The sequence below is a fragment of the Paenibacillus lactis genome (assembly GCF_017873605.1).
Taxonomy (GTDB): Bacteria; Bacillota; Bacilli; order Paenibacillales; family Paenibacillaceae; genus Paenibacillus_AQ; species Paenibacillus_AQ lactis.
In genome coordinates, this window is record NZ_JAGGKI010000001.1 from 633,822 (window position 1) to 718,568 (window position 84,747).

Annotated in this window: 74 protein-coding genes, 1 tRNA gene, 1 rRNA gene and 2 pseudogenes (1 of these 78 cut by a window edge); 21 read left to right on the forward strand and 57 right to left on the reverse strand. The window is 49.4% G+C overall.

The window, feature by feature from the left end; all coding sequences use genetic code 11:
- From J2Z18_RS30315 to J2Z18_RS02605, 6 genes and pseudogenes are all read right to left on the reverse strand, one after another.
- Nucleotides 1-267: the 5' portion of a WCX domain-containing protein gene (locus tag J2Z18_RS30315; protein ID WP_007129172.1), read on the reverse strand. Its footprint begins 45 nt before the window's first position; 267 of the gene's 312 nt are visible here — the first part of the coding sequence; it begins with the start codon at nucleotides 265-267; its stop codon lies off the left edge, out of view.
- 383 nt (nucleotides 268-650) lie between these two features.
- Nucleotides 651-884, reverse strand: a pseudogene (locus J2Z18_RS31095) (helix-turn-helix transcriptional regulator); the annotation flags it as partial.
- 455 nt (nucleotides 885-1,339) lie between these two features.
- Nucleotides 1,340-2,404, reverse strand: a complete 1,065-nt coding sequence (locus J2Z18_RS02590; RefSeq protein ID WP_007129174.1) for a restriction endonuclease — start codon at nucleotides 2,402-2,404, stop codon at nucleotides 1,340-1,342.
- 260 nt (nucleotides 2,405-2,664) lie between these two features.
- The gene (locus J2Z18_RS02595; RefSeq protein WP_210094161.1) at nucleotides 2,665-4,299 is read right to left on the reverse strand and encodes an SIR2 family protein; all 1,635 of its coding nucleotides are present in this window, start codon (nucleotides 4,297-4,299) and stop codon (nucleotides 2,665-2,667) included.
- Complete coding sequence (locus J2Z18_RS02600; RefSeq protein WP_007129176.1) at nucleotides 4,266-4,673, reverse strand: restriction endonuclease; 408 nt, start codon at nucleotides 4,671-4,673, stop codon at nucleotides 4,266-4,268. Before J2Z18_RS02600 ends, J2Z18_RS02595 begins: the two co-directional genes overlap by 34 nt.
- 517 nt (nucleotides 4,674-5,190) lie before the next feature.
- Nucleotides 5,191-5,337 (reverse strand): hypothetical protein, encoded by a 147-nt coding sequence (locus J2Z18_RS02605; protein ID WP_007129177.1) that lies wholly within the window; start codon nucleotides 5,335-5,337, stop codon nucleotides 5,191-5,193.
- Nucleotides 5,338-5,663: 326 nt separating this feature from the next.
- Here J2Z18_RS02605 and J2Z18_RS02610 point away from each other — a divergent pair, with 326 nt between their 5' ends.
- Complete coding sequence (locus J2Z18_RS02610) at nucleotides 5,664-6,557, forward strand: pPIWI-associating nuclease domain-containing protein (RefSeq protein WP_007129178.1); 894 nt, start codon at nucleotides 5,664-5,666, stop codon at nucleotides 6,555-6,557.
- Nucleotides 6,558-6,674: 117 nt separating this feature from the next.
- Here J2Z18_RS02610 and J2Z18_RS02615 read toward each other — a convergent pair whose 3' ends face one another.
- The 4 genes from J2Z18_RS02615 to J2Z18_RS02630 form a co-directional block, all read right to left on the reverse strand.
- Nucleotides 6,675-7,421 carry a hypothetical protein gene (locus J2Z18_RS02615; protein WP_007129179.1) on the reverse strand — a complete coding sequence of 249 codons (747 nt, stop codon included), beginning with the start codon at nucleotides 7,419-7,421 and terminating at the stop codon, nucleotides 6,675-6,677.
- Between the two features lie 296 nt (nucleotides 7,422-7,717).
- A complete protein-coding gene (gene rlmH / locus J2Z18_RS02620; RefSeq protein ID WP_007129180.1) occupies nucleotides 7,718-8,197 on the reverse strand; it encodes a 23S rRNA (pseudouridine(1915)-N(3))-methyltransferase RlmH in 480 nt (159 codons plus the stop codon).
- A gap of 193 nt (nucleotides 8,198-8,390) precedes the next feature.
- On the reverse strand, nucleotides 8,391-9,515 hold the full coding sequence (locus J2Z18_RS02625; protein WP_210094162.1) for a cytochrome P450: 1,125 nt from the start codon (nucleotides 9,513-9,515) through the stop codon (nucleotides 8,391-8,393).
- A 75-nt stretch (nucleotides 9,516-9,590) separates the two neighbouring features.
- Nucleotides 9,591-10,169, reverse strand: a complete 579-nt coding sequence (locus J2Z18_RS02630) for a TetR/AcrR family transcriptional regulator (protein WP_007129182.1) — start codon at nucleotides 10,167-10,169, stop codon at nucleotides 9,591-9,593.
- A 269-nt stretch (nucleotides 10,170-10,438) separates the two neighbouring features.
- Here J2Z18_RS02630 and J2Z18_RS02635 point away from each other — a divergent pair, with 269 nt between their 5' ends.
- The 3 genes from J2Z18_RS02635 (at nucleotide 10,439) to J2Z18_RS02645 (ending at nucleotide 11,515) form a co-directional block, all read left to right on the forward strand.
- Entirely contained in the window at nucleotides 10,439-10,612 is a 174-nt protein-coding gene (locus J2Z18_RS02635) for a DUF3934 family protein (RefSeq protein WP_083832603.1), read from the forward strand.
- Between the two features lie 54 nt (nucleotides 10,613-10,666).
- Nucleotides 10,667-11,110, forward strand: a complete 444-nt coding sequence (locus tag J2Z18_RS02640) for a HEAT repeat domain-containing protein (RefSeq protein ID WP_007129183.1) — start codon at nucleotides 10,667-10,669, stop codon at nucleotides 11,108-11,110.
- A gap of 111 nt (nucleotides 11,111-11,221) precedes the next feature.
- Complete coding sequence (locus J2Z18_RS02645; RefSeq protein ID WP_007129184.1) at nucleotides 11,222-11,515, forward strand: hypothetical protein; 294 nt, start codon at nucleotides 11,222-11,224, stop codon at nucleotides 11,513-11,515.
- A 104-nt stretch (nucleotides 11,516-11,619) separates the two neighbouring features.
- Here the strand turns inward: J2Z18_RS02645 and J2Z18_RS02650 are convergent, their stop codons facing one another.
- The 3 genes from J2Z18_RS02650 to J2Z18_RS02660 all read right to left on the reverse strand — a co-directional run bounded on the left by J2Z18_RS02650 (nucleotide 11,620) and on the right by J2Z18_RS02660 (nucleotide 14,894).
- Nucleotides 11,620-12,660 carry a GTPase gene (locus tag J2Z18_RS02650; RefSeq protein ID WP_210094163.1) on the reverse strand — a complete coding sequence of 347 codons (1,041 nt, stop codon included), beginning with the start codon at nucleotides 12,658-12,660 and terminating at the stop codon, nucleotides 11,620-11,622.
- A 187-nt stretch (nucleotides 12,661-12,847) separates the two neighbouring features.
- Nucleotides 12,848-13,015, reverse strand: a complete 168-nt coding sequence (locus J2Z18_RS02655) for a CxxH/CxxC protein (protein WP_007129186.1) — start codon at nucleotides 13,013-13,015, stop codon at nucleotides 12,848-12,850.
- A 505-nt stretch (nucleotides 13,016-13,520) separates the two neighbouring features.
- Nucleotides 13,521-14,894, reverse strand: coding sequence for a S1C family serine protease (locus J2Z18_RS02660; RefSeq protein ID WP_007129187.1), 1,374 nt, complete (start codon nucleotides 14,892-14,894; stop codon nucleotides 13,521-13,523).
- Between the two features lie 802 nt (nucleotides 14,895-15,696).
- Between J2Z18_RS02660 and J2Z18_RS02665 the strand changes: the two genes are divergently transcribed.
- Nucleotides 15,697-15,954, forward strand: a complete 258-nt coding sequence (locus J2Z18_RS02665) for an alpha/beta-type small acid-soluble spore protein (RefSeq protein ID WP_028406228.1) — start codon at nucleotides 15,697-15,699, stop codon at nucleotides 15,952-15,954.
- Nucleotides 15,955-16,311: 357 nt separating this feature from the next.
- On the opposite strand, the pseudogene J2Z18_RS31100 reads toward J2Z18_RS02665, so the two are convergent.
- From J2Z18_RS31100 to J2Z18_RS02700, 8 genes and pseudogenes are all read right to left on the reverse strand, one after another.
- Nucleotides 16,312-16,407: pseudogene (locus J2Z18_RS31100) on the reverse strand (MBL fold metallo-hydrolase); the annotation flags it as partial.
- 143 nt (nucleotides 16,408-16,550) lie between these two features.
- Nucleotides 16,551-17,354 (reverse strand): MBL fold metallo-hydrolase, encoded by an 804-nt coding sequence (locus J2Z18_RS02670; RefSeq protein WP_007129189.1) that lies wholly within the window; start codon nucleotides 17,352-17,354, stop codon nucleotides 16,551-16,553.
- Nucleotides 17,355-17,361: 7 nt separating this feature from the next.
- Nucleotides 17,362-18,111 (reverse strand): two-component system regulatory protein YycI, encoded by a 750-nt coding sequence (yycI, locus tag J2Z18_RS02675; protein WP_007129190.1) that lies wholly within the window; start codon nucleotides 18,109-18,111, stop codon nucleotides 17,362-17,364.
- A 48-nt stretch (nucleotides 18,112-18,159) separates the two neighbouring features.
- Entirely contained in the window at nucleotides 18,160-19,437 is a 1,278-nt protein-coding gene (locus tag J2Z18_RS02680) for a YycH family regulatory protein (RefSeq protein WP_007129191.1), read from the reverse strand.
- Nucleotides 19,434-21,263, reverse strand: coding sequence for a cell wall metabolism sensor histidine kinase WalK (walK, locus tag J2Z18_RS02685; protein ID WP_007129192.1), 1,830 nt, complete (start codon nucleotides 21,261-21,263; stop codon nucleotides 19,434-19,436). The genes J2Z18_RS02680 and walK overlap by 4 nt, the downstream gene beginning before the upstream one ends.
- A complete protein-coding gene (yycF, locus tag J2Z18_RS02690; protein WP_007129193.1) occupies nucleotides 21,263-21,994 on the reverse strand; it encodes a response regulator YycF in 732 nt (243 codons plus the stop codon). The genes walK and yycF overlap by 1 nt, the downstream gene beginning before the upstream one ends.
- A 1,352-nt stretch (nucleotides 21,995-23,346) precedes the next feature.
- A complete protein-coding gene (locus J2Z18_RS02695) occupies nucleotides 23,347-24,918 on the reverse strand; it encodes a LysM peptidoglycan-binding domain-containing M23 family metallopeptidase (RefSeq protein WP_210094164.1) in 1,572 nt (523 codons plus the stop codon).
- 277 nt (nucleotides 24,919-25,195) lie between these two features.
- A complete protein-coding gene (locus J2Z18_RS02700) occupies nucleotides 25,196-25,897 on the reverse strand; it encodes a hypothetical protein (protein WP_210094165.1) in 702 nt (233 codons plus the stop codon).
- A gap of 323 nt (nucleotides 25,898-26,220) precedes the next feature.
- Between J2Z18_RS02700 and J2Z18_RS02705 the strand changes: the two genes are divergently transcribed.
- Nucleotides 26,221-28,164: a glycosyltransferase gene (locus J2Z18_RS02705; RefSeq protein WP_007129197.1), complete on the forward strand. Its 1,944-nt coding sequence runs from the start codon at nucleotides 26,221-26,223 to the stop codon at nucleotides 28,162-28,164.
- 476 nt (nucleotides 28,165-28,640) lie between these two features.
- On the opposite strand, the gene J2Z18_RS02710 is transcribed toward J2Z18_RS02705, so the two are convergent.
- The 18 genes from J2Z18_RS02710 to rpsF form a co-directional block, all read right to left on the reverse strand.
- A complete protein-coding gene (locus J2Z18_RS02710; RefSeq protein WP_144870886.1) occupies nucleotides 28,641-29,927 on the reverse strand; it encodes an adenylosuccinate synthase in 1,287 nt (428 codons plus the stop codon).
- 236 nt (nucleotides 29,928-30,163) lie between these two features.
- The gene (dnaB, locus tag J2Z18_RS02715) at nucleotides 30,164-31,528 is read right to left on the reverse strand and encodes a replicative DNA helicase (protein ID WP_007129199.1); all 1,365 of its coding nucleotides are present in this window, start codon (nucleotides 31,526-31,528) and stop codon (nucleotides 30,164-30,166) included.
- 1 nt (nucleotide 31,529) lies between these two features.
- A complete protein-coding gene (gene rplI, locus J2Z18_RS02720) occupies nucleotides 31,530-31,973 on the reverse strand; it encodes a 50S ribosomal protein L9 (RefSeq protein WP_028406239.1) in 444 nt (147 codons plus the stop codon).
- Nucleotides 31,970-33,970 (reverse strand): DHH family phosphoesterase, encoded by a 2,001-nt coding sequence (locus J2Z18_RS02725; protein WP_144870888.1) that lies wholly within the window; start codon nucleotides 33,968-33,970, stop codon nucleotides 31,970-31,972. Before J2Z18_RS02725 ends, rplI begins: the two co-directional genes overlap by 4 nt.
- 11 nt (nucleotides 33,971-33,981) lie before the next feature.
- On the reverse strand, nucleotides 33,982-34,899 hold the full coding sequence (locus J2Z18_RS02730) for a DUF2232 domain-containing protein (protein ID WP_028406240.1): 918 nt from the start codon (nucleotides 34,897-34,899) through the stop codon (nucleotides 33,982-33,984).
- Between the two features lie 5 nt (nucleotides 34,900-34,904).
- Nucleotides 34,905-35,207: a MazG-like family protein gene (locus J2Z18_RS02735; RefSeq protein ID WP_028406241.1), complete on the reverse strand. Its 303-nt coding sequence runs from the start codon at nucleotides 35,205-35,207 to the stop codon at nucleotides 34,905-34,907.
- Nucleotides 35,208-35,438: 231 nt separating this feature from the next.
- On the reverse strand, nucleotides 35,439-35,882 hold the full coding sequence (locus tag J2Z18_RS02740) for a CBS domain-containing protein (protein ID WP_007129204.1): 444 nt from the start codon (nucleotides 35,880-35,882) through the stop codon (nucleotides 35,439-35,441).
- 242 nt (nucleotides 35,883-36,124) lie between these two features.
- A complete protein-coding gene (locus tag J2Z18_RS02745; RefSeq protein ID WP_007129205.1) occupies nucleotides 36,125-37,111 on the reverse strand; it encodes an LCP family protein in 987 nt (328 codons plus the stop codon).
- Between the two features lie 215 nt (nucleotides 37,112-37,326).
- Nucleotides 37,327-38,325, reverse strand: coding sequence for a D-alanyl-D-alanine carboxypeptidase family protein (locus J2Z18_RS02750; RefSeq protein WP_007129206.1), 999 nt, complete (start codon nucleotides 38,323-38,325; stop codon nucleotides 37,327-37,329).
- A 439-nt stretch (nucleotides 38,326-38,764) separates the two neighbouring features.
- Complete coding sequence (locus J2Z18_RS02755) at nucleotides 38,765-39,730, reverse strand: ABC transporter ATP-binding protein (protein ID WP_007129207.1); 966 nt, start codon at nucleotides 39,728-39,730, stop codon at nucleotides 38,765-38,767.
- The gene (locus J2Z18_RS02760; RefSeq protein ID WP_007129208.1) at nucleotides 39,730-40,704 is read right to left on the reverse strand and encodes an ABC transporter ATP-binding protein; all 975 of its coding nucleotides are present in this window, start codon (nucleotides 40,702-40,704) and stop codon (nucleotides 39,730-39,732) included. The genes J2Z18_RS02755 and J2Z18_RS02760 overlap by 1 nt, the downstream gene beginning before the upstream one ends.
- An 11-nt stretch (nucleotides 40,705-40,715) precedes the next feature.
- The gene (gene opp4C, locus J2Z18_RS02765) at nucleotides 40,716-41,639 is read right to left on the reverse strand and encodes an oligopeptide ABC transporter permease (protein WP_007129209.1); all 924 of its coding nucleotides are present in this window, start codon (nucleotides 41,637-41,639) and stop codon (nucleotides 40,716-40,718) included.
- Between the two features lie 12 nt (nucleotides 41,640-41,651).
- On the reverse strand, nucleotides 41,652-42,614 hold the full coding sequence (locus J2Z18_RS02770) for an ABC transporter permease (protein ID WP_007129210.1): 963 nt from the start codon (nucleotides 42,612-42,614) through the stop codon (nucleotides 41,652-41,654).
- A 66-nt stretch (nucleotides 42,615-42,680) separates the two neighbouring features.
- Nucleotides 42,681-44,447, reverse strand: a complete 1,767-nt coding sequence (locus J2Z18_RS02775; protein ID WP_007129211.1) for an ABC transporter substrate-binding protein — start codon at nucleotides 44,445-44,447, stop codon at nucleotides 42,681-42,683.
- Nucleotides 44,448-45,161: 714 nt separating this feature from the next.
- Nucleotides 45,162-45,836: an SOS response-associated peptidase gene (locus tag J2Z18_RS02780; RefSeq protein ID WP_007129212.1), complete on the reverse strand. Its 675-nt coding sequence runs from the start codon at nucleotides 45,834-45,836 to the stop codon at nucleotides 45,162-45,164.
- Nucleotides 45,837-46,812: 976 nt separating this feature from the next.
- Complete coding sequence (gene rpsR / locus J2Z18_RS02785) at nucleotides 46,813-47,085, reverse strand: 30S ribosomal protein S18 (protein WP_006207333.1); 273 nt, start codon at nucleotides 47,083-47,085, stop codon at nucleotides 46,813-46,815.
- Between the two features lie 21 nt (nucleotides 47,086-47,106).
- A complete protein-coding gene (gene ssb / locus J2Z18_RS02790) occupies nucleotides 47,107-47,583 on the reverse strand; it encodes a single-stranded DNA-binding protein (protein WP_007129213.1) in 477 nt (158 codons plus the stop codon).
- A gap of 47 nt (nucleotides 47,584-47,630) precedes the next feature.
- Nucleotides 47,631-47,915 (reverse strand): 30S ribosomal protein S6, encoded by a 285-nt coding sequence (rpsF, locus tag J2Z18_RS02795; RefSeq protein ID WP_007129214.1) that lies wholly within the window; start codon nucleotides 47,913-47,915, stop codon nucleotides 47,631-47,633.
- Between the two features lie 263 nt (nucleotides 47,916-48,178).
- Between rpsF and J2Z18_RS02800 the strand changes: the two genes are divergently transcribed.
- Complete coding sequence (locus J2Z18_RS02800; protein ID WP_028406519.1) at nucleotides 48,179-48,373, forward strand: YjzC family protein; 195 nt, start codon at nucleotides 48,179-48,181, stop codon at nucleotides 48,371-48,373.
- A gap of 832 nt (nucleotides 48,374-49,205) precedes the next feature.
- Here J2Z18_RS02800 and J2Z18_RS02805 read toward each other — a convergent pair.
- The 4 genes from J2Z18_RS02805 to J2Z18_RS02820 all read right to left on the reverse strand — a co-directional run bounded on the left by J2Z18_RS02805 (nucleotide 49,206) and on the right by J2Z18_RS02820 (nucleotide 50,862).
- Nucleotides 49,206-49,296: transfer RNA gene (locus tag J2Z18_RS02805), tRNA-Ser, on the reverse strand.
- A gap of 115 nt (nucleotides 49,297-49,411) precedes the next feature.
- Nucleotides 49,412-49,630, reverse strand: coding sequence for a DUF951 domain-containing protein (locus J2Z18_RS02810; RefSeq protein WP_007129216.1), 219 nt, complete (start codon nucleotides 49,628-49,630; stop codon nucleotides 49,412-49,414).
- 63 nt (nucleotides 49,631-49,693) lie between these two features.
- Entirely contained in the window at nucleotides 49,694-50,593 is a 900-nt protein-coding gene (locus J2Z18_RS02815; RefSeq protein WP_007129217.1) for a mechanosensitive ion channel family protein, read from the reverse strand.
- A gap of 14 nt (nucleotides 50,594-50,607) precedes the next feature.
- Nucleotides 50,608-50,862, reverse strand: coding sequence for a putative Se/S carrier protein (locus J2Z18_RS02820; protein WP_040738345.1), 255 nt, complete (start codon nucleotides 50,860-50,862; stop codon nucleotides 50,608-50,610).
- A 332-nt stretch (nucleotides 50,863-51,194) separates the two neighbouring features.
- On the opposite strand from J2Z18_RS02820, the gene yyaC reads away from it, so the two are divergent.
- Nucleotides 51,195-51,800 carry a spore protease YyaC gene (yyaC, locus tag J2Z18_RS02825; RefSeq protein ID WP_007129219.1) on the forward strand — a complete coding sequence of 202 codons (606 nt, stop codon included), beginning with the start codon at nucleotides 51,195-51,197 and terminating at the stop codon, nucleotides 51,798-51,800.
- On the opposite strand, the gene J2Z18_RS02830 is transcribed toward yyaC, so the two are convergent.
- From J2Z18_RS02830 to rpmH, 12 genes are all read right to left on the reverse strand, one after another.
- The gene (locus tag J2Z18_RS02830) at nucleotides 51,775-52,275 is read right to left on the reverse strand and encodes a DUF4446 family protein (protein WP_007129220.1); all 501 of its coding nucleotides are present in this window, start codon (nucleotides 52,273-52,275) and stop codon (nucleotides 51,775-51,777) included. The genes yyaC and J2Z18_RS02830 overlap by 26 nt on opposite strands.
- Nucleotides 52,276-52,313: 38 nt before the next feature.
- On the reverse strand, nucleotides 52,314-53,462 hold the full coding sequence (locus J2Z18_RS02835; RefSeq protein WP_007129221.1) for an aminotransferase class V-fold PLP-dependent enzyme: 1,149 nt from the start codon (nucleotides 53,460-53,462) through the stop codon (nucleotides 52,314-52,316).
- Between the two features lie 396 nt (nucleotides 53,463-53,858).
- Nucleotides 53,859-54,698 carry a ParB/RepB/Spo0J family partition protein gene (locus J2Z18_RS02840; RefSeq protein ID WP_007129222.1) on the reverse strand — a complete coding sequence of 280 codons (840 nt, stop codon included), beginning with the start codon at nucleotides 54,696-54,698 and terminating at the stop codon, nucleotides 53,859-53,861.
- Nucleotides 54,691-55,452 (reverse strand): ParA family protein, encoded by a 762-nt coding sequence (locus tag J2Z18_RS02845; protein WP_007129223.1) that lies wholly within the window; start codon nucleotides 55,450-55,452, stop codon nucleotides 54,691-54,693. Before J2Z18_RS02845 ends, J2Z18_RS02840 begins: the two co-directional genes overlap by 8 nt.
- 492 nt (nucleotides 55,453-55,944) lie before the next feature.
- Entirely contained in the window at nucleotides 55,945-56,763 is an 819-nt protein-coding gene (gene noc, locus J2Z18_RS02850) for a nucleoid occlusion protein (RefSeq protein WP_007129224.1), read from the reverse strand.
- Between the two features lie 1,807 nt (nucleotides 56,764-58,570).
- Nucleotides 58,571-59,290, reverse strand: a complete 720-nt coding sequence (gene rsmG / locus J2Z18_RS02860; protein WP_007129225.1) for a 16S rRNA (guanine(527)-N(7))-methyltransferase RsmG — start codon at nucleotides 59,288-59,290, stop codon at nucleotides 58,571-58,573.
- Nucleotides 59,291-59,293: 3 nt separating this feature from the next.
- Nucleotides 59,294-61,180, reverse strand: coding sequence for a tRNA uridine-5-carboxymethylaminomethyl(34) synthesis enzyme MnmG (gene mnmG / locus J2Z18_RS02865; RefSeq protein WP_007129226.1), 1,887 nt, complete (start codon nucleotides 61,178-61,180; stop codon nucleotides 59,294-59,296).
- A 229-nt stretch (nucleotides 61,181-61,409) separates the two neighbouring features.
- Nucleotides 61,410-62,786 carry a tRNA uridine-5-carboxymethylaminomethyl(34) synthesis GTPase MnmE gene (gene mnmE / locus J2Z18_RS02870; RefSeq protein WP_007129227.1) on the reverse strand — a complete coding sequence of 459 codons (1,377 nt, stop codon included), beginning with the start codon at nucleotides 62,784-62,786 and terminating at the stop codon, nucleotides 61,410-61,412.
- A gap of 236 nt (nucleotides 62,787-63,022) precedes the next feature.
- Complete coding sequence (gene jag, locus J2Z18_RS02875; RefSeq protein ID WP_007129228.1) at nucleotides 63,023-63,805, reverse strand: RNA-binding cell elongation regulator Jag/EloR; 783 nt, start codon at nucleotides 63,803-63,805, stop codon at nucleotides 63,023-63,025.
- Nucleotides 63,802-64,680 carry a YidC/Oxa1 family membrane protein insertase gene (locus J2Z18_RS02880; protein WP_007129229.1) on the reverse strand — a complete coding sequence of 293 codons (879 nt, stop codon included), beginning with the start codon at nucleotides 64,678-64,680 and terminating at the stop codon, nucleotides 63,802-63,804. Before J2Z18_RS02880 ends, jag begins: the two co-directional genes overlap by 4 nt.
- A gap of 77 nt (nucleotides 64,681-64,757) precedes the next feature.
- The gene (gene rnpA, locus J2Z18_RS02885; protein WP_028406528.1) at nucleotides 64,758-65,108 is read right to left on the reverse strand and encodes a ribonuclease P protein component; all 351 of its coding nucleotides are present in this window, start codon (nucleotides 65,106-65,108) and stop codon (nucleotides 64,758-64,760) included.
- A gap of 230 nt (nucleotides 65,109-65,338) precedes the next feature.
- Nucleotides 65,339-65,473 (reverse strand): 50S ribosomal protein L34, encoded by a 135-nt coding sequence (rpmH, locus tag J2Z18_RS02890; RefSeq protein ID WP_007129231.1) that lies wholly within the window; start codon nucleotides 65,471-65,473, stop codon nucleotides 65,339-65,341.
- A 442-nt stretch (nucleotides 65,474-65,915) separates the two neighbouring features.
- Here rpmH and gnd point away from each other — a divergent pair, with 442 nt between their 5' ends.
- The 4 genes from gnd (at nucleotide 65,916) to gntK (ending at nucleotide 70,810) form a co-directional block, all read left to right on the forward strand.
- A complete protein-coding gene (gene gnd, locus J2Z18_RS02895) occupies nucleotides 65,916-66,815 on the forward strand; it encodes a phosphogluconate dehydrogenase (NAD(+)-dependent, decarboxylating) (protein WP_007129232.1) in 900 nt (299 codons plus the stop codon).
- A gap of 153 nt (nucleotides 66,816-66,968) precedes the next feature.
- On the forward strand, nucleotides 66,969-67,646 hold the full coding sequence (locus J2Z18_RS02900; RefSeq protein WP_007129233.1) for a GntR family transcriptional regulator: 678 nt from the start codon (nucleotides 66,969-66,971) through the stop codon (nucleotides 67,644-67,646).
- A 163-nt stretch (nucleotides 67,647-67,809) separates the two neighbouring features.
- Nucleotides 67,810-69,171, forward strand: a complete 1,362-nt coding sequence (locus J2Z18_RS02905) for a GntP family permease (protein WP_007129234.1) — start codon at nucleotides 67,810-67,812, stop codon at nucleotides 69,169-69,171.
- 91 nt (nucleotides 69,172-69,262) lie between these two features.
- Nucleotides 69,263-70,810 carry a gluconokinase gene (gntK, locus tag J2Z18_RS02910; protein WP_007129235.1) on the forward strand — a complete coding sequence of 516 codons (1,548 nt, stop codon included), beginning with the start codon at nucleotides 69,263-69,265 and terminating at the stop codon, nucleotides 70,808-70,810.
- A gap of 239 nt (nucleotides 70,811-71,049) precedes the next feature.
- Here gntK and J2Z18_RS02915 read toward each other — a convergent pair whose 3' ends face one another.
- A complete protein-coding gene (locus J2Z18_RS02915) occupies nucleotides 71,050-71,781 on the reverse strand; it encodes a DUF6199 family natural product biosynthesis protein (RefSeq protein WP_007129236.1) in 732 nt (243 codons plus the stop codon).
- Between the two features lie 599 nt (nucleotides 71,782-72,380).
- Between J2Z18_RS02915 and dnaA the strand changes: the two genes are divergently transcribed.
- From dnaA to gyrB, 6 genes are all read left to right on the forward strand, one after another.
- Nucleotides 72,381-73,727 carry a chromosomal replication initiator protein DnaA gene (gene dnaA, locus J2Z18_RS02920; protein ID WP_007129237.1) on the forward strand — a complete coding sequence of 449 codons (1,347 nt, stop codon included), beginning with the start codon at nucleotides 72,381-72,383 and terminating at the stop codon, nucleotides 73,725-73,727.
- A gap of 203 nt (nucleotides 73,728-73,930) precedes the next feature.
- On the forward strand, nucleotides 73,931-75,073 hold the full coding sequence (dnaN, locus tag J2Z18_RS02925) for a DNA polymerase III subunit beta (RefSeq protein ID WP_007129238.1): 1,143 nt from the start codon (nucleotides 73,931-73,933) through the stop codon (nucleotides 75,071-75,073).
- A 99-nt stretch (nucleotides 75,074-75,172) separates the two neighbouring features.
- Nucleotides 75,173-75,388 carry a S4 domain-containing protein YaaA gene (yaaA, locus tag J2Z18_RS02930; protein ID WP_007129239.1) on the forward strand — a complete coding sequence of 72 codons (216 nt, stop codon included), beginning with the start codon at nucleotides 75,173-75,175 and terminating at the stop codon, nucleotides 75,386-75,388.
- Nucleotides 75,389-75,437: 49 nt separating this feature from the next.
- Complete coding sequence (gene recF, locus J2Z18_RS02935) at nucleotides 75,438-76,550, forward strand: DNA replication/repair protein RecF (protein ID WP_040738348.1); 1,113 nt, start codon at nucleotides 75,438-75,440, stop codon at nucleotides 76,548-76,550.
- A 12-nt stretch (nucleotides 76,551-76,562) separates the two neighbouring features.
- A complete protein-coding gene (gene remB / locus J2Z18_RS02940) occupies nucleotides 76,563-76,814 on the forward strand; it encodes an extracellular matrix regulator RemB (RefSeq protein WP_007129241.1) in 252 nt (83 codons plus the stop codon).
- 26 nt (nucleotides 76,815-76,840) lie between these two features.
- Nucleotides 76,841-78,751: a DNA topoisomerase (ATP-hydrolyzing) subunit B gene (gene gyrB, locus J2Z18_RS02945; RefSeq protein ID WP_007129242.1), complete on the forward strand. Its 1,911-nt coding sequence runs from the start codon at nucleotides 76,841-76,843 to the stop codon at nucleotides 78,749-78,751.
- 314 nt (nucleotides 78,752-79,065) lie between these two features.
- Here the strand turns inward: gyrB and J2Z18_RS02950 are convergent, their stop codons facing one another.
- Complete coding sequence (locus J2Z18_RS02950) at nucleotides 79,066-79,869, reverse strand: YheC/YheD family protein (protein ID WP_007129243.1); 804 nt, start codon at nucleotides 79,867-79,869, stop codon at nucleotides 79,066-79,068.
- A 473-nt stretch (nucleotides 79,870-80,342) separates the two neighbouring features.
- Here J2Z18_RS02950 and gyrA point away from each other — a divergent pair, with 473 nt between their 5' ends.
- The 3 genes from gyrA to J2Z18_RS02965 form a co-directional block, all read left to right on the forward strand.
- Nucleotides 80,343-82,838, forward strand: a complete 2,496-nt coding sequence (gene gyrA, locus J2Z18_RS02955) for a DNA gyrase subunit A (protein WP_007129244.1) — start codon at nucleotides 80,343-80,345, stop codon at nucleotides 82,836-82,838.
- Nucleotides 82,839-83,015: 177 nt separating this feature from the next.
- Entirely contained in the window at nucleotides 83,016-84,128 is a 1,113-nt protein-coding gene (locus J2Z18_RS02960; protein ID WP_007129245.1) for an HD-GYP domain-containing protein, read from the forward strand.
- A 319-nt stretch (nucleotides 84,129-84,447) separates the two neighbouring features.
- Nucleotides 84,448-84,747, forward strand: a 16S ribosomal RNA gene (locus tag J2Z18_RS02965); the annotation flags it as partial.

The window sequence follows — 84,747 nt, forward strand, 5'->3', positions numbered from 1 at the left end:
CTCCAGTCTGACAGACACCGATTCAATAACTTCCAGTAAATCTCCATATGAAAGAAGATACTGATATAGCCATTCTCCGGAAGGCATATCTGATGTGACCCGGAAAGACCCGTCTTCCTGTTTCGAAATGTTCTCTTCCTTAAACTCATCCACGATGCGATAGGCTCCCGCCGGCTCTTTTAATACCAGAGGGATTCTAGGCGTTTCGTTAACCTTAACTTCTGGAGAAGTCCCGGCAGCCTCCATCCACTCCTGTTGAATCTCCAAGAGCTTACCCTCGTCTACGTCTAAAAGCTGTACATTCCACATCCTGGTAATCTTAAAGGTTCTTAAAGCCTTTTGTTCGAAACTATAGGCCTCAACGTACCAGGCTCTATCCTTAAAAAAAAAAGTTTCACCGGAGCGCCTCTCCGGCTTTTCTGTTCTCCGGCCGAGCTCAAGTAGGTAAACGAAATCACTTTATGCTCAAAAATGGCCTGTTTTAGCAGTGTATACGGCTCTTTTTGTTTTTGCCCGCTTCCCCAAGGGGAGAAATCGACTTCAATCCAGTTGGTGCTATTTTTCCTGAACAAGCTGCTCAGCTTCGAGAAAACCTCGTCGGAATCGGGAAATTGGGCTGCGGACAAGCTTTGCAGGGCAAAAAGTATCTCATCCTGCTCCTGGTCGGTAAGCAAAGATTTGTTCAGGACAAACCTGTCGGAAAGGGAAATCCCGCCTCCTTTTCCTTGGCTGGTGTAAATTGGAACTCCGGCCTGGCTTAAAGCCTCAACATCTCTATATATCGTTCTGACAGACACCTCGAACCGCTCAGCCAACTCTGGGGCCGTAACAGTCCCCTTTTCCAATAAAATATAAACCAATTGAAATAATCTGCTGATCTGCATCCGCTCACCCCTAGTTATCGGTAAACAAATAAACTTGACAAACTAATGTCAAGTTAAGATTCACCGTATGAATCAAGTCTCTTATTTATGATGCGGTTCCTCGTAACCGATCTATCAGCGAATGTCAAAGCTAAAAGTGACCGTAACGTTCTATCTATACACACAGGAATTTAAAAAACACCAGCTATATATATGAGACGGGACTGATCGTTTAGCAAGAAGACGAACAATATACGGCTGAAACTTTCCTTGCCTTTCTCCAGAAGATCCTCACGGCTTATCCGACAGGAAACATTGCTCTTGTGTTAGATAACCCCCCGGATACATCATGCAAAACTGCTTCAGCCGTTTCGCCCTACTTATGATAAGGTTCCTCTTATCAACTATAGAGCGAAATTAAAGGGCACCCGATCGGGGTGTCTTCTGCTTCACTAAATCGGTGCCCACTTGCCTTTCTAATCCACTTTCCCAAAACTCCTTACATAATCTCTATGTTCCTCAATCATCTCACGAGTAATTCTAAATTTCCCTAAAAAATCACTCATTTTTAACATTTGCCTATTTGGATATGGTATTTCAAGCTCATGGACTTTCATTGTTCCTTGCAAGATTTTCGTACACTCTGAAATTAAAACAGGGTGTGTAACCGTATCACCATTGTTAAAACGAATACCCTTAATACATTCCATTAATAATCTTTTAAGTTCCGTATCTAACCCTAAAATATAAGCTATCGTGATAAAACATCTCTGGATACTCATTGCTTGACCTATAGCCAAAGGAAACTCAATTTTCAACAGATTTTCATACGCCTTCCCATAGTTAGCATTAGCGAGTTCCATGGCGGCTAAATAAAAATATGTTTGATTTCGTCTTTCTTTCATTACTTTTGTTTTTCCCGCTGCAAAAATCTGATTATATCCGTTAATCCTAGCAATTGTTTCATCAATTAGCCCATTTGTTCGAGCATCTGCTCCTATCTCGAATACTTTCTCCATAAGTAAATTTATAAGGGCATTAATTGGTTGTTCCATTTTCGGATCACTGTCTATACGTCTAGCTAGAAGTTGATACTTCTCACTGTCAAACATAGGAGATTGAAGAAAACCCACTCTCTCAGTATTATTTATCACACCAGAGAAAGCGGTATTGTCCATTTCAGCAGCTCTTAATAACTCATTAAGCTTTGGTCCATCAATTAACTCGAGATTCTTACCCCTGCTAAACTCCTCAGCTTGCCGCGAAAATGAACTTGTGGTTACTAAAATTCCTTTTAAAGCATTTTTTGAAGTGACCGTTCCATATAGATCTCTTAATTCAGGCTCACCAACCTTGGCCTTCCATCGCTTACACTGAATCAGATAAAGGCCATTAAATAATAATCCTTCATAGTTTGCTACAATGTCGACTCCACCATCACCGCTTGCCTTAGTAATTTGCGCCCTAAAGCCAAGCTTAACAAACAAATTATATACTAACCTCTCAAATTCCACCCCATCCATACTTTCGAAATTGATCACGATGTCACCCTCCATATGATGTTTAGAGACGATACTTCAGACAAGACTTTTCCCCATTTATTTTGAAATCCCCTTCTATTAAAGGGTAGATGTGTACTTCTAGACGATGAAAACGTTCAGACATACCTAGTAGAGGCAGAAATACTGCCTTCTCCCTACTTACCCCAATAATTGTTTGGCAAGGAATAATTAATGTAAAATTTTTTCCACCCTGACTCTAGGCTCTGGAAATGGGGGGATTCACTTGGTTTGGTCTTAGCTTAGAAGGTAATTTTAGATCGATAGACAAGCCAATCATAATAACGAATCAACTTTTTAAAGTTAGTCCTGATTGATTGGTTTTCTGCATTAAGAAAATCCAAATTTGTTATTATATACTCTTTAAGTACTTCTACATCAGTTTTCCCTTTTCCAAGAATGGGTATTAACCCCGCTGCTTTTTGGACAGGTACTTTACTTAATAGTTCGTTCAAATCTGCGTACCCTTTTCTAAGTTCCGATAGGTTTGCCCTCTGATATCGTATCAAAAAGTCCTCGTACTTCATGTTTAGCTTTTTAATGAGATTAGGCACTAAGCTTTCTTTGGACAGGCCACTTTCTGCAATATACTTAAATACAGGCAAGTAAGTATTTGCTCTTAGTAACAATGGCAGGGTCTCTAATACTATTTGTTCAGGAACCCACGATGTTTCTTTAACAATCCCCTCAAAAAGTTCGGTATCAGTAATACTGCCATAGCCCTTCAATGAAATTTGCTTTGAAATTCCTACCCCAAAGACAAATTCTACTTTTGAATTATCATAATCTTGTTCAAGTTCGAGAGCAGCATGGAGTTGATTATTTGGGTCATTATGCTTTACTAACTCATAAATTTGAGTTTTCATTTTACGCATTAACTTTGTACTAAACTTTCGTTTGTTTCTTGAAAGTGCTTTATAGACATTTGAAAAATCATTACATTTGACTATCGTAATTGGCAAGGGAATTTTATTTATCAATATCGTCCCTTCCTCAAATGAATCTAGTTCCTCATTTTTCGTTCTCTGAACGAATATCAATCTATCCTTTAATTTATGAAGGTTTTCAATACTTAGACAATTCGTTATTGATTCTAGGATACTTCCAATATTCTCATCTGACAAAGAATAGCCGATAAAAACAACAGGATGTTCAACAAAGATTGTAAGCAACTTAGCAGCTAAATATGGATTACGGTCATTAAAATCCTTATAGTCATCGTCAGTGAGAATAAGAGAATCTGGAACTGTACAGCAGCCATGAATCTTGTAAATTTCATTAATCTCTTTTGGATCCGAAAACAAAAGTTCCTTCTGACCGATGTATTTAACAAATTCCTCTTTTTCAAAAATCTGTTCAATCAAGCAATCCCAATTTGTAGTAATGACTCCATCAATATTAACTTGTTTTAGGCTCTCTATTTCTCTGTCTAATCCCTCGGAAATACCAAACTCATAGAATTTTTCTCTTAGATACTTTGAGATTTGAATTTTTAGTGGAGTCGTTTTACCAGATATTGTTCCTTTGAATTCCTCTCTGCTGTCTCTATATTCATCTCCTGTGAACCAAACTTGATGAAAATCGTTTGCAAGTAATCCTGCGATTTTCTCCTGCTTACCCGCAACAGAAGATGAATAGTACTCATAATCTGTAGTGCTGAACGCCGAAAATTTTTTCAATAATCCTTCCCAGTCTTCTAGCCCGAGATATCTTCTCGAGAAACCGGAGCCTACAAACAAGAATGGCGAGGAATCAAACTTCTTAAGATGCTCAGCAAGCCTATCTTGAACATGCTCATTTACCCATCTTGAACAACCATTCTTTTTCCCGCCCCTTTCTTGATCTAAACCAATTTCCGTTTCTTTGTAGGACGCCATTTGCTCCAGGATTCCAATTTCTGTCCAACTAGTCCTCCATGCCAATACTCCACCCTAAATTGCTCTGCTTCCTTCTTCGCAGGTCCCGTCAAGTCTGAGGTAGTGACCAGCAACGTCAGCATGCAATTGTGATTCCGCTTGGCAGCCACAAGCTCACGAACCGTCTGGACAGCAACCATGTTGTGATCGGCGTAACACTTTGCCTGCACAGCCGTCCTCTCGCCACGCTTGTCCACGATGACCAGATCCACTCCACCATCGTTTCCGCCAATGCCGACCTCGTGAACAACATAGCCCTGATCTCGAAAGTACAAGGCAAGAAGTCTTTCAAATTCAAACCCATTTAAATCATTTAATGGTTTGGTAAGAAGCACTTCATCCGGCCTGCAAGTCTTAGATGCCCGATGGGACGCCCTTGCCGATGATTCTTTGCGCTTTGTCCTTACCTTAGATGCTCGTTTTCTAGCGCTCCTTCTCTTCTTTGGCTTCAAGATCCCCTAAATAACCCCGAGCAGCACAACTCCAATGAAAAACCAAATGATCTCCTTCATGCCATCTCCCGTTGTCTGTTGTTCTTATGTATTCATTTTACAACAGGTGGGTATATTTTCCTATGTATATCAGCAAACCTTGGCGAATTTCGATGCTCTACTTCAATATTCACCATTTCAACAACGAAAGACCTTGTTGCATTTCGTCGTTAAGAAGATCACGTTGGATAGTAAGCGCTGTGCAAAATGCGTTGAGCTCGTGTTTAATGAAGATACCGAGAAGCATTTTATATGCGTAGCCCCTTCCGCTGACTATATCGCGGAAGGGGCCTTTCCTTTGTGTAGAAAGGCCCCCTCGACTTAAACAATTGATTTCTATTGTAATCTAATTACTCGTACCCTACATAAAGGCATCTTCCCCGCCCAGAACTTTAGCGATAATATCATTGGAAACCTTCAACCTTTCTGCTATAAACCTCTCCATTTCGTCTGTATCAATAACTACAGGCTCCGATTGTTCCGATTCATTTTCAGGCGGCACATCCATAAAAAGTCCCTTACTCCGTAAAAAAACCATTTCACAATCTAATATTGCTCCAACGAGTTCCTCTGGCTGACCTGTTTCTTGCTTGTATGAACATGCAGCTTCATAACAGCCTCCCCCTTATATAATTTGGCAGGCACACACAAGTTTTCCTCGCTATGCAAGGACTTTATTGTCTATGATTGCTCTCTATCGATCTGTAGATTTTCCGTTTCCTCAGCGAAAGAATTTCCAACATATATTGAGTTCGCTATACTTTTGCCCTGTTCAACATTACAATACTCTATTTATACTAAACAATAGGTAAGAGATTAAAGGGGGCAGTAAAAATGTTTGAAAGCAAAGTAGTACCTATTCTCGAGAGGCTTTCTACTACAGAGAAAAAAATGCTCATTTCGTCTTTAAAATCGCTGGATTTTGAAGACGATATGAAATATAACAGTTTTGGGCATAAATTTAGAGAAATGATGACCAAAGTTTTGCATCGTTTAGCTCCGGATAAGGATGTTCTTGCATGTTCTTGGTATGAAAATGAACATGATAATAAGCCGACTAGGAAACAACGGCTCTTATACGCGATAAAGAGTGGGCTAGAAGATGAATTTATTGAATCTGAGTTAGAGATTGATTTAGCCATTGTTTCCAAACGACTTGGAAAGGTTGTCTCAGAACTAAATAAGTATACTCATTTTGGTGAAGGTGCTATTGATGTAAGCAAAGAGATTGGGGAGGCTTTTGTATCTGAGTCTATTGATTTTCTCCTTCAGTTCTTTTCAAACATCGATGAAATTCGATCCCAAATTGTGAATGCTTATGAAGATCTTTTGAATCGAAAGATTACAGAAGCAATTATAAATGATGTGTTGCAAGAAATTGATGTCCTCGCAACTCACTACACTGTTGATGGCAATACAATTGATACTATCTCTGTCACTGATATCGATGCCCATTATATTTATATCTACATAGATGGATTCGTGGACGTTACACACCAATTTGGTTCTGATGGGGACTTGCGACGGGGAGATGGGGTGGAATTTGAGGAGTCTTATCCTTTTACTATTAATATGGAGGTACCCGTGTTTGATCCATTAGATATCGAAATTGAGACAGACGATATAATGGTTGATACTGATAAATATTATGATGATGGTGAAGAAGAGATTGATCCTGGTGACGAGCCATATGAACCCGATGAGCCTGATTATGACGATGAGCGTTAAATTATAATAAGGTATTTTTAATAGTAACACTTTCGCTGACACTGACAACACGACAGAAGAGGCTTTTCCTTTGCCCGGAAAAGCCTCTTCTATATAATATCGCCTTGAATTTTGCCCTTATTTAAGTCGCCATTGGATTTTGTCGGCATCATAAATGGTAACATCTATAGGTGTCGTTATGTCACGTTCGTCCGTCACGCTTCCATTTGGATTCCAGTGGAAATAGTAGTTTGCGAAATGACCATTATATGATTTTCTGCTCAAGTGTTGCTGTAGTTCGTTAGTATTAAAAATCAGTCCTTTATAGGAATCCCCATTTTCAACTAAGTATATATGATAATCAAATTGAGTAATATGCTGGTCATCTTCCTTATGCCACGAGCAGCATTGTTTTTGCGGATTGTAACTTTCATCGTGGTAGTCTCTGGATAGACCCACCTTCACTTTTACAATACGTTTATCTGCCAGTTCTACTTCCATAGTGCTGTAACGTACTTTAACAACCTTTGATCCTTTATTGTTCTTCACAATATTGCTCATTACGTAACCTACTGCTTTCTTTCTGTTCATACGCTTCTTCGTATTAGAATCATCCATGTCTTTATACAAAAACTGGCCCCTATCCTCATTTTTACGGTAGGATTCTTCTCTGTCGTCATCTTGGGTATTCTTTGATAATCGGAGATCCTCTAATGTATTGTAAACGCGACTAACATCTTCAAAAGATGCCTCTGTGATAAAAAGCGTGAATGATACATCGTCCGTAGCTAAAAGTGTTCGAGCTACCAACTTGTCCATCTGTGAAGCACTATCATTTTTAGTTTTCCAGTCCTTGTATACACTGGCCAACTTCATTATTTGCATTGCCCTATCTCCCTTCAGTTTTTAAGATGGGGTTCTTTACATGTTACCATCATAAACTACATAGTTAAAACAGGTAACACAGAAATTAAAATAAGCAACATAGGAATTATAAATAATTACGGGTTTAATTTTCGCTTATTTAGTTTAGGCTATTCTAACAAACAAAAAAACGCCTTTGTTTACTGATTTTCAGAAGCAGCAAACAAAGACGAAAGTTAGATTAATCTTAACCTTAATACATGTGTATACCATTTACAATGTCCGCAACATAATGGGGGGCAAACTAAAGTTTCGCCCTACTTATGATACGGTTCCCCCCGATTAATCTTCACCGCACGGTAAATCTGCTCCACCAACACCAGCCGCATAAGCTGGTGAGGCAAGGTCATGCGCCCGAAGCTGAGCTTCGTTTGGGCGCGCTTTAACACGGCCTCGGAGAGACCGTTCGAGCCGCCGATCACGAAGGTGACGGTGCTGGTGCCGTAGGTTCCCAGTTTGTCGATATGGGCGGCCAGATCCTCGCTAGACCACAGCTGGCCGCCGATCGCGAGCGCGATCACGTGGGCGTCCGGCTTGATGTGGCCGAGAATGCCCGCACCCTCCTTCTCCTGCACTTGACGCATCTCCGCCTCGCTCATGTTTTCAGGCGCTTTCTCGTCAGGCACCTCGTGCACCGACAGGCGCACATAAGGCGCAAGGCGCTTGCTGTATTCCGCAATGCCCTGCACCAGATATTTCTCCTTCAGCTTGCCGACGCATACGATCTGTATATTCATGGCGATGATTCGCTCCTTATCTACGCTGTTCTGACGTCCATTCTAACATGGTGCCACTGCCAATTAAAGGACATACCCATTGCCATCTCACCTCCAAGCAGAGCGCTCACCCTCATTCCATTCCACTTAAACTCGAGCCGATTATTAAAAAAGAGCCCTCTCCATCTGGAGCGACTCTTTCTTGACTTCCTATCTATTTTAAAATGATCGGCAGCTCTTTCAACGCAAACATCATCGTACTGTCCATCCGGGAAAGCGGGGCCGAGCGGTCGCGCCGATACTCCGGGAAGCGCTCCAGCAGCGCCTCAATCGCAATGCGGGACTCCATCCGCGCGAGCTGAGAGCCGAGGCAATAATGGATGCCGCTTCCGAGTCCAAGATGCGGATTCGGATTTCGGTGAATATTGAATACGTCCGGACGCTCGAACACCGCCTCGTCATGATTGGCGGAAGCCATCCAGATATACACATGCTCGTTCTCCCTCAGCGTCTTCCCGCCCAGTTCCGTCTCCTGCTTCACGCGGCGGAACATCACCTGTACCGGCGAGAAATAACGGAATACTTCCTCCAGTGCGCCCGGGATGAGCGATCGGTCCGCGAGAAGCTCTGCCCGCACCTCCGGCAAGCTATCGATGGCCAGAACGGCAGAGGAGATCAAATTCGTTGTCGTCTCATTGCCGGCGACCAGCAGGAGGATGCAGAAGCCGATGATTTCAAGCTCGGTCAGAGACTCATTATCGATACGGGCTTCCACCAGCTTCGTAATCAGGTCATCCTGCGGATGGCGGCGCCGGTCATCCGCGATGGCCGAGAAGTACTCGCTCATCTCGCGCTGGCACTGGATATACGCTTCGTAATTATCGCCAACCAACGCATCTGACCAAGCCTTGAAGCGTTCCCGGTATTCCAGCGATACGCCTAGCATCTCGGCGATGACGACGATCGGGAGCGGACTCGCTAAATCCGCCACGATGTCCATCTTCCCCTTCTTCTCCGCTTCATCCAGCAGGGACTTCGTGATCTCCTCGATCTTGGGAGCAAGCGACTCGATCATCCGCGGCGTAAACGCATGGGAGACCAGTTTCCGAAGCTGTCGGTGCTTCGGCGGATCCTGCCGGAGCAGGCTGGACTCGATCGGGTCCTCCGTAGAAGGCGAGCCTTGGGAAGAGAAGACCTCATAGTTGGTGAAGACCGCTTTGACATCCTCGTATTTAAATACGTTCCAGGCTCCGCTACCATCAATTGCAGCCACCGGAGATTCCGTTCGCATCTGGCGGAACCATTCCAGCGGGAGTAAACCGTTCTTATTCCATTCCATACCGATAACCTCCATCTTCGCTTCAAGATTTGAACTGACTGGTCAGTCAGACCTGCTTACAAAAGAAGGCCGAGTTTATTCAACCGATATAAACAGGCCTTGGGTAATGACCGTGAACACAAACTGCTCCAGGTCTTCGCGGGTATAGGCTTCTTGATGATTCAAATAATAATTACATACGCTCTCCAATGTGCCGATCATGCTGACTGCAGCCAGGTTGGCATCGACATCGCGGAACAGATTCTCTTCACACTTGCCATCCTCAATGATCTTCGCTAGAAAACCGATATGCGTCCGCTTCAGCTCCTTCAGCTCTTCCAGGACATCCTGCTCAATGCCGTTCGAGATCTCATTGAATACGATATGGGAAAAATGCCGGGATTCCAGAAACAGATCCAGATGATGACGGATGGTCCGCATAATCATCTCTTTGATCGGCAGCGGGGAATTCAGATCCGCTTCGGTCCGCCGCATAATATCCTCGAAGCCCTGCTTGACGACCGTCTTGAAGAGCTGGGATTTGCCCGGGAAGTTGTAGTACAGCGTTCCCTTGGCAACCTGAGCGCGGGCGGCAATCTCGTCCATGCTTGCGCGGTGGTATCCGTTCTCGGAGAATACTTCTATGGCTGCTTGGATAATTTTTTCTTTGCTCACAATGGGGTCTGCCCTTTCACACAAATTTCAGTTCAACGTTTCTTGTTCTGACTGGTCAGTTCAAAAAATAAGATAACATGCTGGGAAAAATTAGTCAACCGAAGAAGTCCCTAGACTATATCAATGTTGGATTCCATCCATATATATTTCGATTCTTAGGTTTATTTCCGTTCTATCCTATACATATGGTCCAATACAGTGTATATTTCAACAGGGCTGGTAAAGAATCAGCATATAGGGACAAGAATATATCGTAACGGAGTGATGGGTTGAGTAAATCCAAGGGCAAGGGCGGAACAGGCCGAGGCACAGGCAAGAAAGGTTGGAGCCGATGGGATGCCAGCGCGAGAAGAGCCAAGAGTAAACCCAAACCTTATACCAGTAAAGGGACCAAGCAGGCGGACAATGCAGCGGACGCCAGTAAGCATAAAGGTACCCCATAATGAACATATGGTTTTAGGAGCCCCCTGATACCACCTATGAAGGAGATGAACGGATTGGACAATCAAGAGGTTTTGACGGACGTGCCGTCGAATTATGAAGAGCTGAAAAGCTCCGCTAACCGGAACGCCAATTGGAGAGAACGGTTAAACGCCGTTGAAGAGCTGGGAAATTGGAAAAATCAGAAATCCATCGATATTTTGCTGCATAGACTGAATACGGATGCGGTTCACCAGGTAAGGGAAGCAGCCTATCATAAGCTCCGGGCCTTTGGCGAGGACGTGCAGATGCCTGAAAGACGTAAAGGCGAGCTGATGAAAGACGTTTCTAAGGTGCTGCTGCGCATCAAAAAAAGCCTTCCCCGTGACCACAAGTATGAAGACTTCAAAGACAAGCTAAAAAAGATGAGAATTGATATCTATGATACGTACGAGGGTGACAAAGGAGACGAATTCGACAGCTGGCTGGAGCAAACCTGGTCTTCCTTGTTAAGAAGATAACGGGGTAACCAGCCTTCCGGAAAGTCTACCATGTTTATAAGAATTCCGGGTATGTTATACTGAACACAAATATTAATTTATAGGAGTGGTACTCTGAGAAAGCAAAAGCCCATGTCGTTTGATGATCTGTTGAAGGAATTGCAAGGACAAAAATCGGTACAGGAGGATCCGGATAACATCTCTCTGGAAAAGCTGTTCAATGAATCGTTTATGCGTAAACATTCATCCCATAACAGCTTTGGGGATTTTGTCGTAAAAGGTAACTTCCAAGTGGAAACGCATGAAGATATCGATAACATTCCAGACGAACTGTTTGACCGTCACGTTTCAAGAGAAACCGATTTTCCGGATTGGAAATCGATGCTGGAGCAGGCCAAAGCCGATCATGAGGCTGCCACGAAGTAAATCAATGATAAATATCGCTGCTTTGACGCAGCTACGATTGGGGGCCGAAGGCCCCTTTTTCTATTCCATCCGTTTAACGTGGTATGCATTCGACATCGGCTTGCTTACTTCGACTCGGAATTGGATTCCGATTCCGTCTCGGCCTTCTCCCTGAATTTCTTATAGAGCTTTGTAATATTCGTCGTATTGATATGGATGTTGTGCTCGTAAGCATATTTCACAGCATATCCCAGCGCCAGGGTTGTAGCCCCCGCGACCGTCGCTCCGGCGACCGATCCTGCGCCAGGGAATACCTTCACGATCTGCCGGAAAATGCTCTTCCCGATATTCCCGAATATCGTGGCAATGACGAGCTCCTTCGCCGTCTCCTTGCTGATCGGCTTATTGTACAGCACCGCAAGCCGGGTAAGGAGACTCACTTGAATGCCGGTAATCGGAATGATATCCGATCCCGGAATGGGAGATGCGCCTACTGCTCCTGCCGAGATCGAGGCTCCGATGATCCACCCGTTGGCGGTCGCCGACTTTTCCTTGATGCTTTTGGCAAAGAGGATGTCTTTAGACTTTTTTTTAAGCATCTCCAGAATGCTGCTCCGCAGCCGGTCGATGTTCTCGCCCGTCCGAGAAGACACCGGCACAACCTCATAGCGCCCTCCGGTCTCCTTCCGGATACGCGCCACCAGGCGGTCGATTTCATCCGCGGCGTCAATTTTGTTCAGCACGATCAGGATGTTCGAGTTGACGCCTTGAATTTTCTCAAACGACCTCTTCTCCGCCTCCGAGAAGACGGTGCCTGCAGCGTTCAGAAAGAACAGCACCATATCCGCCTGTTTATAATAATTCAAGGTCACCTCCGAATTGGCGGTATTCACATCATTCAACCCGGGTGTATCAATGAAAGATATATTGTCCTTATATTTATGCGGATGAATCACCGTCGTTTCCCCGGGCTCGGCCCCGACGCCGGCCACCTCTTCGCCCACGATCCGATTCATGGTTGAGGACTTGCCCGTATTCACGTCGCCAATCAGCGCAATGAGGATTTCCTGCTTCAGTTGGCGGTTGATTTCATCCATTTCCTTCTCGTAAGCCTCATCGGCTGCCCGCTTGATCTCCTCTTCCCAGACCTTCCCGAAGTCATCCATCTCTGATCGTCTCCATTCACGATAGGTTATCGGCGTCTCCGTGCAATCTACACATCCATCATACACTACGGAGGACTGTCTACCAAAGCTTCGCTGCTTCGATTGCCTTCATGATCTCTTAAACAAAAAAAGCGTGAAATCATCACGCTTTCTCATTCGCATTATTTATTGAATTAAAATATTGACGTTATACAATTAAAAATTCAGCATGCTTCTCGCACTCCGCGCACTTCACTGGCGGGTCCCAGTCCGAAAACTCCGTCTCCTTCAAATCCACGATATCTGGAGCATCCTCATACTCATCCACGAAATTTTCGATTGCCAGTTCCACATGTTCTTTGCATACGACGTACATTCTATGCATCCTTTCTGTTATCGCCTATGAGCCCGCGTTTCTATCAAACCGTATAGCCACTCTTCTGTTCTACCACACTCTGCGGGAAAAAGAAATGCTTTTGCCCGAATTACCCCCGCATCCGGGCTTCCAATGTATTCTGCCTCGCTTCCAGGCTTGATATTCCCCCAAGATCTTCCTACTGGACAATGGATCATTCGTTATTCTGGGACAATACCACGCTCAAAGAGGCCCGTCCTCTACGTGCAGCCTCCATGAATCCATACTCGTGGAAGAGGGCGAAATGTCTGCAAGGAGTTGATCAGACCAATGTTCGGGACAAGGTATGCCGACGGGGAGGCCGCCTATCCCCATATGACGCTAAATTACCGCTAGGGATTGCCTCATTGCCTCAATCCCAGTAAAACAGCAAGAGAGCGTGCTTATGCACGCTCTCTCTTTAGTCCGCCAAGTGACTGACGCTCAACCTTTTTCATATCTCTTTCGTCTAAAGCCTAGCCGAAGCTTATTCCTCCGGCTTCTCTTCCAGCTTCACCTTGAGCGACTGCAGCTTCCCATCCCTGTAGAATGTTACATCCAGCTCACCACCAACCTTGGTGTTGCGGTACAGATGCTTGCGCAGCTCCAGGGTGGTCTTAATCGGCTTGCCATCCAGCTTGACGATGACGTCGTTCAGCTGAAGGCCCGCATCCTTGGCAGGTCCCAGGGCATCCAGTACGACCACACCCTCGGTTACGCTCTTCGGCAGCTTCAGATTCTCCTTCTCTTTCTTGCTCAGCGGCGCATAGGGATTGCCCAAATCCACCGTATAGACACCCAGGTATGGACGCGCGATGTAGCCCTTCAGCATAAGCTCCTTAACAACCTCGGTAATCTCGTTCACCGGAATGGCGAATCCAAGGCCTTCCACACCGGTATCCGCGATTTTCATCGTATTAATGCCGATCACCCGGCCATTGAGATCGACCAGCGCACCGCCGCTGTTGCCCTCATTGATGGCGGCATCGGTCTGAATGACTTCCTGCTCCCAATCGTAATTTCCGTCCTGATTGAGCGAGACCGGAATGATCCGGTTCGTATAACTGACGATGCCGGAGGTCAGCGTATCTCCCAGCCCAAGCGGGTTCCCGATCGCAATGACGGTCTCTCCCAGCCGCAGCTTGGAGGAGTCGCCGAACTCGGCTACATCGCCAATGCCTTTGGCGTCAATCGAGAGCACCGCAATATCGCTCACGCGATCGGTGCCGACAAGCGTCGCTTGCTTCTTCTCGCCGGTCACGGTAACGACCTCGAAGGAATCGGCATTTTCTACAACATGATTATTCGTGATGATGTAAGCCTTGCCTTCAAGCTTCTTGAAAATAACACCGGATCCCAGCGCATCCTCCTGAGATTCGCCGAAATCACCGAATTCATCCCCGAAATCGAATTCCTCTCCGAAATCAAATCCCTCCGGAAGCTCCAATCCCTCTTCGTCTTCAGGCAAGACTTCCTCCTCGCTCTCAAGATCCTCCTCTTCCGGCAGCACGGTCTCTTTATGCGTCAGCACGCTTACGACAGCAGGACGCACCTTCTCGGCTGCTTGAATAATCCGCTCATAAGGGTCCCCTTCCGTCGAGGACAGCTGATGTCCGCCGTTCACCAAGGAGACCCGGGATGTGGAGGCAGGATGGCCGGTAATGAAGCTGAACAGCATCACGGCAATCAATGCGCTGCATACCGAGCTGATCGCGGAGATTTGGAAGGTGGACAGCCCTCTGCTCCGGCGGCTGGTCCGCCACTTCGTTCGCCACTTGGTTCGCGCAGATCGGTCCTCGCTGGCATTTTTGCTCTTCCTGGATACTTTGGTTGAATAAAAATCATCGTCAAACAATCCCATTCGCGATCCCTCTCTCCCCTTGTCGCTGCACGTCAAGATACGATATCCGCTTAAAGACCATCGCCATTACCGACCGACTCCGCATTCATTCTGTCGCCATAACAATCCGCCCTGCATCGTGTATCAGATCTTTCTTCCAACGCATGCCCACGCCAATAAATCTCTCTATAGTAATAACTCTTGAGAAGGCCAAAAAGTTGCAGGTCTCGGCCATACTCTTTCGATTTGTACCATTTATACGAACCCTGCCTGAACGTTCCGACAGGAAACTATGAATCTTCATCCAGAAAAGGTATGTATTGGTACCCATATGGTTCAAAAAAAACCCTGTATCCTTCTATTACCACAAACAGGGCGGCTCCAAGCGCGAACTCCATGTAATTTTATGAAACAGCCGGCAATCCGCCTGCTCCATCCATCGTGAACAACCCAATCCAGTGCATTCCAAAGATGCACATTGTACCAAATACCAACAGCTGTCATGAGCATGTTCTTTAGTGCTCCTATTGTACCACATCAGTCACGTTTAAAGTTAGCTGTCTTTTGTAAAAACAATTGTCAAATTGATGGAAATATTTTTGGAATTCCGTTCACATACCTCAGGCATGATGCTGCAGCCACGCTTCTCCTAACACACACAATAAGGTATTACGCTATTTTCGCCCCAAGGTTCCGAGTTTTTCGCTGAGGCTGCCCGTTGTCTTCAAGGTGATCGAGCTGCTGCTTGCGCATGCGTCCGCCATAAGGCGGGGATGTTAAGAACGCGTCGTGATGATGGTTCACGAAAAGGAGGTGATCGAATATGGCTAGAAGATCAAGACGGCGCCGCAGTCCAGAAATGCAGCAGTTCATGAACGACGTCATGCGGAATGAGGGCTACCAGGTCAACCCGCAGCAGGAAGTGAAGTATGAGGTTGCAAAGACGCTTGGCGTCCCGCTCAAGCCTGAAGGCAACGGCAATCTGACCACCGAGCAGGCCGGGAAAGTCGGAGGCGCTATCGGCGGCTCGATGGTCCGGGAAATGATCCGGATGGCACAAGAGAGTTTAAGTAAGCCGTAAGAACGTTCTTAGTTGCCTGCTATGGATAAAAGCACAAAAGCACTCCATGGCTTCCGAATGTTGCACGGCCCGGGAGAATGCCTCATCATGCTTCCATGCCGTTCCTTGCACACTCGCTAGGGGTTAGCGCTCGGCGCTTCGCGGTGTGCAGCTGGGCCCCTTAACGCATGCGACGCAGGCATAGCTTATGGCGGCTTATGGCGATAACGCCGTTGCTGCATCTTTTTCACTTAGGGGTAAAAGAGCAAACAGGCTGCCTCTGTCACGATCCACGTGACGGAAGCAGCCCTTTCTTGTGTGCATATTTTCGCCTATTCTCTCGATTATACTGATTTCCAACGTTTTTTTAATTCATAACTAGGTGTCGCACAGCTTAAACTCACTGTCCTTGAAGAAGCAGCCGCGGTTTATCATCGTATCGCGCACGATCATTTGGACCAGCTCCTTCATGTTTCAATAGCTGACCATTCAGTATATGCCGCCACAATGCAACTATACCCGCCTGCCGCTGCATATACGGGAAACGAATCACTGCACATACCAACACACCCACTGTCCCAGCGGTTCGCGCAGTTCCTGTGCCAGCACAGGCCCTACTAATCGCTGACCTTATCCCAGGGGGTCGAGCGGTCATAATAGGTGTCGCACAGCTTAAACTCGCTGTCCTTGAAGAAGCAGCCGCGGTCCTCCATCGTATCGCGCACGGTCATTTTGGCCAGATCCATCATGTTATGATCCAAGCTGAGATGCGCCAGATAGGCCCGCTTCGTATCGCCTGTCAGCAGCTCGCTCAGCGCCTCTCCGGCCGAATTGTTGGACAAATGGCCCATATCGCCGAGAATCCGGCGCTTCGTGTTCCATGGGTAGCGTCCCATCCGCAGCATTTCGATATCGTGATTCGCCTCCAGCACCAGCACGTCCGACCCGTCCAGCGCTTTTTTCACTTTATCGCTCACATACCCAAGGTCTGTCGCAACACCAAGCTTCTCATCGCCGTCATAGAAGCAGTAACCGACCGGTGCCGCAGCGTCATGGGAAATTTCGAACGGCTCGACCCGCAGCGTCCCAAAATCCTTCACCTCATGACTCTCCAGCACAATCCGGTTCTCTTCGGCAATCTTTCCGAGCGATTTGCTCATCGCTTCCCAGGTCTTCTCATTGGCATAGATCGGCAGATTGTATTTGCGCGCGACGGCCCCGAGTCCTTTAATATGGTCGGAATGCTCATGCGTTACCAAAATACCGTCGATTTCTTCTCCCATCATATCACGTTCCTTGAGCAGCTCATCGATGCGCCGGGCACTTAAGCCCGCATCAATCAGCAGTGTCGTATCCTCGTTGCGGACAATGGTCGCATTGCCCGTCGAGCCGCTCGACAGCACGGAAAAAGATATCCCCATAATTCTGTTACTCCTTTGCCGTATCGCTTTTGGGTGTGAGCACATCCCCACTAATTCCCTGTACATAGATCATTTCGCCGTTATCCAGCGTGAACCGCCATGTCGGCGCCGCCAGCTGGTCCTCCGTATTGAACAGCTGACCGTAATAACCGAGCTGTATGTCCCTCACCGCCGTATCCCGCGGTATGAAATTACGCTCAATCAAGGTCTCCAGCGCTTTGGATGCCGGGAGCACCTTCTGCTCTTCCGCCCCGTCCGTCGGCAATATTTCAAACACCGGCTCACGATACGCATAAATCTTCTGCGACTCATGGATAAACTCCAGCTCCACATTAAACAGCGGCCATTCCTTCAGCACCAGCGGCCGGAACACAAATACATGCTCTTGATCCGAGGGCTGATCATGACGATAGTTTCCGAGATTCGGTATAGTCCCTTGCAGAACACTGCGCAGCTCCTTCTCATCGGCGTAAATGAGCTTCGTATCTACCGGCTCTTCGAGCTCCACCGGCTCCTTCTGCATTTCGGCGCTGTAGATATAATTGATTTTGGGCAGCTGCGGCGTTTCCGACGGAATCGGACTCTGCACCTGAATCCCGTTCTTCTCCATGATCTGCTGCGTGCTTTCCGAGAGCGAGGTAAAGTCCAGACTGGAGCCGGCCTGCTCCCGATAGTCGATCCACAGCTGATAGCCCAGCACCAGATTCAGCAGCAAAAAGGCGTAGATCAAAACATTTTTAGCCCGGCCCCAATCCATGACGGTCCCTCCTTGTTCTCGTAATTCCAACACAATCTGCTTTACCCGTTACTCCAGCGTGCGCACACTTCCGTTCTGAAGCTCGACGGCCCATACCGGTTTAAGCAACAGCCCTTCTCCTGTAATGATCGGCAGATATGCCGGCTCCAAATTCTGAATCCGGGATTCCTCTGCGATCGTATCCAGCTTCGCTTGGAGCTCCTCGCCTCCCGACAGGGTCACCATCTGCTTGCTCAGCGCCGGCGATTCCAGATAAAGCAGCGAACGTTCATACGACGTCACCGTGCCTTGCTGCAGATCTAGCTCCATCACGCCGTACTGGAAGCCTGACGTATTGAGAATCGGATAGCCTCCGTAGTACTGCTGGAATTTCACCAGCGTGCGCTCCTCAGATTCACTAGCTTTACTGAGCCGGTAGATTCCGTTCCACCCTCCATGCTGGTTGACAAAATCAATCGCAGACAGCACATCCTTGCCCGGACTGCTCTCTCCCGACGGCGGCGCAGCCGGGTCGGTATAGCTGATCCAATGCTGCCCCTGATCCACCTGCAGGCTGCGCTTGCTGTCGGTATAAATTTCGGAGCCGTCTTTTTCCCGAATATTGCGGGTGATGCTAGGGTCAAAGAACAGGCTGCGCTGCATCTGCTCAATCGTATACACGCCGATCGGCAGCTCGGTGCTGACCATATTCAGCTTCTTGTTCGGCACATAATATCTGCCATTAACCATGGTGTATGGCGTCCAATTGAACCCGAAATCGACCAGCTGATCAACGTCCTGAACGGTCAAGTCCGCCTGGACGGCTTCGTAAACGACATCTCCCTTGGTGCTGAAAAACATGACATGAACCTTCGCCTCGCCCGGAACGCTGTACAGCCACATTTTGTTGATGCTCTCTCCACTAAACAGCGAATCGGGCACGATCTGCATCACGCGCTGCAGAAGTGTTACCGGGATGCCTGAATCAAAGCTTAGCTCAATGCCCCGGTTCTCGGATCGAACCTTGTTCCAGTCGATATTGCCTACCATCCGGCGCTGGAAATTGTCGAAGGTCCGGCCCTTCAGCCGGTTGTACACCAGATTGTAGAACGTATCGTTCGGATAAAAGATCGTATGCTTGTCCTCACCGAGATGAATGATCATTTTGTCGGGATACAAGAGATTCTCCGGCTTCTCCTCCGGCCCCATCTCCTCGGTTCGGATGTAGGAATCCTTCGATTGCACAACAGAATCGCTGCCCGGCAGGCGGTAGATCAGCACATAGCTTTGCACGAGACTGCCAAGAACCAGCACGACCAGCAGTAAAGTCTTTAATCGTTCCTTCACGGCGTTGACCTCCCCTCGTCATTCAGGGGCAAGGTAAAGGTCACGGTTGTACCTTTCTCCAGCTCGGACTGAAGGGTGATTGAGCCCCCGTGGGCTCTAACAATTTCCCGGGCAATGGACAGGCCAAGACCGGTGCCCCCCAAATTGCGGCTTCGAGCCTTGTCGACCCGGTAAAACCGTTCGAAGATGCGATCCAGATCCTTCTTCGGAATGCCGATCCCGGTATCTTTCACGGATAAGGACAGCATGCCGTCCTCTGTGATGCTTGCCTCCATGGTGATGGAACCCCCGTCGGGCGTATATTTCAGGGCGTTGGAGATCAGATTGTCAAGCACTTGGTCGATACCGTCCCTATCCAGCATCGCTGCGGACACACCTGGCTTGATATCGATAATGGTGCGGATATGCTTCTGTTTCATTTGAAAAGAGAACCGGTCCTCGACATCCTCCAGCATCTCCACGATATCCGTCGGCTCCTTATGAAGCGCCGCTTCCTTGGAATCGAGCCGCGACAGGTGAAGCAGGTCGGTGACGAGGCGGATCATCCGCCCGGTCTCGTTCTGGATGACGCCGACAAAGCGCGGCCCCATCTGCTTGTCCTCCAGCGCCCCGTCTTCAAGCGCTTCGGTATAGCTTTTGATCGTGGTCAGCGGTGTGCGCAGCTCATGCGACACATTCGCCACGAACTCCCGCCGCGAAGCCTCAAGCTTCTCCTGCTCCGTTACGTCCTGAAGCACGGCAATGGTGCCCGTAATCCCGATCTCCCGCCGATGGATCGGCGTAAAGGTAACCCGCACCATGAACGGCTCTCCGCCTTCGCGCGGCGCGATCTCCAGCAGCTTGGAGTCATGATGCTCCCCGCGTGCCAGCGCCTCGGATTCCGCTTCCTCCAAGCCAAGGAGCGACCCGATATCGCGTCCAGCCAGCTCCTCGCCTTCCACGCCCAGCATCTCACCGGCGCGGCGGTTCATCAGGATCACCCGGCCCGCTTCATCCGTGGCAATGACGCCGTCGCTCATGTTGGTGAGGATCGAAGCAAGCTTCTCCTTCTCCTCTTCGTTCTGGGACAGCGCTTCGCGCAGGCGGCTCGTCATATAGTTGAACGCCTGGCTGAGCTGGCCGATCTCGTCACTGCCGAATACCGGCGTTTTCTCGGTAAACCGGCCGTCGGCGACCGCGCGCGCATGCTTCGTCAGCTCCTTGATCGGGTGCGTGATCGTATGCGACAGGATAACCCCCAGCACGGCCGTTAAGCCCAGCGCCAGGAGAATCCCGGATATAAAAATATTGTTAATCCGCTGCATCGTATTGTACAGCTCGCTCATGCTCGCAACGATATAGATCGCGCCTACGATCTTGTCGTTATACATGACGGGCTTGGCGACGACTTTTTTGCGGATATTGTCATCGTCAATAATGTATTCCTCGTTGTCCTGGATTCCCTGCAAAGCCCGGCTTACGACAGTCTGCGTGTTTTTCGTGCCCTCATAATCGGCGTGGGAAGGCAGTGAGGTCGTCAATACCCGTCCCGTCGAATCCAGCACCTGGATCTCGGCCCCGCTCAGATTGAACAGATTGTTCACCATGACGCGCAGGCTTTCCACGGGATCCTCCTCCGATTCGTTCTCGCCGCCAAGGGTTTTGGCGGCCAGCACCGACATCAGCTCCGCACGCTCCTGCAAATCCTTCGTAAAGTTGCTGGTCAGGGACGTCTTCATCGCACTGACGAAATACACCCCGATCAGCTGCATCGCGATCAGAATGAGCAGCACGTAGATGATGATCACCTTCGCCTGAATCGTGCGGAAGAAGGAGAGCCACTTCATTAGAGGCCTCCGTTTTTAGGGCTTCGCATCAGGTAGCCGAGACCGCGCCGGGTTAAAATATATTCCGGCTTGCTCGGATTCTCTTCAATCTTCTCCCGCAATCGGCGAATGGTCACATCCACCGTGCGTACGTCCCCGAAATACTCAAAGCCCCATACCGCTTGCAGCAAATGCTCCCGGGTCATCACTTTGCCGGCATTGCGTGCCAAATAATACACCAGCTCATACTCGCGGTGCGTCAAATCAAGGGCCTCGCCGCCCTTGTATACCATATACATATCCGTATCGATAAACAGATCGAACAACCGCAGGCCTTGTCCGCCCGCGCCGGTACCGCCCGTTTGATCGGCCGTGCTGTCAGGCTTTTGCTGCCGGCGCATCTGCGCCTTCACCCGGGCCAGCAGTTCTCTTGTGCTGAACGGCTTCGTCACGTAGTCGTCCGCCCCGAGCTCAAGCCCGAGCACCTTGTCGATCTCTCCGTCCTTAGCCGTCAGCATGATGATCGGGATCTGCAGGTTGGCGGCACGGACCTCGCGGCATACGTCCATCCCATCTTTACCGGGCAGCATCAGATCAAGCAGCATCAGGTCCGGGCGCCGAGTCAGCGCGATGTCGACCGCACTGATGCCGTCAAAGGCGCAAATGACCTCATAGCCCTCTTTTTCCAGGTTAAATTTCAAAATATCGGCGATGGGCTGTTCGTCATCCACCACCAGAATGGTTCCCTGCATCTTCCTGTTCACCTCATACCTTCACTTGAACGGTCTTCTTTTCATTTTAACACACCTGCCGCCTAGACACACCCATTCCGCCGGGGCAAAGGACACCCATGCATGCAGCACTCGCTCCTTTGCTCCAGCTTCCACTCCGCCTCCCACACCCCCGCCTCCATGGACCGCTCCGATTCACGGGGAGCGGCCACCTCTTCGGCAGCATCGGCCTCCACGGGAATGGGGATGGACTTTGCAGATAAGGGAAACCCTTCATACTCAGCTTGGGGTGGCATTCGGAAAGCGGAGCGCTCGCCTTTGAATTCGGAAAATCTCATCAGGGATTAGTAGTTCCAATTTTCCGAATTCAACAGCGATGGAGAAGGACACCCCATGCCACTAGACTGCAAAGATATTTCCCGCTCTGCCTCCCACACCCTCGCCTTCATGGCCCGCTCCGGTTCAAGGGGAGCGGCCACCTCTTCGGCAGCGTCGGCTTCCACGAGAATGGGGATGGACTTTGCAGATAAGGGAAACCCTTCATACTCAGCTTGGGGTGGCATTCGGAAAGCGGAGCGCTCGCTTTGAATTCGGAAAATCTCATCAGGGATTATTAGTTCCAAATTTTCCGAATTCAACAGCGATGGAGAAGGACACCCCATGCCACAAGACTGCAAAGATATTTCCCGCTCTGCCTCCCACACCCCCCGCCTCCATGGCCCGCTCCGATTCACGGGGAGCGGCCACCTCTTCGGCAGCATCGGCCTCCACGGGAATGGGGATGGACTTTGCAGATAAGGGAAACCCTTCATACTCAGCTTGGGGTGGCATTCGGAAAGCGGAGCGCTCGCCTTTGAATTCGGAAAATCCCATCAGGGATTATTAGTTCCAAATTGTCCGAATTCAACAGCGATGGAGAAGGACACCCCATGCCACTAAACTGCAAAGATATTTCCCGCTCTGCCTCCCACACCCTCGCCTTCATGGCCCGCTCCGGTTCACGGGGAGCGGCCACCTCTTCGGCAGCATCTGCCTCCACAGAAATGGGGATGGACTTTGCAGATAAGGGAAAACCTCCATACCAGCTTGGGGTGGCATTCGGAAAGCGGAGCGCTCGCCTTTGAATTCGGAAAATCTCATCAGGGATTAGTAGTTCCAATTTTCCGAATTCAACAGCGATGGAGAAGGACACCCCATGCCACTAGGCTGGAAAGATATTTCCCGTTCTGCCAATGACATCCCCATCCCCCATCCAAGCAGATGCAAACGAAGAAAATGGCCGCCCCCGTAAAGGAGCGGCCATCTTCATCATTATGATATATAAAACCAATAATGGCTTATGTCGTCACTAGTAACGATAGTATAACACAGATTTATAAATATTTCATCGGGTTTTGGGCAACTCCATTTTTTTGAATTTCAAAATGGAGATGGGTTCCGGTCGAACGACCGGTATTGCCCATCACGCCAAGCTTCTGGCCTTGGCTGATGGACTGGCCGTTGCTGACGGAGATCCGGCTCATGTGGCCGTACAGGGTACGGTAGCCGTTGCCGTGGTCCACAATGACCACATTGCCGTACCCGCTCTGCTGGCCGGAGAAGACAACCCGACCGGAGGCCGCGGCCATAATGGTGCTGCCGCCGACAACGTCGATGCCCTCATGGCTCCGTCCCCAGCGATGTCCGAAGGAGCTCGTGATGCGAGCTCCGCTCACCGGCCAGGCGAACTGCTTGCTGCTCGACGTTTTTTTGCTCACCTTCGGTGCAGCCGCTTTGCGTTCCACCTTCGTGCCTTTATAAACAACCTCCGGCAGCGCCTCCTGAACCACCTCTTGCCCGGTCCACAGCTTGGAGACCACCCTGCCGTTCTCCTTCGTGACCACGTAACTCACGGTTTTGACACCGTCTCGCCCAGGGCGGACAACCTTACGCTTCCCGAGAGGAAGCTGGTCGCTCTTGCGAACGATCGTCTCCGGCTTGCTCGGCTGCTTCTCGGTAACCGTCTCGACCGTCCGCACCGTGAGCAGCGCTTCCGGCTGGGTAAGCTGCAGCTCGGCTCCAATCTGCATGTATTTTTCCTCAAGCCCCGGATTCAAGGCCATAACCTCCGACGATTTCATCCCGTACTGCTTGGCAATCGAGGAAATCGTATCCCCTTCTTTCACCGTGTAGGTCACCGGCTTGTCCTTCGCTCCGGTCAGCACCTTCACGGCGTCCTCCACATCCAAGACCTTGTTCGGATCGGCTTTCGTGCCGGCCACGGTAATCTCTTCCTTGATCTGGACGGACTCCAGCTCTGCGTCTTCTTTATTCTTGGTAGAAGCTTGAGCAGAGACCTTCTTAAAAGCAACCTGCTGCGTCTTGGTCTTCCCCGCATCCGCGTCCGGCGCAAATTTCAGCTTGGCAGCCTCAATCGCAGCCCTTGCCGTCTCCTGGTCCTTGACGATCGCAACAGTCTTGCCGTCCACCTTCAGCTCGACGCCCCGAGCGTATGCCTTCAGCATGCCGTCCAGCTTGTTCAGCGTTTCCTCGCTGTTAATTTCCGGCTTAAAGGAGCGATCCGCTTTCGTCGTAATCCCATCGGTATGCAAAACCATCAGCACATCCGGGTATTTCTTCTGAAATTCCTGTCGCTTCTCTTCAAACAGCCGGTCCAGCTCGGCGTCATCAGCAATCGCGCCGATCGCTTGACCGTTTACATATACATGATAGAACGGAATGGTATTGGCGTTCACATAAGCCTTGCTGCCGGTATATATCGATCCTGCTAGGAGTAGAGCCCCTGCCGACATCCAAATCCACTTGCGCGGAACGGCCCGTCCAGTAGATTCCGGATGAGAAGGCAGCTCGGACTCGTCTGTTGAATTGTTGTGTAGGGCGGAGCGATCCGCTTGCTGTCGACGAAGCAAACCTTCGACCCACCGTATCCCCTTGAAACCCTTCATGTCCCTCTCCTTCTAGCCTTGTTCATATGTAATCACTGCATATCATCTGAACATGTTGACTGCTCGTTTGAAAAATGTCATCACCTGTCAAAAGGTATCAAAATTTTAACCTTTTTGATCTTTGTATACTTTAACATAGCCGTTAAGCTCATTTCAAGTTTGCCAAAACAGCAAAAAACCCGCATCACATGCGGGTTTTCACACGTCTTCCAATATTAAACGGCTTGCAATTTGTGACAAAATAGTGACCAGGCGCATCTCAGCTCTTGGCCTTGCTCTATTCCTGGAGCAGCGAGATTAGTTTGTCGTACTCAGCTTCACTCAAGTATTGGGTGATGCCCTCCTCGATCTCCGCGAGTTCGGCCTCCGTCAAGCCATCCTCCATAGCTTCCGATATTTTCTGCATTTCCGATTGGGGAAGCTTATTCATCAGCAATGTAAAGATTTCCTCCTTGTCCTCAAGCGGCAGACTGCCTTTGCGGTCTACAATATCGCCAGGAGTCATGACAATCTGGTCGTCCTCTGGCGCCGTTTCCGAATCGGCCGCGGAGCTGCCCATCACCGGCAGCGATCCATCCGGAGCCCCCTGCTCGGAGGACGTCCCTTCCGTTTCCCCCGTGCCTGCATCCGTTTCTTCAGCCTCCTGCGTCCCGTTAGTCTCCGCATCTGCCTCGTCTGCACCAGGCTCCTTGTCATCGCTTCGCACGGAGTCTGGTGAAGTTTGATTGGCATTCGTCACATTCACAGTTTCCGAAGTGGCTGGCGTCGTACCAGTTCCGGTGTCGGCACCCGCGCCAAAGCCAAGCATCGTCTTCATGATGCCTCCGACTCCTAGAGGCTGAGCCTCAAGCTGAATATTAAGGCTGGACAGGATCGACTGAATATAAGCGTTCACAACGATTCCCGTGGTCACAATCGTCAATGTGCTGACAAGGATTGCCGTCAGGCTGACCTTCAGCAGCCATTTCATCAGATTCATCCGCCTCTCCTCCTTCCTTCCGCATGCCATAAGACTGCGTAATGATGGCTGTCTTCTTTTTCCAGTATTGACGCTTATCGTTCTCTTCAACCTCAAAGCTTTCTATTTTCTATTGAGAATTGCTATATTGCAGGGATATCCACCCCGTGCATTCGCATAATTACGGCATGCTGATATGATCACCTATGCCCCCTATGCCGGACCTGCATACGATAAAGTACCAGTTGCATGAGATGCTAGAGCCGAACGATGTCCGTCTGCCAGTAAGCCGGAATGAGAGTGGTGCATTGTCATCTCAAAGTGAGAGGAGGCACATTAGACGCATGTTTATACATTCTCAAGAGAGCGAGCCGCTGGTATCCGTGGTTATCGCATGTTATAACTATGGGGTTTATCTCGAGGAAGCGATTGACTCATGCCTCGCCTCCACGATTCAAAATATCGAGATTATTGTTGTCGATGACGGTTCCACAGACCCTTATACCGTAGAGTTGTTCCGAACCATGAAGAAGCCAAAGACGAAAGTCATTCGACAAGAGAATAAAGGAATCCCGGCAGCGTTAAATCGGGGGATACGGGAGGCAAGGGGGAAGTATATTTTTCGCCTTGATGCCGATGACCGAATCCACCATACGCTGCTGGAGAAGGGGGCGCTCGTATTGGATACTCGCCCTCATGTCGGTTTCGTTACTTGTTATCTTCAGGCATTTGATCAGGAGAATTGGACTTGGATCCTCCCCCCCTTCTCCTTGGCCCAGCTGCTCAGAGATAATATAGTCGTGGGGAATTCAATGTTTCGGCGTGCCGCATGGGAGGGATCGGGCGGATTTGACGAACAAGGCAAAGGCTACGAGGATTGGGACTTCTGGATCCAGCTGACCAGTCTCGGTTGGGGAGGATTCTGTATTCCTGAATTGCTGTTCTTCTACCGCAGACATGGCGAAACCGAATCCGTCAGACAGTTTCCCCGCCAGAATGAGCTTCGCGAACATCTTCGGAGAAAACACCACCGGGCCTACAGCATGCTCGATGCCGGACAGCTAGAGTACAGCATGAGGCAATCGTCTGCGATATCGGCAAATTGGAACATTCAGTCAGATAACTATATGGTGACCAAACCGGCTGACGACAAAATTAAAATTATGATCATCATGCCTTGGCTCATTATCGGCGGGGCGGAGACCTTCTTTCTGGATCTGTTGGAGGCCATGCCCAGAGATCAGTATCACATTACACTGGTCACGACCATACGGGAGGAAAGCCCGCTTTACCAGAGATATGACCAATGTACCGATGAAATCTTTCTGCTCCCTTCGATTTGCGAGCTGCCGGAGCAAATGGAGGCCATCATCCATTACCTGATCGAAACCAGGGGCATACAGATTCTCCATAACAACAACAGCGAAGTCGGCTACAATATACTGCCTGGCTTGAAAGCGAGATTTCCTCATCTTAAAACCATTGCCCTGCTTCACGCCTATGTTCCTGAATTGCCCTGGGATCATGTAAGGCATTCCGTTCAGTTCGATCCTTGGATTGATTGCTATAACGTGTGCAGACAGTCAATGAAGGACACCTTGACGAGCCTGTTCCATATCAATCCCGAGAAAATCTGCCTGCTGCCAAACGGGATCAATACGAATTTATATCGCCCCGGTACTGCCGAGGAATATGCCATATTAAAACAAGGCTTTAACATCCCGCTGGATAAGAAGGTCGTCTCCTACATCGCCAGACTAAATATCGACAAGGACCCGTTAAAATTCATTTCCATCGCCAAACAAATGATCGCTGCCGATTCCGCGGATCGCTACCGGTTTCTAATCGTTGGGGAAGGTCCGTTGAAGCAGCAGGTAATCGAAGCCATCGGGTCCCTGTCGTCCAAAATCATTGTCCTTGGTGCGCGCGGAGACGTGCATCAGATTCTGAAGTTTACGGATGTCATGGCGTCCACCTCACCAAGTGAAGGACTTCCGATTAGCGGCTTGGAAGCGATGGCAGCCGGGGTGCCCGTCATAGCCTTCGCTGTCCGGGGATGGATGGATTTGATTCACCAGCACCATGACGGCGTTCTCATCGGGCGTTCCGAAGCAGAGGAGCTGGATTACGCCCAGCAGCTTATGTACCTCCTGGACCATTCTGAATGGAGAGAGCGAATGAGCGCTGCCGCCCGTCAGAAAATAGAGACTTATTACGGACGCGAAGCGTTCCTTAATCGGTATCAGGCACTCTACCGTTTATTGGTATCAGGCATCATTCCTCATTGAGGTTAACTTTCGTTCCCCGATCTATATAATCTATGGAAGGGATTCAGCAATGGCTGCCATAATGGGGTACGCACGTTAAAAGACCGGAATCATCCGCATGTAACGCTTTCGGATGATTCCGGTCTTTATGCTGCCGGGAATAGCATTCCCGGCTCTCCCATAAGGCCGTACGCCTTGTTAAGAAGCGTATGGCTTCTTCCCCTCTGTGATCATAGCTATCCTGCCGTGCGGTTCGCTGTCTTAGCCCCAATTCCAAACCCAGCGTCATGCTCTTTATTTCTAACTCCATTATAGGGTTGAAATCTTTGCGGTCGAGGGATAATTTTTTCGGACGGAGGGGTATAATCTTATACTTCTTCCCCATCGCCCCCAAAATAAAAAGCCTGCCGGGTTCTCACCCCCGAGCAGGCTTCAACAGGTCTAACAGATGACGTTCTCCGTCTCTATATTTTGGGACAATTGATGCTTCTACAGCATTATTCGTAGATCGGCAGCACTTGATTCGTCTGCTCCCGGTTGCGGCCTACCGAGAAAATCGCAATCGGAATGCCGGTCAGCTCCGATACCCGCTCCACATAACGACGGGTATTCTCCGGAAGGTCCTCCAGCGTCTTCGCACCGGTGATATCCTCGCTCCAGCCTGGCAGCTCCTCATAGATCGCTTCACATTCGGCCAGCATTTTAAGGCTGGACGGATAGTGCTTGATCTCCTCGCCACGGTATTTGTAGGCTGTGCAGATCTTAACAGTCTCGAGTCCGCTCAGCACATCCAGCGAGTTCAGCGACAGGCCGGTGATTCCGCTGACGCGGCGGGCATGGCGGACCACGACGCTGTCGAACCAGCCGACGCGGCGGGCACGGCCCGTAACAGTACCGTATTCATGGCCTTTTTCCCGGATATAGTCGCCGATCTCATTGTTCAGCTCGGTTGGGAATGGTCCATCGCCGACACGGGTCGTGTACGATTTCGCTACTCCGATAACCTGCTGGATTTTGGATGGGCCTACACCCGAGCCGATGCATACGCCGCCAGCCGAAGGGTTGGACGAAGTAACGAACGGATAGGTGCCTTGGTCGATATCCAGCATAACGCCCTGTGCGCCTTCGAACAGCACCTTCTTATTTTCATCAATCGCATCATTCAGCACGACCGACGTATCGCGGACGTATGGACGAATGAATTCGGCATACTCCAGGTACTTCGTCAAAATCTCCTCGACATCAAGCTCCTCGCCGCCGTACACTTGCGTGATCACCTGATTCTTCTCCTTCACCATATGGCGAAGCTTCAGCTCGAACTCCTCGGGATCCATCAGATCCGAGATCCGGATTCCGTTGCGCGCTGCTTTATCCATGTAGCAAGGACCGATCCCTTTGCGGGTTGTACCGATCTTGTTCGGGCCCTTCCGGTCCTCTTCCAGAGCATCCAGCACCATATGGTACGGCATGATGACATGCGCCCGGTCGCTGATGACCAGATTGTCCGTGCTGAATCCATTATCGTGAATATAGTTAATCTCTTCAATCAGTGCAGCCGGATTTACGACCATGCCGTTTCCGATTACACAGGTTTTATCTTTATAAAATACTCCGGATGGAATCAAGCTGAGCTTGAACTTTTTACCGTCAATCAGAATGGTGTGACCGGCATTGTTGCCGCCTTGGTAACGGGCCACCACGTCGGCGCTTTCCGCCAAATAATCCGTGATTTTCCCTTTCCCTTCATCTCCCCATTGTGTCCCCACAACGACTACCGTTGACATATTCATTCCTCCGCCCGGGCATTAGCACCCTTATTATTTCGTCAAACCCTTTATGAAATACATCGTCTTGAAGCATGTTTCATATCCTCAACTGCACAAAAGGCAGCAATACCAGTGTAACAGTCCTTATTTTTAAAGTCAAATAAAAAACGAACAATCGTACACTATGCAGTACGATTGTTCGGAATTAGGACGAGAACTACAGATGATTCCCGAATATATTCGTAGATGATTGGCTATCCTGCCGCAAAAGCATCGGCATGCGTACGCTCGTAATTGACGAATTTGTTGAAGTTCTTCAAGAACACCAGCTCGACCGTGCCGACCGGGCCGTTACGCTGCTTGGCAATAATGATCTCGATGATGTTCTTCTTCTCCGTCTCCTGATTGTAATAATCATCCCGGTACAAGAACGCAACGATGTCGGCATCCTGCTCGATCGAACCGGATTCCCGAAGGTCACTCATCATCGGACGCTTGTCCTGACGCTGCTCGACGCCCCGGCTCAGCTGGGACAACGCGATTACCGGCACTTCCAACTCCCGCGCAATCTGCTTGAGCGTACGGGAAATCTCGGATACTTCCTGCTGCCGGTTCTCGCCCGGCTTGCCGCGCCCGTGAATGAGCTGCAGGTAGTCAATCAGAATCATCCCGAGCCCCTTCTCTTTCTTCAAACGCCGGCACTTCGCCCGGATATCGGCAACCGTAACCCCAGGCGTATCATCAATATAAATTTCCGCTTCCGACAGCGCGGCGATCCCCATCGTGAGCTTGGACCAGTCCTCATCGCCTTTAAAATCGCCGGTCCGCATGACGCCTGCGTCGAGGTTCGCCTCGGCGCAGATCATACGCTGAACCAGCTGCGGCGCGGACATCTCCAGACTAAAGATCGCGACGGTCTCCTTCGCCCGAATCGCTACATTCTGCGCGATATTCAGGGCGAACGCCGTTTTACCTACGGATGGGCGCGCCGCTACGATAATGAGGTCACTGCGCTGGAAGCCGCTCGTCATTTTATCGAGATCAACGAAGCCGGACGGTATTCCCGTCGTGCTCCCCCGGTTCTGATGCAGAACCTCCACCTTCTCGAACACTTCCATCAGCACATCCCGGATCGCAATGAACCCGCTGCCCGTGCGCCGGTTGGAAATTTCGAGAATGCGGCGCTCCGCCTCGCTCAGCATGCCGGCCACATCTTCCCCGCCGGTATAGCCTTCGCTCACGATCTGCGTCGCTGTTCGAATCAGCCGCCGAAGCATCGACTTCTCTTCGATGATCTGCGCGTAGTAATCCACGTTGGCCGCCGTCGGAACCGCATGCGCCAGCTTCGCTAAATAGCTGACGCCGCCGATTTCCTCCAGCTGTCCTTTATCCTGAAGACGGGAGGTGAGGGTCACCAGATCGATCGGCTGATTCTCTTCTCCGAGCTGCACCATCACTTCGTAGATCATCTGGTGCGTTTTGTCGTAGAAGTCCTCGGTCTGCACCCGCTCCATCGCCGTAATCAGCGCTTCGCTTTGCAGCAGAATGGCCCCCAGCACCGCCTGTTCGGCTTCGAGGTTCTGCGGGGGGACCCGATCGAAATAGAGTTCTCCTCCCATGTTATTCCTCCGTAATTTGAACCTTAAGCGTTACCTTCACATCCGGGTGCAGCTTCACCGGTACCTGCGTCACGCCCAGAGTTCGAATCGGTTCACCCAGCTCGATTTTGCGCTTGTCGATCTTGATCTTCTGTCCAGCCAGCGCTTCGGCAATTTGCTTGCTCGTAATCGCGCCGAAAAGGCGGCCGCCTTCGCCGGCCTTCGCTTTCAGTACAACCGTCATTTCTTCCAGCTTCTTGCCGAGCGCTTGAGCCTCTTCCTTCTCTTGGGCCTTACGCTTCTGTTCGGAAGCCTGCTGCTGCTCCAGCGTCTTCATATTGCCCTCCGTTGCCGGACGCGCAACCCCGCGCGGGAACAAGAAGTTTGTTGCATAGCCTTCCGATACTTCCTTCACTTCGCCTTTCTTGCCTTGGCCTTTCATATCCTTTATAAAAATCACTTTCATTCGAATAACCCCTCTTTCGCTTCAATGTCCTCCAACACTTCCATCAGCTGTTCCTCAGCTTCTTCCAGCGTCGAGTCCAGCTGTACGGCGGCGTTGGTTAAGTGTCCGCCTCCCCCGAGACGTTCCATAATCATCTGAACATTCATCTTGCCCATCGATCGGGCACTGATGCCGATCTTGCCGTCTGTGCGCTCACTGATGACAAACGATGCTTGCACATCGTTCATGTTCAGCAGCATATCGGCAACCTGCGCGATCAGCATTTGCGGCATCGGCTCCCCGCTCTCCGCGACCGCAATGGCGATGTGATCATATACCATTCTAGCATGTTTTACGACTTCTGCCTTAGCGATAAATTCTGTCAGATCTTCTTTGAGCAGCCGTTGGATCAGCATCGTGTCCGCACCATGCCGCCGCAGGAAGCCTGCCGCCTCAAACGTCCTGGATCCGGTATGGAGGGCGAAATGCTTCGTATCGACCGTTATACCCGCTAACAGCGCCGTCGCCTCCACAGGGGTAAGCGATACCCGGTCATGAATATATTGCAGCACCTCCGTAACAAGCTCGCAGGTGGAGGATGCATACGGCTCCAGGTAGATCAGCACCGCGTCGTTGATGAATTCCTCGCCCCGGCGATGGTGATCCATCACAACCACCCGGCTTGCGCGCTGCACGAGCCGCGGCTCCATCGTCATGGACGCTTTATGCGTATCCACGACAACGAGCAGGGTATGCTCGGTCATCATCTGCATCGCATGCTCCGTCGATATGAAGCGGCTGATCAAGGCCTCATCCTTGCGAACCTCATCCATAATCCGCTCAATCGACGGGTTCAGCCCCTCCAGCACGATATACGCGTCCACTTTATACATCTGAGCGGCTTTCAGAATGCCGACCGATGCCCCGATCACGTCCATGTCGGGCAGCTTGTGCCCCATCACGATGACGCGGTCGCTCTCCTGCATCAGATCGCGCAGCGCATGGGAAATGACGCGGGCGCGGACCCGAGTCCGCTTCTCCACGGCATTGGATTTGCCGCCGTAGAAGGACAGGCGCTGCCCCGCTTTCACCGCTGCCTGATCGCCTCCCCTTCCTAGGGCCATATCCAGACTGGACTGGGCCAGCTGCCCGAGCTCGGTAATATCATCGGAGCCGAAGGCAAGACCGATGCTGAGCGTAAGCGGCACCTTCAAATCGGCAGTCATCTCCCGCACTTCATCGAGGATGACGAACCGACTGTTCTCCAAGAGATCAAGTGATCGGTGATTCAGCATCATCAAATAACGATCCGACGACAGCCGCCGCAGATAAACGTTGAATTCCCGGGCCCAGTCCGTAATTTCGCTGGTCACCTTCGCGATGAGCGCCGTCCGCTGCTGGTCATCCATCCCCTGGGACGCCTCGTCGATGTTGTCCATCATAATGATGCCCAGCGCCAGACGCTCATCCTCATACCGCTGACGCAAAACGACCAGCTCGGTAATCTCATCCAGATAGATCAGCCGTTCTTCGGGAATAACGGTCGCCCCATAAAACTTGTCCTCATGTGATATTTCGAGCCGAATCTCTTTAGGCTGGTTCTCCTTGCCATCCTTCTTCTCCCGCGTCTCCCTAATCGCCTTCACCAGCTGAGGAAACAGCTCCTCCAAGGATACGCCGACCAGCGTCTGGTGAGGAAACATATTCACAACGAATTGATTATGCCACTCCACCGTCTTATCCTCGCTGTACAGCACGATTCCGAACGGCAATACGCTGACGGCCTCTCCCTCTACTCGCCGAATGCGAAACGATAGATCGCCAATATACTCGACGAGCTCCCGCCGGAACTTCATCTCCGCCTTCAGCATCGCATACCCGCCGATCACAGCCAGCAGCAGCCCGACCAGACCTAGAATCGTGTTATAGAACGACAGGAATATGACAAGCAGAAGCACCAGCGCAAACGCCCAGACGGTGTGATAGCCGTGCCAGCGTTTCTGCAGAAATTTAGGCATGACTCATCACCCTATCTTTTGTTTTTACTAAACGCTTGACGAAGCGGGAACGCCAGATCCAGAATACCGATGATGATCGCCGGCGGGAACAGCACGATCGGAATGGCCGTGAGCAGCGGAAGAATCGGATGCCATTTCCGGATGTGGGCTAGGTAGTAGAAGAAGCCCAGCGCCTGAATCATAAAGCATATTTGCAGCAGCGGCGTCGCATTCGCCACGATCGTCTTCATGAACGCATTATCCGAGTTCACCGTTGCGATATTGATAAAGAAAATGATCAGGTAGTACCAAATCAGCGAACGCGGCAGCATCCACTCTCTGGCAGGCTTCAATTTCGGCACGGACAGTCCCATGCTGTTAAGCGTCGGACGAGCCAGCGAGTGCGTGATCACCGTCATCAGGAACGAGCTGATGATCATGGCGAACGGAACAAGCTGCAGCGTTCTGTCCTTGATCAGCTGCGTATCAAGTTCCGGTCCGACGAGTTGTCCGCCAAAATTGCCTTGAACCCCCATCTCGGTCAGCGGAGCCGTTGTCATCTTCACGATTTCATCCACATACGCCGATAGGTCCATCTGGAAGAAGGCCGTACTGATCATAAGCAGCAGCAGCAATTCCACCAGCATCGTGGCCACGCCGAATTTTAATACTTGCATGGCAGCCTTTCTTTTCCGGTATAGATATCCCATCACAACCCCCGGAATCGCAAAGTAAACCGCGAACAAGAGAAAAATCGGATGAATCAACAGCGCGATCAACCATACAGGCGCAATATGAAGAATAAACGATTGTGTATTTAATGCCGTAAACAGGACCGCAACCGGCAGAACCAGAAGGAATGCCGTCACAATGGAAAAGGGGGTTTGTAGAGAGAGCAGCAGAAGCAAATAAATGATGCTCCAGGCCGCTGTTGTCCAGCGTAATTTCAATATGTTCACCTCTTACGCAAATGTTCTTCGAGTGCGGATATATCCTGGTACCAATCCTCAAGCTGATGTCCTTCCTGCTTGTGCTTCCTCAATTTCTCAAGCAGGAGATCGTCCAAATCGCGATAGGTCATACCCAGCCTTCGGCCTAATATGTAGGAGCTCATCATCAGGCTTACCAAACTATCTCCAACTTTAGTAGTGCTGCCTTCCCATAGGGCTTTGAATAACCGAGATACATTGTCAATGACTTCGGTTTTCAGCCATTCAATCACTTTGGCGCGTTTAGCTACATCCAAGTCCTTTGGCATATTTGGCATATCCATCTCTCCCCGAAAACAGCTTTATTCTCCATTATAGCATAAATAAAATTCACCCACATAAAGTCCCCCGGCCCTTGGCTTGCCGGGATTCCGGCAGCTGCTTGTCATCTGCTCCCTTCTCTGTGTCTCCAATTATCCTTCTAATATTCCCGTGTATGAAAAATAGGGCGTGATACCTACGTATTCACCGCGGTTACACGCCCTGCCACTTATCCTAAATTATACCGAGGTTCGAGCCCCTTGGGACTCCAACGTCTCCTTTGAAACAAACCGCTCACAGTATTCGATAATAAGACTCCTGCGCACGATTCCGATAAAACGGTTCATGTCATCCACAACCGGCACAAAGTTCTGCACCTTTGCCAAATTGATTAAGTCTTCCATCCTGGCATCGATGGATACCGGCTTAATGTCCATTCGGAACGGTACGTCCTTCAGCAGAAATTTTGAAGCGTTCTCAAATGTGATTTTGCCATCGGAATTCTTCATGTGCCAGAGCAGATCGCCTTCCGTCACCGTGCCTGCGTACTGGCCGTTCTTATCCAGCACCGGTACCGCCGTATAACGGTGGTATTCCATGCGCTCCAGCGTTTGCCTTAGCGTGGAATCCAGGGTGAGGCAGACCACTTCCTGTTTCGGTAATAGAAAAAACGCGATATTCATAATGCCTTATCCTCCTTATGACCTTTCCCATCCCTAAGAATTAAGGCCATTTAAGTAACCTTGCCCATGTTGGTTGGACAAGCAGGTTACTCCTCTCTCCTATCCACTATCATACATACGCAGCCCACCCGTGTCCCGATTCATAAGCATCAGGACACAAAATCAGCAGCCAGACAATCCGGACTGCTGATTATGGTGAGAAACGCGTGTTAGGAACGTTCCGGACGATGCCGGTCTATAGTTTACTGCAATTTTTGCTTCTCAGCATCCTTCGGCTTCAGCAGCTGGTCGGATGGAGTATCCGGGTTCATCCAGTTGTCAATCATGTCTCTAGCTTCTTCAACATCCTCCATGTCAGGATCGTTGTAATAGACCCCTCCAATTCGCATGCCTTCTCCCATGATCGTAAAGCTGGTCATATCGACTTTAGGCCCGGTCAGCATTTGCTTCGCCAAATCAATAATGAACTTGGGCTGCATATCCGTCTGGAAGTTGTCACCCATGATCGCGATCAGTTCAGGTACCTTGCCAATCTGATCAGGCTGCTTCAGCCGCTTGGCGGCCATATCCAGAAATACCTGCTGGCGTTTAGCCCGGTTGAAGTCGCTGTCCTCCCGGTAACGGACGTAGTTCAGCGCTTCCTCACCGCTGTAAATCGGCTTGTTCGCCTTGACCGTAAACTTCTCGTGGTCCTTGCCCTTATTGACGATATCTTTGCCGATCGGCAGCTCCACGCCGCCCATGGCGTCCACGACATCCTTCAACCCTTGGAAGTTAATCGACGCATAGTAGTCGATATCTTCATCAAGAAATGCCTCCATCGTATCTTTGGCCATCTGGTGGCCGCCGAATGCAAAAGCATGGGTGATCTTGTCTTTCTTGCCCTTGCCGATAATATCGACATAGGTATCCCGCGGAATCGATACAAGGAGTACCTTGGATTCCTTCGGACGGACCACGGCGTAGATCATCGTATCCGAACGCGCGGGTTCGTCCTCTCGCTGGTCACTGCCCAGCAGCATGACCGAGAAAGGCTTGCTTTGGAGCACGACAGGCTCCGGCTTTTTGTCGCCTTGCAGCGGCTTATATGACTTTTGCAGCGAGTCCTCAACGTCCTTCGCCATAAACAGATCGAAAGCAGCTACGATAAGCTGGGTACGGAATAAGTAGGCTGACGATCCGAGGAGGATGAGAACTGCCAGTGTGATATATATTGATTTCCTCTTCATGAGATTAGATTCCTTCTTTATTATAAAATAAATTGATGAATGAGTCAGTTCCAATCAGGGGCAGTATGCTCCCAAAGCAGCTAGGCTCACCCTCCCTTCCTTATATAAACGGGATTGAATCCCGTTGACGCATGGCAACATCATGCGTGTTCAGAATTGGCACACCATCTATTGTAAACCACATCCCTGTCGGATGTGAACCCTCTCACTCACTTTTACAAACTTGCCAATTGATGTGAATCCTTAGAATTGCCCGGTGTATACAAAAGAGCAGCCGTTGTTCCCGCATTGAGAAACCAATCATCCAGCCGCTCTTTCCATGTTAATGTTTTTTTGAATCCATAGTCAAACAGCTTGCGCGTCGCCTCGAACCGGGCTTCCTTCGAATCAGTTCCCATGACGACTGCAATAAGCCGGCTGCCCTGCTTTTCGGCCGTTCCGGTGAAGCAATAGCCCGCCTTAGGCGTATATCCGGCCTTTAGTCCGTCGGTTCCCTCATACGAGTAGGGTCCGCCGATTGAAGGCAGCATCCAGTTCGTATTGCTTAAATATAATCCTCGTCCACTGAGCTTCATCTGCGCCTTGCTTGAGGTGGTCAAAATGTCCGGATGATGCTCAATCAGATGGGCGGCAAGCTTCGCGGTGTCCACGGCGGTCATCATGGTCTCATCGTCTGGTGACAGCGCTTGTGAGAGATTCGAACCGCTCTCCGCACCGGAAGCATTGGCAAATCTCGTTTCGCTCGACAATCCGATCTCTTTCGCCTTGGTGTTCATTCGATCAACGAAGGCCTTCTCCGAGCCGGCCACATGCTCCGCAAGCGCAACGGCCGCGTCATCAGCGGAATAAACGGCCATGCTCTGAAAAAGCTCGCGCACCGTCAGGGTCTCACCAGGCTTCAAATCGATATTGATGCCCTGGACATTACCCGCATTGTCGCTGATCACGACTTCATCGTCCCACGCTCTTCTTCCGGATTTGATTTCATCCAGAATGACCAGCTCGGTCATCAGCTTGGACATGCTTGCAGGGGGCAGCGGCATATCCCCGTTTTTGCTCAGCAAAATATGGCCTGTCGTGATATCCATCAAGACGACCGCTCTGGCGTCAACTCTCGGTTTAAACGCTACCCGTTCTATATTTAATATAAATACGGCCACGAGGGGCACAATTATCAGCAACACGAACCCAATCCAAAGCCACCGTTTATTCATCGATTTCGCCCTCCATAATAATAGACGGTTCAAACGGTGTTTTGGTCTGCGTTTTTTTCAAAAAAATTTAAGGGAATTTATGTATATTCCGTGAACTTCCGTACTTCTCTCTATCCCAGTCTCTATTCTTCTAACCCTCTCCCAATTCTCCCTAACTCGGCGAAAGAGCTTAACCTAGGTAGCAAATCCTAGGAAATATGAGCTTGGTTTGTTATAACAGCATGGAACGTTTACCTTGCAGGCAGCATATAACGGAGGCAACTAAATCAGTAGTTGCATGCATGGATCCTACTAAAAAAGGACTTCCTGTCAGTCTTTAGACTGAAGAAGTCCTTTTTGGATTCTGATACCGTAATAAAACAAGAGGATTTTGTCAGAATCGGGTTAAAGCGCAAGTCTTATATAATGAGAACCTGTTAAGCCGATTTTCGTTTGCACCTTATGCGTAGTGGCAAGCCACAAAGTGATCATTGCCGACATTACGGTATTCCGGCACCTGCTGCTTGCACAGATCGGAAGCAAGCGGACAGCGGGTGTGGAACTTGCAGCCGGACGGCGGATTTGCCGGGCTCGGAATGTCACCCGTCAGCACGATGCGTTCACGCTTCAGCGTCGGATCCGGAATCGGAACGGCGGAGAGCAGTGCCTTCGTGTATGGATGCAGCGGGTTGCGGAACAGCTCTTCCTTGCTGGCCATCTCAACCATCGATCCGAGATACATAACCCCGATCCGGTTGCACAAATGCTCGACAACGCTAAGATCATGGGAAATGAACAGATACGTGAGCTGCTTCTCGCGCTGCAGGTCGCTGAGCAGGTTAATAATCTGCGCCTGGATGGACACATCCAGCGCGGAGACCGGCTCGTCTGCAACGATAAAGTCCGGATTCAGAATGAGCGCGCGGGCAATCCCGATCCGCTGCCGTTGTCCACCGGAGAATTCATGCGGATAACGCTCATAGTGATACGCGGCAAGCCCGCATATTTCCAGTGTCTCAATGACCTTATCCTTGAGCTGTCTGCGGTTTACAAGACCATGGTCGATGAGCGCTTCGCCAATGGCTTCCCCTACCTTGATTCTCGGGTTCAGCGAGCTGAACGGATCCTGGAATACGATCTGCATCTTCGGCCGCATCGCGCGCATTTTTTCCTTGGGCAATGCATGGATGTCCTCTCCGTTGAACAACACTTTGCCGTCCGTCTTCTCGAGCAAGCGGAGAATCGTACGTCCGATCGTGCTCTTGCCGCAGCCGGACTCGCCTACAAGTCCGAAGGATTCACCCTTATTAATGGTGAAGCTGACGCCGTCGACGGCTCTAACATCACCGATTCGGCGCTGGAGTATGCCGCCGGTAATGGGAAAGTATTTTTTTAGGTTATCAACTTCAAGTAGTGCCTGACTCATTATGCTTTCCCCTCCTCTTCATACAACCAGCAAGCGACCTTATGGCCGTTCGGATCGGTACCGAGCGGAGGCTGTTTCTCTTTGCAGATCTGCATGCAGAATTCGCAGCGATCATGGAAATGGCAGTTGTCGCCTAGATCAACCGGGTTCGGTACTTGACCCGGAATCGAATAAAGACGCTCCTGGGTCTGATTGATGACCGGCTTCGCCTTCAGCAGGCCCTTCGTGTACGGATGCTTCGGTTGCTTGAAGAGCTCGATAACCGGAGCCTCTTCAATCACTTTGCCGGCATACATTACAACGACATAGTCGGCCATTTCGGCTACAACGCCGAGATCATGCGTGATGAGCATGATGGACGTCTTGAATTTATCCTTAATGTCACGCATCAAGTCCAGAATCTGGGCTTGAATCGTCACATCGAGCGCCGTCGTTGGCTCGTCTGCGATGAGCAGCTTCGGATTACAGCTCAGCGCAATTGCGATCATAATCCGTTGACGCATGCCGCCGCTAAGCTCATGCGGATAAGACTCAAAGATTTTCTCTGCACGCGGAATGCCGACCAGGTTAATCAGCTCGATCGCACGCTTCTTCGCTTCTTTACGGTCCACAAGCTGATGAAGCAAAATCGGCTCAACGATCTGCTCGCCAATCGTCAGTACAGGGTTCAAGGAAGTCATTGGCTCCTGAAAGATCATTGCGATATCATTACCGCGGATCAGACTCATTTCCCGTTTGCTCATCTTGAGCAGGTCCTTGCCTTCATATAAAATCTCCCCGCCGACCGGGGGAACATCGATCAAACGCATCAGTGACATTGCCGTCACGCTCTTGCCGCAGCCCGACTCGCCGACGACGCACAGGGTTTCGCCTTCCCGGATTTTGAAGCTGACATCGTCGACGGCTTTCACGGTACCTGCGGAGGTTTGAAAATGCGTTTTTAAATTGCGGAATTCAACTAATTCTTTTGCCATATTCGCATCTCCTACTTCTTCATTTTCGGGTCAAGTGCGTCGCGAAGTCCATCACCGATCAGGTTGATTGCAACTACGGTAACCAGAATACACATACCTGGCGGTATCCACAGCCACGGCCGCTTTCGGAAATCGATCATATTGTTGGCGGCGGAGAGCATATTCCCCCACGACGGCGTTGGTGGAACAACACCAATTCCGAGGTAGCTCAGTGCAGATTCGTAAAGAATCGCTCCTGCTACACCCAGTGTTGCGGATACAATAATGATTGGAATCGTATTAGGAAGCAGATGGCGGAAGATTTTCCGGCGATCTTTCAGTCCCAAAGCTTCGGTAGCTTGCATAAACTCCTGCTCGCGAAGTCCTAAGATTTGACCGCGAACGAGACGGGATACACTACTCCATCCCAATACACCGATAATCAGCATCAAGAAATAAATACGATCCGAAGGCTCCACCTTCAGGTCCGACAAGATCGTACCCAAGATAATCAGGATCGGCAGTGTAGGTATTGCCATAAAGATATCAGCTATACGCATGGTCAGCGTGTCTACCCATTTACGATAAAAACCCGCTATAGCTCCCAAGGTTGCTCCGATAATTACCGAAATGCCTGTCGCAACAAGCCCAACCAAAAGAGATATTCGTCCAGCAAGCATCATGCGTAGCAGAATATCGCGCCCCAGTTTATCGGTGCCCAGCCAATATTTCGAGCTTGGAGGTAAGTTCTTATCAAGCTTATTGTAATCGTACAGGTCATAAGGTGAAAAAAATGGGCCAATAAAACAGAGCAAAAACATAAATACAACTATAAAAAGTCCGATGACAGCAAGACGGTTTCTGGCAAAACGGCGAATAGCAATTTGCCATGGGGAATCCGGCCGCTTCTTCGGAACTGGTAGATTCGTTTTTAATGGTGCAGTCTCTGCGGACAAGTGAATCTCCTCCTACTTTAAGCGAATTCTTGGATCTGCAGCTCCATATAGAACGTCAGACAATAGGTTGCCCACAAGTGTCAAAACGGATATGAATACTGTAAAACCAAGCATGAACGGATAATCCCGCATATTGATCGATTCCAGATAAACTTGACCGACCCCTGGCCAGATGAAAATCTTCTCCAGGATGATGGCTCCACCAAACAAGGATGGGAGCTCGAAACCAATGAGAGTAATGGCAGGTAGCATCGCATTACGCAGCGCATGCTTGAAAATAACCGTACGTTCCTTCAATCCCTTTGCACGGGCTGTACGGATATAATCCTGACGAATAACCTCCAGCATACTTGTACGGAAATACCGCGTCAAACTACCTGTGCTAAGCATCGTAAGTACCATAACCGGCAAGAACATATGCCATGCAATATCGATCAGTTGATCCCATGTGCTTCCGTTCAGTCCCGAAGTCTTCATTCCGCCTACAGGAAACCATCCTAAATCCAAGGCAAAAAACTTGATAAGCAGGAGTCCGATAAAGAAAGACGGCAGTGACATGCACAAGAAAATTAGTAATGTGACGATTTTATCAAACAATGAGTACTGAAACTTTGCTGAGAACACGCCAGCAAAAGTAGCTATAATCCAACTGAAAATTAAACTAAAAATTGCTACAAAAAAGGAATTCCATACGTAGTTATTCATTACGGTTGTAACTGGTTGCTTGTGCACAAGGGAATCTCCGAGATTACCCTTTATCATATTGCCGACCCATGTAAGATAACGTTCTACAGGCGGCTTATCCAAACCATAAATTTCCCGAAGCTGAGCTGCTTTTTCAGCAGTCATCGTCGGGTTGTTCACTGCAGTGATATAATCACCTGGTACCAAAGATGATATTGCAAATATGATAATCGAGATCCCGATCAATGTCGGGATAATCTGCAGCAGCCTCCGGATAATGTACTGCTTCATAATATTCCTCCCGGCTTATAAGTGCATATGCCCAGCTCTTGCGAGCTGAGCATATGTTTCTTGATGCTATTGTTCAATTTCTGCTTTGTACAGATCAATTGCAAAGTTTTTGTAAGGCGTGATGTCAATGCCTTTCAATCTAGAGTTAATTGCCCACATATCACGTCTTTGGTAGATCGGAAGATCTGGAACGTCTTGGTTCAGAATCCGATATGCTTCCGCATAAGCCGCTTTACGCTCTTCCAGGTCAAAGGCGTTCAGACCTTTCTTCATAGCTGCATCATATTCAGGATTAGAATATCCGAGGTCATTTTGCTGTCCATCTGTGATATAAACCGTGGAGTCTGGATCCGGAGTCAAGCCCCAAGCAGCAAAGAACATTTCGAACTCGCCTTTATCCTTCTTATCCATGATTGCGTTAAAGTCCAAAGTTTCAGCTGTTAATTTTATGCCCAGATCTTGGTAGTTCTTTGTCATAATCGGAATCAGTGCATCAATTACCGGGTTGTCAGCCGTTGCAGAGAAATGAATCTCGAATTTCTTGCCGTCTTTCTCGCGGATACCGTCAGCACCTGGAACCCAGCCTGCTTCATCAAGAAGCTGCTTTGCTTTCTCCATGTCAAACTCGTACGGCTCAATGCCTTCATTCGTGTAAGCCCATGATTCGCTCGATTGTGGAATATTGATTACATTCGCATATGGACCATAGATGATTTCAACAATTTCAGCACGATTCAAACCGTAGAGCAAAGCCTGACGAACTTTTTGATCTTGAAACTTAGGATCTTTATGGTTCAGCGCTACATAGCCGTAACCATTGTATGGGAACATATTATAATCCAAGAAGCCCATTAGCTTCACAGCTTCTACGTTATCCTCGCTAACGGATACCATATCCATATCGATTTCACCGGATTGGAACATAGCCAATTTGGTTTCATCAGTTGTAGTTTTGTAAATGACATTCTTGATTTTTGGTGCGCCCAAGAAATAGTTAGGATTAGCTTCTAAAACTACCTCTTGTCCAGGAGAGTAGCTTTTCAGTACATATTGACCACTGCCGATTGGTTTGGAATGCAGGTCTTTCATGTACTCCAGGTTGCCGTGCTTGTAATCTTTGCCGTAGTAGGATTCCGGAACAAAAAACACAGTACCCAGATTATCCTTAGTCATTGCATTTGCTTCTGTAACTTCGATTTCAACGGTATGGTCATCAATGACTTTAATACCGGAAATCTCGTCAGTTTTACCATCGTAATACTCTTTTCCACCTTTAACGTTAACGGAGAGAATATCGGATTGACCGTCGTAACTCTTGTCATGTAAAACTTTCATGGCGAAAGCATAGTCTTTTACAGTAACCGGTTCGCCATTAGAGTATGTCACACCCTGCTTCAATTTGAACGTGTATTTCAATTTGTCTTCGGATACTTCAACGCTCTCAGCCAGGCGATTATTGTAAGTGCCATCCCCGTTCAGAGAGAAGAAGCTGTCAAAAATGGCGTCTACAACGTAACGGTCATACGCAGTCTGCCAGTAGAATGGGTTGAACACCCCTTTAGGGGCTGTCATACCAACGATCAGCGTATCTTTGCGAGCCAGAGCATTTGCCGGGTTCGCGGAAGGATCCTCAGCCTCGAAATAACCTTGGCTCTCGTCCTGTCCTTCAGCTGGCGGTTCTGTTTCTTTGCCTTCGCCTTCGGCAGGTGGAGTCTGCTCAGTTTGCGTGTCCCCTTGGTTTGGTTGTTCTGCTGTCTGACCGCCGCCGCACGCTGCAAGAACCAAAATGGCCATGAGCATGATGGCAAGCAGTAACGACATTCTCTTCTTCATGCTAATCCTCCTCTTAAAATATAATGATGCTATAAATTATCAGGACGAATATTGAAATCATCCTTAAATAATTTCGGCCTCGGATCGGACTCGTGGATGTCAAAGCATGATGTGAAATCCGCTGAAAGATTTACAGAAAATATACCAATGGTCAATTAGTGCCAAAGTCTCTAGCAAAATCTTCTTGCCTATAAAATTAATGTTATGATACGTGTAAAATTAGGTAACGTCAATTACTTTTTTTCAAATTTCTCAAAAAACATGTTTTTAAGGTCATTTTCGGGGTTAATAAATACTTTTAATCGCTTACTTTACCCTTCGTTTACTGAAAATGTATGTAATTTCAAGTCCATTTTACATTTTATAGATAATGTTATATATACGCTTTCGACATTTGTGTCAACTTATATTACACAGGTATATAAAATTACCCAATATCCGATTCAACACCCTGTAACCATCTTCTTTTCTGTCAAAAATAAGTCAGAAAACATTCCATCATGATGCAATAATCCGTGATAATATAGTTGGACCTATTTCCGATGTTAAATATTGTTCTCCACTAACCAAGCAGGGCTAGGAACATAGGCCATCCGAAGTTGTTCCAGATCGCCCGCCTCAACAAAAAACAACCCGGGATCGGTTCCCGGATTGTTTCGATTGCTGCAGTTCATAGCGTCTGATCAAGTACATGAAAGACTTCATACTTACGAACTAAACGCTTTTCACCCATGCCCGCTTCAAATCCATCTCCTCGATGCACTGCTGGTGGTCATGAGAATCATCGGCGATCAACGGCGTGACCGGATATATCCGCATCGAACCCCGGTATGTTCCAAGCAGTGGTTGCAGTGCACGCACTCCCTTTAGCTCTGGATCCAACCACTTCTCCATGCTTTCCTCCGACAAAATCGCCGGCATACGCGCGTCGAACTCCCGGATCGCCTCGTTCGCTTCCGTCATAATCACCGTGCAGGTTCTCATTTCAACACCTCTTGCATCCCGCCATGTTTCATACAATCCGGCCATGCCAAAAATCTCGTTGTTTCCAACCACAGTCCGAACCGCGTAGCTTCGCTTCCCTACGGTTCTCCAGTAATACAAACCATTGCAGGGAATGATACACCGACGTGTATCAACGGCTCTGCGGTAAGTAGGATTCTGATCCACCGTGATCAGATCCGCATTCACCGCGTCCTTTCCCCAGTAAGGGACCAGTCCCCAACGATACTCGTCAAGTGCCCTTTCTCCTCCCTCCTGGACTACTACAGGCACAGACTGCATCGGGCTAATATTGTAGCGGCTCTTATAGTAATACATCACGCGGCTGATTCCAAAATAGCTGTTCACTTCTTCAAGACCGGCGGAAATGGAATACCTTCTGCACATAGACATACCTCCTTTTCCCTTTAGCATCTGGATAAATGAGGTTGAATATGCATCATTCGACGGTCGCTCCGTTTCTTCCATTTGATGTCCGATTGTATTCTAGGAGTGGACAGGTAATTTGAAGTCACCATTTGTAAATTTTATGGTAATTCTCATTTTACTTTCTTTTGAATAGAAGAATAACCAAAGGTACTTTTCATGTATACTCACAATAGACACCCTTATTCTTAAAACAGCCTTTGCAGGTTTGTGCTTCTTGTGCCTTCGATATAAGTTTCTCTAAATGAGGTGCCATTGTAATTGGCCATTTGGTTTTTCCATGCTCTATATTAGTACATATATAATAGAAGGAATTTTTTTAAAGACACAAAATAATCTCTGCATCTCACTACAAATCTTCAGCCATACGAAACCACCATTTGGGGAGGATGTATTTCACTCAATAGACACTGTCCTCTATCAATAGACACTATTTCATACTTTAAAACTGGAAAGCTTTAGTATACCCTCGCGTCACAAAAGCAATTCATGAAAATTATGTCTTCTCAGAGAAGACAAGATTCCTCCGAAAAGACATGCTGAACTTGTTCGGTATTCCTAATGCAGAATAAAATTATTTCATGATTGCGACGAATATTCCGGAAAAATGTCTAACTACTCAGAAGCATGATCGTGTTACAAGACGAACGAGTATCCGCAACGTCACTTGAATAGATGCAGGCCGTGATCGATCGGAGTCGAACATAACAAATACAAATACAAATAATAATACAGATAATACAAGTCTCTGTACGGTCATCCCTTCGTTCCAAGAATGCTGGCCCATTAAGCCTCGGCTTATCCCTGAGGACAAGGAGCCCAACTTAATCAACACAGAGGCATTATTTTGGGGGAGGTTCCGAGACAACAGCCGAATGGGTACCCGAACAAAAAAAGCGGCCCAGCCTATCAAGGCTGAACCGCTTCTGTAACCGAATTACTCGGTTGTGTATGGAAGCAATGCGATTTGACGGGAGCGTTTGATCGCAATCGTCAGAGCACGCTGATACTTCGCGCTGGTACCTGTTACACGACGAGGCAGAATTTTTCCGCGCTCGCTGATGAATTTCTTGAGCAGATCGGTATCTTTATAATCAATGTGAGTGATCTTGTTCACAGTGAAGAAACATACTTTACGACGCTTGTTGCGGCCGCCGCGGCGTGCCGGTCTTTTGTCGTTGTCTCCGCCTTCTCTTTGTTTAAAAGCCATGCGTTGTCAGTCCTTTCCGTATTAAAATGGCAAATCATCATCCGAAATATCGATCGGTTTTCCTTCATCGGAAAAAGGATCCTGATTGTTGCGCGAGAAGTTGTTGCCCCCGCGGTTTCCGCTGCCGCTTCCTCCGCCGAACGATGACTCCTCACGGTTTCCGCCGCCTCCGCCTTCACGGTTAGACTCCAAGAAACGAACATTATCGGCAATGACTTCGGTGACGTATACACGCTTACCTTCGTTATTCTCGTAATTCCGCACTTGAATGCGCCCTTCTACGGCCGTCAACCGGCCTTTACGCAGATAGTTGGCACAAGTCTCCGCAAGCTGTCTCCAGGTCACGACCGGAATGAAATCCGCCTCGCGCTCCCCGCCTTGTCCGGTAAACGGACGATCTACAGCAAGTGTAAATTGTGTGACAGCGACTCCTGAAGGCGTATATCTAAGCTCCGGGTCCCGAGTCAGTCGGCCAATCAAAATGACACGGTTCAACAATCCAATCCCCTCCTTTAGAACGAAATCAATTACAAAGACTTCTCGTATTAAGCAACGTCGTTCGTGATGAGATAACGAATAACTTCGTCAGAAATCTTCATGAGACGCTCAAGTTCTGCTACAACATCTGGTGTTGCGTTGAAGTTAACCAGAACGTAGACGCCATCACGGAATTTCTTGATCTCATACGCAAGGCGGCGCTTACCCATTACTTCGTGCTTCGTAATTTCTCCGCCGTTGGAGATGATGCCTTGGAATTTTTCGACTGCAGCTTGAACAGCTTCTTGTTCAATGTCAGGACGAATAATGTACATCACTTCATATTTGCGCATATATTTCCACCTCCTTATGGACTTCGGCCCCCAATCTTAGTTGAGAGCAAGGAGCGAGCCTAACTCGCACCATAATACTATACCAGAACGGATGATCGGATGCAAGTTTCTTTTCCCTTATCGCAGGCTGCTCCCTTTTCGGTTTTCTTGAGGTCTCTTCCCTATTTTTCCGTGCTTATCTCACTTTACCTGCCATGCATTCCGGCCTTCCGGCACATGCTAACAAATGCAGTCCATCCAATACGTTAAGGGAGGGTTCCATGATGGGAGAACAGACTGAATTCCGCGGAGGAGATAAGGCTCCGAACAACGGCATCTATATGGAAGTCGGTGTAAGAGACCACATAATGGGGATCGAGAATCCACGTCAGATCAAAATGGAAAAAGGCGACACATTCCCGGAAACGCAAAATGATGACCGAGTATGGCTGAATAAGCGCCGGGTTCAACCTAAGTAAACAAGTACATCCTGCCCCAAGCCCGCAAGTGGCTAATTCCACCGCTTGCGGGCATTTTTGTGCCAGCTTTGTTGACGAAATTATGGTGCAGCAGCTTAGTACAACAGCCAACTGCATTGCGCGCCTAGCCAAGAATGGAATAGGACCCGCTCAAATGTTGTTGATCCACTTGGTTTTTGGTACATTTTCCCATCCATGCAGATTTGCATAGGAATCCGTCTTCCTGCACATATTATCATCAGGCGGTGCATGAGAGAGGTGTGGTTCCGTTGGACGTTGCAGCTGAACGACGCAGAATGGTTTCTGATATTCACACGTATTGCAAGCGGAGGACATAAGCGAACTGGCTTGACCTGATGGACAAGTTTTAGCTGTTGTCGATGGTTTTGCAGCATGTGTTGATGAGATGAGGATTCCAAAATCACAAGCACCGCCTACCCAGAAGGAAGGACCCGTATGGGTCCTTCTTTTTTAATGCTGTTTGTGCCCATCCTGTCATGCTAAACATGGTTATTACCGTCCCTTCGTTCTGCCTGGTCTCAAAGCAAGGAACCTGAATCCGGAGTTATGGATCTCCAACTGGATTGGAATTAAACTCGGCATTGTACTCGGATCACGGCATTCGGAATTCGGTCTATCATAGGAATGGCAAATGGGCGTGATTCAGGAAATGTCTTAACGTGCCCTTTATCAAAAAAACACCCTCATCACGATCGGGAGACAATCCCTGTTCATGGTGAAGGTGTTCTGTTATGCAGTGATTCTTAGATCGCCTGCCTTATGTACCACTAATTCCTCTATATTCATAACAGCGGAGCTTGAATATAGTTGGTGGCGGAAAGGGTGGGATTCGAACCCACGCACGCCTTGCGACGCCTAGCTGATTTCGAGTCAGCCCCCTTGGGCCTCTTGGGTACCTTTCCACAGCAGAATTGATTATATCATGAAAATAAGGCTTGGTCAATACCTGTTCTTATTCGATCCTGAAACACCGATCCAATAGCCATTTAACCTAAAGAGGCTGAAGGCGCGAAATGGTTACGCCTCCTCTGCCCCTTCCTGCTCCTGAGCTGACCTCAGCACCTTCTTCATATTTTTCTCGAATTTGGCTCTCGGTATCAGCACACTATGCTGGCACTTCGTACACTTGATCCGGATATCCATCCCCATGCGGATAATTTCCATCTCATTATTCCCGCAAGGATGCGGCTTCTTCATCTGTACGATATCCCCTAGTTGAAATACCTTACGCTCCATCGCTACCGCTCCTCCGTAATCAATCACATCTTATCTATTATATATCATCGGATGCCGACATGATCAAGCCTGGGCCCGTTCCTGACCTTTATCCCGCGCTTCAATGGCTTGCTTAATATCGGTTAAAATCCGCCGTTCGACCGTTTCCCGCGCGTTCGGATTACATTCGGCAGCAATGCGCACCACATACTCGGAGGTGCTCAGCGATTGGATTCCCAAAACATCCGGCGTTCCCTTAACATCCGGACACCGGTCCATAATATTGCTGAGCGCAGCCTGAATGAGTGTGATTGTGTCTTGTAGCTGCTGTTCGTTCTTGACCGGCAGATCGACCACGGCAAGGGAATTGGAGAGGGAAAAGTTCGTAACGCTCGTGATTAATCCGTTTGGAATAATATAAATTTCTCCGTTGAAGCCTCTTACGCGTGTCGTGCGCAAGCCAATAACCTCTACCGTCCCCCGGTATTCTCCGCTCTTAATGACGTCCCCTACGGCAAACTGATCCTCGAAAATAATGAAGAACCCGGTAATAACGTCCTTCACCAAGCTCTGAGCACCAAAACCGATTGCAAGGCCCAACACACCGGCACCGGCCAATAGCGGACCAAGCTTGAATTGGAACTCCGCCAGAATAATCAGGATCATGACAAAGTTACATACAAACGAGGTTACATTTTTCAGCAGCTCCCCTACCGTTACAAACCGCCTTGCATTGACTTGGATCCGGCTTTTTTCCTGTCTTAGCAGAAACCGATCGATCATTTTATAAACAATACGTATGACGATCCGAGTTAGGATGAAGATGATGATGACCCGGATAGCGGACGAAAGAATGTGCATCCACATCACTTCATTCGTTAACCATGCCCAAATCTGATCTTTCAACTGCAATGCCTCCTCTCCCATTTGCTCAAAATTTTCTGGATCAGCTGGATTCTCTGTCAGATAGCCCATTGCCTTCATTCGTTATTTCCTCCCTAATCTTCGATGTTCACATAAATCTGGTTGTCATTGAGAGCAAATATTCCTCTGATCTCCACTTGCTCCCGCCTGATGATATCTTGAACCTCATTTAACGCATCAGGCGGAAATTGAATCGACAATGCGCATCCTGCGGTAATTTCCTTCGGAGTCGGAAACAAATCAATTTCGATATCCGCATACTCCAGCAGCATCTCGGCACGCAGCGCCTGCTGGGTGGAATCAAAAGCAATCAGCATGGCTTCCTCCACGGCTTTATCCCTCCCTCCATCTATCAGGCCTTGTATTCAACCACCCAGCCGTTCATTCACTTCCTTACCTCTCTTCCTTCGCTTCCCACTCTATTACGTAAGCCTCTGCCCTCTATTATTGTATTGCCACCATCTAAGAGATTTATATACGATATTCACCTTTAACATGAAGCCAAGCATTGAGCCCTTGAACGGCCGAGCCTTTCCCCGTTCAGCCTGGTTTTGGGATTTTGAAAAGGACCTCTTCTTAATATTTCATGGCATCGCAAAGTATAAAAACAGTCTTTCATCCATATACTGATACTACCAAATGCAGACGAAAGGAAGATTCTATGAACAGGCTATCTAAAATAACGTCTCGTTCTGATACCCCGAGCTTGAAAATATCCCATACCGATCCTGATATTCACTCTGCCATTATTCATCGCTTGCTCTTCCATCTGTCGGATGTCCGCGTCCAACAAAGGCCGCTTGTCATTGTCTGCATCGGCACTGACCGTTCAACCGGCGATTGCCTTGGACCGCTAGTCGGCACCTCTCTGGCACGTTATAATAGTCCGTTGTTCCATCTATACGGTACATTGGACGAGCCTGTCCACGCCATGAATTTGAAGGAAACACTGACTGCAATCTATGAGAAATTCGACAACCCCTTCGTCATCGGCATCGATGCCTGCCTTGGCCAATCCTCCAGCGTCGGATCGATTCAGGTATCGGATGGACCGCTCAAACCTGGTGCCGGCGTGCATAAAGAATTGCCGCCGGTTGGCGATATCCATGTAACTGGCATCGTCAATGTCGGCGGCTTTATGGAGTACTTCGTATTGCAGAACACGCGTTTAAGCTTAGTCATGCGGCTGTCTGATATCATTGCAACCTGTCTATTTGCCGGGATCAAGGAATGGCATCGTTCTACCCTTCTTGCAGCGCAAGAGTAAGTGCCTCTTTCTCCTCCGGAGACAATGGATATTTGGATTGTCCATCTTTGAGCGGCTTGGCATACACATACGAGCTCTCCCGGTTATGAAGACCGGTCAGAACAATCCCTTCCTCTTGATCGCTAACAATAGCCAGGGAGAAGCTCATTTCGTTTCCACGTTCTCCGAATGCATTATAGCGAACAATGCCAACCCGTGATTTCATTCCTTTCAGCTTTCGGTTAATCGAATCGAGCATTTTCTGGTGATCGGCATGACCCTCTTCAATTTCATCCATTTGTACCTTCAATTGAACCAGCAAGCTTTCCAGATCCTCAACTCCGCTCCCTGCCATCATAGCATCATAACGGCGACGCATCCCCCGAAGCTTTGCCCCTTGAACGATGACCGTAATCCATAAGATCAAGATGATCATGATCATTAAGACGACAAACCAATGCAGCTGTTCCATGATCAATTCATTTAATTCAGTCATGCTTTCTTCCTTCCTCTTCTCCATCTTGATCTCTATACTCAGCCATGAATTTCTGCCATAGCCTGAAGCATAAGGCTAATTTCCTCCGGACGGGTCGTTATACCGACACTCGTCCTAACTGCACCCATCCGATCCGTGCCTGCTGCCATATGCGCAAGCGGTGTACAATGGTAGCCGGAACGAACGGCTATCCGGTATTCCCGATCTAATCGAAAAGCTATTTCCGAAGCGCTGTATGTATCCGATACGAATGCCACAATTCCGGTTCGCGCTTCCCCCTGCCCCGGTCCAAGTATCCGAATCGATGGCAGTGCAAGCAGCCCCTCCATCAACACCTGTGTAAGCTCCCATTCATGCTGGTATATCTGCTTTGGCGTCAGCTCCTGTACCTTATGCACTCCAGCCTGAAGGCCTGCGAAGCCGACGGTATTCGGAGTCCCCGCTTCGTACCGATCCGGACGAATCGTCGGATGTTCCAGCGCCTCCGATTGACTGCCCGTCCCTCCATGCAGAAGCGGCTCCAGATCAATATCAGGTGACAGATACAGTCCTCCTGTCCCCTGCGGACCGAGCAGCCCCTTATGTCCGGGGAAAGCGAGCATACCGATATTCATGTCCTCCACATGGATATCCAGCACACCTGCACTTTGAGCTGCATCTACGAGAAGGACAGCGCCTTTCTTCTTCGCGAGCGCCCCTAACTCTTCCAACGGAACAATAGAACCGAGCAGGTTGGAGCTGTGACTGCAGACGATAAGCTTCGTATTTGAGCGAAAAGCCGACTCCACCTCCTGCAGCCTCAACTCTCCTTTTTCATTAACCGCCACGTAGTCTACCTGCACTCCCCGCGTTCGCTTCAAATATTCCAGCGGGCGACGCACGGAATTATGTTCGATCATCGTTGCAATCACGTGATCTCCTTCTCGCAAGTATCCTTTAATCGCTAAATTCAGCGCCTCTGTCGTATTGGATGTGAGCACGATATCATTAGGATTTTTAACTCCGAACAAAGCTGCCAATGCCCTTCTAGTCCCATATAACACACGAGAAGCCTTCACCGCCATGGCATGACTCCCCCGTCCGGGATTGGCTGCAGCCTCCTCCATCGACACTCTCATTGCTTCCAACACTTCGGGAGGTTTCGGCCATGATGTTGCTGCATGATCCAGATAAACGATTGAGTCCACGTTCGCCGCTCCTTCTCAACCCGAAGTTACGTTTCTTTGAAACCCTTGTTCTCCCTCAAATCAAACACATTAGCCTTGACCATTCAACCACAATGTTCATAACTATACTCGTCACACTTTCCCATACGAGCCCAGCGATTCACCTAAGACCTTGTCCCACGAACAAATTCTCGCCTTTTCTTTTACCACAGAAAGACAATTCATATCATTTCATTCGTTCTAATAGGGTTAAACAAAGACATATCTATTTCCCGCTCCGGGAACATCGACATGTCTTTGGTTTTAAGCACGACAACGCAACGATTCTGTTGCACGTCCTCTCGATCTTACGGGCGCTCACCTATTATACAGGATCCTGCACCTGAATTATTTGCAATTTTGATAACTATTACCGAATTATTGGAGCATCTCCAGCAAGCGTTCCAAGTCCTGTTTGCTGTAATAATTCAGCTCGATTTTCCCCTTATCTTTGTTATGCTTGATTTTCACCGTCGTCTTGAACCTTTCTCTCAAGCTTTCCTCAAGATGGTCAATATACGGATCTTTCTTCTTCGTTTTAACCTTACTCTTGTCAACTGGTTTACGATCCAGGTTCTTAACGGCCTCCTCCAATTCGCGGACACTCCACTCCTGTTCCACGCATTGCTTAGCCAGCTGCTTCACAAGCACCGGATCTTTAATTCCGACGATCGCTCTTGCGTGTCCCATAGACAATGTTCCACGTGAAACATTTTCCTTCACTTCCTCCGGAAGAGACAGCAACCGAAGAAAGTTAGCGATATGCGAACGGGATTTCCCGACCTTTAGCGACAGCTCCTCTTGCGTTAAGGAAAATTGTTCCATCAACCCTTGATAAGCCACTGCGATTTCCATCGCGTTCAGATTCTCCCGCTGCAGGTTCTCGATCAATGCTATTTCCATTACCTGCTGATCACTGAATGAACGGACTACGGCAGGAATGGTCGCTTTGCCGCAATATTGAGATGCCCGGAACCGACGCTCTCCGGCGATGATTTCGTATCCCTTTAAAACACTGCGTACAATAATCGGCTGAATGACACCATGCTGCCGGATGGACTCTGCCAATTCCTGAATAGCTTCATCGTTGAACGTCTTGCGCGGCTGGTACGGATTCGCTCGCAACTGAGTCAGCGGAATTTCCACAACCTTGTCATCCTCATGAATAGACAAAGAAGGAATAAGCGCATCCAGCCCTTTTCCTAAACGTTTACTCATACGAGATCACTTCCTTTGCCAGCTCCAAGTATACTTCCGCTCCCTTTGAACGAGGATCATAGGTCATGATCGATTGTCCGTGGGATGGCGCTTCACTCAAACGAACATTTCTTGGAATAATCGTACTGTACACTTTCTCTTGAAAATACTTCTTCACTTCTTCAATAACCTGAATGCCGAGATTGGTCCGGGCATCCAGCATCGTCAACAGCACACCTTCGATCTTCAGCGATGTATTCAGGTGTTTCTGAACGAGACGAACCGTATTCAGCAGCTGGCTAAGCCCTTCCAATGCGTAATACTCACACTGAATCGGAATAATGACCGAATCGGCTGCCGTCAACGAATTAATCGTCAAAATCCCGAGCGATGGTGGGCAATCAATGAGAATATAATCGTATTGGGGTTTGATCAGCTGCAGCGATTTCTTAAGACGCACTTCACGGGAGATCGTGGGAACCAGCTCAATCTCCGCGCCAGCCAATTGAATGGTTGCCGGTATGATGTCGAGCCCCTCTACGTTCGTCCCACATATAGCGTCCTTCGGGTGTACTTCATTGATGATAATATCATAAATGCAATTTGCAACATCGGCTTTATTAATACCAACCCCGCTTGTCGTGTTGCCCTGGGGGTCTATATCCACCAAAAGCACCCGTTTGCCTAGCGTAGCCAATCCAGCTCCCAGATTGACGGAAGTCGTCGTTTTGCCGACACCGCCCTTTTGATTTGCTATGGCAATAATTTTAGACACTCATTTCACCTCAATGTAGGAAGACTCTTCTAAGTAGTCGCAATAGATGATACACAGCCCGAGAGCCGGATATAGATCATATGAACACCCCCAAATCAATAAGCAGATCCGGGTCATTCATCGATGAAAAAAAAGCAATACAGTTATACAAGCTTTTCATCTTTAAACGAAAGCTGTATTTCTGGCTGTGGATGATACCGGTCAATAACGACAAGATTCAGCCCTCCTGAATCGGAAGGTTGAATATTGCCGGCATCATTTTTTTATATTGGATATAACGCTGATAATTTCGAGAATTCATAAACGACCAATATGAGGGTGCCAGCGAAACGTAAAGGGCTTACTTTCGAACTTGAAGCGAAATCATCCCGGAATGCCCCAATTCCATTAACGCTTAAGTCAATGAAACAGGGAGCAACAAGCCTCGGATTCAAACACCTCGTTTATGCTCAATAGAAAAAGCGGCACGATGCATACCGCCTTTACACCCGATTAACGTTTAGGTATTTTGATCACGATTTCATAATGATCTTCATGATCGTTCTCTGTTGTCTTGATGGCCATGCCTGAGCCTGAAACCATATCAATCGATTGACGGATCGTATTCAGTGCTAGACGAACGTCCTTGCTATAGGAGATCCGTTTGGCCTTCTTCATCGTTGTTACCTCTTTATAGAAGGCAATGCGCGCCTCCGTCTGTTTCACATTCAGTTCCTTGGTGATGATCTCATCCAACACCTTCAGTTGGGTCTCCTCATTGTCCAAAGAAAGCAGTGCACGCGCATGGCGTTCCGTGACTTTACGTTCCATTAATGCTGCTTTGACCGGTTCCGGCAGCTGCAGCAGACGGATTTTGTTAGCAATCGTCGACTGGCTCTTGCCAAGTCTCTGCGCCAAGCTTTCCTGTGTTAATTGATGAAGGTCGATCAGCTTCTGATAAGCAACGGCCTCTTCAATTGAAGTAAGCCCTTCGCGCTGCAAATTCTCGATCAGGGCAATCGATGCTGCCTGAGAATCGTTGAACTCCCGAACAATAGCCGGAATCGTATCCAGACCCAGCTTCTTAACCGCACGCCAGCGGCGTTCCCCGGCAATGATTTCATACACGCCGTTACGGACCCGGACAACGATCGGTTGAATCACTCCATGGGTTCTAATCGTCTGGAGCAACTCATCAATTTTCTCATCATCAAATATCGTCCGCGGCTGGTATGGGCTGCTGACAACCTCGTTGACCGGGATTTGTTTCACTTCATCCCCTTGGTTACGCTCTGCCGCCAAGCCAAACAACTTCGAAAATTGTTCTTTCATTCCGTATATTACCACCTAATTTCATGATAGCATGGATGAGCCCCCGACAATCATCAGAGCCGGCAAATACCGGCAGGCAAACTACCGCCCTGCAGTTTACACTGCTAGCCTCGGCACCCCATATCCCCTATATGTGGAAGCCGCTTATGTAGTAATAGAGCCAGGCATTTCCCTGCAAAAACATACTTCATGCAAATTGAGAACCAACGCCATCATCATCTTCGCTGGGCGCACTTCTCTGAAAAGCCGCATTCAACACGACTAATTCTTGAAAGATACAACAGGAGGTAATATCATGATGTCATTACATTGAATATCTAACAAGAATAGATCTATACCTCTACTCGTGCAGCAAACCATCGTGAATAGGACCGCCTTCAACAAATGGACATCGCTGTCTCAACAGCTATTCTCCGTCGCTGTGTGGTAGCCGTTCGTCTGCACGAAGCAAGGATGGGCGAATCACCTTGATCGAACCTTTCGGTGCCCATCAAAGAACGGGCTAAGTCAGCCCGCCTGCTTGTATAATGCTACGATTCTATTCTACCACTTTTTGTTCTATAACTCTATTCTCCAAAATCACCTTTTTTCCTGCATTTCTCGTTTTGATTAGCACTCATTTATGTGAAATCTCACAAAACAATAACACTCATACCTTCCTATTTGAATAAAGGCATAGTCGGTTTTTATCCTAAGTGATTGGTAAGGTAGATTCATAGTTTTTGTGAATTCCTTCATAAGTAGAAGTTTCGTTCCTCTACAATGGGTTTTCCCAAAAATGTTCCATGCCGACTGCGTAATGCCCGCCATGCCATTTAAGGCTGGAAATGGGCGTCAACCATCACGCATGCAAATAGGTTTTGCTTTGGTAAAGCAATATGCTATCAGGCTTCAAATTTTATGCTTTATACTCCTATCCTTCATACTTCATTCTTCATACTTCATTCTTCATACTTCATTCTTCATACTTCCTGCACCATGTTAGTCACCTTATTTTTGCCTATGATCAACTCCACTCCCCCCCTATCAAATGTTTCACGTGAAACATTTGCATAATTTCTACCAACTAGCGGATCGTAGTCACTTTTATAAGCTCTTGGAGAGCACGCTAGTGCATGCAAACCAACAAAGTCTAGAATTTAAAAACAGAGTCTGCCCATGGCCTTTTATAACCGCAAATTCCATGAAAGCAATTAATGTATAGGGTTTAACTTGAACAGATTCTCGAGCTGATGGCCCAGCATGGCCGCTTCTCATTGAATGCGTTGGTTCCGGCCGTTCAACCGGCGATTGTCTTGGGCCGTTAGTCGGAACGTCTCAGGCACGTTAGAATAACTCGTTGTTTCATGGATTATGGATCTCTAACGAACTGATCTGTAACTGACTACTTTAATGATGATTTATAGCTGGTCTTATAATTGATCTTGCAGCTAAGCTAGCAACTGATTTTGCACTAGCTGTTCTTACAATTGAGGATACGGGGTGTGAAAATATGCTGTGTGAAATCGGTATATATAAAATAATGACTCTTGGTATGTGGCGGCACACCAGATTATAAAACGCCAAAAAATACATCCTTGGATCCTTAAATCCTTGATTTGTTCTAAATCATACCATAGCACAAAAAAGAAGGACCCGCCTTGGGTCCTTCTTTACATTTACCTTCACGGATGCCGTCTGAACGATGCTGCAAATTTCACGCCATCAATAATGTGACTATGCCCCTGCAACTTGACCAACCATCCAATCCAATAAGCAAACATCTCTGATCATCGCTTTGCGCATCCCCAGCATGCCACAAGACCTCTTAGAGCGGAGATTTGGCCGCTGTCCCCGCTTTGCGCGGGTATTTGGCCGGGGTAGCGCCCTTCTTGTCGATAATGACGATGTGGCGGTCCGATTCCTCAATCGGAAGCGAGAATGAGTAAACTTGGTTCAGGGAGCCTCTTAGCTCTTTCAGGCTGCGAGCGGCTTCCTGGATTTCCTCCGAGGGGTCGCTGCCTTTCATTGCCGCGAACCTCCCTCCCACCTTCGTAAACGGTAGACAGAATTCATTTAGTACCGCCATTCGGGCTACCGCTCGGGCAGTAACCAGGTCGAATCCGTCCCGGTATCCCTGCTTGCGGGCTACCTCTTCCGCCCGGCCGTGGATCAGTTCAACCTGCTCCAAGCCCAACGTCTCCACCACATGCTTCAAAAAGGTGATGCGCTTATTAAGTGAATCTACAATAGTCAGATTCAAATGGGGGAACGCGATTTTGAGCGGAATCCCCGGGAAGCCTGCACCGGACCCGATGTCGGCCATATTTCCGATGTCGGGCATCTTTACGTAGAACGCAAGCGTAAGCGAGTCGTAAAAATGCTTGGTATATACTTGATCCCGCTCAGTGATCCCGGTCAGGTTCATCTTCTCGTTCCATTCCACTAGCAGCTCATAATATTGCTCAAACTGATGAAGCTGCCGATCATCTATCGCGATGCCTTGCTGCTGCAGCCGTTCAACAAATGACTTCTGGATATCGTCCATACCTTATCCTTTCGCTGCGGTTACCCGGTTATAGTGCTCAAGATACACAAGCAGTATCGAAATATCCGCCGGTGTGACGCCACTGATCCGGGATGCTTGCCCAATGGAGATCGGGCGGATTTTGTTCAGCTTCTGACGAGCTTCGATGGCCAAACCGTGAATATCATCGTAGACGATGTCTTCCGGAATCCGTTTCTTCTCCATCTTCTGCAGGCGCTCCACATGACCCAGCTGCTTCTCGATATAACCGGCATATTTGACTTGAATTTCAACCTGCTCCTTCATTTCCTCATCCAATTCATAAGGAGACGGTGAAATCGACTCGATCATCGCAAACGTCACTTCCGGACGGCGAAGGATGGTGAGCAGATTGCTTCCGTCCTGGATAGAAGCCGAACCGGCTGCTTCCAGCATCGGATTTACCTCAACCGGCTTCACCTTTGCTTGACGGAGCCGCTCAATTTCCTGCTCGACCAGTTCTTTTTTGCGCAGGAAATTTGCATACCGCTCTTCCGAGATCAGGCCGATGTCATGACCGATTTCGGTCAAGCGCAGATCCGCATTGTCATGGCGGAGCAGCAAACGGTATTCGGCACGGGAAGTCAGCAAGCGATAAGGCTCATTGGTTCCCTTCGTCACCAAATCATCGATCATTACGCCGATGTAGCCTTGCGAACGGTCCAGAATGACCGGTTCTTTCCCTTGCACTTTGCGGGCGGCATTGATGCCGGCCATAATCCCTTGCCCTGCCGCCTCTTCGTAGCCGGATGTTCCGTTAATCTGACCTGCCGTAAACAGCCCCGGAAGCTTCTTCGTCTCCAGCGTTGGCCACAGCTGCGTCGGAACGATCGCGTCATACTCAATAGCATAACCATTGCGCATCAATTCCACTTTCTCCATCCCTGGAATGGAACGGAGCATGGCCAGCTGTACATCTTCCGGCATGCTGGTGGATAGCCCTTGCACATAATATTCCTTCGTATTTTTGCCTTCCGGCTCCAGGAAAATCTGATGCTTCGATTTGTCGGCAAACCGAACAACTTTATCCTCAATCGAAGGACAGTAGCGTGGTCCGGTGCCTTCGATAAGACCCGAATACATCGGCGCACGGTGCAGATTATCATTAATAATTTGGTGCGTATCCACCGACGTGTACGTCAGCCAGCATGGAAGTTGTTCGTTATCCGACGATTTCGTTTCGTACGAGAAAAACTTAGGATTTTCATCACCCGGTTGAATTTCCGTTTTGGAAAAATCAATCGTATCCTTATGAACCCGCGGAGGAGTTCCTGTTTTAAAGCGGACGAGGTCAAAGCCGAGCTCGCGAAGGTTCTCCGCCAGCTTCACCGATGGCTGTTGATTATTCGGTCCGCTCTCGTACGTCAGCTCGCCCATAATAACTTTGCCGCGCAGGTACGTGCCTGTCGTCACGACGACAGCTTTGGCGCGGTATTCCGTACCGGTCTGTGTCACAACGCCTACGCAGACGCCGTCTTCGACGATGAGGCGGTCAACCATGCCTTGACGAAGCGTGAGCTTCTCTTCCTTCTCGAGCGTTTCTTTCATCGTGTGCTGATAGGAGAATTTATCGGCTTGCGCACGCAATGCATGCACCGCCGGTCCTTTTCCTGTATTCAGCATCCGCATTTGAATAAAGGTTTTGTCAATATTGCGTCCCATTTCCCCGCCAAGCGCGTCAATCTCGCGAACGACATGTCCTTTGGCCGGACCGCCAATCGACGGGTTGCAGGGCATAAAAGCAACCATATCCAGGTTGATAGTGATCATCAACGTTTCGACACCCATTCGGGCAGACGCAAGCGCCGCTTCACAGCCGGCGTGTCCTGCACCGACGACAATAACGTCATACGTGCCTCCCATAAAACTCATGGCTAACCCTCCTATTCGAATATTGTTTTCATATATTAAAGCCTCCACCATGTCTGTGGATCAGCTTAGAACTTCTAAAAAAACTACAACCTGCAGCTTATCGCTTATTATAGAAGAAAAACGATGGTAATGGAGACCAAGAATTGCGGAAGAATATCCGGTCACCCCAATCACCCACAACCTCCGGCTCCGCATTTTCCTTCCATTTCAACAAATTATCCTCCAGCGATTACTTGCCCAGACAGAACTGCGAGAAAATCTGGTCAATCAGTGAATCGCCAACGGCTTCGCCCAGGATTTCGCCAAGCTGCTCCCAAGCGAGCCGCACATCGATCTGGATCATATCGATCGGGATGAGCTGATCGGCCGCTTCATAAGCATCCTGAAGCGACTGCTTCGCTTTTTTCAACAGGGCAATATGCCGCACATTGCTGACATACGTCAGATCCCCGCCTTCGATTCGGCCGCTGAAGAACAAATTCGAGATGGCCTCCTCCAGCCGATCAATGCCCTCCTGTGCCTTCACGGACATCGGAACGATCAATTCATCCGGAACATACCGGTTCAGCACATCCTTATCGAGCTGAGACGGTAAGTCCATTTTATTCATAATGACGATACATTGTCTACCGCGTATTTGTTCCATCAATTCCAGTTCATCCTGATGCAGCGGCTCGCTGGCATTCAGGACGAGCAAAATCAAATCGGCCTCGTTCACCGCATGCCGGGAACGCTCGACGCCGATCTGCTCGACCACGTCCATCGTTTCGCGGATTCCGGCCGTATCCAGCAGCTTCAGCGGAATATTGTTGATCGTCACATATTCCTCGATCACGTCGCGCGTCGTGCCCGGAATATCCGTTACGATCGCCTTATTGTCTTGCGCCAGCGTATTGAGCAGCGAGGATTTCCCTACGTTCGGACGCCCGACAATCGCTGTCGTGATGCCTTCCCGCAAAATTTTCCCTTCCTGGGCCGTCTTCAGCAGCTTGTCGATCTCGCCCATCACTTGACTGCTCTTCTCTTTAATGAAGTCTGCCGTCAAAGATTCCACGTCATGCTCGGGATAATCGATGTTCACCTCGATGTGGGCCAAGGTTTCCACCAGCGTATGACGAAGCTCCTTGATTTTCCGGGACAAGGTCCCCTCCACCTGCTTCAACGCCACCGAGAAAGCACGATCCGATTTCGAACGGATCAGGTCAATGACTGCCTCAGCCTGGGACAAATCGATACGGCCATTCAGGAAGGCCCGCTTCGTAAACTCCCCCGGCTCGGCAAGACGGATGTTCAGCTGCAGCAGCAGATCCATTACCCTTTTTACCGAGATGACCCCGCCGTGGGCGCTGATCTCAACCACATCCTCGGTCGTGAACGACCGGGGCGCCCGCATGACCGTAACAAGCACCTCTTCAAGATTCTCCCTGGTCTGCGGATCTACAATATGGCCGTAGTGGACCGTATGGGATTCCACCTGGCTCAGCTTACGCTTACTCTTAAATATACGCTCCACTTCCGTCACGGCGTCCGGTCCGCTGACGCGAATAATCGCGATCCCGCCTTCACCGACGGCCGTAGAAATGGCTGCAATTGTATCGCTATACATGCTGTATTCACCTCTTTCTATTTAGAACGGGTGCAGATTCATACCCTATGCATTCTGCAACTCGCTGTATCTCCTCTTCGATAACGCCCTCCTCGGGCGTATAACGGCTGCACCAAGCTGTAGCTCGAACAATCGCCCGACTGATGCGCCCCAAAACTGTATCTTGGTAAAAAACAATGACTCCCTTTAACAAGCTTAAGGAGTCATTGATCAACATATACTCTTCTGATTAAGGCTTACGACGATTTCGGAGTGATGACCACTCTGCGATTCGGCTCTTCGCCTTTGCTGTACGTCTTCACGCCGCCGTGGGATTGCAGTCTGGCATGGATGACCTTCCGCTCTGCGGCCGGCATCGGCTCCAACACAATCTCCTTGCGGCTCTTCAGGACCCGTCCGGCAAGCCGGTCGGCCAGATCCTCCAGCGTCTTCTTGCGGCGTTCCCTGAAGTTCTCCGCATCCAGAACGATGCGAAGGTAACTGTCCGAATAACGATTCGCCACGATGTTCGCCAGATACTGAAGGGCGTCCAGCGTCTGGCCTCTGCGGCCGATCATCAGCCCGAGACCCGCGCCGGAAATATGAAGCGTCGTGAAATCTTTCCCCTTTTCCTGCTCGACCGAGATATCCAGCCCCATGGCCTGTCCCGTCTCGCGAAGGAAGCTGATGGCTTCCTCATAAGGGTCCTTCTTCGCCTCAGCGGCTTCCGTGCGGCTCTCTTCCATCGTTGCCACGGCGGATGGTGCCGGCGCGCTCGAGGCATGTGATACCTTCACCTCTGCGGCAGGTGCCGACTGATGGGACGAAGGAGTCATCGGATGGTGTGATTCGCCGCCGGCGCGTTCAGGCAGGAGCGTTAGTTCAACTTTCGCTTCCTTGACCCCGAACAGGCCCAGGAATCCTCTTGATGGCTGACTCAATATTTGAACCGATACACGATCCTGACTTACACCCAAGCGGGCCAGCCCTTGTGCGACAGCTTCTTCAATGGTTTTTCCTGTTGCGACGATTTTACTCATCTCGACTTTTTGGCTCCTTTCGAACCCTTTTTCCCGCCTTTATGACCGCTCTTGTTCCCGGATTTATTGCTCTTTTGACCTTGGGTCGCGCTGGCAACGCTTGCCGTTACAGCTGCCTTGTCATTGTTGCGGTACAAGAAGTAGTTCTGCACGATCGTGTACAGGTTACTGTAGAACCAGTACAGCGGAAGCGCAGCAGGAAACTGAAAGGACATGACAAAGATCAAAATCGGATACACGAACAGCATAAACTGCATCATCCCCATCTGTGGAGACGGGTTCATCTTCATCATCATCTTCGTTTGCAAATACGTCGTGGCTGCTGCCAATACCGGCAGGATGAACAGCTTGTCCGGCTCACCGAGCTGCATCCACAAGAACTCGTGCTCACGAAGAAGTCCATTATAGTAGATCGAATGATAGAGTGCGATAAAAATCGGCATTTGAACGAGCAGCGGCAAGCAGCCCGCCATCGGATTGACCTTGTTCTCCTGGAAAAGCTTCATCGTTTCCATCTGCATTTTCTCAGGATTGTCTTTATATTTCTCACGGATCTTCTGAACCTCAGGCTGGATCGCCTGCATGGCCTTAGAGCTTCTGACCTGCTTCAAGGTCAGCGGCAGGATCAATGTACGGACGATAAGCACCATTACAAGGACAGATAATCCGTATTCACCGTTAAACCATGTAGCAAACGTATCAAGTGCCAAGGTAAAGTAGTAAACAACGTTGCTCTGCCAAAAGCCGCCATTTTTCAAGTCTTCGATGGAACGCGTTTGGTCAGCTCCAGGCGCACAACCTGATATAACCGCCACTGCGAGTATTACAGCGGCGAGGAGGAACCATTTTCCTCGTCTTGTCTTCATGAACGACACTTCAAAACCCCTCTCTTCGCCATTGCCATTCCACGGTAAATCATAACATATTTATATGGACAAATAAACACAAGCGTTCAGCCCTTTTTCGGTTTCAAAAGCGAGGATTTCCGCAGAACATGCAGCACGCTTTTTTCAAGCTCCTGATACGACTTGCCCAGCGCTCCCTTTCGGACAATGAAGATCAAGTCGATATGCTCCACGATCTCATGCTGATGGTGCCGGACAATCTCCTTCACCACACGTCTCATCCGGTTGCGTACGACGGCATTTCCGATCTTCTTGCTGCACGATACGCCGACGCGAAACTGCTCTACCTCTTTTTTACGCGACCAATACAAGACAAACTGATGATTGGCAAAGGACTTTCCGTGCCGATATACCCGGCTGAAGTCCGCGCGGTTCCGTAAACGAAGTTTTCTATGCACAAGTCTCTCCCTGCCTGACCGATAATCAAATTCATTAAACGACATTCTCCGCCTCCGGGCATCGCTTCCTATATATAGTATAGTCATGCCGGTACGACGGTAAACGCAAACAACATCACATACACGAAGGGCCTCCTAAGTGATCTAATACAGGTCGGCATTTACCCCACCCTTCATCAAACAGGAGATATTACGAAAAAAAGACCACCTCGGTGGTCTTCGGCACAGTATTAAGCGCTAAGTACTTTTCTTCCTTTTTGACGGCGGCTAGCCAATACTTTGCGTCCGTTCTTCGTGCTCATTCTTTTGCGGAAGCCGTGCACCTTCTTGCGCTTGCTCACATTCGGTTTGAATGTTGGTCTCATGATCTAATGCACCCCCTTACAGGAATCTCTCATACGTATTTTAAGATTAAACGTCTACCGACGCACTTTCACGGAAGACAGACCGCCAAGTCGTCGTCCATCGACGCATCTCTTGATAACAGACCGCAGTGATTGCGGATGATGTCCTTTATCTTCACAGAAAATGCCTTTTTACATTTAATCACGATCAGGCCTAAAAGTCAAATCAAACTTTGCCTTTTTAGGAAGCTTAAGTTTTCCACATGTAGCGTTTATTGCTAGTTTTGATTTATCCACATGGGGATAACCTATTGAAACCGTCTGTGAATAGAACTATTGGCGTTTTTCGGACCTTGATCGGGCGACGCCTCGCCGGTTTACACCGGCGCCATAAAGGAGTAGTATAAATAATTGAATTTAAGTTGTATACAAGTATACATCTAAGAAGGAGCTGCATCATATTATGAAAATAGGCATGATCGGCCTTGGGAAAATGGGTCTCAATCTGGTCCAGAACCTGATTCATCATCAGCATGAGGTTGTCGCGTACGATTTGAATGCCGATCTGGTGAGCAAGGCTGCCGGTTATGGGGCCGAAGGCACCGCTTCGACTGAAGAACTGGTGGCGAAGCTGGATTCGCCCCGTATCATATGGATGATGGTTCCTGCCGGTAAGATTGTGGATTCGGTCATTGATTCGCTATCCCCTCTTCTTGCCCAGGGCGATATTCTGATTGACGGCGGCAACTCTCATTATAAGGATTCCATTGCCCGGGCAACCCGTTTGTCGGAGCAAGGAATTTATTATTTCGATGCCGGCACGTCCGGCGGCATGGAAGGTGCCCATAACGGAGGCTGCTTTATGATCGGCGGCAACCGCGAGGTATTCAGCCGCATCGAACCCCTGTTCAAGGACATGGCTGTCGAGAACGGCTATCTTTACGCCGGCGAAAGCGGCAGCGGACATTTCCTCAAAATGGTCCATAACGGGATCGAATACGGGATGATGCAGTCCATTGCCGAAGGATTTGAAGTGTTGGAAAAGAGCGCCTTTGACTACAATTACGAGGATGTTGCCCGGGTATGGTCGAACGGTTCCGTCATCCGCAGCTGGCTCATGGAGCTCACGCAGAACGCTTTCTCCAAAGATCCGAAGCTGGAAGGCATCAAAGGTGTCATGCATTCCTCCGGCGAAGGCAAATGGACCGTCGAAACGGCGCTCGAGGTTCAGGCAAGTGCACCGGTTATCGCTCTCTCCCTGTTTATGCGTTATCGCTCGCTGGATCAAGATACGTTTCATGGAAAAGTCGTGGCAGCGCTTCGCAATGAATTCGGCGGCCATGCGGTCGAGAAGTCGGAATAATCCGCTTCTCCATCCGCGTTTTAGCAAGCGTCTTCATAGCCTGGATAACATCCGGGGAAAAACGGCATCATGAATGGAATCCGGAACTTTTCCTGTGGTATGATTACCACGAAAGAGGATGATTACTAGTTAACCGGATTGGAGAATCAGTCTATGAAATACCCATCGGCCTGGCTGCAGGGAGCTTCGCTTGGCGAGGCCATTGCGAGCGAGTTAAGGCTGCAGATCATTAGCGGCACGATCAAGCGCGGGGAAGTCATTTCGGAGAACCGGATCGCAGGCGAGTTCGGCACCAGCCGATCCCCTGTTCGCGAAGCGATGAAAACGCTGTCCAGCGAGGGCTTGATTCAGTTGGAGCGCATGGGCGCTGTTGTCATGGGCCTTTCCCTTAAAGACGTCGAAGAGCTGTACGATGTGCGGTATCTTATTGAAAGCTTCGTGCAAGGAGAGGTTTTTGCGCGGCAGCAGCCGGAATTGATCCGCCAGCTTCGGCAAATTGTCGACCGGATGGAGCTTGCCGCCAAGCATGTGGATCCGATCGAGTATTCCTATCAGGATCTGAGCTTCCACGAGCGCATCATAACCGAGGCGAATCATAAGCGGATCCTTCATTTATGGAAGAGCATCCGCCCGATTGTGATGACGGTCATGCTGATCACAACCCGGCAGGTGTTCAGCGGAGGTGCCTCCAAGCTCCGATATGTAACGGACAAGCATATCCGGCTTATTCAAGAGATGGAATCCTTGGATCAGGACCGGATTCAAACGGCGGTTCAGCAATATTTCGATGATTCCCGCCGGACGCTGCATCTGAGTTTCCCGGAGGATTAACTTATCGTAGTCCTCCCTTCCTCCGTTTCTTATTGCACGCTCTAAGTTGTCGACAAGTATACAATAGAAATTCATTCTGTTTTGGGCATACTACCGCAGAAAACCGCTCAGTTTACCAATAACCACCCGGACATAATGGGTAATCTATAGGAGGAAGACAGCTATGAACACACTTTTTGGTCTCAGCCATAACGCTACTTTAATGTTCTGGACCTTGCTGACGATCGTTTTTCTGATCGTGCTGATATCCAAATATAAGTGGAATCCCTTCGTTACACTACTGATCGCTGCGCTGCTGCTGGGGCTGTTGACCGGCATGCAGCCGATGGACGTGATCACATCCATAACCGGCGGTCTCGGCGGAACGCTCGGAACGATAGCCATCGTTATCGCGCTCGGCACCATGCTGGGCAAAATGATGGCCGAGTCCGGAGGCGCCGAGCAAATCGCAACGACGCTGGTCAATCGCTTCGGGGAGAAGCGGGTACACTGGGCCATGATGATTGTCGGCTTTATTGTCGGTATTCCCGTGTTTTTTGAGGTCGGCGTTATTTTGCTGATTCCGATCGTCTTTACCGTAGCCCGTAAAACGAAAATGTCGCTGCTGCAGATCGGCATTCCGATTCTGGCCGGCTTATCCACGGTTCACGGTCTGGTTCCGCCCCATCCCGCTCCGATGATCGCGATTGATGCGTACGGCGCGGACCTGGGCATTACCATTCTGTACTCGTTTGTCATCGGGATTCCTGCCGCCATTCTTGCAGGTCCGGTATTCGGCAAATATATCGGCAAGCGGATCACAACTGAGCCGCCTGAAGAGCTGGCCGAGCAGTTCTCCAGCAAAGCGGATCGCGGACTGCCCGGCTTCGGCATCACGATCTTCACCATCTTGCTTCCCGTCATTCTGATGCTGATCGGCTCGGCAGCTGAGATCATCGATCCTAACAACACGAGCGCCATATCGGTCATCTGCAAATTCGTGGGACACGAAGTCATCGCCCTTCTGATTGCGGCGGTGTTCTCGTTCTTCTCGCTCGGCTTTGCGCGCGGCTTCAACAAGCATGAGCTGTCGAAGTTCACCAGCGAGTGTCTAGCGCCGATCGCCTCCATCATTCTGATTATCGGTGCAGGCGGCGCCTTCAAGCAGGTGCTGATTAACAGCGGTGTCGGCAATGCGATTGCCGAGATTGCCACAGGCGCCAACATCAATATCATCCTGTTCGCATGGCTGGTCGCAGCCCTGATCCGGGTTGCAACCGGCTCGGCCACCGTAGCCATGACGACGGCTGCCGGCATTGTTGCACCTGTGCTCGCCATGACGCCGGACGCCAATGTCGCGCTTGTCGTCCTTGCTACCGGCGCCGGATCCATCGTCTTGTCCCACGTCAATGACGCTGGATTTTGGATGGTTAAGGAATTCTTCAATATGACCGTAGCCCAGACGCTGAAGACCTGGACCGTGCTGGAGACCATTCTCTCTGTAACCGGTCTTGTATTGGCCCTTGTCCTAAATCTAATTGTATAATTGAACATAAGCTCATGAGGTCCCCGGTGAAGATACGCGCATCAACGCAAGACTTCGCTTGGGGACCTCAAATAGAAAGAAGGTATGTCTCTTGAGTACACAGAACTACATGATCGGTGTCGATATCGGAACGACAAGCACCAAAGCGGTGCTGTTTAAGGAGAATGGAGAGGTCGTCGCCAAGGCCGGCGGTGAATACCCCCTTCACACCCCTACGCCTTCGACGGCCGAGCAGGATCCGGAACAGATTTTTCAAACGGTGCTCTCCTCGGTCCAAGGTGTGATGGCCGATACCGGAATTTCTCCGAAGCAGGTATTGTTCGTGTCCTTCAGTGCCGCAATGCACAGCGTCATTGCCGTGGATAAGGACGGAGTCCCGTTAACCCGCTGCATTACGTGGGCGGATAACCGGAGTGCCGCCTGGTCCGCGAAACTCAAGAAGGAGCTTGGCGGCATGGAGCTGTATTTGAGAACCGGCACGCCGATTCACCCGATGTCGCCGGTGACAAAGCTGATGTGGCTCCGTCATGATCAGCCGTCCGTGTTCAAGCAAACCGCCAAATTCATTTCGATTAAGGAATATGTATACTATAAGCTGTTCGGCAAGTATGTGGTGGACCATTCCATCGCCTCCAGCACCGGCATGATGAATCTGGAAGCCCTCGCTTGGGATCAGGAAGCGCTGAAGCTGGCCGGGATTACCGAGGATCAATTGTCCACACTCGTGCCAACCACACATATCATGACAGGCCTGAAGGAAGAATACGCTGCTCGTATGGGTCTCCTTCCTTCCACTCCGTTCGTGCTTGGGGCTGCGGACGGCGTTCTGTCCAACCTTGGCGTCAACGCGATTCAGCCGGGCGTCGTTGCGGCGACCATCGGTACGAGCGGCGCCATCCGAACGGTCGTAGACCGGCCGATGACCGATCCGAAAGGACGGATCTTCTGCTATGCCCTGACCGAGAAGCACTGGGTCATCGGCGGTGCCGTCAATAACGGCGGCATGATTTTCCGCTGGGTACGGGACGAATTCGCGGCATCGGAGATTGAAACGGCCAAGCGGCTCGGGATCAATCCGTACGATGTGCTGACCAAAATTGCAGACCGCATTCCTCCGGGCTCGAACGGCCTTTTGTTCCATCCGTATTTAACGGGAGAACGTGCCCCGCTGTGGGATCCGAATGCGCGCGGCTCGTTCTTTGGCCTTACGCTGAACCATCAGAAGGAGCATATGATCCGTTCCGTATTGGAAGGTGTCATTTTCAATATGTATACCGTTCTGCTCGCCATGGAGGAGCAGATGGGCCATCCGGCGAAGATTCACGCCACCGGCGGGTTTGCCCGCTCACCGATCTGGCGGCAGATGATGGCCGATATCTTCGACCAGCAGGTGATCGTGCCGGAGAGCTATGAGAGCTCCTGTCTCGGCGCCGTCGTCCTGGGCTTATATGCTACGGGAAGAGTGGATTCGCTAGATATCGTCTCAACGATGGTCGGCGGCACGCATGAGCACCAGCCGGTGAAGGAGAACGCCGATGTGTATAAAGCGCTCCTTCCGATCTATATCCGGATCTCGCGCAAGCTGGAGGAAGACTATGAAGCCATATCGGAGTTCCAGCGCAGATTTGAGCAGAAATAACATGAGTGACCTAGTAAAATAAAGACAGCCTGTCTTTGGCGGAGGAATATCCCTCGCAAAGACAGGCTTTTTTTATGATGCAGGATGTATGCTCCCCGGCGCACCAGCAATCTCGGTGATCATGCAATCACCGAGGGCGGATTAAGAGCCTGGGGCGAATCGCCAACAGTCTCGAATAAAATGGTCCTAATGCCTTTTTTACAAAGCAGACAGCGTAAGCCTCCCTCCTACTGTCCTAATCACAGCGCGTGAGCAAAAAATATCCACAACGAGAATCCCATCCCAAAAATACCGCCGACCTTGCACATGAAGAAATAAAAATCGCTCGGCTCCGGGTCACTCACCATCAGATTGGAAGGAGATATATGAAACATAAAGCGCTGAAAGGCTTCATAACGAAAACTGCACCAGTTGAAAATAAACAATGCGACCGCCAAAAGGAAGAACCCTACGCTGCCGTTAGGCTGATGGAACGCTTCGTCCGACGCAGCGGCAAGATCCGCTGGAAAATAACGAGGGCTATCCGGATCCCTTATTTTGTTTCCCAACCCAACTTGTATGACTGCCGGGGGAAGCACCCACTCTCCAGCCTGATCAAACACCTGGAATCCGTCTTGGCCAAACGGCTCCACCCGGAATTCGGTACCATCCGGATAAACGACAGCATACGGCTCCCATTCCCCGCTCATCCCTTCTTTTCCGTGAATCTGGTACCTTTCTCCCTCGGCTTCAATCACCCGATCTGACTCATACTTGTGAACATACACCGGACTTCCCCGGCCGAATAAAGCGCGATATTCGACCGTACCGCTGCCCGAATCCTCATACTTGAAGTATTTGACGTCGTCCAGATAAAAAAATGTCTTCGAATAATAGCTTTGCGCCCAGCCTGCGACCGCAGCAACGATCAAGACCAGCACGAGCAACCCTAGCCATCTCCTCCACTGAGCCCTAGGCTGCGTTTCTCCCATCCCGTTTCCTCCGTTCGAAGTTTCCTTATAGTACGGCGATGAATGACCACAGGTTGCACTGCTCTCAACCCTCCTGAGCAGACAAAAATCCCCCATTCGACATGCCATGCACGCCCTAGTGAGGGATATCCACAACCGTTTTTACCTTTGGTTGATTATAAAGGCCGCTAGAACATTCAACCAGAAGTTATGAACAGATGGAGATGGAAGCAAAAATTGTTTGCGATTTGGACAACCTGTGCATAATTTTTTTCGCATGAAGGCTAATGATGTCGAAAGCTGAACAATTTATAAACAATATCTAGTGGTGTGAATAAGATTTATGCACAACGTATTGAATTTGTGGATAAATTAGCGACATACATTGAAAATAAGGCCTTCTTTTGCTATGATGATATTACTTTTGGATGTGAATATGTGAATGAACACATGATATTATCAACAGGCTGTGGATAAAGTTGTGAACAATTTCAATTTATCCATATTTTTTTGTTTCCACAGGGGGTTAGCTTTGGGGATAATTTGACATCGTTCATTTTGGTTCGACATTTCCACTCATGGCTCTAGCCACATTTGGAAGATTTAAAGGAGTGACAGTTTTGGAAAGCCATACTTCCGAATTATGGCAGGAAATATTATCGATAATACAGACCAAGCTCAGCAAACCGAGCTTTGACACTTGGTTTAAAGCGACCAAGGCATTGACCATTAACGATCACTCCGTCGTCATTTCCGCGCCGACAACGTTTGCCGTGGAATGGCTGGAGAGCCGATATACGAAGCTGGTAAGCTCAACGGTCTATGAGGTGATCGGCAAGCAGGTCGATGTGAGGTTTGTGATTGAAGAGGCAAAGTCGCAGGAGCCGGCTCCTCAGCAGCCGTCCCCCCCGTTAGAAGTTAGCGGAGACGAAATTCAATCCCATATGCTGAACCCGAAGTACACCTTTGACACGTTCGTCATCGGCTCGGGCAACCGGTTTGCGCATGCCGCCTCGCTCGCCGTCGCCGAAGCGCCGGCCAAAGCGTACAACCCATTGTTCCTCTACGGAGGGGTAGGACTTGGCAAGACACACTTGATGCACGCCATCGGCCATTATATTTTGGAGCATAATCCGAGCAGCAAGGTCGTGTACATTTCCTCAGAGAAGTTCACCAACGAGTTTATCAACTCCATCCGTGACAACCGCGCCGAAAGCTTCCGCAACAAGTACCGCAACGTCGATATTCTGCTGATTGACGATATTCAGTTTTTGGCCGGGAAGGAATCGACGCAGGAGGAATTTTTCCATACGTTTAACGCGCTGCATGAGGAACGGAAGCAAATCATCATTTCAAGTGACCGACCGCCCAAGGAAATTCCGACGCTGGAGGAAAGACTCCGTTCACGGTTCGAATGGGGACTGATCACCGATATTCAGCCGCCGGACCTGGAAACCCGGATCGCGATCTTGCGCAAGAAGGCGAAGGCTGAGAATTTGGACATTCCGAACGAAGCAATGATGTATATAGCCAACCAGATTGATACCAACATCCGGGAGCTTGAAGGCGCCCTTATCCGTGTTGTTGCTTATTCCTCTCTGACGAACCAGGATGTGACCACGCATCTTGCAGCGGAAGCGCTGAAGGATATCATCCCGTCCAGCCGGCCGAGAATGATTACGATCCAGGATATTCAGCAGAAGGTGGGCGAGTATTATAATCTGCGGCTGGAGGACTTTAAAGCCCGCAAACGGACCAAAGCCGTCGCCTTTCCGCGGCAGATCGCCATGTACTTGTCCCGTGAATTGACCGATTATTCGCTTCCGAAGATCGGAGAAGCTTTCGGAGGACGGGATCATACCACCGTTATTCATGCGCATGAGAAGATCACCCAATCGCTGAAGACCGACCAAGAGCTATTCAAAGTGGTCAACAATATTACGGAGAAAATCAAAAATCCAACCTGAACAAGTTCAAAGCCTATGCACAATCTATACACATGTGGATAGGCTTAATTTTATGCCTTTTCACGGGCTTATCCACATATTCAGTGCGCCTACTACTTGTACTATAAATAATTAATAAAATAATTATCCATAAAGAGGGGAATCATCGGCCTTCCGCCGAATGAAACAATACCCCTCTCATTTTTCCGCAAGGAGTGAAATTGATGAAAATCAGCATATTGAAAAATGTATTGAACGAATCCATCCAACACGTGTCCAAAGCGATTTCCAGCCGGACCACCATTCCGATCTTGAGCGGCATTAAACTCGATGTCACTTATTCCGGCGTGACGCTGACAGCCAGCGATACGGATATTTCCATCCAATCGTTTATTCCTTCGGAAGATGAAAAGCACACGATTGTTCAGGTTGAAAGACCGGGTAGTGTCGTCCTTCCGGCTAAATTTTTCGTTGAAATCATCAAGAAGCTGCCTTCCCAGGAAATCCATATGGAGGTTAAAGATCAATTCCAGACCTTTATTTCCGCAGGCGCAACCGAAATTCAAATGGTCGGCCTTGATCCGGATGAATTCCCGGTATTGCCGAACATCGAAGGCAGTCAGACGATCTCGCTTCCGGGAGATCTGCTGAAAAACATGATCAAGCAGACGGTATTCTCCATCTCGACGCACGAGACGACGCCGATTCTGACAGGGGTTCTGTGGAGCCTGAACAACAATGAGCTGAAATTTACCGCAACCGACCGTCATCGTCTGGCGACTCGGTCCGCGAATATTGAAGGTGTGGATGATATTTCGTTCAACAACGTAGTCATTGCCGGCAAAACCTTGAACGAGCTGAGCAAGATCATTCCGGATCAAAATACGCTGGTCGATATCGTTGTGGCCGATAATCAGGTATTATTTAAAATTGACCGTGTGCTGTTCTATTCGCGTATATTAGACGGCATTTATCCCGATACTTCTAGAATTATTCCGACGACGCATAAAACAGAACTCGTTTTGGATACAAAAAAATTAAGCGAGTCGATCGACCGTGCGTACCTGCTGTCGAGAGAGGAAAAAACGAATATCGTGCTGCTGCAAACGATGGAGAACGGGGGCATTGAAATCTCCTCGAGTTCCTCCGAGCTCGGTAAAGTGCGTGAAGAATTGGATCTGATTGAATTCAAGGGGGATCCGCTGCGCATTTCCTTCAACTCGAAATATATGCTGGACGTGCTGAAGGTCGTCGAGAGCGAGCAGCTGATGATTGCCTTCATGGGAGTCATGAGCCCGATCATTCTGAAGCCGCTCGATGACAGCAAGAGTCAGTATATTATTCTGCCGTACCGTACGGCGAACTAAAGAGGATGTTCAAAAAGTCGTCTTTTGGTCACGAATCCGACTTATTTGAACCCGCTATAAAAGTTATCCCCATGTTGATAAGGGGGAAAGGACAGGCAAATGAAGCAAATCTTTATCCACAGCGAGTATATTAAGCTGGACCAATTTCTGAAGCTGGCGGATTGCGTATCCACAGGCGGCATGGCGAAGGAGCTGCTGGCGGAGGGGGCCGTGCTGGTCAACGATGAGAAGGAAGAGCGGCGCGGACGCAAGCTGGTTCCCGGCGACATCGTCAAGGTGGAGGACTGCGGAACCTTTCAGGTGGCGGCGCAATAGACAGCCTCCCGTTAGGCGCTAGGCGCGGATGACGAGGGAGAGGATCAACTTGTTTGTTAACAATATCAGTCTTCAGCATTACCGGAACTATGATCAGCTGCAGCTGAATGCGTTCGGTGATGTCAATCTGATTATCGGGCGCAACGCCCAGGGGAAGACCAACTTGATGGAGGCGCTCTTCGTGCTCGCTTTGACGAAGAGCCACCGCACCTCCAAGGATCGTGAGCTGATCGCCTTCGAGCAGCCGAGTGCGCATATTGCAGCTGAGGTTGAGAAGAAGTACGGGATGCTGAAGCTTGAGCTGAGCGTGTCCCAGCAGGGGAAGAAGGCGAAGGTCAACGGTTTGGAGCAGCGGAAGCTGAGTGATTTTATCGGCTCCCTGAACGTGGTTATGTTCGCACCCGAGGATTTGGAAATCGTCAAAGGCACGCCGGGGGTTCGCCGCCGGTTTCTTGACATGGAAATCGGGCAGGTCGCGCCGAGCTATCTCTACCATCTGCAGCAGTACCAGAAGGTGCTCGTTCAGCGGAACAATCTGCTCAAGCAGCTGTGGGGGAAGGAAGCGTCCCAGCAGGCGATGCTGGACATTTGGAACAGCCAGTTGGCAGAACATGGTGTTAAAATCGTCAAGAAGAGGAAACAATTTATAAAAAAGCTTCAAAAGTGGGCTGAGGGCATTCATCAGGGCATCACAAACGGCCTGGAAGAGCTGTCCCTGCACTATGTTCCGTCCTTTGCTGACGCGGAGGAAGAAGATGAAGCTGTCTTATTTGAGCGTTTTATGATAAAATTATCACAAATGAAAGAGCAAGAAATAAGGCGTGGTATGACATTGGCAGGTCCTCATCGAGATGATCTGGCTTTTTATATTAACGGTAAGGAAGTCCAAACGTACGGATCTCAAGGTCAGCAGCGAACGACGGCGCTCTCTTTGAAGCTGGCCGAAATCGAGCTGATTCAGGAAGAAATCGGTGAATATCCGGTATTGCTTCTGGATGATGTGCTTTCCGAACTGGATCCATACCGGCAGACGCAACTGATAGAGACATTCCAGAGCAAAGTGCAGACATTCATCACGGCGACGGGCATCGAGACATTGAATACCGACAAATTGAAGGGTGCCAGCATTTTTCATGTCCATGACGGACAGGTGGGCTCTTAAGGAGTGATTCCATTGTATATTCATTTAGGCGGAGAAAAGATTATCCGTTCGTCCGAGCTGGTTGGCATCTTCGATATCTCGATCGAGAAATCGTCAAAGATCTCCAAGCAGTTCGTCACGCATGCCCAGCAGCATAAGGTCGTGGAATTAATCGGTGAAGAGGATCCGAAATCCATCGTGGTGACGAAGTCCATCGTCTACTATTCCCCGATTTCCTCCGCAACGCTGAAGAAGCGGGCAAATCATTTTGTAGCTCAGGCATAACAGAATCTGTAGAAGTAGGTGAAGGCATGTCTATGAATCAACCGACATATGATGAGAATCAGATTCAGGTACTGGAAGGGCTCGAGGCTGTCCGCAAACGTCCAGGGATGTACATCGGCTCGACCAGCGTCAAGGGTCTGCATCATTTGGTATGGGAGGTAGTGGACAACAGTATTGACGAAGCGATGGCGGGAATATGCGACCATATCGAGATTATTGTCCATGAGGATAACAGCGTTACGGTTATCGATAACGGACGCGGAATTCCGGTCGGCGAGAACGCCAAGCTGAAGAAATCCACCCTCGAAGTCGTTATGACCGTCCTGCATGCCGGCGGTAAGTTCGGCGGCGGGGGATATAAGGTATCCGGCGGCCTGCACGGCGTGGGCGTATCGGTCGTTAACGCATTGTCCACCAAGGTTGTCGTCCAAGTGAAGCGGGATGGGCATATTTATCAGCAGGAATACCGGCGCGGCGTGCCTCAGTATGACATCAAAGTCATCGGGGATACCGAAGAGACCGGTACGACGGTTACCTTCCTGCCGGATCCGGAAATTTTCACGGAGACAACGGAGTTTGACTATAATACGCTCCTGACGCGGGTTCGCGAGCTGGCCTTCTTGAACAAAGGCATCGCGCTCACACTGACGGATGAGCGTACGGGAGCTTCCGATTATTTCAAATACGAAGGCGGTATTATCGAGTACGTTAAATTCTTGAATGAGAAGAAGGAGGCGCTCCACGAAGAACCGATCTACGTGGAAGGCTCCCGGGACAACATTCAAGTGGAGATCTCGCTCCAGTACAACGACAGCTACACCGAGAATATTTACTCGTTTGCGAACAATATCAATACGCATGAGGGCGGAACGCATGAATCCGGCTTTAAAAGCGCATTGACGCGCATCATTAACGATTATGCCCGTAAAACCGGCATGATTAAGGACAACAGCAATAACTTGTCCGGAGACGACGTGCGGGAAGGCTTGACGGCGATCATCTCGGTCAAAGTGCCGGAGCCGCAGTTTGAAGGGCAGACGAAGACGAAGCTCGGCAACAGTGAAGTCCGCGGCATCGTGGAGTCCCTGTTTGCGGAAAAGCTGCAGGAATTCCTGCAGGAGAATCCTTCGGTGTCCCGCCGCATCCTGGAGAAGGCGCTGCAGGCTTCCCGTGCACGTGAAGCAGCGCGTAAGGCTCGGGAAATGACCCGCCGGAAGAGCGCGCTTGAAGTAAGCGCCCTGCCGGGCAAGCTGGCCGACTGCTCCTCCAAGGATGCGTCGATCAGTGAGCTGTATATCGTCGAAGGCGACTCCGCCGGCGGATCGGCTAAGCAAGGTCGTGACCGGCACTTCCAGGCGATTCTGCCGCTGCGGGGGAAAATCCTTAACGTCGAGAAAGCGCGTCTGGACCGCATTCTCTCCAATGCGGAGATCCGTGCGATCATTACGGCACTCGGTACCGGGATTGCCGATGACTTCGATCTGTCGAAGGCCCGTTATCACAAAATCATCATCATGACCGATGCTGACGTCGACGGCGCGCATATCCGCACACTGCTGCTGACGTTCTTCTATCGCTATATGCGTAAGCTGGTAGAAGCGGGATATATTTATATCGCGCAGCCGCCGCTCTTTAAGATCGAGCGCAACAAGGTTGTCCGTTATGCGGGCAGCGAGAAAGAGCGCGACGAGATCATTAAGGAATTCGGCGAGAACGCCAAGTTTAACATCCAGCGGTATAAAGGTCTCGGCGAGATGAATGCAACCCAGCTGTGGGAGACGACGATGGATCCGGAGAGCCGCACGATGCTGCAGGTAACGATCGAGGATGCCATGCTGGCAGATACGCTGTTTGACACCCTCATGGGTGACAACGTTGAGCCGCGTCGTGATTTCATTCAAGAGCACGCGAAGAGCGTCCGCAATTTGGACATTTAGCATAGAGCACTAGCCAGGAGGGAGCATCCGGGCAGGTCAGGGACCTGCGGATGCTCCTTTTTGCTGTGAGCGGCTGGCTGATCACTTAGAAGGCTGCTATGCTCATACGCCCTACTATCTATTGTCTGCGATGATAGGAGCAAACAACCATCAAGGCAAGTCCGGAGCGCGTAACGAGCGCATAGAGTTACTGCGGGTTCAGTCTTAAAGCAGGGCTTAGCAATGCGACATGAATTTTACGCGCCAGTCATGTTGAAGTGACCCATCGAACCAAGGTAGGGTAAGATTCCGGACGTGCAGCGACATAGGTTAGGCTAGCGGACCTTCTTTGTACTGCTGGACAAATTCCGTCCGTAGGCGCTGGCGTACTTCTTGACCTTGTTATAGATGCTTGGATCCTTGAAGAACTTCTTAAACGGAAAGAGCGCAGGCTTTGTGTTGACCTCCAAAATCCAAATGTTCCATCGTCCATCAATTGCGATATCCAGCCCGATTTCCTTCAGATTCGGGTAGGACTTCTGCAGTTGGCCGGCGACATTCACACCGAGCTCATGCAGTTCCCGGCGGATGTTCTCCGCCTCTTCGGCCGTCATATGCTCAAGCATAAGCGGCTTGTAATGCTGGACGGTGCCGCCGCTATGATGATTTGTAATGATTTTGTTTTTGGCCGCTACCCGCCCGATAATGCCGGTGCTTACCCACTGTCCGGAAGGGCTTCTCTGTGTAAGAACACGCAGGTCAAAGGGACTGCCCTGGTACCGGAGCAGATGGATGCCCTGCTGAATCAAATATTCCTTGCCTTGGAGCAGTGAATTCAGCGTTTTATGAAGACTGTCCAGTGATTGGAACGTCTCGGTCTTTTGTTCATACCGGAGCTTGTAGGTCTTGGAGGCGGCCGATTCCTCCTCATTCTGCGATTCGATTTGCTCCACGGACATAACGCCGTTGCCGTACGTCCCCCGATCCGGCTTAATGTAAACCAGCGTGTGGGTATTCAGCAACTCTTCCAGCGCTTCGAACGAGTACTGGCGGGTTGCGGGAATGTAGGAGGCAAGACCTTTATTTTTCAACAAGATTTTTGTTTTCGCCCATTTGCTTGCAACGCGTTGTATAGCCAACCAACTTCATCCTTTCCGGCCGTTTTTTTGAGTGAAGAGCAGATGTACCTGTCACGGAAAAAAAAGAGCACGAGCGCAGGGATACGCCTATAGTTTGCCTTAGCCATAGCCCGTTAGGGGAAGGTCGAACGCTATTCATGATCGATCGAAGCACCGGGCGATACATCCGGCACATAAAGCTGCCAAACGGGAAAACATAGGACAAGTATGACAAACAGTGGTATAATATAAAGATGTGATCGATGCGAAATCTTTTTCAATGCATTGTATGTGAAAAGCGGCACGGAGGACAGGGCGTATGTCACGGTTTCCGGGCAAAAATCATACTTTCACGCTTTCTATCCCGTGTTTAATTGTGCATGGTTTGTGAAAGTAATATAATAAAGGTTGGTGCATTTATAGCTTCCTGATCATTATTCTGCTTTTTTCACATAGAGCAAGGCATGGTTGATAGAAAATGAAGGAGGTCCAGCATGGCGGAAGAAAATTTCTCCCAAATTAAAGATCGGGACATAGGTACCGAGATGCGCGAATCCTTTATGGATTACGCGATGAGCATCATTGTCAGCCGGGCCTTGCCAGATGTGCGGGACGGAATGAAGCCGGTTCACCGTCGCATACTATATGCGATGTCGGAGCTCGGCATGGCCCCGGACAAACCGTACAAAAAATCGGCAAGGATCGTTGGCGAGGTTATCGGTAAGTACCATCCGCATGGTGATTCCGCAGTGTATGAATCCATGGTCCGGATGGCGCAGGACTTCTCCATGCGATACATGCTCGTCGACGGGCATGGTAACTTCGGTTCCATTGACGGAGATATGGCAGCGGCAATGCGATATACGGAAGCCCGTTTATCCAAGATTGCCATGGAAATGCTGCGTGATATTAATAAAGAGACGATTGACTTTGCGCCCAACTACGATGGCGAGGAGCAGGAGCCGGTCGTTCTGCCGGCACGTTACCCGAACCTTCTCGTAAACGGGGTATCCGGGATTGCGGTCGGTATGGCGACGAATATACCGCCTCATAATCTTGGCGAAGTCATCGATGGCGTACAGGCGATGATTCGGAATCCCGACATCACTCCAATGGAGCTGATGGAGTATATACAGGGACCGGACTTCCCAACAGCGGGCTACATTTTGGGACGCGAAGGCATCCGCCAGGCATATCGTACGGGACGCGGCTCGGTAACGATGCGCGCGAAAGCGACGATTGAGGAAAACAATAATAAGGCGCGCATTGTCGTTCATGAGATTCCGTATCAAGTGAACAAAGCACGTCTCGTGGAGAAAATTGCCGAGCTCGTTCGCGATAAGCGAATTGACGGTATTACGGATCTCCGTGATGAGTCGGACCGTAACGGCATGCGGATCGTGATCGAGCTGCGCCGTGACGTCAACCCGAACGTCGTCTTGAATAACTTGTATAAGCATACGGCAATGCAGTCGAATTTCGGTATCAACATGCTGGCGATCGTCAACAATGAGCCGAAAATATTGAATCTGCGTGATGTGCTGCATTATTACCTGGAGCATCAGGTGACGGTGATTCGCCGTCGTACCGAATTCGAGCTGAAGAAGGCCGAGGCCCGGGCCCATATTCTGGAGGGCTTGCGGATTGCGCTGGATCATCTGGATGAGGTTATCGCGCTGATCCGCGCCTCGCAGACAACCGAGGCCGCGCGCGAAGGTCTGATGGAGCGCTTCGGGCTTAGCCAGGAGCAGGCTCAGGCGATCCTCGATATGCGTCTGCAGCGTCTGACCGGACTCGAACGCGAGAAGATCGAGAACGAGTACCAAGAACTGCTGGCCCGGATTGCCGAGCTGCGCGAGATTTTGGCGAACGAACATCTTGTGCTGCAAATCATCAATGATGAGCTTCAGGATATTAAGGAGCGCTTTGCAGATGAGCGCCGTACTGAAATTACAGTAGGTGAAGACAGCATCCTGGACGAGGATCTCATTCCGCGTGAGGAAGTGGTTATCACCATTACCCATACCGGTTACATCAAGCGTCTGCCTGCCAATACGTACCGCAGTCAGAAGCGGGGCGGACGCGGCGTCGTTGGGATGGAAACGAAGAGCGAGGACTTTGTCGAGCACCTCTTCGTAACGAATTCCCATCACTACCTGATGTTCTTTACGGACAAAGGGAAGGCTTACCGTCTCAAAGCTTATGAAATACCGGAGCTTAGCCGTACCGCCCGCGGAACGCCAATCATCAATCTGATTCAGATTGAGCAAGGCGAAACGGTCAATGCGGTTATTCCGGTCGAGAGCTTCGATACCGATAAGTTCCTGTTCTTTGCTACCCGTCATGGGGTTGTGAAGAAGACGCCGCTTGAGGACTATGTCAATATCCGCAAGGGCGGCCTGATCGCCGTTAACCTGCGCGAGGACGACTCCCTGATCGATGTGAAGCTGACAGACGGTCAGCAAGAGATCATTATGGGAACGGCACAGGGCATGTCCATCCGGTTCGAGGAGAGCGATGTGCGTTCAATGGGAAGAAGCGCAACCGGGGTTAAGGGCATAACGCTCGATGAGGGTGACGAAGTCATCGGCATGGACGTTGTGGATCCGGAGCTTGATATTTTGATCGTAACGACCCGCGGATACGGCAAACGGACACCGGCCGGCGATTACCGAGTTCAGACCCGTGGCGGTAAAGGGATCAAAACGATCAATATTACCGAGAAGAACGGACCGGTTGTTGCGCTGAAGGTCGTGAAGTCGGAAGAGGATCTGATGATCATTACGGCCAGCGGCACCTTGATCCGCACAAGCATGGAGGGCATCTCAACGATGGGCCGCTATGCGCAGGGCGTGAAGCTGATTAACATCCGCGAGGATGATTCTGTCGGTACGGTATGCCGTGCAGACAAGAGTGATGAACCAGAGAACGATGGTGAAGAGGGCGAGTTCGAAGAAGGCATGGACCCTTCTGAACCAACCGAGGAATAAAGCAATGGAGAGCATGGATGCACATGAAGCATCCATGCTCTTTTTTTTCAGTGATCCAGATTACAAAATAAGGAAGTCAGTATTGTACAGGCTGAGTAAGTCGAACTATAATAATGTATAATATAAAGGTGAAGTTTCGCTGCGATGAGCGCAGTGGAATAGATGGAGAGGTTGATCATGACGATCAAAGCCGTGAATGAAGTGGTGGCCGGTGTAAAGCTGGCTAAGGATGTGCATACACCTTTAGGGGGGCTTTTACTTCATAAGGGGAAGGTACTGCTGCCACGCGATCTGGAAGTGCTGAAAGCATTTATGGTCGAGCAGGTGGATATTGAGTCCGTCGATGGAGAGAGCACTCGAATTCCAACGGTGAAATCTGCAGGGCAGAAGCCCGCGTTGATTTTTGCGGAGAGTTCGCAAGGAAGCGGGGACGAGGAGGCACCGAGTCGCAAAGACCTTCCATTGCATGAAGAGTATGACAAGACTCTGACTCTGGTCAAAAGCTGTTATCAGTCGGCGATTACCGGCGAGCTCCGCATGTACGAGATCCGGAATCAGATGGAGAACCTGCTTAAGCATCATAAGGATTATCAGATTCTTAAGTTTATTCCACGCATGACGAATCGCCATGATTACCGGTATCACAGCTCGGTCTTGTGTGCTCTTTCTTCCTATAAGCTGGCGCAGTGGCTCGATCTTCCTCAGAAAGACTGGATGCAGGTGGCCTTTGCGGGGCTGCTCCATGACATTGGAAATGCCAAGATTGATCCAATACTATTAAATAAGCCGTCCAAATTAACCGATGAGGAGAACGAGGAAGTACGTCGTCATACCACTTACGGTTATCAAATCCTTAAAAATGTTGCCGCAGTTAACGAAGGGGTTCGCCTAGCGGCACTGCAGCATCATGAAAAAGTGGACGGGTCCGGCTACCCTCTGGGTCTGGAGGGCAGCAAAATCCATATTTACGCCAAGATTGTGGCTGTTACGGATATCTTCCATGCCATGACATTGGACAAGTTTTATCGGAATGCACAGTCTCCTTACTTAGTGCTGGAACAAATTCAATTAGAGGCGTTCGGCAAGCTGGATCCGAAAATCGTCCAGACTTTTATCCGTAAAGTAACGGCTCTCCATTCCGGAACGAAAGTCCGGTTAAGCAATGGAAGCACAGGGGAAATCGTGTTTACCGATAGTCAGCATCCGACCAGGCCAATGGTAGCCGTCCAAGGCAACATCATGAATTTAATGCAGCAGAGGCAGATCTACATTGAGGAAGTTATTTCCTAGGCAATAAAGGTTGACCTAATGATAAAAGCTGTGATATATTATTCCTTGCCGCTTTTGAAGCGGATGTATATCACGGCTTTTTCGATAAAAAAGTTTTTAAAAAAGCTTGCTAACTTCTCGAAAACATGATATATTATAAGAGTTGCTGATGCGAACGAGATTCGCTGGTAACGAAAAGGTTGATCTTTGAAAACTGAACAACGAGTGAGTAAAAACGAACCGCTTCGGCGGGGAGTTACAATAGAGAATTGAACAAATTCTCGTCAGTTTTTCTAATGAGCTTAATCGCTCTTTCAATCGATCGTCCTTCGGACGATCTTTATTGGAGAGTTTGATCCTGGCTCAGGACGAACGCTGGCGGCGTGCCTAATACATGCAAGTCGAGCGGAGTTGATGGGGTGCTTGCACTCCTGATGCTTAGCGGCGGACGGGTGAGTAACACGTAGGCAACCTGCCCTCAAGACTGGGATAACTACCGGAAACGGTAGCTAATACCGGATAATTAAATCTGCTGCATGGCAGAGTTATGAAAGGCGGAGCAATCTGTCACTTGAGGATGGGCCTGCGGCGCATTAGCTAGTTGGTGAGGTAACGGCTCACCAAGGCGACGATGCGTAGC

What these genes read in the sequence shown, in the direction of transcription:
- J2Z18_RS02595 (WP_210094161.1), bottom strand. Translation starts at nt 4,299, where the DNA reads ATGGCGTCCTACAAAGAAACGGAAATTGGTTTAGATCAAGAAAGGGGC.
- J2Z18_RS02605 (WP_007129177.1), bottom strand. Translation starts at nt 5,337, where the DNA reads ATGGATGTGCCGCCTGAAAATGAATCGGAACAATCGGAGCCTGTAGTT.
- J2Z18_RS02610 (WP_007129178.1), top strand. Translation starts at nt 5,664, where the DNA reads ATGTTTGAAAGCAAAGTAGTACCTATTCTCGAGAGGCTTTCTACTACA.
- J2Z18_RS02615 (WP_007129179.1), bottom strand. Translation starts at nt 7,421, where the DNA reads ATGCAAATAATGAAGTTGGCCAGTGTATACAAGGACTGGAAAACTAAA.
- rlmH (WP_007129180.1), bottom strand. Translation starts at nt 8,197, where the DNA reads ATGAATATACAGATCGTATGCGTCGGCAAGCTGAAGGAGAAATATCTG.
- J2Z18_RS02625 (WP_210094162.1), bottom strand. Translation starts at nt 9,515, where the DNA reads ATGGAATGGAATAAGAACGGTTTACTCCCGCTGGAATGGTTCCGCCAG.
- J2Z18_RS02645 (WP_007129184.1), top strand. Translation starts at nt 11,222, where the DNA reads ATGTCGTTTGATGATCTGTTGAAGGAATTGCAAGGACAAAAATCGGTA.
- J2Z18_RS02650 (WP_210094163.1), bottom strand. Translation starts at nt 12,660, where the DNA reads ATGGATGACTTCGGGAAGGTCTGGGAAGAGGAGATCAAGCGGGCAGCC.
- J2Z18_RS02655 (WP_007129186.1), bottom strand. Translation starts at nt 13,015, where the DNA reads ATGTACGTCGTATGCAAAGAACATGTGGAACTGGCAATCGAAAATTTC.
- J2Z18_RS02660 (WP_007129187.1), bottom strand. Translation starts at nt 14,894, where the DNA reads ATGGGATTGTTTGACGATGATTTTTATTCAACCAAAGTATCCAGGAAG.
- J2Z18_RS02665 (WP_028406228.1), top strand. Translation starts at nt 15,697, where the DNA reads ATGGCTAGAAGATCAAGACGGCGCCGCAGTCCAGAAATGCAGCAGTTC.
- J2Z18_RS02670 (WP_007129189.1), bottom strand. Translation starts at nt 17,354, where the DNA reads ATGGGGATATCTTTTTCCGTGCTGTCGAGCGGCTCGACGGGCAATGCG.
- yycI (WP_007129190.1), bottom strand. Translation starts at nt 18,111, where the DNA reads ATGGATTGGGGCCGGGCTAAAAATGTTTTGATCTACGCCTTTTTGCTG.
- walK (WP_007129192.1), bottom strand. Translation starts at nt 21,263, where the DNA reads ATGAAGTGGCTCTCCTTCTTCCGCACGATTCAGGCGAAGGTGATCATC.
- yycF (WP_007129193.1), bottom strand. Translation starts at nt 21,994, where the DNA reads ATGCAGGGAACCATTCTGGTGGTGGATGACGAACAGCCCATCGCCGAT.
- J2Z18_RS02695 (WP_210094164.1), bottom strand. Translation starts at nt 24,918, where the DNA reads ATGAAGGGTTTCAAGGGGATACGGTGGGTCGAAGGTTTGCTTCGTCGA.
- J2Z18_RS02700 (WP_210094165.1), bottom strand. Translation starts at nt 25,897, where the DNA reads ATGAATCTGATGAAATGGCTGCTGAAGGTCAGCCTGACGGCAATCCTT.
- J2Z18_RS02705 (WP_007129197.1), top strand. Translation starts at nt 26,221, where the DNA reads ATGTTTATACATTCTCAAGAGAGCGAGCCGCTGGTATCCGTGGTTATC.
- J2Z18_RS02710 (WP_144870886.1), bottom strand. Translation starts at nt 29,927, where the DNA reads ATGTCAACGGTAGTCGTTGTGGGGACACAATGGGGAGATGAAGGGAAA.
- dnaB (WP_007129199.1), bottom strand. Translation starts at nt 31,528, where the DNA reads ATGGGAGGAGAACTCTATTTCGATCGGGTCCCCCCGCAGAACCTCGAA.
- rplI (WP_028406239.1), bottom strand. Translation starts at nt 31,973, where the DNA reads ATGAAAGTGATTTTTATAAAGGATATGAAAGGCCAAGGCAAGAAAGGC.
- J2Z18_RS02725 (WP_144870888.1), bottom strand. Translation starts at nt 33,970, where the DNA reads ATGCCTAAATTTCTGCAGAAACGCTGGCACGGCTATCACACCGTCTGG.
- J2Z18_RS02735 (WP_028406241.1), bottom strand. Translation starts at nt 35,207, where the DNA reads ATGCCAAAGGACTTGGATGTAGCTAAACGCGCCAAAGTGATTGAATGG.
- J2Z18_RS02740 (WP_007129204.1), bottom strand. Translation starts at nt 35,882, where the DNA reads ATGAATATCGCGTTTTTTCTATTACCGAAACAGGAAGTGGTCTGCCTC.
- J2Z18_RS02745 (WP_007129205.1), bottom strand. Translation starts at nt 37,111, where the DNA reads ATGAAGAGGAAATCAATATATATCACACTGGCAGTTCTCATCCTCCTC.
- J2Z18_RS02750 (WP_007129206.1), bottom strand. Translation starts at nt 38,325, where the DNA reads ATGAATAAACGGTGGCTTTGGATTGGGTTCGTGTTGCTGATAATTGTG.
- J2Z18_RS02755 (WP_007129207.1), bottom strand. Translation starts at nt 39,730, where the DNA reads ATGAGTCAGGCACTACTTGAAGTTGATAACCTAAAAAAATACTTTCCC.
- J2Z18_RS02760 (WP_007129208.1), bottom strand. Translation starts at nt 40,704, where the DNA reads ATGGCAAAAGAATTAGTTGAATTCCGCAATTTAAAAACGCATTTTCAA.
- J2Z18_RS02770 (WP_007129210.1), bottom strand. Translation starts at nt 42,614, where the DNA reads ATGAAGCAGTACATTATCCGGAGGCTGCTGCAGATTATCCCGACATTG.
- J2Z18_RS02775 (WP_007129211.1), bottom strand. Translation starts at nt 44,447, where the DNA reads ATGAAGAAGAGAATGTCGTTACTGCTTGCCATCATGCTCATGGCCATT.
- J2Z18_RS02780 (WP_007129212.1), bottom strand. Translation starts at nt 45,836, where the DNA reads ATGTGCAGAAGGTATTCCATTTCCGCCGGTCTTGAAGAAGTGAACAGC.
- rpsR (WP_006207333.1), bottom strand. Translation starts at nt 47,085, where the DNA reads ATGGCTTTTAAACAAAGAGAAGGCGGAGACAACGACAAAAGACCGGCA.
- rpsF (WP_007129214.1), bottom strand. Translation starts at nt 47,915, where the DNA reads ATGCGCAAATATGAAGTGATGTACATTATTCGTCCTGACATTGAACAA.
- J2Z18_RS02800 (WP_028406519.1), top strand. Translation starts at nt 48,179, where the DNA reads ATGGGAGAACAGACTGAATTCCGCGGAGGAGATAAGGCTCCGAACAAC.
- J2Z18_RS02810 (WP_007129216.1), bottom strand. Translation starts at nt 49,630, where the DNA reads ATGGAGCGTAAGGTATTTCAACTAGGGGATATCGTACAGATGAAGAAG.
- J2Z18_RS02815 (WP_007129217.1), bottom strand. Translation starts at nt 50,593, where the DNA reads ATGAAGGCAATGGGCTATCTGACAGAGAATCCAGCTGATCCAGAAAAT.
- yyaC (WP_007129219.1), top strand. Translation starts at nt 51,195, where the DNA reads ATGAACAGGCTATCTAAAATAACGTCTCGTTCTGATACCCCGAGCTTG.
- J2Z18_RS02830 (WP_007129220.1), bottom strand. Translation starts at nt 52,275, where the DNA reads ATGACTGAATTAAATGAATTGATCATGGAACAGCTGCATTGGTTTGTC.
- J2Z18_RS02840 (WP_007129222.1), bottom strand. Translation starts at nt 54,698, where the DNA reads ATGAGTAAACGTTTAGGAAAAGGGCTGGATGCGCTTATTCCTTCTTTG.
- noc (WP_007129224.1), bottom strand. Translation starts at nt 56,763, where the DNA reads ATGAAAGAACAATTTTCGAAGTTGTTTGGCTTGGCGGCAGAGCGTAAC.
- rsmG (WP_007129225.1), bottom strand. Translation starts at nt 59,290, where the DNA reads ATGGACGATATCCAGAAGTCATTTGTTGAACGGCTGCAGCAGCAAGGC.
- mnmG (WP_007129226.1), bottom strand. Translation starts at nt 61,180, where the DNA reads ATGAGTTTTATGGGAGGCACGTATGACGTTATTGTCGTCGGTGCAGGA.
- mnmE (WP_007129227.1), bottom strand. Translation starts at nt 62,786, where the DNA reads ATGTATAGCGATACAATTGCAGCCATTTCTACGGCCGTCGGTGAAGGC.
- jag (WP_007129228.1), bottom strand. Translation starts at nt 63,805, where the DNA reads ATGAGTAAAATCGTCGCAACAGGAAAAACCATTGAAGAAGCTGTCGCA.
- rpmH (WP_007129231.1), bottom strand. Translation starts at nt 65,473, where the DNA reads ATGAGACCAACATTCAAACCGAATGTGAGCAAGCGCAAGAAGGTGCAC.
- gnd (WP_007129232.1), top strand. Translation starts at nt 65,916, where the DNA reads ATGAAAATAGGCATGATCGGCCTTGGGAAAATGGGTCTCAATCTGGTC.
- J2Z18_RS02900 (WP_007129233.1), top strand. Translation starts at nt 66,969, where the DNA reads ATGAAATACCCATCGGCCTGGCTGCAGGGAGCTTCGCTTGGCGAGGCC.
- J2Z18_RS02905 (WP_007129234.1), top strand. Translation starts at nt 67,810, where the DNA reads ATGAACACACTTTTTGGTCTCAGCCATAACGCTACTTTAATGTTCTGG.
- J2Z18_RS02915 (WP_007129236.1), bottom strand. Translation starts at nt 71,781, where the DNA reads ATGGGAGAAACGCAGCCTAGGGCTCAGTGGAGGAGATGGCTAGGGTTG.
- dnaN (WP_007129238.1), top strand. Translation starts at nt 73,931, where the DNA reads ATGAAAATCAGCATATTGAAAAATGTATTGAACGAATCCATCCAACAC.
- yaaA (WP_007129239.1), top strand. Translation starts at nt 75,173, where the DNA reads ATGAAGCAAATCTTTATCCACAGCGAGTATATTAAGCTGGACCAATTT.
- gyrB (WP_007129242.1), top strand. Translation starts at nt 76,841, where the DNA reads ATGTCTATGAATCAACCGACATATGATGAGAATCAGATTCAGGTACTG.
- gyrA (WP_007129244.1), top strand. Translation starts at nt 80,343, where the DNA reads ATGGCGGAAGAAAATTTCTCCCAAATTAAAGATCGGGACATAGGTACC.
- J2Z18_RS02960 (WP_007129245.1), top strand. Translation starts at nt 83,016, where the DNA reads ATGACGATCAAAGCCGTGAATGAAGTGGTGGCCGGTGTAAAGCTGGCT.